The following is a 115,343-nucleotide window of genomic DNA, read 5'->3' on the forward strand; positions in this document are numbered from 1 at the left end:
CATGCATGTCGCGCATGATGCGGGCGCGTTCCCCCTGCACAGCCGCTTCGGCTTCGCGCTGGCGTAGCAGCGCTGCGGTGATTTCCAGTTCGGCCTGCTTCTCCGCGATGCGCGCATCCAGCACGGCGTTGGCATCCTCAAGCCGCCGAGAGAGCGCCTGGGCCCGCCGCACGATGCCGAAAAGCAGGAGGACCGCCAGCGCCAGAACACCCAGCGGGGCTATATTGCGGATCAGGGGCTCTGTCTGGAGAGCGTCGATCAGATCGGCGAGACTGATAGCCGGCACCAGGAGAAACACAGCAGCATCCAGCGCCGATGCCTCACCATCCCTTTTGAGGCCGCGCACAACGCAACCAATGATCGCGCTATTGGCAAGCAGGACCACAACGATATTGAACAAGTCTCGCAGCCCTCGTGGAAGCGGCTCGGCTAGCAACGCTGCCACAACGATCATGGCGCAGGACGGCACCGCAAATAGCAAAAGCGCGCGATCGAATTGCGGGCCACCCGAAAACCAACGGTCGGCAAGAGCGACCAGTCCGGTCATCGTGGCCAGCAGTGTCATGAACCCGGCAGATATATAGACCGGTTCGCTGGAGGGGGTCAGGATATCGATCTGCCACAGCCCGCCGATGGCCATGCCAGCAAAGGCGAGTGCGGCAGCATTGGCAAACGGCCGGTAAAGCGCGTTGCGCCCTGCCAGCAGGCAGGTACACGCTCCGAACAGACCGATCACCATAAGTCCGAGCGCAGGCAGCAGGGATTGCATCCGCCATTGCCGGATCGCGATATCGATCGCTCCAGGGGGGGCGGCGATAAGGTCTGCCAGATAGGCGCGGCAGCATTCCCGACGGACATCCGCTGCAAGACTGTTTGTGCCATTGCGCAAGTATCCACCAGGAATGACCCATTTGCTGCCAAGCTTGCCCCCGCGCCATGCCGGTGCATCTGAAGACGGGACAGACTTTCCGTTCACCGACAATGTGACCGAACGGATGTAGCGTGGAGCAAAGACGACAAGACCGCGTTCGGGTTGGTCGATGAAGACGGTGGTGATAAACCGTGCCTGTGGGCCATCGCCGAGATAGTAATCGGGGCGACCATTTGCCTGCTTGAGCTGGCCATCGGGGCCCTCAAGCAGGATATTGGCCAGCCTGTTCTGTTCAAAAACGGGGTCGATCACAGGTGGCCGCACCAGCAGCGCCAGCCCCCAAAAGGCAATCTGTGCCCCTACGATCCAGAATAATATCCGCCAATGTCGCGTCGGGGCGACCTTGGTCGATGGTATCTCGGCCTCGATCATCGACCATCCACTTTGATCAGGCCGCTGTGGATCGCCTCAAACACCGCTTCGGACCGCGAGTTTACTGCCATTTTCTGGTAGATGGCCTTCACATGCGACACGATCGTGTGCGGCGATACACCCAGTATCTCCGCCGCCTCGCGTTGACTGAAGCCTCTAGCAAGCGTTTCCAGTGTCTCGCGTTCGCGCGCGGTAAGCCCGTAATCTTGGGGCTTGGTTGCAGCGGCAGGTGCTGCAGTGTCAGGCACGACCGCCGGCATTTCGCGAAACGCTCGCAACAGCTGGGCTGCGGCTTTGGGACTGATCGGCACGCCGCCATCGCGGGCGGCACGAATGGCGGCGGCCAGCTCGGCAGGACCGCTATCCTTCAGGATGAAGCCATCCGCACCCACCGCCAGCGCATCGTTCACGGTCTTGCGATCGCCAAACACGGTGAAGACCAGCATCTTCGTGCTGGCATTGCTTTGATAGATCGAGGCAATGAGCTCCAGCCCCGAGCCATCTGGCAGGCCAAGGTCGATCAGTACAATATCGACTCCCGCCGCCGCACCGCGCAATGCGGCCTTGGCTGCAGACAGGCAGTCCGCCTCACCGACCACCAGCATGTCCGGTTCACGTCTCAGACGTTCGATCAGGCTTGCCCGCAGTATCGCATCATCCTCGACAATGAAAATGCGGCATGGCTGTGCAGCGTTGGTGCGCGTTTTCGGATCTGCCGGTTCGGTTTTTGCCCTGTCGTTCATATCGGCCATCCCCATAGCGAGCCTTCGCCGCCCTTCCAATGCGTGTCTGAACGGTTTCCAGGCCTAGGCCAGGAACGCCAGACTAGCCCAGCGGTGGCAGCACAACGATACCGCGATCACGGGATGCGTTTGTGAGCGGAACAGGGCATCTGCCGAAAAATTGCAGGGGTATGCCCGAAACCCTTGGCACCGCTTCATTCGGCGGTGGTGTGCGGGCAAAGCGAGATCGTGGAGAGAGATGAGGATGCAATATGCGCGGCGGAATTTCGGTCTCTGGGGCGTGCTGATAGGCGTGGCGATGATGGGGGCGCCTGTGATCTTGCACGCGCAGGTCAAGGCGATCCCGCCCAAGAAGGTCATGCCGAGCTTTGATTGCGCCAAGGCAAAGGCCGGTACAATCGACCAGGTGATCTGCCAGGACCGAGAGCTTTCCATTCTCGATCGGACCATGGGCCTCGATTATGACCGCGCCAAGTTGCAGACTCCGCCGGTCGAAGCGCCGACGCTGCTGCAGGAGCAGCGCGCGTTCATCGCCAACCGCAACCTGTGCATGAAGCGCAAGGCAGAGCGCCAGGCCTGCATCGCCTTTGCCTATGAATCGCGGATCGAGCGGCTGGGGGAGTGGATCGACCGGTCGGCCTGGATGAGCGAATGACGGGCACCGTAATGAATAGCCTATGGTTCTGGCCGCTGGCCGCAGTGGCCTTGGCGCCACTGCCCCTTTGCGCCAACGATACCGAAGCTAATGTGGCCCTGGGCGGCCTGATCTTCGAGCAGAACGATCATATCAGCATGGACAGCGAGGACCTGTACCTATCGCTTGACCGGGTCCGCGTGCGTTACACTTACACCAACCACAGCGATAAGCCGATCACGCTGCTGGTTGCCTTTCCGCTGCCCGATGTGCCGCTGGAGGATCGCGATCCAGAATGGATCGAGGCGGCTTATCCCGACTGGGATGCCATCGACATGAAAACTCTGGTCGATGGTAAGCCAGCGGGCCTGATGCGGATCGACATTGCAAAGGTCAATGGTGTCGATGTCGACAAGCGCCTGAAAGAGCTCGGCTGGCCGGCGCTGTTCTGGAAAGCCAGTGGCTTTGCCGACCGGCTGAAGGCACTGTCGGCCGATGACAAGTCTGCGCTGGTCGCCGAGGGGCTGCTGACCACGTACAACGTCACCGATGGTGACGTGCGCCCCGCCTGGACGATCTCCACCAGCTTCGTGCGCACCCAGACCTTTCCTCCCGGTATTCCGATCACAGTGGAGCATAGCTACACACCGCTCCAGGGTGGCTCAGTGGCCAGCGCGCTTGACCGGGAGATTCGCGGCGACACGCTTGACCCCTATGGCGAATATGTGTCGCGCTATTGTGTCGATCAGGCCTTTCTGCGCGGCTATGACCGCAAGCGTTATCTGCCATCAGGCAAAGTCGATGATCGCGTCTTCCCGCTCGAAAACTGGATCGGCTACAAGCTCTCCCCCGGGGCAAACTGGAAGGGCACTATCGGGCGGTTCCGACTGACCGTGGACAAGGGTTATCCCCACCGGCTGGTCAGCCTGTGCATGGACGGCATTACCAAGGTCAGCCCGACCCGTTTCGAGGTGATCAAGACCGATTACGAACCCGACCGCGATCTCGACATCCTGTTCGTCGCGCTATTGCCATCCGAAGGCGGGCAGTAATCCCGTGCATCTTCAATGGGGTGCATCCCATAATCACGGGATGCGGCGGGATGACCTGACCGGCTAATCCTGGTGTCAGCAGATTGCACGACACAAAAGGAGAAGAGGATGACCAACCCCCAGACCGCCCGGAAGCTGCTGATCGGCGCCAGTCTTTCGCTCGCCAATCTGGCATTGATCGGCGGCTTCGCGCTGTCCGGCATCACCGCGCCTGCAAATGCTCAGGAATGGATATGGAAAGATGGAGCGTGTCCCAACGGCTACTCGCAGGGTCAACCTGGCCGTGCTGGGCAATCTGATTCCGACAAGTGCTATAAAGGTAGCTTCGGCACTTACACGCCGCCGACCTACGATTCGATCACCAAAGCCAATCAGATGGACCGTTGTCCTGTTGGCTACTGGACGGACGAAAACAATATCAAGTCGTGTGTTAGTCCCTACCAGACCAAAGCGCCGTCATCTCGTCTAAAGAAGGGCGGCGCGTGTAAGGCGGATGAGGTTGACGAATGGGGCGTTTATTGCACCTCGCGGCTGCACAATCTCTCACGCTCGGAGGCTGAAAATACTGCTGTGGCTGACGTAAACAATCTGTTTGTTCTTTCGAATGGCGGCACCTCGCCGCAAGGCGCAGACTACAGGAATACCCCAGGCATTGTTGCGCTGTTTTCTGGCTCGGCTCAGGCGCAGGCAGGCACGGGCGGGGTATCAGGCAGCACCTCAGGCGAAAGTCAGACCGCGCAGAACAGCGGCTGCGCCACCGGATCGGCCACTGGCGCGGCCATCGGCGGAGCTATGGCGGGCGAAGGCGGCGCAGCGCTGGGCAGCATGCTCGGGGGCTTGGGCAGAAAGAAGAAAAAGCAGGGATGTTGATCCCACTGGTCTTTGCGACCCGTATCAGTGCGATCAGCCGGGAGCGCGGAACACCCCCCGCGCTCCCACATTTTCATAAGGAGAGAGGCCATGCGCAAGTGGCATATGCTGGCCGCCTGCGCGGCACTCACGATCGGTGGCGCGATTTGCGGCACGATAAACGCCACGCCACTGCAGGCGCTCGAACTGCCTGCGCCTGAACTGCTGTTCGTCTTTCCGGCAAAACAGGAAAACATTGTACCGCCCGTCAGCGAAATCACGTTGAAGTTCTTGGGGCCAGTCGACCTCATATCCTTGGCGGTCATCACGCCAGATCAGCAGCGTATAGTGCTGCACGATGTCTTCAACGGCAGCGAGGAGCAGAAGAGCGACAGCTTCACCCTCTCGCTGCCCCAGCCTTTGACGATGCCCGGCACCTATCTGATCGACTACAGCGCATCGGTCACCGATCCGTCCGACAGTTCTGCATCGTCGACCAGCAGCTACAGCAGCTTCATCATCACAGAAGGAGGCGCGGCCAGCGGCGAATAAGCCTCCGGCGTTCTGATTGGCACACAAGCACAGCCAAAACCGCGCCTGCAATGCCAAACGCCGCCCGGCGCAAGCCGCCAGCCAGCACCTGTACCTCGCCAAAGCCAGGCTTGTGCAATCGGCAAAACTGCTGACGCTATGCGCGACCGCCAATATGGACAGTGAACGTCGGCTGCGGGCCTAACCTGCCGTTCGCCACGGTTGCCGGGAACGTCGGGAATGTCCCAATTGTCGCACTAGGGCCAGCTAGAACGCAAAGTCCGCTCCATTAGATTTGCCCTTGTTCCCACAGCGGATCGCAGCAGCGATCCATTCAGACAACTGCGCCCTTGCGCGGCGCGAAGCCGCCGGACGCCCTGCGCGCGGGCCAAGTGGGCCAGCGGGCGTCTGGCAATGAGTGAGGCAAGAGCGCCTGCGGGTCAGCGCAAAAGCGCCGCGCCCTCAGGAGCAGGGCCGCAGGCCATGCGGGAAAGAGCGCGCCCTCCAGAAAATCCCGCTCCACTTCAAGCTGCTCCCGACGGTCAGCCAAATTTGGCAGGCCAAAGGGCCGGAGGGCCAGCATCGCGCGAGCCCCTGCCCTCCCCCTTCACGGATGATGAAGAGCATGCGCTGGCAGCGTTTCTTGCCATGCTGGATTTCGAGAAAAGCTCTGTACGCCCCCGATAGACGATCCGCTATGAAGACTGTCTCCGCCATACCGAGACCATGCCAATGCTATCCGAAATCGGTTTGGCGCCGCACGGCTCGTTTTCAGACCTTCTTCTGCTGGGCCGGTTGCTGAAAGGCAGATTCTGGCTAGCAAAGGGCCGAAGCCGCAAGTCGGCTCTGGGGAACACCTGGATAGGCCCAGCGTTACTGCAGTTGTGTGTAATGCAGCCATTGCGACCGCGTCGGATGGCCTTATGATGTGCCCATGATAACTACCTCGACTAAAAGCGTCGGCCTTGGCGGCGACGGTGACGAGATTGTCGCAATAGACGACCTTGAACGCGCCTTCGGGGTTAAGCTCGATGAAGCCCACGCGGTACATTGGCACACCGCTGGCGACCTGTTCGCATCGCTCTGCCAAACGCTAAATGCCCACATTCGGGACGAGCACCTATGGTCGCGCTTTGCCGAGGTTTTGACAGTCCAAACCGGCGTTGACCCGAAGGCTATCAAGAAGGACAGCCCCTTGCTGTCGCAGTCGCGACTTTGGATCCATGTTGCAAACGCGTCGGCAGCGATCTGGATTGCCGTAGCCTTAGGGATGCTCACATTAGTAAGTTGGGCGCTGCTTTAAAACGTCAATATATGGAAGGGGTCGCTTTCAGAACGGCAGGATCAGAGGAACAGCTAGTCAAAGCTGCCGCTGGACAGATTTATAGCGAAAACTAACTCCCGCCAGAAAGTCGGCGTATGGTTGCTAATAATGCGTTCCGCTCAATTTCATTGCATACCCCGACCTGAACGGCCTCTATGATTTGCTTTAACAAGAGAGGTAGAGCAATCGTATTCATAGACTGGTCATTTGATGCAACTATACTGCGGTTTTGATCACCGCTCACTTCGCCTTGATGAAGGTGGCCAGTGAAATTTTCAATGTGAATCGTTGAAGCAACTTTGACAGCAATATTTTTTTCTTCGACACTAAAATCAATTCCTTCTCCCAAAATTCCTGCTCGCTCCAATTCTATCGACCAATCCAGAACTAGAGTGCGAACTTGGTCTAGAACGTCTAAGAATATGGCTTGAGAACTGTGTATGTAATATTCTGTTCCCGGTGTGCCATGCGCTTTGTTCATCGCCGATTCGATTGAACCATGCACCTTTGCAACTAACTCCTCCGACCCATCACCGGCTAGAGCCTCAACTTTGGCTATGGATTCTAGGACAGGGTTTTTGCAGATATTTCGAACCCATTCGGCGTCGCCAGAAACGGGTATGATGCCGTGAAAGCGACTGTGCGCTTTCAATTGCCCGATAGTCTGTCGGTATGCTGGCACGATGTCATTTTGGGCGTAGCCCTTTAACTCGCGATCTACCCACTCGGAAGCATCGTCGAGCTTCAGTTTGACGGCTGCCACCTTAACGCGGCGAAGGAGGTCACTAACCTTCACGTTCGCGTCGAGCGCTTGTGCCTGTATATTTTCGACTAACCCAGCCATACTTGTTGCGAGGCCTTTTTTGGACTTAGCTAAGCCACTGACTGAGGGCGGGAAGGAATGGTCCCAAAATCGTAACGTGATTGGCGGCCAATTCTACAAACCGCTGATAGGCGCCAACATAACCCTGCGACCCCCGAGTCGCCTGGAGGTCCACGACGGCTTTGAGCAATGCTGTCCGGTCCGCCTCGCTCGCGACCTGCTGATTTATCGTGGAAGTCAGCGACTGGAAAAGCGTCTGGAAGTCCATGGTGTTCTGTGACGCATCGACAGAATTGATAACAACTCGGTTCTGATGGCCGGTAATGTCACCGCTGTGCAGATTCGCGACGTTGCCCTGGATCGTTATAGAGGCCCCCGAAGCTCGGTGTTTTTCGTTCATACTGAAACTTATCCCCTCACCTGAGACGCCCTGCCGCTCGAGACTGACTGCCCAGTCCAGTACCAAGTCACGTACTCGGTCAATTACTGAAACCAACATACTCTTGCTAAAAACGATGTTGAAGGCGCAATTCGTCAATCCCATTGCTTCTTTCACCATGGTTTCCAAATGCGCGTCGAGTCCGATCGAGCACGTTGTCCCTTCGCCGCTTGCGAGAGCCTCGACGCTCGACAATGGTTCCCGCAAAAACACTTGCGATAATGCCGCAACACTCATGGTATCGCCCGTCGCAGGCCTTTGGCCGAAGCGATCTCTCTTCATGAGAGTCCCATGCCCGCGACGGTAAGACGGAAGGTTTCCCTCATCGACGCCGACATATCCGGTCAATTCTCGATCTACCCAGTCGATGGCGTCGGTCAGTTCAAGCTTGACGGCAGCCAGCTTTACCTTCCGGAGTAAGTCGGTAACGCGCACCGATGGATCGAGGGCACTTTGCTGAATCTCTGCAATTAAACCGCTCAAGGCGCGCTCCCAGGACAAATTGATGTGTCGAACTCGGCGAATATTATGCCGATCTACCAGCTATACTAGCAGGTGATTTCTTGGAAGCACTCAAAATGGTTCTGCGAAAGGCTTCGGCCCACTAGACTGCAATCCAAGCGCGGTGTCCACAATAGTAGCCGCGTGCCAGCCTCTTGTTTCAAAAATAATGGCCGCTTTGGTCTCCTCAGTAGTTTAAAGGGGGCTGACCGATTCGGCCAGCATCCGGGCCACCTCATCTGCATCGAAATGATGTCTGCTATCAAGCGGTCGGAGGCGAAGCTACCACGACCGATATGAGGGCATTTTGCTGACCGGCATCGCCGGTTCCAGAAGTTCAGCTTTTGGGCCGCTTTTGGAGTTTCAGCTTCTGGCAGAAACGAGGCTGAAGCTGCCATTCTGCTTTCCGGAACGTAAATCTACCCTTCCCATGACCGGAAATAGATTGCGATAGGAACGCGGAAATGCATACCGGAACTGACATGAGGAGTTTTAGACTTGCGTCTCGCTTTGCGGACTTCGAGTGACCAGCAGGTGGATGGCGACGCCGTGCTGGCTTCAGATCCTAAAAAGCTGTCGATCATCAGAGCCTGATGAGGTCTTTAAAGAACCGATTGCCGCCCGGCTGGGTCGGATGAAAATCCGCAGATAGCCTGTCCGGAAACTCGCACTAAAGTGTTGTGAATGTCGCTTCGGGCATGATTTGAACCGGGATATTGCCGATAGATTCGGCAAGGGCCGTGTGAGACATGCCATCGCTCACCTTCGCCGACCATGCTCTCATGCCCGCTAAGTACGTTAGCTCGACATCATCCGTAAGTCGCTCACGAAGCTGGGCGTCGATTGCGGCGCAGCGCGCGGCGAGCTCGCCGGTCAGCTGCTCAGAACGCTCATGTGCCGCCTGCACATCCTGTTCGGGCGGTAGCGGCGCGAAAGGGTCAAGGCTTTCGCGCCAGCCCTCCGGCAGGACCGATTCCAGAGGCATGAGCAAAAAGGTCGTCACGCCCCTGCGTATAACTTAAACTATGCGCGAATGCGACCCGCGCCGCCATAATTGAGATTGTAGGGGTGAGGCTTTACCGGATCCAACGTTGAGAGCAGGCTCAGGAACAATGCGCGGGGATGCCCCAACAGCGCAGGATTGGCGCTCATCCGGCGCGCAGCAATCCCGGCAACGAGTGGCGTTGCCATTGAGGTGCCGCTCATGCGCGCATAGCCATTGCCGGGGATGGCCGCTATCACATCAACCCCTGGCGCCGAAAGGTTGGGCACCGGATATTGTATGCGCCCGTCCTGACCTGACAGCTCCCAATCGCTGAAGATCGCAGTGATGTCTTGGGAATCGCTCGCCCCTACGCTCAGCGTGGTGCGATAATTGCCCGGCGAGCCGTGGAATCCGGCGCCCTTGCGGCCGTCATTGCCGATCGCAGCAATCATCGAGATCCCGGCTGCCAGCCCATTCAGTACCGGCTGCTCAAGATAGTTGTGATATCCTGACCCGCCCAGCGAAGCGTTGACCACATCGACGCCGCGCCGACCCGGCCTGAACTGGTGCTGCACCAGCCAGTCCATTCCAGCAACGATCTGCTGTAGATAGCCGAACAGGCGGCCCTGAGCATTAGGTGTCGTGAGCACCGCGGCCACAGCGAGATCGGCATCAGGGGCCGCACCGCAATTCCGGCCTGCCGCGATCGAGCTGACATGCGTGCCATGATCCCCCGCATCCCGGGCTGTGCTGCCAACGACCTGCCCATGCTTGTCGAACTCGCGGAACTGGACAACCTTGCCCGCGAATTCCGGATGGGAATCGTCGATTCCGGTATCCAGTATCCCGATCATGATCCCCCGACCGCCGGACTGGCCAGAGGCGAGGCCGACCTTCGTGAGGTGCCAGAATTGGCCATTGGCCGCCGCTGCAGCGCCGGCAGCCGCGTCGATAACGGTTTCCGTGTCGGGATGGACCATATGCACTTCGACATTGGGATAGACCGAGACGCCCGGCTGGCTGTAGATCGCTTCGAGATCAAGCTCGTCGCGGTCGACCAGGATCGCGCCGACTCCAGCCAGCACGCGCATGTCGGCCGGTGGCTCTGACTGGGGTTCGATGCTCGCAATCTTGGGCAAACCAAAGGTCGCGGCTTCGGATGCCGCGCCGAAGTTTTCGAACCGCGTGCCAGGATTGTCGATCCCGCTCGCAATTTGGCTGAGCACCGCGTGGCGGCGGGCCAACAATTCTTCGGGCGGCAAGGCTTCAGCGGTGGTCGCCGCAGCCTCGGCCTCGCTGGGCAGAGCAGCGAACACGCCGCCGGTCATGCCGAACATTTCGACCGAACCATCGAGAACGCTTTCATCGACGAAAATGACATAGCCTGAAGTGGTGGACATGGTATTTCTCCTTCTAGATGGCCCTTATTGCGGCCAGACAGTGCGGGTATTGCTAGCGCGGGGTGGCGATCCTAGCTTCCGGCAGCAGCTGGGACCGCGGCGTCTTCCTTCTCTTTCTTGGCCTCGGCTTCCGCTTCGATCAGCGCTGCAAGCGCATTCGCTTGGGTTCGCCGCTCGACTTCGCGTTTGCTTGCGTTGGTCTCCTGGTCGCGCAGTTCGATACCGGCGGCGACCGCCGCGTCTACCACCCCTGCCAACGCGTCCGCGCCGCCGGTGCTGGTGTATCCGATCGACATCACCTCACCTGTTTGAGCGAAGGTCGCCGCGACTGCGCGCGATCCAAACATGCCGCTACCGTCGAAGGCGATTTTCTTCAGCGTTCCAATCTGCGGCACTTTTACCGTTGCCTTGGCCTTGGTGTCTTCATAGGCCGAGAGAGCAAGCGGTTGCTCGTCCTCGGAGAGGTTACCAGCCGAGAACGCTGATCGGGGTTCAAGCTTGACGGTGACCGCGCCCGGATCACGATAGATCAGCGCGCGCCGTTCGGTCGTCGGGGTAGGCCTTGCGTCGCGTCCGGTCGCCGAGGCCACCGAAGCCTTGAAGTCTAGCACCTGCCCGTAACCGACCAAATCGAGCGCCGCCTGCAACGCCGGCTCCTCCAAATCCTCGAACCAGACGGTGAGATCAGCTTTGGTGGGGCTGGGCAAATTGGTGTCGGATCGAGGATCGATCGCGGCAGTCGGTGTCCAGATCGCCGGGTCGGGGCTGACTGTCAAACGCGAGAGCGTATCGGCAAGAGCCGCTTCGGTGCGGGTGATCTGCATGAGCAGGTTCTTCGATGCCCCGTCATCAATCAAGCTCTGCTTGAGGCGCGTCAAAGCCGTCTCCAGCCCCGCCTTTTGGGAAAGCAGCCTGACAATCTCATTCTTGCACTGGATGGGTTTGAAGTCCGGTTTTCCGTCAGCCGCAGCCGCAGCTACTGGCAAAGCCAACGGCACGCCCATCGCGGTGGTAACGGCGAATGTCGCCGCCTTGATCACCGCGGCGGCAATCTTTCCACCCTGCCCGGTTGAAGAGGCATTGAAGCTCTTTATTGTGCCATTGTCATGGAATTCCAGCTTGATTTCCCGATCGACCAGCAAGTTGCCCTTCGGATTGACCTTGATCTGTGCGCCGCGGACATAGACCGGCTTGATCGCCGTTACGGTGTCCATCGCAAACCCTACACCCTGCGCATTTGGGCAAGCCGTAATCATGTGGCTGACCGCAAATCCGATCTTCACCTCGGGCAGGTGGTAATCGAGGGTCAGTTCTTCGGCTTCACTTTCCGCTTTCGGTTTCGTTCCGGCATGGGCCGGAGTGAACCACACCAGGCTCGCCGTGGAAAGTATCGCGGCGATGACATTCGATTTGCGCATTGGTGTTGCTCCTGAGTATGTTGCGGCATGCATCGGATCATCTGGAGGCGATCAGCCAGACCCGAAAACACGGGTGCCATTTCTGAGGGAGCTTCGCGCGTGATCTTCGTCACGCTTGCCGCTCCCTTGGGCATTTTCGCCATCAGCCGCAGAACCCATGCATTGCCTGCAGCCAGGACCCCCTATGGACCGGGTTGAGCGACTGGCCGCGCTCGCGTCCTTCTTTGCGTGCAGCGCAGCGGAGGCGGAGCGGCTCAACGATGCCATGGCCTTCGTGACCTACCCCCATGGCCAGAAGCTGATCCATCAGGGCGATCTTGGCGCAAAGGTTTGGATCGTGCTTGCGGGGCAGGCGCAATTGCAGGTGATTGGCGGCGACGGACAGGTACAACTGCTGATGGCGCATGGCCCGGGTGAGTTGTTCGGCGCGCTGCCGCATGAACGCGTGTTCGTGTCTGATGTCGTCGCGCGGGATCGGATCGCGGTGCTCGAGGTTGCGACATCGCGCCTAGCCCGGTTGGTGCAGGAGGAAGCGCGGATCGGCAGCGGGCTGGCAATGATCCTGGCACGCCAATATCACGCTGCGCTCGACCGGATGGCGGCGCGCATCACCCTGTCGGCCACGGGCCGGGTCTACTCGGAACTGCTCAACGCGGCAGGCGATGGCGACACCATCGCTCCGCCACCGGTGGTCGCAGCGCTCGGCCTGATGGCACAGACCACCCGCGAAACCGCATCCCGCGCGATCAACGGGTTGATGCGCCGCGGCATTGTGCGGCGTGATGCGGGCCGACTGACGATCGTCTCCCGCAAGTTGCTTGAGGACATGATCATCTAGAGCAGAACACGTTTTCGGCACGATGATACTTGGCTAGAGCACGCTCCAGATAGGCTCGCGGCCCGATGTCAGAGGCAGTTCGCCCAGTTCTTCCACTGCAGCGTCCCACCCGGCCCGGACCAATGCCATCGCGGTGGCTTCATCGCTGACCACCGCGCCGGGATTCGCAACCGCTGCAAGCGCGGCTGCGCGCTGCAAGAGAGGCGCAGGAGCCTGATCCGGATCACATGGCGCCAAGATTATGGCCACCCGGGCGCTATCGCCGGCACTGGCGAGACGCCTTGCTTCGGTCGCTGCCGATAAAAGATCAGCGTGAATCGACCATGTCGCTTCGTCCGCCCAGACCACGGTCTGTAAACGTTGACGCTTAACACCTTGGCCTTTCTTCGATCCAGCCAACCGCGTTCCCTCGATGATCGTGAGCGAACGCCCGCCATCGCGCCACGATGCCAGTTGCGGACGCAAGCTCTCCCCCTGGCCGACCACGGTGACCGCACAGGCCTGGCTGGCAAGCACCTGGGCGTTACGCACCGCGCGCCCCATCGCGACGTAATCTGCATATTCCACCGCCAGCGGGAGCGAAGGATCGGCCAGGCCATAGACAGTCGTGGTGGTGGCCTGCGCCAGTGCCCAATCGAACCGGCCTGTCCAGTGTTCGCCAAAAGCCGCGACTGACAGCTGGCGGAACTGGTCGATAGGATATGGCAGCACGACGTGCAGTTCTGCGGCAGGGCATTGTGCATCGCGCCAAGAGATAAAGGCCTCTGCGAACAGCAGGTCGGCCCCGGCAGCCAAAGCGCCAAATGCAAAGCCCGGACGCTCGCTGGCGATGAACTGCGCGATCCCCGCTGCGACGGCGGAGTCATCCGGGTCGAGACCGGCGATGCCGCTGAAATGGACGCTGGGCGGCGGACGGTGCGCATCGAGCCACGCTGCATCCCAGCCCTTTTCGGCGATGATCAGCGCGAATTGTACAATTGTTGCGGCGTGATCCTCCCAGGCATGCGGCTGGCGGGCGATGGCCTTGCGCAGCGCAGCGCGCGCCTCGACCTCCTGGTCAAGCAGCAGCAACGCCTCAGCCCGCGTCGCCTCGCGCCAATATGGGGTTTCGCCCTCCATGGGATTGGCAGCCATCAGATCGAGCACATCTTGTGCAAAGCGTCTGGCCTGCGCGGGTTTGCCAGCGAACAGCGAGAGCGATGCGGCGTTTATCAGCGGATAGCTCGAGCCGGCAATGGCTGCAGCCTTGGCGTAAAGCTGCGCCGACTGATCGAACAGGCGCGCCTGCTCTGGCCCTGCCCCTGCCCGTTTGGCCCGATCTTTGACAAGCCGCGCCTGCAGGCTGAGTGCTTTGGGATCGCTTGCGGAGTCGAGCAGGCCATACTGCGCCATCAGCGTCCACGCCCGCTCCGGCGAACCGGAACGGGCGAGGCGCAGAATCTGGGTGTAGGGGGTTAGCAAGGGGTTGAAAGTCCTGTTCTCAGAGGAATTCGATCATGCTGGCCCCGTTGGGCGGGTGAATGCCGCCGTGACCGAACATCACAAGGCTACTCTGATTTGAAGCAGGTTGGAGAGGACGGCGTGGCTTCTTGAAGACGGGTGATCTGCCATCGTCGGAGTCAACGAAATCGAACACGATTGGGAAGCGCGTCATGATCGCCGCTCCAGACGACGACCCAAGTTCGCGTAAGGCACTCTCACCGTCGACATCAAATGAACACACGGTGTGGTAATTGCTGCTTGGCAGCTTGTGACGTTTCAAGTTCTTTATGATCGGTGCGGATGGCTGGCCCCTGATTGCCATTGGAGCCACGATATTCTCGCCAAAATATGTTGTGGTTTCATGAAAAGAACCAACTGTGCCACCATTTTCCGCTTCCTCCGCATGGCTGTGATCACCGCTGATTGCTACGAACACCAAACAGGGTTGCTTGGCGGCAAATGCCATGTCGATCCCGCCGACACAGTGGATGGGTGGAGCGATTTCCCAGGAATCTTCTACCTTGCCCTGCTCGATCTCATCCCAAGCCTCCATCCGATTGCCCGGCGTCTTGCGCTTAAGGACCGTTCTGACCTTCGCGTAACCGTCGTCTCCGTTGCCAAGCATAAACAGAAAAATGTCGCTGTGGGCCTGTTCATTCTCACTCATCACTCACTCCTCCAACCGCTTGCGAAAATTCACGAGGTTTGATCGCCAATCCGCACGTTCCGGATCGAGCCGCGTCAGCTCCCGTGCGATTCCCAAAGCCCTGAAGAGCATCGCGCGCCTAATCGGCGGCGCTTCGAAAGACGCGAGGTAACCATAGATCTCCATCTGCTGCGACCGGATCTTGCGATTATTTGGGTTCTCGGAGGCAAGCTGGTCCGCCAGCCTCAATGCCTGACGCCGAACGCTGCTAGCATCTTCGCGCCGTCCGGCCTGCTCCAGCGCGACGCTCTGCCACATCAGGTTGAAGACCAGATCATAAGGCGCGCGCGAGGCAACCTCGTCATTGCCAGCCAACCGCTCGCCGAGTTCGACCGCAATCCGGCACTTTTCGAGCGTTGCGTCGTCGACCGCTTTGGCTAGAGCGTCGATAGCGCACAGGTTGCCAGCGACCAGGGCCGTGGTGCGCCGCCATTCGGGATTGCGACTTCTCCACGCCCGAACGCCGGATAGCAGCCCCCAACTCTGGCGAAGCTCTGCCTCGGCCTGTGCACCATTCCCCTCGGCTTGGGACAGAATTGCTAGACGATTGAGGCTTAGAGCATGATCGAACCGGCGCTCCGGATCGCCTGGCGCTGCGTCCAGCAGGCTCAGCGTTGCACGCGCCCGTTCGCTGAGATTGCGCCGCGCCAAGGCATAGTTTTTGCGGAATATGGCATCCTCGCCGAGCCTGCCCACCACCCGCGCACGCCGTTCAAGGCTGTCGGGCGAGAGCGCAGTCAGATTCTGCTGCCCTTCGTAATAGGCAAGCGCGCGCTGGTTCACGCGAGTCATCACGGCGACTCCCGCCGCGCCATCGAGATCTTCGCGCAGATCCGTCAGCATATATTCGATCAGCCCTTCGGCCGCAGCCTGCTGGCGTTGCGCTTCGCCGCGCGCTTGAAGGGCGATTACTGTCATCACCGCCATCATTAAGGCAATTGCGCAGGCCAGCCCCGTGACGGCCATCACGCGCCGTATCTGCCTTTGGCTGTCGCGCTGCACCAGCGCATCGAGCGGTACGTCCATGACGCCGGCCACCACCTTGAGGAAGCCGAGGCGATAGCCGTCGCCTTCCTTGCGCAGGTCAGCCGCCAGGGGTTCGCCGCCATGATGGAGGGCCGCGGGGAAGGCGTCCTCAGGCTCGCCGCAAAGCAGCGCCGCCAGGATCGGGCGATCGGGATGCAGTTCCCGGAACAGCGCGATTTCGCGCGCCACCCAGCGCGAGACCCCGGCATCGGGCGAGCACAGCACGATCAGCGCCTGCGAGGCTGCGAGCGCCTTGCGCACGCTGGCCGATAGGTCGGTTGCGGCGGGGAAGTCCTCACGATCGCGAAAGATCGCTCCGATCCGGCCATCGTCCCCCGCCGGGCGCATGTGACGCGGCAGGCGATAGCTTTCCAATTTGCGGTGCAGCCGTTGGGCCGCGGTGATATCCGCGTGGCTATAGCTCAGAAATGCCCGAAAGGACGGCGTAGCCGCGCTCCTCCCGTCGCTTGCCTCCACGCATCTGCCCCCCAAGCGCGACGACAAACCCAATGTCATCGAGTGACCATGAATGCTAACTCATCTGAGTCCTTAATGCTACATGCGTGGCGACACGTTAGGCTTCAAGATCGCTTCGATCGATGACCGTCTCGGCGACGGCCAACGTAGCCCGGACGACGCCATTTAAAGGGCAAATGATGAGGAGGGCTACGAGGATGGTATCCAAAGCGATGCCATCGCGCGAGCGGCAGCTTTCGGGATGTCCGCTTTTGGGATTGGCTGTTCACCCGGCCAATGGCCGAAATTAGGGCGCAAAGCGGACATCATCAATCCAAACTTGCACATGAGGTAGCTTGTCAAATCAGGCTGTACTGGTCGCCGCTGCCAGTTTTTCAATCCGCGCAGAACATATGGCATGCACAGCACGGCCCAGTTCCTCGACGCACCCGCCGAGCCAGAGCAGCTCTTCTTCGGTGATACGATAATGCTTCGAGTAGCGCGCCTTCACATAGGCCTCTTTGAGCTTCTCGAACCGGGCGCGGTCGATGCGCGTGTCGCGGGGCCAAGCATCGACCAAACGCATATCGATACGCTCGGCCTGGGCACGAAGGAAACCGAGATTATGCACGTGCGGCGTGTAGAAAGTGCAGACCAGCAGCACGCAATGGTAAAGGCCTTCAGAGGTCTGGTGCAGGTCAAACGCCGCCTGCTTGTGGTACCCCTTGCCGATCAGAAACTGCGCGCTCTCGAACCGCTTCATTGAGTTCGGAAACCACTCGTCAAAATACTCCTGCGCCATCGCCAGCGCCTGCTCGGGCGTCTTGGGCTTGGGTGTGTGAAGTTCCCGCTCATCCGCCTCGTGCAAGGCTATGCCGTCCCTTGCCACGTCCATGAAGAAATAGCGGCCATGCGCCAGCCCGTCGTTCACCTCCTGTAGCGTGTGAACGATGAAGTTGACCGGCGTGTGCAGCGTCCGGTCGATGGCCAGCTCGCGGATAAGCCGGTCCTCAAGCTTCAGCCAGTAATCGACCCGCTCGGTGAGCCGCTTGTCGTTGACGATGATCAGCAGATCGAAGTCGGAGCGATAGCCCTTGGCGGTGTGCGGCTCATCGACCCAGCCACCGCGCGCATAGCTGCCATAGAGGATCAGCTTCTCGATCCGGCCCTTCTTCTTCCATTTGTTCGTGGCGAGCGCGAGCGCGTCTTCGAACTCCTCGAAGATGATCTGCTTCACGCGCTCAAGCTCGCGCTGCTTGTTGGCAGGAAGATGATCGAGATCGGTTCGCATGGTCGTATCCCTTGTGAAAGGCCGAAGGGTTGAAGGCAAGAAAAGTCGCGCCCGGATCGGGGCCATCAGGATGGCGGCGACACCCTGAAATCCCAGACCGGGATGTTGAAGGCGCGGGCCTTGTCGACGAGATTGTCCTGGATGCCGGTGCCGGAGAAGACAACCAGCCCGACCGGCATGGCCTCGATCATCCGGTCGTTGCGCTTGAAGGGCGCTGCCTTTTTGTGGCGGTTCCAGTCGGGCCGGAAGGCGACCTGGGGCACGCCGCGGGTTTCGGCCCAGCAGGCAGCGGCGCGTTCGGCGCCGGTGGGTGTGGCGCCATGGAGCAGGACCATGTCGGGATGCCGGGCATGGATCCGATCGAGCGCCGTCCAGATGTGCAGGTGATCGTTGCATGACGGACCGCCGCTGAACGCAACCCGGGTGCCGGCAGGCAGCAGTGCATTTGCCTTGTCGCGCAGGCGCTTGTCGAGGAAATCGCGGCTGTCGATCATCGATGCGGTGAGCGTCCGATGGTTGATACGAGAGCCGGTGCGCGGGGTCCAGGCCTTGCGCATATGGGTGCGGAACTGGCCGGCGGCCGCATCGCGGAAAAATTCCATGGTATCGCGCCGCTCGATCAGGGTGATGCCTTCGGCGATCGTGCGTTCGAGTTCGACCGAGCGGACCTCGCTTCCGTCCTGTTCGCGCTGCCGGGTGCGCTGGTCCTGTTCGTTGCGATCGAGTTCGATCTCGACGCGTTCGGCGGCGCGGTGGAAGATATTGACGAGATTCCAGAGCAGGTTTTCGAGGTCCGGCTCGATCCTTGTGTCGGCAAGGCTTGCAATGAGCCCATCGAACATGTCGGCAACGGCACCTGTTGCCAGCCTTTCGTCGGGAAGCGGCCGTGGATCGGGTTCGTCCTCGAAGGGCCGATAGCCATAGAGCTGCATTTCCTGGAGCAGGAGTGCGCTCGGTCCGGTCTCGCCATCATCATGGCCGTTGATGTCGGTATCGTATGTCATGTGAATATTCCTCGGATGCAGGCAGGTCCGCGCCTCTCGCGGCCTTCGCAGCGACTGCCAGCGCCGCGCGGGGCGGGCCTGCACCTCGCGCGCAGCGCGCAGGCCGGAGCGAAGCGGAGGATGGCGGGACCCGGGGCTATTTTGCCTCGCGATGCAAAGGGGCGAACGCCCCGGCGGAAAATAGCGCCGGGACCGCCATTGCCTGCCCGCACCTCGCGGCGCAGTCGCCTCCGGGCGAAGGCCAGGGGCGCAACGCCCCTGCATGCGGGTTTGAGACCGGCACGATGATGGCACGGCCAGGAAGATGACGGCCTGCCGGCAAGCGTGGCTAGCCAGCCCCCAGGAACCGCACGGCATCGCAAGGTCTGAGCTGAGATCTCAACCGCGCCGACAAGCAACAGACGCCCTGAGCCACCAGGTCGCTGTTGAAATCGTCGCGCTCTGCCCGCAGCGCCACCGTCTCGACGCCACGGCCCATTGCACGCTCGGAAAGCCGGACGAACGCGCCCTCGCCTGCCGGGTCGTTGTCGCATGCGACATAGAGGCGCTTCAGCGCTTGCGGGAATTCGAGAGCGGCAAGATGCGCGGCCGAAAGCGCAGCGATCAGCGGCATGGCCGGCATCGCCTGACGCAGCGAGAGCATGGTCTCGATCCCCTCGCCGGCTGCCATGACCTCGCCTGCGCTGCCGAACCTGACGCCGGATCCGAGCAGACGTCCCATCGCCCGCCTCGGGGGCTTCACAGGCGCCTTGGCCAGGCCGCCCGGATCGAGCCAGGTGCGATGCACTCCGGTCAGACTTCCTTCCGCATCGGTAACGGCCGCAATCAGCGCGGGCCAGCCTGTCTGTATCCCCGGCAGATCGTCTGCGCCCGGCCTGTAGAAGCAGCGGGGATGAAAACGCAACGCAGCGCAGCCTGCGGTTGCGGTGATTCCGCGTGCCGCAAGATAGGTTGCGGCAAGCGTCGCATCGATTGGCCGGGACGCTGCCCAGAGCCGCTGTGCCGCGATCAGAGAGCTCTGGCCCAATCTGGATCGCGTCGGCCTTCCCAGCGATATCGCCGGTTCTGCAGGCAGGCTGAGGAACCGTCTTGCCTCGGCCAGCGTGTCGGCCAGGCACGAATGCCCGCACACTGCTGCGATGATGTCGAGCAGGTCGCCATGCTCGCCACTCGCGGCATCGGTCCACTTTCCCGGCAATGCCCTGCCTCCGCCCCGGTCAGACAAGCGCACATAGAGACTGCGCCCGGGTTCATTGTGCACATTGCCCACGAACCAGTAATGGCCCTCGCGCTTGCCATTGGAGAGATAGCGGCGGCACACCGCCTCGGCATTGTCGGCCAGGCGGCGCGCGATATCGGATGGGGATGCGGTCATGCGGGGCTCCTTCAAGCGGCCTTGCGCTCGTGCAGTCGAACCACCGGAAACCGGTCGATCAGCCGGGCGAACACGTCGGCGCCAGCAGCCCCTGCCGGCACGTAGAGCTTCAGTTTCCACGAGACGATCTCAGGGATCAAGCCCATCGCCTTGAGCCGCTCGACGCCGAGATCGTTGAACCCGAAAAGCTCGATCCGCCATTCGTTCATCGAGCGCACGCGGCGAAGGGTCTGGCCTTCGGCGATCTCGAGCGTGGCAGCGCCTTCGCCCAGCAGGCGCCAGGCCTCGTCGGCAAAGATGCGGACACTGTCCTCGCCGGTCTCGCTCGCTGCCCAGGCAGCGGATACCTTGCGTCCGATGATCCGCTCGCCCGTATCGGTCTGGAGCCGGTAGACCCGCGCCGATTCCTGGGGAAGCCGCTTCCAGATCGGCAGCAGCAGCCCTGCCACCATATGGAGTGTCGAGGTCTCGAACGGAGCGATTTCGCCGAGTTCCGAGCTCCAGGCCGTGCAGAAGCGGGCTTCATCGACCGGCTTCCAGTGCGACTGCGCGAATTCCTCCTCGAGCATCCTGGTCTTCTCCAGCGGCCGCTGAAGCGCGACGCGCCGCTGGACGCCGCCCTGGTCATCGATCAGGCTGCGCGCACGCAGCTGGACGGCAGCCCTGCCCGAGCGCGTGTTCAGCAGAAGCTCGCCGCCGCGTGCCCGGGCCAGCTCGAGCGCGTCGTCGAGCGCCAGCGGCACGATCCGGTCCTTCCGCTCGATGGTCAGCAGCCGGGTTTCCGCGCCGGTGCCGGGATGCGTGTAGATAGTCCGGCGGCCGGAGACGACGAAGCTTTCGGCGCGCAGCGTCTCGAGGCCAGTCTCGAACGTCCCCGAGGCGATGGCTCCTTCGATACGCGCTGCAAGCAGGCCTTCGAAGCTCTCGAACAGGATTTCCTGCAGATCGATCGTCAGGGCGAGCATGCGGTTGAGAAAGGTCGTGATCGGCGGCAGTTCGTCCTTGAGCCCGGTATCGTCGGTCAGCACCAGCCCGGTTGCGGCCTCGAACGTCCGGAGCGAACAGCCATCGATCCTGCCCTCGGCGATCAGCCGGTAGAGCTGACGAAGTGCGTCACGCGCATGGAAGGATTCGAGATTGTCCTCGGGCCGGAACATGTTCTGGCCGCCGGTCTGACGCTGGCCGCGCGTGATCGCGCCCAGCGTGTCGAGCCTGCGCGCAATGGTCGAGATGAAGCGCTTCTGCGCCTTCACGTCGGTCGAGACCGGACGGAATAGCGGCGGCTGCTTCTGGTTCGTGCGGTTGGTGCGGCCGAAGCCCTGGATGGCGCTGTCGGCCTTCCAGCCCGGCTCGAGCAGATAATGGATGCGGCGACGCTGGTTCCTGGCTCCGAGATCGGCATGATAGGACCTGCCCGTCCCGCCCGCTTCGGAAAAGACGAGAATGCGCTTGTCATCGTCCATGAAGGCGCGCGTTTCGGCAAGGCTGGCGCTGGCGGGCCGGTTCCGGACCGCAAAGCGCAGCGCGGCCCCTTCCTGCCTGACCGGCACGATGCGCCGCGAGCGCCCGGTCACCTCGGCGACCGCATCGGCCCCGAAATGCTGGACGATCTGGTCGAGTGCGCCCGGCACGGGCGGCAGCGCGGCAAGCTTCTCGATCATCGCATCGCGGCGGCGGCAGGCCTCGCGATTGAGCACCGGATTGCCATCGGTGTCGAAGACAGGGCGCGATGCCAGATGGCCCTCGCCATCGGTAAAGGGCTCGTGGAGCTGCACCGGAAAGCTGTGCGCAAGATAGTCGAGCACATATTCGCGCGGCGTGATGTCGACCGAGACATCGTCCCAGTCCTGCGCAGGGATTTCGGCAAGCCGCCGCTCCTGCAGCGCCTCGCCGGTCGAGACGATCTGCACCACGGCAGCATGGCCTGCCTCCAGGTCGCGCTCGATCGAGGCAATGGCCGCAGGCGTCTGCATGGCGGTGATGAGATGGTTGAAGAAGCGCTGCTTGGTGCTTTCGAAGGCCGAGCGCGCCGCCGATCGGGTCTGGGGATTGAGCGTGCCATGGCCCTGGCTGGTGACGCCGGCGGACTCGAGCGCGGCTGCCAGATTGTTGTGAATGACCTGGAAGGCAGAAGCATAGCTGTCATAGATGCGGCGCTGCTCGCCGGTCAGCCTGTGTTCGAGCAGTTCGTACTCGACACCATCGAACGAGAGCGAGCGCGCGGAATACAGGCCGAGCGCCTTGAGATCGCGGGCGAGCACCTCCATCGCCGCCACACCGCCCTCCTCGATCGCAGCCACGAACTCGCTGCGCGAGGCAAAGGGAAAATCGCTTCCGCCCCAGAGCCCTAGCCGCTGGGTATAGGCTAGGTTGCGGACCGTGGTCGCGCCGGTTGCCGAGACATAGACGATGCGCGCATCGGGAAGCGCGTGCTGAAGCCTCAGGCCTGCCCTGCCCTGTTGCGATGGCTTCTGCTCGCCGCGAGCGCCCTTGTCGCCTGCTGCATTGGCCATGGCATGCGCCTCGTCGAAGACGATGACGCCATCGAAATCGGAGCCCAGCCATTCAATGATCTGTTCCAGCCGGCTCGGCTTGCCCGCGCGCGCCTGGCTGCGCAGCGTGGCATAGGTCGTGAACAGGATGCCCTGGTCGAGCCGGATGGCACTTCCCTGGCGAAAGCGCGACAGCGGCGTGACGAGCAGCCGTTCCTGGCCGAGCGCTGCCCAGTCGCGCTGGGCATCCTCGAGCAGCCGGTCGGACACGGACAGCCACACCGCGCGGCGGCGCCCCTTGAGCCAGTTGTCGAGGATGATCCCGGCCACCTGCCGACCCTTGCCGGCTCCGGTGCCGTCGCCAAGGAACCAGCCGCGCCGGAACCTCACCGCGCCTTCGGCATCGTCGCTCGCCGCCGCCAATGTGTCCCAGGTCGTATCGGTCGTCCAGGCACCTGCGAGATGTCCTGAATGGGCTTCGCCGGCATAGACGATCGATTCAAGCTGCGCGTCCGATAGCAGGCCGTCCGTCACCAGCCGTGCGGGAAGATGCGGGCGATAGAAGGGCTTCGGCGGTGCGACCGAGGCCATGGCGGCGGACTGGACCAAGGGGGTCGGGTGCGGATGTGCGCCCTCGATCGACAGCGACTGCAGCGCATAGGGCTCGTAAATCGCATCCGAAAGCCTGCCGCAGGGCGCCTGCCATTCATGCACCGCATAGGCGAGTTCATGGCTGTCCTCGGCCAGCGCAGGAATTCGGGGAGGCTGCAAGTCCTGCGTCCTTGCGTTCTTGCGCGCTGCACCAGCCGCGATGACAGGAGCTTGCGAGGCCGCCTCAGCGGCCTGCAAGCCATATTGCGGTCGTGCAGGCAGGTCGGCCTCGATCCAGGCGAGCAGCGTCGCCAGATCGGGAGCCTCGCCGCGCTCCGGCGTCCGGATGGAAGAGGCTGCGGCAGGCAGATTGTCGAACACGAGCAGCCGGGTGCGCGTCGTGGTGCCGTGCCGCGCATAGACCCGGCCCGCAATGGCTGCAGAAAAGCGCAGCGTTGCCTGTTCCTGCAGGGCCTCGAAAGCCGGTCGCCAGCCGGGCGCTTCAGGCGCACAGCCAGCGCCGACAATGGCGACCAGCCTGCCTCCGTCAGCCAGCCGGGCGAGCGCAGATGCAATGTGCCGCAGAGCTGCGCCACGCATCCTGCCATCGACATTTGCGGCAACGGAAAATGGCGGGTTCATCAGCACGATATCGGGCCGCACACCGGCGTCGAGCCGGTCATCGATCGCGGCGGCATCATGGTGCGTCACAGGCACGCCGCCGAACAGCTCTGCCAGAAATGCGGCTCGGGCAGGATCGAGCTCGTTGAGCGCGAGGCTGGCACCTGCAAGTTCTGCATGGATCGCAAGTATGCCCGTTCCTGCGGAGGGCTCGAGAACGAGATCGCCTTCGCGGATGGCAGCGGCGCGTGCGGCTGCATAGCCGAGCGGAAGCGGGGTCGAGAATTGCTGAAGCGCCTGGCTGGTCGGGGAGCGCCGCGTATGGGTGGGGATCTGCCGAGCGATCCTGTCCCAGAGCGCCAGGCATTGCGGCGGAGAACCTGCCCGCGCCATAAGCGCGCGGCCATAGGCGCGCAGCAACAGGACCTGCGCGCCTTCGCAGGCATCATAGGCCGACTTCCAGTCCCATGCCCCCGCAGCGTCGTCCGCGCCGAAGGCAGGGATCATCGCTGCGCGCAATCTTGCGGTGTCGAAGGGCTCGCCCGCGGCGAGCAGCGCCGCGATGGCCTGTGCAGCGCGATGCAGCGGTGATGCAGCAGCGATTTGGCCGGACGCGGCACCTGGTGAGGAGGATCTGGAAGCAAAAGCCATGGCGGGTTCCCTTGAGCGAGAGCGGAACAGGTTCGGAGCGAGCCGCAGCGCGGCGCTCTCTCTCCCGGCCCCGCGGCCCGCCCGGCCGCAGACCAGCTCTTCCTCCCGGCCCGGTGGTCATGACCGGTCAGGGCTGGACAGCCCGCGATGGATTCCCGGGCGCTCGGGAACTGCGACCTGGCCGTCAAACCGGCCCCGCCGGTTATGGTGGCAAGGCTGGTCCCGAGGAGCGGAAGGGCGAATGCAGGCCAGGAGCGGGGTACGAAAGGCCCCGCTCCCGTGCAGCCTGGGCCTTGCAGAGTTCAGCCGGGTGGCCGGTTCGAGTCAGGCGGACTGCCATGGAACGCCGCCCAGGCACCCGGCTTCCACTGGCGCAGGCTGCGCTCGGCCATGCACCTTTCCTGGTCGGTAAAGAGCTGAGGATAGCCTGTGGCAACCAGGGCCCAGTCGATATCCTCCTCGTACCAGCCACTCGGCAACCGGAGCGCATCGGGCATGGCGGCGTTGCGTTCGGGGTCCAGATGGAAACCGCCATGGCTGGCTGTGCTGTAGAAGATGATACCCTCGGCATAGCGCGTCGCGCGCTGCGAAGAGCCCCAGGATGTGGTCGCGCAGAGCAAAACCTCCACGCGGACAAGCGCTTGGCACTGCCGGCGATGCTCGAGACAGGAATCGACATGCGCTCTAAAGCCATCCGCATCGGCAATCCGTTCGCCAAAGCCGAAACCATCGGCCCGGCACCACTGGCCGATCGGCTTGGTCCCGGGGGCAGCCGTCACGATCCACAAGCCTTGCCCATCGCTGCATGGAACGGCGATCAGCGCAAGCTGGCCAACCCGTGCGGCCATCAGCCCATCTGCGGTCGTGCCATATTCGGCGGACAAGCTGGTCATGCTGCCCTCCTGCGAACAAGCGGACGCGGCACGATGGCCGTGTCGCTCACGATGGCGATCGTCGCATCCCGATAGCCGCTCCGGGCGAGCCAGGCGCTGGCTTCGCACGCATCCGCGCCGGCATGCAGCAGTTCTTCGCCCTCGCCGCATCGTGACAGGACCAGCGCACAGCCTGGTGTCGGACGGCCCAGAATCTCGAAATCGAGACGGCTCGCGATGGAGTAGATCCGCCGGATGACGAGAACGGGCCTGCCGCAGCTCGCATAGGTCGCAATGTGCAGGCCGAACGTCGCAGGAAGCGGCGAGAGCCCACCGTCACGCCCGGGTCGCCACTCGACCAGCGTCCCGCTGCCATTTTCCTCCTCCCAGGCCCGCAATTTGCGCCTGAAGCGATCTGGCGGCCGCGGCCCGCCGTTGCTGAAGCGGATTGTCGCGCCCAGCGGCGCGAGGCGATAGATGTCGGATGCGAGCATGGAAATTCTCCCTCAAAAAAGCCGAAAGCCCGGCGCAGTGGCCGGGCCTTCGGTGGGATCGGGGATAGCTATGCTGCGCCGCGTCTATTCGGCGGCGATGGCACAGGCGCTGTCCTCCGCATGACCATCGACCAGAGCGGCCAGGCCCTCCGGCAGGTCGGCAGGGCGATCGGGGCCGACCGGGTCGCCGGGCACCGTCCCGTCGCTGCCCGGAGTGCGCAGGGGCTCAGGCAGCCAGCCGGTTTCCTCGAGCAGCCGTTCGGCCTCGCGCGCCATGTCGGCCTTTTTCAGATGGCCGATCATCTGCGCAAACTGCTCGCCCCGGGCTTCGGTGACATCGGCGAGGATGCGCGGCTTGGGAACGCAGCGCAAATAGCCTTGCGAGGTCGCGCGCCATCCGGCGGCGGTGATGTCGAGGCCGACAGCACGTGCGATGACGTGCGAATGCGCCAGCCTGCGCTCGATGCCGTGCCTGGAGATCCGGCCATTGTCATAGCGGGGGACGATCTCGGCCTGGGCATTGAGGCCGAGGGCAGCACAATGCGCGAACAGCCCCGACTGGTCGGCGGGCTTGAGCGCCAGCAAGGCGGTCCACAGGTCTCTTTCCGAGGACGGCAGGCGTAACTTCCAGTCGGCATGGCGTTCGGCAATCGCCCGCGCAGGCGCACTGTCGCCAAGGCCTTCCGGCGGATGGCTGAACTGGACCGGATGAAGGGCGAGCTGCAGGCAGCTTTCGCGGCTGAAGCTGTAAAAGGTCGCCAGCACCATCGCGTGTAGTACCGCCACAAAGGCTGTGGCGGGATCCCTGGCAAACGCATCCTGAAGCGCGAGCGTCCGCCAGGCGGTGAGATCCGAGACCAGCCGGTCGGACAGCGGCCTCAGCATGCTTTCGTCCTCGCCGCTTTCCTGATCAACCTGTCCGACAGCGGATGGGTCCCCGGCCGCTGCTCCATCGCCCCGTGGCAGTTCGGGATTGCCTGTCCGATCCGCGCCCGGACCGCCGGTTCCCTCCGGAACCTCGGGCATCTCGTCCTCTGTCCGCACGAAGCCGCGTTCGACCTGCACCGCTCCGTTCCGATCGATCGTGACGAAGGCACCGGCGCGGGCCATGTCCTCGGGATCGTAGATCAGGGGCCGATCGACCAGCGCGGCGATTTCTGTCTCGATCGCCTCGATGCGCGCTTCCACATCTTGCGGTATCTCGTCTGCATCCGACCATGATGCGGTCAGCTCTTCGGCCTGCGCCTCGAGTTCGGCCAGCCGCTGCGTCTGCTCGGGCGACAGCGATGTCTCGCTGCCGGAAATCCTGCGCATTGCCTGGGTCATGTTCCAGGGCATATCGATGGCGCTCGTCACCCATTTCCAGCCTTCAGCCGCGATGCGGTCGGCATCACTCCTGAGCTTTTCCTCGACCAGCCGGTCGAGCAGAGCAGCGTCGGTCAGCCAGCCGCCATCATCGGGTTCGAACAGGTCGCGCACGATGCTGCCGCCGGCAGCAAGATAGGCGGCCTGTGTCACATAGAGCACCCGCTTGTCTGCGGCGCGCACCGTGCTTTCCGTCAGCCTGTGGCGGATATAGGGGGCGGACCGGTTGAAGCCCTGGCTCAGCATGTCCAAGACCTGTTCCTGGCGCTGGTGATCGTCGCTCACCGTGAACGCCATCAGCTGATCGAGGGTCATGCCATCCTCGGCATAAATTTCGAGAAGCCTGGGCGAGACGGAAGCGAGCTTAAGCCGCTGGCGCACGACAGCGGGTGTCGTCATGAAATGCGCAGCGATCGCCTCGACCTGCTGCCCCTTGTCGACAAGCGCCTGCATCGCGCGGAACTGGTCGAGGGGATGCAGGGGTTCACGCGCCGCATTCTCGGCAAGGCTGTCTTCTTCCGCCAGGATATCGCCGGCAGCCTGCTGGACAATGCAGGGCACAGGCGCGTTGCGCGCCAGCCGCTTCTGTTTCACGAGCAGTTCGAGCGCGCGGTAGCGACGGCCGCCTGCAGGGATTTCGAACATGCCGGTCTCGGCGCCGGTTTCGTCGAGCACCGGGCGGACGTTGAGGCTCTGCAGCAGGCTGCGCCGCGCGATGTCCTCGGCTAGCTCTGCTATCGACAGGCCGCATTTGGTCTGGCGAACATTGGACTGCGACAAAACGAGCCGGTCGAAAGGAATGTCGCGCGAAGGGCTTAAGGTGATGCTGGCTTTTCCTGGTCTGGCCATGGTCATTCTCCATGACGGGCCGCCGGAAGGACTTTCTCCCGGCTCCGGACCCGTCACAGGGGCCCTGCCCTCCTCTTCCTTTCGTGCCTTGGCCGCGCGAACGATCGCCAGATAGCTCTGAAGGAAGCCCTGGCTAAGCCACCCGCCCCATCCATTGTCCGGTACGCCGGCCAGCGGGAAACGTCCGATCTGCGCCCTGGGTTGGAGCGGGCGCGCGAAAGCTTCAGTTTGGTTGCAGTGCTGTTTGACAGGGCCGCGCTCGAAGCGCAGGCTATGGCTTGCGGTTTGTTGCTAGCAGGGGGAATATCGATGAAATTCAACAGTCTTACGCTGGCGCTCGTGATGGGCGCCGGTCTCGCTTCGGGTGCGGCTCTGGCACAGGATGCATCGGCACCGCCGGTGTCGGTGCCCATGGCAGCGCCGGCCGCCAGCCCTGCTCAGCCTGCCGCGCGGGTCGTTCCGCCGAGCACCGTGCTCACCGTCACGCCGCTGGCCGAAATCACCTCGAAGCGGATCGAGGAAGGTGACAAGTTCCAGTTCAGCGTGGTCGCCGACGTTGTCGAAGGCGGCGTCATCGCCATTCCGCGGGGCAGCATGGTTCAGGGCACGATCACCTGGAAAACCGGTCGCGCGATTGGCGGCAAGTCGGGCAAGTTCGAGGTCACGTTCGATCATGTGACGGTCAATGGTCGCAACTACAAGCTGACCGGCCTCCACCGGCAGGAAGGCCGGGGTAACAGCGTCGGTGCGCTGCTGGGCTCGATGATCGTTTCGGGGCGTTCTGCCGTGATGCTGCCGGGCCAGATGGCCAATGCCATTACCGCCGAACCCATTCCGTTCTGAAAGATGCGCTGAGCGGCCAGCCTTGCCCTTCCCGGCCTGAGCGCTGAAGGGACAAGGCTGGCTATGAATATTGGGCCAATGCCGGCAGGTGCGCCCCGTCTGCGAGCGCAAGCAGATAGTCGAATGCCCTGGAGGCGGCACTGGCCGCACGAAGTATGGCGCGGTGATCCTCCTTCAGGATAGCGAGCCAGGAACCGATATAATCGGCATGTCGCACCGTAGGCCGGATGCTCAGTGCCGCGCACACAAATGCCCCGGCCATTTCGGCGACAAGCTCTTCCTTGCCATAGGGTACCGAACCGAAGGCTCCGCTCTGGTCGCGGTTCAGCCGCGAGCCATGGCCAGTCCAGTGCGCGAGCTCATGAAAGGCAGTGCGGGGCCAGTTGACCGGCTCGTGAAAGGCATCGGGCGGTGGCACCGCCACGAAGTCCCGGACCGGATCGTAACAGGCATGCGGCCCGCCAATTCTGAAGTCAGCGCCGGTTGCAGCGATGAGCGCAGCTGCTTCGGGCAGGATAGCATCGCCGGTCGCAGCCTCGGGTCTGATCGTGATTGGCTCGGGCAGGCCTTCGCACTGATCGGTCGAGAAAACCGTGAATGTCCTGAGGATCGAAAAGGCCCTGGCAGATTCTCCTTCTGCGTCTGCCGTTCCCCTCCCCTTGTCAGTGCCGCGAACCCGACGTGCGTAGACTGTCGCGGTACCGCGCTCGCCGCGCCGCACCGTACCGCCGAGTTCAGCGGCCTGACGAAAGGTCAGAAACCCCTGCCCGGAAAAGCCGCGGCTGGCAGCGGCGTTCCACAGCGTGAGGATGTTGATGCCGCTATAGCGCCGCCGGCTCGCCGCATTGTACGGCAGACCGATGGCCGGATGCCTGCAATCCCAGGGCTGGACCCAGGGCACACTTCCCTTTTCAAGCTGCGCGATGATCTCATCGGTCACCGTGCGACAGATATCCGGCCGAGGCGAAGTGCCGGCTGCAGATCGGTAGGTTCGGGGCATGGATGGTCTCCGCGACGGCCGGCGGGCGAACCTCTCGCCGCGCTTCATGCCGTCACCCCGCCCATTCCCCCTCTCGCTCCGATCCTTGCGCCGTAGACAGCCGCCGGCTCGCCGAGTGTGGCTATCGCCTGGCGCCGCCGCAGGCTGGGGACCTTCGGGTCAGGCAAGAGGATGAGACAAGACCGTCTGTCCGCGCGCTGCCCCTGAAATAGAACCGGAAGCGGTTGCAATTGCGCTGATGCGAGTCTTTCGCAACTGGGCAGACGATGCTATGGTGCCCGCCGGTCGCTACCGGGAAGAACCAGGCCAGAAGAGCTGCCGGCATCCCGATGGCAAGCGCGCAATCGCGAGCATTTCAGCCGTTCGGCGATCCCGGACAGGAACCGGACATCGTCGTTTCAAAGGGGTGGCATGCAGGGTCGACGGGTCGGAAACGCGCCTGCTGCCGATGTTTGTACGTGAACCAATGGAATGTGACACAGGATCTGTCGCAGGAAATCGCCTGCGCGAACGATGAAGCAGCGCTCTTTGCCGCTCTCGCCAAGGCCACCGCGACGATGCGCTTCGACCATTTTGCGCTTGCCTATGACCGAAGGGGTCTCGCCGATCCGGGGAGCCTCCTCGTCCACAATTATCCCGAAGGCTGGGCCACGGTCTATAACGGGTTCGATCTGGGCAAGGCAGACCCCGTTCGCCGGGCAGGCGAACGCGCACTGACAGGGTTCAGCTGGCACGAGCTCGAACTCTATGTCCCGCTCACCAAGGGCGACAGGCAGATGCTGGCTGTCGGCCGCGAGAACGGTCTGGTCGATGGCTATACCGTCCCGAGGCATCTGGTCGGCGAGGCCAGCGGCACCTGCACCTTCGTCATCCGGCATGAGCGCGACTTGCCGCCCGATATGCGCCACTGCGCCGAGATCGTCGGCGCAACAGCGCTTGCAGCTGCCCGCCGGATCAGCGGGGCAAGGCCGGTCGATCCAAGGCCGGTATTGAGCGAACGCCAGCGCGAATGCGTGCTCTGGTCGGCGCGGGGCAAGACCGCCGGCGAGATCGCTGCAATCCTCGGCATCAGCGAGGAAACGGTCACGCAACATCTCAAGAATGCCCGCGAGCGCTACGATGTCCATGGCCGCCAGATGCTGGTCCTGTGCGCGATGTTCGATGGCGTGATCGGCTTCTCGGATGTCTTCGACTGGTGGACGCCCGCCTGAGCATATCTGCTGGCAGGCAGAGCCATCGCCGAGCGCTTCCGTCCGGGCAAGGCGCTGCACGGCTGCCCCCTCCCCTGAACTGGGTATACCGAAAGCAGCAGCGCAATGGTCTTTTCCAGGGGCACAAGCCCTTGAAGGAACGATCATGATTCCAGCACCGATCAGCGTGAAACCCCGCATCCAGGAAGAGGCGATGCGCGCCATGTTCGCAGCGCGAAAGCAGGTGTTCGTCGACCTGCTCGGCTGGGACCTTCCCGTTCTGGAAGATCGGTTCGAGATCGACCAGTTCGATACGGCCGCGGCGCGCTACCTGATCCTGCTGGGACCCGAAGGCGAGCACCGGGCCTCGGCCAGGCTTCTGCCCACGACAGCACCCCATATCCTCGGCACGCTCTATCCGCATCTGTGCGATGGAGAGGTCCCGCGCGATTCATCCATTATGGAGATATCGCGCTTCTGCCTCGACAGGAACCAGGATGCCGCATCGCGCCTGTCATCGCGCAACCAGCTGGTGACCGCGCTGGTGGATCACGCGCTGTGCGAGGGCATCGGCCTCTATACCGGCGTGGCCGAGCTCGGCTGGCTGGCGCAAATTCTTCGCTTCGGCTGGGATTGCCAGCCGCTGGGAGAGCCTGCGGGCGACAGGGGCTCGAAGATCGGAGCCCTCGCCATCACGATCGATGCCAGCACGCGGCCGAGCCTCGAGCGCACTGGTATCTACACGCCGCTTGCGCTCCAGCTCGTCGAAGGCCGGGAGCAGGTCGCATGAGCGCGATATCCTCGGCTGAGCTGGCCGCAGCCCTGCTGGAAAGTGGCTATTGCATCGTGCCCGACCTGGTCGAGCGCGACTCGATAGAGGCGCTGGACCAGGACCTCCATCCGGTCTTTGCCGCGACACCTTTTGGTCAGGGAGATTTCTACGGATACCGGACCAAGCGTTTCGGCGCCCTGCTGAAGCGCTCGGCCCAGGCTCAAAGGCTGGCGCTCGAGACGACCATCCTGGGCGCCGTGAAAGCGATCCTGGGCGATGCAAGCGACACCATCCAGATCAATGTCGCCCAGGCCATCGAGATTCATCCAGGCGAAGTGCGCCAGTTCCCCCATCGCGATCACGACATGTGGAACGGCGCCAAGGGCGCGCACGAATATCTGGTGAATGTGATCTGGCCATTGACGCCCTTCCGCGCCGAGAATGGTGCAACGCAAATCTATCCTCACAGCCATGGTGCTGAGGGCATGGCGAGGCAGGATCCGGGCAAGCCGGTGATCGCACAATGCGATCCGGGATCGGCAATCTGCTTCCTCGGCTCCACCGCCCATGGCGCGGGTGCCAACCTCACAAATAGCGTCAGGCGCGCGGTGGTCATCGGCTACAGCCTTGGCTGGCTCAAACCCTATGAAAATCTCTGGCTGGCCTATCCTCCTGCAATTGCCCGAACGTTCCCACCCGAGCTTGCAGCGCTGGTGGGATATGTCCAGCACCGCCCCAATCTCGGGAATTTCGAGGGCCAGTGCCCGTCGGTGCTGTTACGGGATGATATTGACGAGCATCTTGCAGCCATGGATGCGCTGCGGCCCGACCAGGCCGCGATGGTAGCAGAGTTTGCAGCGCAGGAGCGCCTCGCGCGGTGAGCCCTGCCCATGTGATCGAGCCGACCTATGACGCGATACGGCGGCGACTGATGCATGGACACTGGCCGCCTGGGACCCGGCTTGAGGCCGCCCGTATCGCCGATCAGCTGCATGTGAGCGTCACCCCGGTACGCGACAGCCTGTACCGGCTGACGGGTGAGCGCATGGTCGATTTCGAACATGGCGAGGGCTTTCATGTCCCGCGCATCACCGAGAGCCGCCTTCGCGCGATGCTGGAGCTGCATCTGGTCCTGGTTCTGACGGGCCTTGCAACGCGCACCAGGGCCCCGGCGGACCCGCCGGCTGGCGATGCAGACGGCTCGGACGGGTTCGCCAGCCTGTTCCGGCATATCGCGACGCGTTCGGGAAATGCAGAGCTCGCCTCTGCCATTGCTGGGCTCGGTGACAGGCTTCATCCGTTTCGGGCATTCGACGCTTCGATATTCGATGACATCGACGAAGAATTGGAAAAGCTCCAAGCGGCTGTAGCAAAAGACGCTCCGCGCGAAGAGATCACGCCATTGCTGATGCATTATCATCATCGCCGCGTAGTGGAGGCCGATGCCTATGTGCGACTCAGGTCCGTCTGAAAAACGCGCCAGCAGATATTGCCCGTCCGCATGTCGTTCCTGAGAAGTTTTCTTGTCATTGCAAGCCGTTCCTGACACTATTGCCTGGCACCCCGCAAACATGGCAGCGCGGTGCGGGATATCCCGCCAGGCATTATGAACGCCCGTCCGGCAGCGGACAGGCGGCCGCAACGGATGACGCGCGAGAGATGTCACCCCATGTCGGCACAGCACTGGAGAACGGACGCACCGGCACTGCCGGCGCGCCTGCTCGTGCCTTTGCGGATGCTGCTGCGTGTCTTCGCCGAAATGGAAAAGCGCTTCTCCCGGCCGTCACCCTTTCTCGGTGTCATCGGCCTGCCATGTCCATCCCGATGACCGGCCGCATGCGCCCGAGCCTGCTGCGCGCGCTGCTTCCGATCTCGACACGGCCTTTCGCGAGCATGGCAGGGCGCTGCTTCAGTTCCTGCGCCGCAAGGCCGGAGCCGACGAAGCACCCGATCTGGTGCAGGAAGTTTTCGTGCGGGCAGCAGGCAGTGCGCAGCGCGACAGCCTGGTCAATCCCGGGGGATTTCTTCGGCGTATCGCAAGCAACCTCCTCATCGACAGGTCGCGCAAGGAAGAACGCCGGGGTGGAGGCGATCTCTCGTTCTGCGAGGAGCGCGATTGTGCCAGCCCTGCCCAGCAGACATGGGATATCGAGGCGGCCGATCTGATGGGGCTTTACGAGGCTGCGCTGGGCACCATGTCACCCAGGTCGCGGGAAGTGTTTCTGATGCACCGGGTGGACGAGCTCAGCTATCGCGAGATACACGAGAAGCTGGGGATCAGCGTGGCGACAGTGGAATATCACATGATGAAGGCGCTCGCGCATATCGCCCAGGCAGTGGGTTACGAGCGATGATGTCCGGCGATAGCGACGGTGTGGCAGACGAAGCCGCCATGGGCTGGCTGGTCAGAATGCGGGGCGAGGATCGGGACCGGCTTCGCGGCGACTTCGAGGCCTGGCTCGAAGCATCGGCTGGTAATCGCGCAGCCTATCAGCGGGCAGAACGACTGCTGGGACAGTCGGCGATACTGAAGGGCTCAGCGCGTTACGGCGAAAATCGTGCGCGAGCGCCTCTGCGCCCTGCAGCAGATGCCAGCCGCTCGCCAGGAGCAAGGCGATGGCTGATGGCCGGAGCGATGGCGGCAGCTGCAGCGATGCTGTTTGTAGCCTTCAACGCTGGCGGCGCGACGCTGTCGGGCCCCTATCGAAACAATCCGATGGCAGCCTGGGCCGCCGAGCCCCTTGTCACCCGGCATGGCGAGATCCGGCGCTTCCATCTGGATGACGGATCGGTGGCAACGCTCGATACCGATACCCGGCTCGAAGTGGCCATGACGCCCGAGGCGAGACTGGTCCGCCTGGTGAAAGGCAGGGCCCGGCTGCAGATTGCGAGGGATGCAAGACCATTCAGAATCGAGGCGGGCAAAGGTGTCGTGACAACACGCGAGGCATCGCTCGATATCGAAATGGCTTTGGACGGCAGGATCGCTGTCACGCTGGCGAGCGGTGCTGCCGGCATTGAACCCGCCGCCGGGCGCTGGAATGCTGCAGGACCGCTGCAGCTCGTTGCCAGCCAGTCCATCGCGTACCGCGCGGATGATCAGGCCCTGGCCATCGAACGGCAAGCGGCATCAAGAGCGATGACCGACTGGCCCTCCGGTTGGGCAGAATATCGTGTCGTCCGGGTCGACCAGCTGGTTGCACAGGCAAATCGCTATGCCGCCGTCCCGATCGTCATCGCCGACCCCCGGATTGGCGGGCTCGAGGTCTCGGGCCGGTTCAGGATCAGCGAGACCGAGAGCTTCATCGACAGGCTTTCGCGATTGCTCGGTCTTCAGGCCGAGCGCAGGCCGGACAGCATCCGTTTGCGCTCCCGATAATTTTTTGAGTGCCTGACTAAGGTCGAACCATCGCCAGCGTCATTCCCCCTCCAGAGGCCGCATGTCTTCCCGACAAGCTGCCCGAAACCCGTGGGGAGATGAATGATGTCAGGGAAATACCGGTTCGTGATGGCACTGATGGCGGGCGCCGCGCTGGGATGTCTGCCGGCCGCAGCGCAGGCCCAGCAGCAGGAGAAGATCGCCTTCGATCTTCCGGCGCAGGATCTGGGCGATGCGCTTCGCAGCGTTGCTGCACGCGGCGCGATCGAGCTCTATGCCTCGGCAGACGATCTCGAGGGGCTGAAGGCCCCCCGGCTCGAAGGCAGCCTGACGACGCGCGAGGCCATCGAAGCGCTGCTGCGCGGAACAGGACTTGTGGCGCGGTTCGAGCCGGGAGCCGTGACGATACGCCGCGCCGATGGCAGGCGCGCCAGCGAAGGCGATGCGCAGTCCGATCCGATCGTCGTTACCGGCTCGCGCATCCGGGGAGCGCCGTCGGCGGTTCCGCTGACGACCGTAACCAGCGAGGACATCCGCAATGGCGGCCTGAACGATCTCGGCGAGGTCGCGCGCAGCCTGCCGCAGAATTTCGGCGGCGGCCAGAACCCGGGTATCGGCAACACGCAGGGTGCCGCCAACGAGAACGTCAATGTCAACGGAGCATCGACATTCAACCTTCGCGGTATCGGCCCCAATGCCACGCTGACGCTGATCAACGGCAACCGCTTTGCGTTCAGCGGGGTCAATTCGGTGATCGACGTGAGCGCCATTCCCGTGGCTGCGGTCGACCGGGTCGAGGTGATCGCCGACGGGGCATCGGCGATCTATGGTGCGGATGCGGTGGCCGGCGTGGTCAACATCATCCTCAAGCGGAGTTACGAGGGCGTCTCGACAACGGCACGCGTCGGCGGATCGACCGAAGGCGGCAATTTCCAGCAGCAGTTCAGCGCTCTTGCCGGAACCAGCTGGTCAACGGGCGGGATTCTGGCGGCTTATGATGCGAGCACCAATACGTCGATCCAGGCCAATGCTCGCAGCTATACCGCCTCGACAAATCCTGCCTCCACGATCTTGCCGGATCTGCGTCGCCACGCCATCCTTCTCAGTGCGCATCAGGCACTGGGCGCAGGTATCGAGCTCAGTGCCGATATGATCTACAAGACCGGCAGGCAGCGGCTCGCATCAGCGTTCACCTTGAGCCAACCGGTCACACAATCCGGTATCCTCACGCGAACGGAGTTCGAGACCTTCGGCATTGCTCCGAAGGTTACCGTAGATCTGTCGAACGACTGGACCCTCGAAATCCTGGGTTTCTACGGCACCGACACAACTGACGGGTTGTCCCGGATCTTCGCTGGCGGGGCACAGACCGGCACAGGTGTCCGCATATACGACAACCGCAATTTTTCGATCGAAGCCGGTCTGCAGGGTGCTCTGTTCGAACTTCCAGCAGGATCGGTCCGGATCGCAGCCGGCGCAGGCTACCGGTCCAGTGTGTTCGACGCCCGGCTGGACGCCCGAACCATCGAGAGGGTTCGGAAAAACTATTTCGCCTATGGTGAGCTGTTCGTGCCTATCACCAGCCCGGAACAGGGGATTGCCCTTGCGCACCGCACATCGCTGACTGGGGCGCTGCGCTATGAGGACAATTCGGATTCGGGCGATGTCGTGACGCCAAAGCTGGGCTTCGTCTACGAACCCATTGCCGAGCTCACCTTCGGCGTCTCCTGGGGCAAGTCGTTCAAGCTGCCGACCCTTCTTCAGCAATATTCAGGCTATGCAGCCGTTCTCGCCCCTGTCGGTGGTTTCGGCCAGGGTTTTCCGCCGGGTTCGACAGTGGCAGTAGCACTGGGTGCCAGCGAAATACTTGAACCCGAGCGGTCCGAAAACTGGACGTTCAGCGCGACAGCCAGACCTGCTGCCAACCTGGAACTTTCGGCGAGCTATTTTCACATCGACTACACGGATCGGGTCGCTCCCCCCCTGGTGTCGTCTGCAGGCGTTCTGAACAATCCGGTCTTCGCTGACCTCGTCACTTTCAATCCCTCTGCTGCCCTTCTGGACGCTCTGTTCAGCCGGGCGAATGGCGGACTGCAGAATGCTACCGGGGCCCCCTATAACCCTTCGCGCGTCGTCGCCCTTCTCGATGCGCGTTCGCGCAACATCGCCCAGCAGACCTATAGCGGGATCGATGTTTCAGCGCGCTACGACCTTTCGTTCGGAGATGACCGGCAGCTATCGCTCAGCCTGGGCGGAACCTGTATGGATAGCACTCAGCGCCTGCTGCCGGGCCTTCCTGTTACCGAGCTTGCCGGGACCATTTTCTTTCCGCCGCATCTGCGCGCCCGGGCCGGCGCGACGTTCACGACGAAGCGGATCTCGTTGTCTTCATTTGTGAACTATACCGGCGGTGTCACCGACAACCGACGACCGACACAACCGCAACTGTCCTCGTTCACTGCGCTCGACCTGACCGCGCGACTGAGCCTGGGTCACGGCACTGAAATTGCTTTCAATGCCCTCAACATCTTCAATGAGAAGCCCGAGCCGATTTTCACCGCAGCCGCGTTCGACACTCCCTTCGATACAACCAATTACTCGGCTGTCGGGCGTTTCCTTGGCCTGACGATCCGTCATGACTGGTAAGGCGCTCGCGAAACGCACGCAGGCTGCCGGCTGGCCGATCCTGGCCAGCCTGCTCCTTGGCGGGCAGCTGACTGAAGCAAAGGCGGAGACGCCTGAGCGTCGGTGGACACTGGAAGATATCGTGACGGCTCCGAAGGTCACCTCTCTGGCACTGTCCTCCGATGGATCTGAACTGGCATATATCCAGAGGGCGGGAGATATCGAGAAGAACCAGACAATGCATTTCGTCTATCGAGTGGATCTGTCCACTGGCGAGCGAACGGAAATGGCGCGCGCCGGCGCGGCCACGCAGCTCGAAGCCATGAAGGGAGAGCGAGGCTGGCATGTGTTGCTCGATATAGGTGAGGGGCAACAGCTTTACCGGGTCGACTCAGGCTCAAAACCTCAGCTCGTCCTCGCGAGCGAGGCAAGCGTAATGATAGGAGAGACAGAGGGCGGCCTTTTTGCAGTCTCTTTCATCGCGCCGCATCGTGTCGGCGTGTTGGCCTATGACTGGTCTCCGGATCGCAAATGGTTGTGGTACGCGGCCCTAAAACCTGGGTTCGCCAAGCCCAAAGTACAGTTCGACAACGAAGTCGTCCTGCAGAAGCAAAGGCGTCGTGCGCCCGTCAGTGCCGTTGTCGAACTCCGACTGCGGTCTGCTTCCGGCGAAGATGTTCTCGTCGCTACCCGACCGGCGAGCGATCGTCTGGCATTCTATTATGCCGGAACCGTAAGCTGGGCCGACGATGGATTGCGATATTACGTTGAAACCACGTCGGGCACGCAAAGTGATAGATCCGAAGCGTTCGACCTGAAGTTCGGTTCGACGACAAGCATCCCGGCAGGCGAGCAACAGGGCCTTTCTTCTGTCGACTTCATGAAGGGGCCTCGGGGAGGTCTGCTATCCACCGACGGATATGGTTCAGAATTGGAACTGGTCGAAACGCGAGCCGACGGCACAAGACATAGCTATGGCAGGTATCCGTATTTTCTGGGGCACCCAATGGCTGCAGGAAGCTGGCGATCAGCGGATGGCAGGCGCACAGTCCTCGGCATGCGCACTACCACGCATCCACGATATGGACTGGCGCTTGTCTCGTCCCAAGGTGCGCGCTCAATCGTGACACAGGGAAGCCTCACACAATGCGATTTTCTAGAGAACCTTGATTGGGGCATCTGTGTCGAGGAATCGATGACCCAGCCTCCTCGGTTGGTCAAAGTCGAACCTGCAAAAGGCAAAGTCTCACAAATTATACCGCTCTCCGCGCGACACGAAGCAATAACTCCGTTGCGGGTTACATCCCACCATTGGAATAACCGTTCGGGTCACGCTGCTACAGGATTCATAGTCTGGCCGCGTGACTATGATCCAGGGCGCCGGTATCCTTCGATACTCGTCACGCACGGCCACGACGCCGACGAGCGGTTTGCCGATCAGGACCTGCAATGGGAGTATCCGATTCAACTCTGGGCAGAGCGGGGCTATGTCGTCATTCTCGCTAATGAGCCATCTCCGCGGCAAAGCCCGGAACTCATGGCCGCCTTTGCCCAGTGGGTGTCTGGCACAGGACCGCTTTCACCGATCGAAGTTCAAAGTCGCGCCTGGCTAAACGTGGTTGAGACTTTCGAGGATGTTGTAAGCCAGCTCGTGCTTAAAGGCATCGTCGACAGCACGCGCGTTGGCATTGCGGGCTATAGCCGTGGGTCGCAGATCACAAATGTCGCCATTACGCAATCAAGAGCGTTCAAGGTCGCATCCAGCGGCGATGGCCATTTTCTGGAACCCGCCATCTATCCCATATCCATCAGATCCTATGGTGCCATTTTTGGCGGCCCGCCTTCGGGGCGGTTTCTGGAAAACTATCTTCGGATATCGCCATCGCTGCGTGCCGGTGTTGTATGCGCACCGGTCCTTCAGCAGGTCGCAGGCCCACATGCCGGTGCAATCGACTTCCATGTGGCGTTGCGCTCGACGAGCGTCCCTGCCCAGATCAGCATGTACCCGGGCGAGACAACGGCAGCCGAAGAAACTCACCTGTTTCATATACCTTCAAATCGGCTGCTCGCGATGCGCGAGAACCTTGCATGGTTCGATTTCTGGTTGCTGGGCAAACGTGACCCCGACGCGGCCTTTTCCGACCGTGTTGATCGCTGGGCCGCGATGGCAGATGCGTTCAGCAAGAACTGTTCGGTCAACGCCGATGGAAACCAGGACTTTGCGCCGCCGGTCAGATAGCATCGCTCCACCAGCGAGCCCATGCCTCTGCCGCGCAAAGGTCCAGGATACGCCTCGCCTTATCCGAGCCGCTGGCGGTCACAGGATTGATCCCCTCGAAAATCGAGAGGTCAAGCAAGCCTGCCCGTGCGAGCAGTCCATCCCGCAGCATCTGTTCTGCTTTCTGGCGATTTGCCTGGAATATTTCGGCCATGAAGCCTGAAGGGCCGCCCTTTGAAGTTCGCCTCAGAAGCTGATGGGGAACGATGCTGCGAACGGCTTCGCGTGCAACTGCACGATTGATTCCATCATGGACCCAGTGCCAGGTCGGAATGCCCAGGCACAGCTCAATGATCGGCTGGGAAAGCAACGGAGCAATATGGACGGGAGACTCTGCCCTTGGATAAAGCTCGATGCCACGATGCGCGCGTATGATCTGCTTCACGTGCCCGATCTTGCCCGGGAGTGCGCCCTCGGTATCTTCGAGCCAGGGGTGAAGCGGCCGGAAGGGCCCGAGCGCTTCGATAAATGAGGCTGATAGGCCTGACTTGTTACGATAGATGCGGGGCGGACCACCAACGCGCCTGTATATACCCAAAGCGTGGCGCAGGATCGTCATGCCGTCGGCGCCCGTCAGAAGACTGAGATCGCGCAGCGTGTTCATAACTCCCGATCGGGCCCCTTGCGTCAGGAACCGGTCGACGAACGGGGCCGCCGTGGCGAGGCTGCAGAACACATTGTCGCCGCCGTTTCCGGAAAAATAGGCGTCGATATGATGCTCGCTGGAAAAGCCGGAATGGATCGCGGCGATACCCTGCATGAAATAAGGGGCGTTTGGCCATGCGTGGTGCGGGGCGACAGGTTTCTCGATATCGATGGACGACAGGCTGTAATGCCGTTCGTGCAGAGGACGTCCGAGCGCTGAAGCAAGAACAGAGGCGTAGCTTCGCTCATCACCGCCCGCACCACTGCTGACGATGTTGAGGCAATGAAGCTCAAGCGCCTGCGAATGTGTTGCGCAGGCGACGATGGATGAATCGAGTCCGCCTGAAACGCCCAGGACGGCCGACTTGAAGCACGATGCCCAGGAGCCCACACAATCCAGCAATACCCTGCGCAGCCTCGATGCATTGGTCTCGAACGAGAGCAGGCGCTCGGGAGTCGTCCACGGCCATGGAGACCACCACTGACTTATCGTATGACCCTCTGGAGTGGAGGTGATGCACTCACCTGGAAGCAGCTCCATGACCCCTGAGATGCAGGTTTCGCGGCCTATCGTATCGACGCCTATCAGCAGTCTTCCGATTTCGATGAAATTGACAGCTTGAGGACCACGCTGGGCAAGCTGCGTGACATCACTGGCCAATGCCAGAGAGCCGGCTTCCGATCGGTAATAGCAGGGCATTTGCGCTGATGGATCACGCAGTACCGAGACACTGCCATCCACTCCCGTCAAAACCGCAACATATGCTCCCCAGAAGTCACCCAGCAGCGAGCGTCCACCGCTTGCCCGGATCGCCAGAACTTCATCGGCAGCAAATTCGACGATGCGAACGCTCGGGTCTGTCCGTGAGAAAAGATGACCGATGACACAGCCATGACTGCCTATCGGGATCACCGGAGTGTCACTCCACACGCGTCCGGTGCCGGCCCCGAAGGAAGAAACGGCATTGCCGCCAGCGGCGCTTCGCCCGACGTCCTGCCGGTGCGAAATTTCTATGCGATAATGCCCTGCCATCAAGCCACCAGAATAGGTTTGTAAGCTTCGACGAGCTCGAGCGAATCTGTCAGAACAGTCGAGCCCAGCTGAACCCAGCAATGGGCGGAAAATGGCAGCGCAACGCCGATGACAAGGTCAGCATGGCAACCCTGGCGAGCAAGCATGCGTTTCATGGCGACACCTCGCGGCAGGCACTGATCAGTTCCGGAGATCAGATAGCGAGCCTGTTGGAATGCAGATGCGACGTGCAGCGCATGCTGATGCTCATTCGGGATGTGGCGCTCGCTGACTGGTTGTATTTCGCCGAGAATTCGTGCGATCGGACGGCGCCTGATAGCGCGCCTTGCTGCGATCTGCGCAAACGCGGCCCTGGCCGTGCACACAAATCGCGCCGATGGCAGGTCATTGTCCAGTGCACTGAATTCAGGGGCAGGAAGGTCTGGCAAATTGTTGGACGGCTGATGCACACCCGGGCAGATTATTCGCTTTGAAATGAGCCAGGCCAGATCGGCTTCATCTGCCCTGCCCTCACGAAACTTCCGAAATCGGACCTCGGCGTCCTGACTGAGCAGAAAATAGCGATCACGAGCGAGATCCAGAAATATTGAATGCATCCCGATGGTGCAGCAACGCATATCCGGAGAGAGCCTGTATTCCATAATGAACTGCCCGAGACCAGCAATGGCGTGCAGCCTTGAGGCTGCACGCCAAATGCAGATCAATCCTCGCGGTCAATTCCGCCGACGAAGATTTTCAGCCCGGGCTGGACGTCGTCGAGGCCGGCGATCGCCGAGCCGCGAGTTTCTTCCTGCACGGCGCCGAGGTCGATGACGTCGTCATTCTGGGTTTCAAATGCGTTCATGCTCAGTTCCTTTCCATCAGATGCGACCGGGATCGGTCGCAGGGAAAGGCTATGCTTGGGCTGCCATCGCCTCAATTTTATAATCCGAAAATAATCCGACCCTTTGTCGATCGTAAAAATGACCGGGCAAGTGGAAACGCCTGTCGGTGTGCGTACTGGCATCTTTAGCTATGCGCCTGGACATTCATGCCAGAACCCGGTCAGCCACCGATATTGTTTCGGAGGCAGCTCATGGTGATACAGACTGGTTGGAGAGCAAGAAGAATTGAAACCGGAAACGGTTCTATTCAAAGCCATCGAAGAAAAAAAAACCGAGCCCGCTTTGCACACGGTCGGCGCAAGCCGGGTCGCGGTCCACGGATAACGCCTGCCGCCAAGGCCATTCCAGCAGCGGGACTCTCCCATCCTTCCGGAACGACCGGACCCCAGTCCCTCCCGGCATCGCCTATTGCTGCGATTGTCTTTGCGTCTCGCAGAGCAGCGAAAGGTCATCGCATGAGACGCAATGAGCAGAAAAATTCGAGCTACGAGATTCGTTCGTGCAGGTACCCATAACGACTCCGTTACCGCCGCCCGTCCGAAAGCCCCGCCGAACGCTCGATTGACGTCCTGTCACACATGGTCATTCTCGTCGCAGGCAGGGGCAGATCAAACCAATGGATGGAGACAATTGCCATGACATCCCAAAACCCCGACCGGTTCCTGAGACTCGCAGCCGTGCTCGATCGCACCGGGCTTTCGCGGGCAACACTGTATCGCAAGATCCACGCGGGAACCTTCCCGCAGCAGGTCAAGCTGGCGGAGCGATGCTGCGGCTGGAGAGAGTCGGCCGTGGAGCAATGGCTGATCAACCCGATGCACTACAGCGCGAGCGACGCACCGATACATTGATGGCCATTCCCTCGCTTCGAAGGTTCGTTCGATTCTGATCGAGCGAGGCCGAGCAGAAGGTGCAGCAGCGTCAGGCAGCGTGTCGGTCAAGTTCAGGAAACAACGGCAGAGGCGACAGTACCGTGTCGCGCATGGCGGCGCTGCTCGCAAGGCTCATACAAATCCAGTCGACTGCCCCGTCAATGGCCACGTGTTCGCCCTGGATCGACACAAGGGCGGCACTGCCTCGCGGACCAGTCGGGCTCCCCTTCGTAAGGGAACCAAACAAAAAAGGATTCGAACCATTCAGTTGGTCCGCTCGAGCCAACTCCGCTGTTGCCGTCGGAAAGGCTCCAAATCTCCTCCATCATGCGGTTTCGCACCCGTTGATCCACGAGCCGTTCCGAAGGCCTTTCTTGATCCATCCCGGTGTTCTGCTGGCACAAAGGCATGTCTGCAATTGGGAGTTTGTCGAACGCCGCTTCGCCTCGACGGTGCCCGCGACTGTCCAGCGGCACCTCCTTCGATCAAACGACCGGTTTCAGGTTGCGCAGAAGGCAGATTCTATGACGATATCTGGGTGGGAAGGCGAATGGCGGCTTGTGGTATAGTGACGAAGAAGTTCCCCCATAGGCGATGCGCAGCTTCATGGGGCAGGCCTCCACTTTGACACGCCCGTTATGCCTTACGCCTGACCGCGACGCGATCAGGATTGCGCACATTATAAGGCTATCTTGGCGATGGAACCGCGGAGGCTGGCGATGCCTGCCGCCATTGTATCCTCATCCCCGCTCACTAAAACATCGGGCTCAAGCAGCCACCGAGGCCGACCCTCGACATCGTAGACAGGCTCTGCCGAATATTGATACCGAATCTGCGACTGCTTCAACAGTGTATCGAACACTGCCGCTCCCACGCGCATCATCGGAGTTCCGACAATTGTTGCCCTGCCAAGGCCGCGCATGCCCATCGGGAAACCTTCCGCCATGCTCGCGCTCCAGCGGGAGGTCAAAATGACAATAGGCGCTGTGTAGGTGAATGGCCCACGCGCATCAACCATTTCGGTCCAGGTTGTGCTCAAGCCATCACCCTCGCGGCGGCTCATACGGGCATAGGGCTTTCGTTCGGTGATAAACCGGCCCATGATCGGCCTCGCGACCGCGGTGTCCCCGCCGCCATTTTCCCGGACGTCGATGATGAGGCCTGGTGTGTCGCGGAAGGCCAGCAAGGCTGCGTCGAATTGCGCAACAATAGCCTCGTCGGCGAAACTCCTTATGACAATGCAGCCGAAGCCCTCGGCAAGCTGCCGAATTTCGAAGTCCGGGCGCTGCACGGGTTCCTTCAACGGCACGTCAACCTGTCGTTCATTCCCGATGCCGGGCCTTACGATGACAGTGCGCGGCTGCTGCCGGCGACCTGAAACTGCGAGGTTGAGCGTGAAAGCCAAGGCTTCCGGATCGGGTTTCGCCAAGCAGCGTGGCATCAAGTAGGCAGCCAATTCGCCAATTGGGCGGCCATCGACAGCGGTGATTACGTCACCTGGCAGAATGCCAGCATCTGCGGCAGCAGATCCCTCCCTGACGCTCGTCACAAGTGCGAGCGAACCCTCCTTCGGTTCGACCCAAAGGTCGAAGTAGGGGCTGCGCTGCGAGTCGAAGTACGAACTTCCCAACGGATGATCCGGATCCTGCCTCAGATAGGTGTGCGCATCGTACAATTCTGCAAGGACCCTACCGAGGATGTTCGCCAGCTCGTTTCTCGAGCGCGCCGCCATAGCTTGCGGCCTGTAGAGCGTGCGAACAGCATTCCAATCAGTCTTCTTCTCCCTGAAGAAGCAGTACCGCTTGGCTAAATTATGCCAGAGATCGTCGAAATCTTTGATGAAACTGACGTTCTGGCGAGGCTCTGCTGCTTGCAGCAGATTGGCTGGCATGGCGTGAGCAGCTGTGAGCGCTAAACTCCCGCGAAGCAGGCTCCGGCGGCTAGGGTGATGCATCGGGTAACTCCTGCACTTGCATGGCCGAGTGCAGTTTAGCTGCCCGAGCGCCCTACGCCTTGAACGTTATTGCTGTGCGTAACGTCCGGGCGAGAGCCCGACCAATTTCTGAAAGTGACGCGTGAAATGGCTTTGGTCCGAATATCCGACACTTAATGCCACCTCTGCGATTGGCACACCTTGAAGTAGCATTGCTTTCGCTGACGTGATCCTTCGCTGATTTCGGTAGGCTAAAGGACTCAGGCCAACCGATTTCTTGAAGCTCCGAACCAGATGATAGACGCTGAGGCCTGTCAGGCGAGAGAGGGTCTGAAGGCCGAAGGTGCTTGCAAAATGGGTATCAATGAATTCGCGTGCCAGACCAATCGGCACCGTTGGCTCGGGCAGTCGCCGCACGATAGGCGCACTGCTCCTTGTCAAGGCAAGCAGCAGTGCCAAAATCGCGCTTTCCTGCTCCAGTCGCCCCGCATCAGCCGCCAGGCATACGTGGGCGTTGCGTACGATTTCGAAAAGGGAGGGATCGTCGGACACCGGACGCATGAAGCTGAGTGCGCTGCCTTCACGGCCCGTAAGCAAATAGGGGCGCAGTGCTGGCTCGGGCAGGTACAGAACATCATACTTGAGTATCGAAGAGCCAATGGCCGCGTTTGCATGCACTTCGCCAGGGTGAATTTGCAGGACGCTCCCGGCTCCAGCGATGTAAGAAGTGCCGCCGACGTCAAGTCTCTCGGCCCCTTCAGTCACTACCCCGATGACATACCCGTCATGACTATGTTGCGGAAAGGCACGGTGACGATAAGCGACAGACATAACCTCCGCGCCTGCGATGAAGCTAGAACGCCAGATCCGAGCCATCTCCATCCCATTGGATGCTACCATTTTCATCCTTTCGCGCGACGAAAGCTTGGCCGGCAGGCGTTGCCGCCCCGTATAACGGGCAAATGGACGCCGCAATCCTGCACTACAAGCAATTGGACTACCTCTGGCAGCATAATTTCGCCAAACGGCAGCCTGCCTGGCTTGTGCCTCATCATCCCGCAGCAAACTTTCAGCCGGCTACAGAATTCCATTCATATGGCTCCAAATGGCGCCCTCCATGAGCTTCATTTAGGTCTGCTCAGGGGTCGAAAAAGCACTTCCGGTTCTAGCGCAATCGCTGCGATAGATGCCTGATCGGTCTTGGGTGCCCACCCAACAGCTGCCGGTGGCCGTTTATGGGTGGAAAGGCGAATGGCGGCTTTCGGGCCGACTTGAGCCTGGAGTGAACTCGCTGAAGCCGTTGGAAATTCGAAATTTGATTGAATTATAGACTGCAAAATATGTTAGGATCCAGTCAATCGATTGAAACGCAGAATATTCAGAACCCTGAATATGCTCGCGCTGCCGTCTAATTGCCAGACAATGGAGCCATCATGCGCTTGATTCTAAACGCACTGCTGATTGTTGCTGCCGCACTTCCGGCGCTTGCGAACGCGCAATCGGCTGTTGGTACGCCCGCCTTCGATCCCAAATCCCTGCGCGGCACGCAGGCAGGCCCGATTACGCAAGTGCTAACCATCGGCAGCGCGCATCTGTCGGAGTTGGAGAAGAAACCAACCCCTGCCGAACTGGACAGCCTGCTCGACAAGCTGGAGGCATTCCGGCCCGTGATCATCACCCACGAAGGGCTTTCCGGCGAGCAATGTGATCAGGTTGAACGCTATAAGGCTCGCTATGCTGGCATCTTCGATGATTATTGCCGGGGCACGGCAGAGGTCGAAAAATCCACCGGATTAACCGTTCCCCAAGCGATGGAAGCAATTGAGACGACTTTGAAAAGCTGGCCCGCTTCGCCCTCCGCGGCGCAGCGCCGCAAGTTGGCTTCGCTGTTTCTCGCCGCGAATGATCGGCCATCGGCACTGGTGCAGTGGCTTCGCCTCCCACCAAGGGAGCGCAAGCTAGGTGACGGAATTGATCAGCCGCTAATGGACATTTTGGGCACGGTCGAAGCCCAACCAAATGAGACCATCGCAATCGGAGTAGCGCTAGCAGTCCGGCTGGGGCTGGAAAGGCTCTACGCTGTCGATGATCATACTTCCGACAGCATTCAAACAGCCGCTGGCCCGGACTTTGCGGCGGCTATTCAGGCGCATTGGAGTTCGCCCGGCGCAGACGCTGTCCCCGAGATTGCGCGCTATTTCGCATCACAGGCCGATGCCGCAAAAACGGGAGATTATATTGAATTTTATCGCGTGACCAATGATCCCGCGACCCAGCGCGCGTTTATCACTTTCGACTATGGCCGCGCGATCAAGCTGTCGGGCGATGGCCTTCATGGCCGCCGCTATGTTGCTTGGTTTGAAGCGCGCAATCTGCGGATGGTTGCCAATATCCGCGAAGCGTTCGGCAATGCACCCGGTGCGCGCGTGCTGAACATCGTCGGCGCGTCGCACAAGGGATATTACGACGCCTACCTCGATCAAATGTCGGATGTACAGATTGTAGATGCCTTGGTGGTGTTGAAATAAATCCAGCTGGCTCCGGATGTCTTATGGCTCCACTGACAGACATCGATCCACACCAACTGGCTATTTATACAAGCGCATGATTGCGGCATTCCAGGCTTTAATCAGCATGGTTGATGGTAGCAATTATGTCATATTGATCAAAAGCATGATCCTCCTCTCATGATGACGCCACGGAAATTTGTGCCTTCAGATGCCGACCCGTTTCCAGAATGGCTAGACCGACCATTTCCCATCACGCCATCAGGTCGCCGCCGCGACTGCAATTGATATCGTGGACGGCCCTCCACCCCGCGGGATAACTTCTGCGGATCAGTCGGAGAGGAGAGTGGCGATGGAGCAAGTATCGGTTGTTGGGCTGGATCTGGCAAAGTCTGTTTTCCAGGTGCACGACGTCAACGCGCAGGGCGTGGCAGTGCTGCGGCGCAGGCTCACGCAGGGTCAGTTGCTGAAGCTGTTGGAGAACCTGCCCCCCTGCCTTGTCGGCATGGAAGCGTCCGCCTCGGCCCACCATTGGGCACGTGAGCTGACCTTGCTCGGCCACGAGGTGAAGCTGATGCCGCCGCAATACGTGAAGCCCTATGTGAAGCGCGGCAAGAACCATGCTGCCGATGCAGAGGCGATCTGCGAAGCTGTGACCCGGCCGACGATGCGGTTCGTTGGCGCGAAGTCGCCGGACCAGCAGGCGACCATGATGCTGCACCGGGTGCGCAAGATCCTGACACGGCAGCGCACGCAGATCAGCAATGCCCTGCGCGCGCACATGGCCGAGTTTAGCATCACCGCAGCCATCGGACGCGGAGGACTGGACCGGCTGATCGCGGTCATCGCCGATCAGGAGGATGCGCGCTTGCCGGATGAGGCACGAACATGCCTCACGGTGCTGAGCACCCAGCTGGAGATGATCAAGGAGCAGATCCTCGACAACGACCGGCGCATCCTCGCCGATGCCCGCCGCACCGAGGCGGGCCGCAGGCTGATAAAGATACCCGGCATTGGTCCGCTGCTGGCCAGCGCGATCGTGGCTTGCGTGCCTGATCCTTCTACCTTCGGCGGCGGACGCAGTCTGTCGGCATGGATCAGCCTCACACCGCGCCAGAACTCAAGCGGCGGCAAGGAGCGGCATGGCAGTATCACCAAGGCGGGCAACCCTTACCTGCGCGAGTTGCTCGTGGTCGGCGCTATGGCACTGGTGCGGCGAGCGAAGCAGGGCGGCACCAAACGGCCCTGGGTGACGCAACTGCTGGCGCGCAAGAAGCCCAAGGTTGCCGCTGTCGCGCTGGCGAACAAGAACGCCCGGATAATCTTGGCAATGTCGGCAACAGGCAAGCCTAACCGGGAACCGGAGCTGGCAGCCGCCTGAGAGATCGCGCCCCAGGGCGCTACACGAGTTGGAGAGGGCAGACTGAACTGATGCAACAAGCCGGTTGAAACCGCCGGAGCAGGAGAACCCAAGCGACCCCAGCACTTCGAGTGCGTGCAATTGGGAGGAACCTGAACCGCGGGAATGGCATCAGGGCCAGCGGCCATGCAAAGCCGCGCTGAAAGGCCGGACACATGGACGCCACGACCAGCCAGCGCAGGACAGAAATACCCTTGCCAACGGAGAGCCGTCCACACAGGGGTCGTTTCCAGACAGGCAGGAATTTTTCGCGAGCGAGGCCAAGCCGCCATACGGCTTTTGGGATCGCTCACCGGCCCGGCACATGGCCGCTATTGGGTGGTTAGCGGTCATTGAACCATTCCGCCCGTCCCAAGCAGCAAATGGTCGATGGTTTCCCAATCACCGATAAAGTCACCTTCTGCTGTCCAGAACTGCGCCATCTCCCGCGCGAAGCTCTCTAGGCAATCAAATATGTCTACGTAGCGGCGCAGAGGCCTTCCCGTCTGTTCGTGTAAGATGGCAATCTGATCGTTAGGCCCGCAGATCATTTGGTCCTGCCGAAGGAACGACACTCCACCTATTCGGAAGTATCCTTGGTTATGCCAGTCTGGGTGCATTGCCGAGAAGATCAGATTGTGCTGCTCGATGCAGATAGGTACCGCTTTCGCGGGATTTCGGCTGAAGTCGATGACTAGGCCACCGACACTAACTTGCCCCTCGAAAAGCCTCGCTCCATTAGTTGCGATGTAGAAATCGAATAGCTTAGGAGGGATCGGGTGACCCAATGACACTGCCATTTTGTCAATCTCTGCTTCGCCCAGCCCAGCGTATAGACAATGTAGATAGGCGTAAGTTCCGCGCCGTGCTTGGGGGCAAATCTGCCGCAGTTGCTTTTTGTCGTGCAGCGGAGAGGCAGCAGACCAGCGAGACAGCTGCTCTAAGAGATTGGCTGCTGCGTTCCTGTTAATCATGAGTGACCAGTATGCGCTCTCGTCAGATGTCGGCAAGGGGGTCGAAACCCGAACGGCATCTGTGGACGCCCCTTTGGATGCAAGCATTAAATTGGGGTATTTTGGCACGTAGTCGGATGCTGTCATCTGTCCGGCCTCGATGAGCAGCGCCATAGCTGCGGGCCAGTATGGGAGTTCGCGGACCGGATCCATTACAGGTTTACGCGCTTGGCTAGCGCCCTGCCATTCCCTGGTTCTTCCAGCCCCGTCTCGCCGACTGTTGTGCCATACCCTCCTTCGACCGCCTACGTCCCCGACGCCTCTGACTGCTGCCTTGGCTTACACCACGACCACTGCCGGAGCTTTGTAGTCTTCCTTCCTGGTGAGCAGCGCCCACACCATGCGCGCCATCTTATTGGCGAGCGCGACCGAGACGAGCATGCGCGGTTTGCGCGCCAGCATGCTTTCCAGCCATGAGCCACGCGGTGCACCGCGCCTGTTGGCCTGCAGCACCACCGAGCTTGCGCCGATGATGAGCAGCCGCCTGATCGTCCGCTCGCCCATCTTGGTTATACCGCCAAGCCGTTGCTTGCCTCCGGTTGAGTGCTGTCGGGGTGCAAGCCCGAGCCAGGCCGCAAAATCGCGGCCTTTGCGGAAGGTCTCGATCGGCGGGGCCAGCGCGATGATGGCGGTCGCCACGATAGGACCGATCCCTGGGATGGTCATCAGCCGCCGGGCTGCTTCGTCTTCCTTGGCGCGCCGCGCGATCTCGCGGTCGAGCACAGCAACCTGCTTGTCGAGCTCGGCTAGCATGTCGATCATGAGCTTGAACATCGACTGTGCCGCCGCTGGTAAAGTGGAGGTCATCTCACCTTCTTCCAGGAGTTCGGTCAGCAACGTCATGTGCGCGGTGCCGCGTGGCGCGACCCAGCCATATTCCGCCAAGTGGCCTCGGATCGCGTTGATCAACTGGGTGCGTTGACGTACCACAAGGTCGCGCGTTCGGAACACAAGACCTGCGGCCTGCTGTTCCTCGCTCTTCACCGTCACGTAGCGCATGCCCGGGCGCTGTGCCGCCTCGCAGATTGCCTCCGCATCGATCGCATCGTTCTTGTTTCGCTTCACGAACGGCTTCACGTAGGCGGGCGGAATGAGCCGCACATCGTGCCCCATCGCCTTCAGCTGCCGCGCCCAATGATGCGCGCCCCCGCACGCTTCAAGTGCAACAGTGCACCCCGGCTGACTTGCAAAGAAGTCGAGCAGTTTGTTCCTGGTAAGCTTGCGACTGAAAACCATCGCACCGCGTTCATCGGCACCGTGCGCATGAAAAACGTTCTTGGCGATATCCAGACCTATTGTGCTAACTTGCGACACGGACGCCTCCCTCAGTGGTGAATCAACACCTCCACTTTGGCACATAGATGCCGTCGGGGGGCGTCCACCCCATCAGGTTTTGGCGTCCTGCACCGTGCAAGCGGACGCCGTGCAGTCCTAAGCTACAACGTCCGCAGTCCGCAAATCTCATCCGAAAGCTACCAGGCAGCTTCCGCCCCATTGCGGACGTTCAAATTGGCGTTCCGACAATCTGAAGCGGCCGTTTGCTCAGCGAGACCTGTCCCGATTCTCAATTTCCGCGCGGCCATGCCGCGAAAGAACAATCGTGAACGGGTTTGGGAAAGCCGAACCTTCTAAAGGCCTCAGGCGGATCGCCGAGTTCCCCTCCCCGCTAGCGGTTTGTTTGTGGAAACGGCCCGGCGGATATGTGATGTTTAAAAGCCCGGCTCAGAGACGATTTGGTCCCTGCTACACGCGATCCATCCCAACCGGGTCGCCCAGAGGAACTGGCTGTGTCTTGTCAGGCGCATGTTGACCATGATGCACGCAGCCCTAGTCGTTCACTTCGCGGCAGGTATAGGCGCCCTCGCCACTGGAGCCATGAGCCTGATTGGCATCAAGGGGTCCGCTCGCCATCGACGATGGGGTAGGCGGTTCAGCGTATGCATGATGGGGGTGCTGGCGTCCGCGGCGCTTCTGACTGTTCTGGCTCTCAATCCGTATTTCGCCGCTCTGACGCTTTCCGCCACGCTCGGCGTATTCTCAGGTATCCGGGTGCTGCGTCGCAAGCGGCCGGACCGGGAGGCGACCGACAGGGCAACTGCGCTGGACTGGGCGGTAACGGTCACGCTGTTGGCGCTTTCGTTCGCGCTTCTGACCTATACGGCAGCTGGCGGTGTCCAACACCGACAGCCATTTATCTATGCGCTGACGGGTGCGACGATCCTTTATGCGGGGTATGATGTGCTGCGCTTCCTGCGTCCTGCAGAGTGGCCATTCTTCCCAAGACTTTGGCTTTATGAGCACATGGTTAAAATGCTAGGCGCCTTTGCCGCGGTCCTTTCGGCATTCAGCGGCAGCGTCCTCACCTTCATTCCCATACCCGATCCCTGGAAGCAATTGTGGCCGACCATCCTGTTCTACCTAATCACCATCATGATGATCGCGCGGAACGCGAGGCGACCGGTGATGCCGGTGCAGGGGAGCGAATAGCGGCCGGTGTGGCAATCGGGGCGTGCCTCTATATTTTGGCCGTGTCGGGTGCGTGCACTGTTCTACGTATGGCTCATCCTTCCCTGCATTTGACGACAGCGCTGATTTGGCAGGCATCGTCCTTTGGCACCTGGATACCGGTTGCCTGGCTGCTGTCCCGCCTGACTCAATCGAGACGCTGCGATGAGCGCATCGTCGCGGGCGCACTTACGCTGGGGCTGGTCGTGATCCCATTGCAGGCCACGGTGACGGCCCTGCTCGATGCCAGCTTCTCGCCGACGTCGGTTCTGCCATTAGTCAGTCGGTGGACCACCCAATTGCCGGTGAGTACCGCGCTTTATACCGGCGTGATGGCGATCGTCGCCGCACTCGCTTGGAGAAGAAGAGCAGCGGCCGAGCAGGCCCGCAATGCCAGAATGCAACAGGCCCTTGCACGCGCCAGGACGGCAGCATCGCGGGCTTCAGCAAAGCTGGGCGTACAAGCCGCCTCCTTGCTCGTCTCTGAGGGTAGCCGCCAGGTTCCTGTCGATCTCAATCGGGCCGAGTGGTTCGGCTCCGCAGCGAACTACGTTGTCGTGAACTGGGAGGGACGCGAAGGCCTCGTTCGCAGGACGCTGCGATCGATAGAAGAGGAACTGGATGCGGCGATATTCGCCAGATGTCATCGTACAGCCATCGTGAACCTGGCAATGGTGCTGCATGCAACTTTGCTTTCTGACGGAACGTGGCGCCTGACGATGCAAAGCGGATCGGAAGTCGCCGTTAGCAGAACATATCGGGACGTCATCCTCGATCGCCTCGGTGCCGCAAAGGCGTGATAACAGCCCCTTTTCTGTATGACGCTATTCTCGAACACCGTTCCTTTGAAGAAAGGCCGGACCGTTAAGCGGCGCTGCTAACGCCATCTGCGTTCCCTATCGCGGCCGTTCCGCTATTCACCCGACTGCGCAATCATATCGGCTCTGGGCACAACTCGAAAGCAGCCATTGGACGTGGGACGTGCCGCTGGACCGAGGTGCCCGGACGGATACCTCGTTGCCCCCAGATCTGTCCCCTATTTTTCGAGACTTTGCGACACCACTCGGAAAAAAAACAAGATTCCAGCTGGGGGCAGAATAGCTCGAAACCCGCATAAAATCGAGGATTTGCAACGATTTGGGAAAGTGCACTGATGCCGCTCATGTGCATTTCTCCCGACTCGCTGCATTGAAACTTCAGACTTGCCGGAAAGGCGACGCGATCATGCCCTTGAATGTATATCGGTAAATGCCCTGCCATGATAGCCCCTCGAAGTGATCGAAGCTGAGAACTTGCTTCAGTTTCTGGTGGGGCCAGGACGCGCAGTCAATCTTACTGGAAACCATAATACTCGCTCAGACAATGATTGTATAGCCCGCGAGCTTCCACTGACCGTCAACGTCAAGGTGAAATGAAATTATTTCCTCCATTGCTACTCCGCTGCTTCCATTTGTAACCAACTTTACCGAAATATACTGGCCTGGAGGGAGCGGGCTCTTATTATCTACAACCACAATGCGTCCGATCGAAATCCAATTTCGACTACTGACGGCACCGAGGGAGGCACGTTTCTGCGCGGTATTAGATACGAATCTATCTCTCGGTACGCTTGCTTTCATAATGGGAGAGGACCGATCCCAAACATCTCCCATCTCGTATCGATCGACCGAATCTACTACATTAAGCGCTGCAGACAAGAAATCTGTCGGGCCAAGGGCTGGGTTGCTTTTTCTGGCAGCAACTGATTGAGCCGCCAAATCGTTGATAGGGGACCCGATAAAAATTATAAATAACATCAAAATTAAAATAATATTGCATTTGAAGAGAGAGCGCAAAAACATAAAATCCTACCCCTCCAAGGTCACAATCCCGCAGAAAAGAACCAATTCCTCGACCTCCCGCATACCAATAGCACCCTTGACTAATTCATTAATATAGAATATTCAGTTTTTACTTCACATTATTCCAAATTCGATCGCACCGTAATTCTATATCTTAAATTTCTCGCACTACCCTAATGCCACATTATTTAGTTTGAAAATATCTATTACTCAAATGAGCCAAAGCCCTATTGGTTATAATTTTCTTTTGACGAAATAATTTCATAACACTGTTTACTATTGATATAAGTCGCCGTCACTCGACGCTTTTTGTCAAATACCACTTGGAACTGGCATTGAACATGAGCAACGCCTGGCCCTTGATATATGTTAACGAGATAATTCCAATGCGAAACGCTGAATCCCTCATAAAAATGAGGCACACCCAGCAATTTATAAACATCATCAGTTCGGGCACCAGGAGTTATCATAACAATGTTGCTTGGTGTAGTGATAACGCCCGATCTACGGGAAGCCCTCTTAGGGTCTGGAAAGTGAACAGATTGATCCAGATGGGGCCCATGAGATATCATACTATCTCCCGCCTCAGCAAATGATGGCTTAGGATAAACAATTAAAAGGATTGCAACAATCAGTTGATGATAACACTTCATTTTTTTCTCCAGCCGTATTCCTACCCACCTAAGGCGGGAGGGGGGCGAGCAGGGGAGCGCGCCCCCCTCCCACCCCTTCCTCGGGGGGGGAGGAAGATCGACCCTAAAACTGAATACCAAAGCCCACCGCGGCTCCGGCTTGACGCCTGGTATTGTAAGTCCCGGATGCACGTAGAATTACCCGGCCATCATCAGATGCCTTCGAAAAGCCGAGAGCAAACGCTTGCTCACCCTGCCAATGAGCCACACCGAAGCCCATAATTCCCATACCAGGCTCGAACGCCTGTGGTACTGTTCCCATAGCCATAGCCGATGCCGTACCGCCATTCGCATCGCGACCAAATCGCGACAAATCAAATCGCAAATCCGAAACAGCGGTATCGGTGTATATGTTGGCCTGACCTAGCGTACTAGCGAGCCCGTTGTTAAGTTGGTCAAGATTGACTGCATCCCCCGCCGCAGTACCAGCCCCGAGGTTCGATATCCTATCTCCAGCCATATCAATTCCGTTACCGCTCATTGTGGCACCACCGACAATCGCCAAGCTCTCTACGCCTGTAATATTCGGATTGACCGCAATCTGGACCTCGGTCCCGCTTTGCTTAATCATGACATTGTTGCCAGCAGTGAACGTTGCAGTTGATCCGGGCGCAACGCTTGCAACGCTGGAACCCGTAGCCACGCCGGAACCGATTGAAGCTGTCGCCACCTTCCACCCGGCCGTTGCCGAGCTATTCACCGCCTGGATTGCAGATTCAACATTTGTATAAACATTGCCGCCTACAACTATCGCGGCCTCGATCGCGTTATTGACAGGATTATATTTTGATCCTGGACTGATTGAAGATGCAATACTGTCACCAAGGGCAACAATTTGGCTACCATTCACGGCGTCTGAACTCTTAGATGATAACGAGCCTGCGGCGACGCCTGTAATTTTTCCTGTGCCCTCAGCATTGATTGTCACATTTCCGAACTTGGGGCTATCAGCCAGTTCAATGTTGATGCTGCCACTCTGACTATCTGTGACTGTCCTGATATTGCCGCCCGAATATGTACCGATTGTGCTTCCAGTACCCCGAATGGCTAGAACCTGGCCAGATGATCGTGTAATATTAGAGCCCGCATTACCGGAAAAAGCGATATTTACGTTACCAATTGCAGACTGAAGCTGGCTCACATTGACGGCGTCATTTGCAGCGACACCGGCGGCCACATTGGTAATTTTGTTTCCGCCATTATTTAAGCCCGAACCTGATAATACAACTGCTCCATTTTGCCCCCCAGAAATGGCGATGCCATTGGTATCCACAGAGGTGTTACCTGCTTTTAGGCTAACAACTTTTATATTTTCTGCTAAATTGAACGTAACGTTGTTGCTGCCCGTCGACTTCGATACCACGACATTGCCGTCGCTGTTGTTCAGATCAACCGCACTGCCGGTCGCGCTGGCAACTGCTACGTTTGTTCCGTTCGCACCCTGCGCTGTCACCGTCCAGCCAGCATTCGCTGCCTGGTTAACCTGGGCAAGCTGCTCCTCGGTCGCTGCACGGCCAACAGTTGCAAATGTCGGGTCGCTCAGCGTCCGGTTGCCAAGGCCCGTCACCTCATTCGACACGCCGCTCAGCACAACCTGGCCACTCGTCACACCGCCAGCGCCAACCGACGTCGTGCGAGCACCATCGCTCACCAAAAGACCCGCAGCATCGACAACCGATCCGCCCACCGTCAGGCTGCCGGCAGATGTCAGATCCACATCCGGGCTCAGCGCAACCTCAACAACACCAGAACCGTCAGACCCACTCTGCGATACCTTTATGTTGCTGTCGCCAGCAAACCTCACCGTCCCGTTCGGACCGATCTTCGCACCGGTCGTACCGTCCGTCACCGTCCAGCCAGCGGCTGCAACGCTGTTCAGTTGCGTCAACGCATCCTGGACACTTGTGTAATTGTTCGTCCCCACGGTCAGCGAAGCCGTCACAGCATTAGTCGCAGGATTGTACGCAGAACCGCCGCCAAGCGCAGAGGCTGCACTGTTACCCAGTGCAGACAGCTGACTGACGTTCACCGCATCACTGCCAGCAACACCGGCTGCAACATTCGAGATCACCAGATTTCCGGCGTTAATCCCTGTCGTCGCGATCACCACAGGCCCCGCCGTGAGGCTCTGCACGCTGATCGCATCCGCCAGATCAAACGTAACGTTGTTGCTGCCCGTCGACTTCGATACCACGACATTGCCGTCGCTGTTGTTCAGATCAACCGCACTGCCGGTCGCGCTGGCAACTGCTACGTTTGTTCCGTTCGCACCCTGCGCTGTCACCGTCCAGCCAGCATTCGCTGCCTGGTTAACCTGGGCAAGCTGCTCCTCGGTCGCTGCACGGCCAACAGTTGCAAATGTCGGGTCGCTCAGCGTCCGGTTGCCAAGGCCCGTCACCTCATTCGACACGCCGCTCAGCACAACCTGCCCACTCGTCACACCGCCAGCGCCAACCGACGTCGTGCGAGCACCATCGCTCACCAAAAGACCCGCAGCATCGACAACCGATCCGCCCACCGTCAGGCTGCCGGCAGATGTCAGATCCACATCCGGGCTCAGCGCAACCTCAACAACACCAGAACCGTCAGACCCACTCTGCGATACCTTTATGTTGCTGTCGCCAGCAAACCTCACCGTCCCGTTCGGACCGATCTTCGCACCGGTCGTACCGTCCGTCACCGTCCAGCCAGCGGCTGCAACGCTGTTCAGTTGCGTCAACGCATCCTGGACACTTGTGTAATTGTTCGTCCCCACGGTCAGCGAAGCCGTCACAGCATTAGTCGCAGGATTGTACGCAGAACCGCCGCCAAGCGCAGAGGCTGCACTGTTACCCAGTGCAGACAGCTGACTGACGTTCACCGCATCACTGCCAGCAACACCGGCTGCAACATTCGAGATCACCAGATTTCCGGCGTTAATCCCTGTCGTCGCGATCACCACAGGCCCCGCCGTGAGGCTCTGCACGCTGATCGCATCCGCCAGATCAAACGTAACGTTGTTGCTGCCCGTCGACTTCGATACCACGACATTGCCGTCGCTGTTGTTCAGATCAACCGCACTGCCGGTCGCGCTGGCAACTGCTACGTTTGTTCCGTTCGCACCCTGCGCTGTCACCGTCCAGCCAGCATTCGCTGCCTGGTTAACCTGGGCAAGCTGCTCCTCGGTCGCTGCACGGCCAACAGTTGCAAATGTCGGGTCGCTCAGCGTCCGGTTGCCAAGGCCCGTCACCTCATTCGACACGCCGCTCAGCACAACCTGCCCACTCGTCACACCGCCAGCGCCAACCGACGTCGTGCGAGCACCATCGCTCACCAAAAGACCCGCAGCATCGACAACCGATCCGCCCACCGTCAGGCTGCCGGCAGATGTCAGATCCACATCCGGGCTCAGCGCAACCTCAACAACACCAGAACCGTCAGACCCACTCTGCGATACCTTTATGTTGCTGTCGCCAGCAAACCTCACCGTCCCGTTCGGACCGATCTTCGCACCGGTCGTACCGTCCGTCACCGTCCAGCCAGCGGCTGCAACGCTGTTCAGTTGCGTCAACGCATCCTGGACACTTGTGTAATTGTTCGTCCCCACGGTCAGCGAAGCCGTCACAGCATTAGTCGCAGGATTGTACGCAGAACCGCCGCCAAGCGCAGAGGCTGCACTGTTACCCAGTGCAGACAGCTGACTGACGTTCACCGCATCACTGCCAGCAACACCGGCTGCAACATTCGAGATCACCAGATTTCCGGCGTTAATCCCTGTCGTCGCGATCACCACAGGCCCCGCCGTGAGGCTCTGCACGCTGATCGCATCCGCCAGATCAAACGTAACGTTGTTGCTGCCCGTCGACTTCGATACCACGACATTGCCGTCGCTGTTGTTCAGATCAACCGCACTGCCGGTCGCGCTGGCAACTGCTACGTTTGTTCCGTTCGCACCCTGCGCTGTCACCGTCCAGCCAGCATTCGCTGCCTGGTTAACCTGGGCAAGCTGCTCCTCGGTCGCTGCACGGCCAACAGTTGCAAATGTCGGGTCGCTCAGCGTCCGGTTGCCAAGGCCCGTCACCTCATTCGACACGCCGCTCAGCACAACCTGCCCACTCGTCACACCGCCAGCGCCAACCGACGTCGTGCGAGCACCATCGCTCACCAAAAGACCCGCAGCATCGACAACCGATCCGCCCACCGTCAGGCTGCCGGCAGATGTCAGATCCACATCCGGGCTCAGCGCAACCTCAACAACACCAGAACCGTCAGACCCACTCTGCGATACCTTTATGTTGCTGTCGCCAGCAAACCTCACCGTCCCGTTCGGACCGATCTTCGCACCGGTCGTACCGTCCGTCACCGTCCAGCCAGCGGCTGCAACGCTGTTCAGTTGCGTCAACGCATCCTGGACACTTGTGTAATTGTTCGTCCCCACGGTCAGCGAAGCCGTCACAGCATTAGTCGCAGGATTGTACGCAGAACCGCCGCCAAGCGCAGAGGCTGCACTGTTACCCAGTGCAGACAGCTGACTGACGTTCACCGCATCACTGCCAGCAACACCGGCTGCAACATTCGAGATCACCAGATTTCCGGCGTTAATCCCTGTCGTCGCGATCACCACAGGCCCCGCCGTGAGGCTCTGCACGCTGATCGCATCCGCCAGATCAAACGTAACGTTGTTGCTGCCCGTCGACTTCGATACCACGACATTGCCGTCGCTGTTGTTCAGATCAACCGCACTGCCGGTCGCGCTGGCAACTGCTACGTTTGTTCCGTTCGCACCCTGCGCTGTCACCGTCCAGCCAGCATTCGCTGCCTGGTTAACCTGGGCAAGCTGCTCCTCGGTCGCTGCACGGCCAACAGTTGCAAATGTCGGGTCGCTCAGCGTCCGGTTGCCAAGGCCCGTCACCTCATTCGACACGCCGCTCAGCACAACCTGCCCACTCGTCACACCGCCAGCGCCAACCGACGTCGTGCGAGCACCATCGCTCACCAAAAGACCCGCAGCATCGACAACCGATCCGCCCACCGTCAGGCTGCCGGCAGATGTCAGATCCACATCCGGGCTCAGCGCAACCTCAACAACACCAGAACCGTCAGACCCACTCTGCGATACCTTTATGTTGCTGTCGCCAGCAAACCTCACCGTCCCGTTCGGACCGATCTTCGCACCGGTCGTACCGTCCGTCACCGTCCAGCCAGCGTTCGCGAGCGATTCAACCGCCTTGAGTTGCGCAACATTTACCGCGTCGCTGTCTTGCGCGCCGGCAGCGACATTTGTGATCTGACGCGTATTACCCGATGCACCGACGCTGACTGCTCCAAGCCCAGTGCTATTTGTTGCCGCTATCCCTGCCAAGCTCGCTGAACTCGCGCCCAGCGGAACATATCCCGGCACTCCTGCCGCTGTGCCCGCAACTGAACTCGAACCCAATGCTACGCCATCCGCTACCGTAACAGTGCTGTTCGCACCCAAAGCAGTGGATCGATTGGCTGCAATCCCGACTCCCGATCCGATCGCAACGACGTTACTGACGTCACTGGAAACGGTAGCGCCACTCGCAATTATCTGACTCCCAGTCAGATTCTCTCCGACAGAATTTCGATTCCCGATTACACTAGTGTCTTTTGCACCAGTCAAATTATTTGAGACACCTAGAACCGTTATATCCCCAGAGGAGACAACCTGATTATTTGAGCCAAATACTCGGACATATCGACCTGAGGATACAGCGTTACTATCACCCATGATTTGGACATCCACGCTGTTGGAAACAGAGTTTCGTAGCCCCAATACACCAACAATAGATGAATTTGAACTTGTGTTCCCCCCACCAATTACAGCTACACCTAGTGCGCTTGAATCAGCATGTGTTATTTGATTGCCGGCGCCCAGTATAACACTACCAGTTGTGCCGCTAATGCCGCTTCCGCTGCCGATGACACTACTACCAGTCGAATTAGTGATATTCGCAGCCGCACCAATTGCAATGCTCGCAGCGCTAGCAAACGAACCGGGCGCCCCGGTTGAGTTGACGCTGGCCCCATCTCCTATCGCAGTTGAAAACAACGCCATAGCCTTGGCATCGTCACCGATGGCAGTTGCGCCGTCTGCATTCGCAATCGTCTCCGAACCGACAGCGGTGGCTCCATCTCCGCGGGCGGTCGAAACTCGACCTATTGCGACCGCGCCGTCATCAGCATTGCCACCTGTAGCCCGAGCTCCGCTCCCCACTGCCACGCTGTCGGCATCATCCGCGAGTGCATTCACGCCAACCGCAAGTGAATTTATTCCAGTTGCGCCATCGTTATTGTAGTTACCACGCTGAATGCCGCCGTCGTTTACGCTAAAATACCGCGTTGTCGCAGCGGCCTGGACCTGGGCAAGCTGCTCCTCGGTCGCTGCACGGCCAACAGTTGCAAATGTCGGGTCGCTCAGCGTCCGGTTGCCAAGGCCCGTCACCTCATTCGACACGCCGCTCAGCACAACCTGGCCACTCGTCACACCGCCAGCGCCAACCGACGTCGTGCGAGCACCATCGCTCACCAAAAGACCCGCAGCATCGACAACCGATCCGCCCACCGTCAGGCTGCCGGCAGATGTCAGATCCACATCCGGGCTCAGCGCAACCTCAACAACACCAGAACCGTCAGACCCACTCTGCGATACCTTTATGTTGCTGTCGCCAGCAAACCTCACCGTCCCGTTCGGACCGATCTTCGCACCGGTCGTACCGTCCGTCACCGTCCAGCCAGCGTTCGCGAGCGATTCAACCGCCTTGAGTTGCGCAACATTTACCGCGTCGCTGTCTTGCGCGCCGGCAGCGACATTTGTGATCTGACGCGTATTACCCGATGCACCGACGCTGACTGCTCCAAGCCCAGTGCTATTTGTTGCCGCTATCCCTGCCAAGCTCGCTGAACTCGCGCCCAGCGGAACATATCCCGGCACTCCTGCCGCTGTGCCCGCAACTGAACTCGAACCCAATGCTACGCCATCCGCTACCGTAACAGTGCTGTTCGCACCCAAAGCAGTGGATCCACTTACATTTGAATTGGCATTTAAGCCTAACGCGGTTCCAGCAACAATCGCCGGGTCGTTCACCCCACCGTTAAAGGTTGCAATTGCACCATCGCCAAATGCTGCCCCGCCGTTACCTGCTCGCGCCGACGCACCAACGGCAACTGATCCCGTTGCAATGGCATCATAGCCCAGCGCAATACTGCGTTCGCCTGTCGCAGTAGCTTGGGTGCCTATGGCCACGGCATCCCGAGCCGACGCATCGGAATCGGTTCCGCCAGCAAACGCATTCACACCCGATGCACGCGCACCGTCACCGATCGCAGTCCCAGAATTTGCCGTAGCCACTGCCCCTGAACCAATAGCGACAGTATCATCCACGTCCAAAACCGCTGATGTGATTACAATTGGCTGCGCATCAAGCGGGCTCTCCACAATGGTTGACGTTGTTCCCGCACGATTTCCAATCGCAACATTACTGTTACCTGAAACATCCGCGCCAGCTCCATTTCCAGAAGCAATATTGAAGCTACCTTGAACATTTGTACCAGCATAATAACCGCTAGCACTGTTAAATCCCCCAGTAACCCCATTGCCCGACTGCGGCCCCAAGGCAGAGTTGTTGTTACCCGATACTGCTCTACCACTTTCCCAGCCGAGGGTAATGTTCCTAGACCCAGAAATATCCCTACCGGAACGCGTACCAAGGGCCAAATTGTTATTGCCACCAGAGCCGGAAGCTCCATTGCCAGCTATGTTTTGGCCGGCCTCAAGACCCATCGCAACATTGTTGTTGCCATTCACATTTTGGCCTGAACTAGATCCGATCGCTATCTGTGAAGACGACCCCGTCACGGTGTTTAAGCCAGCAGACGCCCCAACAATTACAGCTCCGTTGCCGTTGGCGCGCGATCCACTACCAATAGCAATAGATGTTACTGCCCCAGCTCGAGCATCGTTACCTACAGCCACGGTATTGTTGAATGCAGAACGCGCGCCTACCCCAACTACAGTTGAACCCGAACCATTTGCAATACTGGAGGTGCCGATCGCCAGCGCATTAGTGTTACTTGCTGACGCACCATCACCCAGAGCCAGGCTGGTGACGCCGGTCGAGGCTGCAGCGCGCCCTATTGCAATGCCAGATGTCGCAGCGACCGCCACCGTTGCCTGCCCGCCGACTGCAATCGAGTCTGCGCCCCCAGCCTGCGCGCCGCGCGTCGCGTTTGCACCAATCGCAACAGCACCAGCTCCAGATGCGGTCGTAGAATTTGCGACTGTCAGCGGCGTCGTACCATTCCCGCCCGCGCCACCGATGGCAACCGCGTTTAGTCCGCTGGAAACAGCACTAAAACCAAGGGCAACTGCCCCTGTCCCCGAAGCATTGGAGTCTAGCCCGAATGCAGAAGCCCATTTCGCCGAGTCCGCATTGTACCCGACGGCGACTGCTCCCACTCCGAAACCATCTGCTCGAGCGCCGATTACGGTGACACCCAACTGATCGTGGCCATCGGCATTGCAGCCTGCAACTGTCGAATAAGTGCCGCTTCCATCGGCTGGCTGTGAGGTTGTATTGCCCTGCGCGGGCTCATTTCCAACGACCGCGTTCCCCCCTGCCGACACGCAAGACGTGGGCGAAGGGTGGGTATTCGCCAGTGCTGGGCCAGCAAACCCAAGAGCAGCGATTGCCCCCAAGGCACCAAAACTTGCGCTTCCGCGGCCTATAGCTGCACCAAACCCAAGAGCTCCGATCGAATGCCGGCGACCAAAAACAACAAACATTGATGCCGCCCGCAGCGCACCCATTATACGCCGCCGCACACCCTTGCCCAACCCATTCGAAGCTGAAAGCAGCTGCCCAGCATCCCAGCCCGAGCAATCACGCCGACGATCAATAAGATTATGCGCCATTTTCTAACCTTAAATTACATATACTGCATATAATACACTTCGAAACTCAAAGTGTTTTTGAATACAAACCATATACTCGAGCCATAATTTTATGACCTTAGAGAATGAGTTTTTACCCCAGCCAAACGCCAGCGATCGTCCTCATCCAATCGAAAACTGAGCTGTTCTACCCGCCCTTCGCCCGAAGAATTGTGCGAAATCAAAAAAACAGTCACATAGCCCCCTGGCGGGACCCCCCCTTGGGCGCCGGCCCCAACTTTAACTTGCTCGATCCGGGTCCATACGCGCGACACACTGCGACCGAAGCCTGAATTGGCCGCAGCGACTTCCCCACTAAATTTTGACCTGGAGATAGCGCCCTTCATGACGACCGAGGCGGAATCATAAACCTGCTCGGCCCCTCCCATCTCCAGCACCAATGCAGTTTTCAAGGCATTATGGATGATGAGGTCACTTGATATGCCCACCTTCGGATCGACCCGGTAAACCGGCCCATTCCGCTCATCCTTTTCAGTCATTGGCTGCGATTGCGACTCACCAGCATTCGCATAAATGACACCGCTCGAGCTAATGACAGCCAGCGATAGGGCCAGAGCCTTCAATTGCGAATTCACCACAAATGCTCCTTAATTACCGGATATGACATATGTAAATTCAGGTATTTTTGCCCAAACGCCAAATCTACATGACCAATTGCAATTCTTGGCACATCGAAGGCTCAATTCTCGCGAGATTTTCCGACCTTATTAATTTATCAATAACTGCCTTAAGCGAAATTGCATCAGCGAATCGAGCCCATTACGGTCACTTTATGTTTGCGACAACTTGCTCCAGAAAGCATAATTTGGAAATAGCTGGTGGAACGATTTTACAGTCGCATCTGCGACTCACTATCGAAACGACACCTTGCCGCCTTGGGATCGGCGCGGATGAGGCTTTACCACGCGCGGACAACATCCAAATCTGGGTCATCAGCTGCTCGTCACTGACGAGCAGCTGATGACCCAGTCGATAAACAAAACTACCGCACGCTCGCCATTTTTCGGATGTGCGCCACGATCAAGACTCGATCTCGGATCGTCCGCCTCAGGATCAAAATCCAAGGCTTCAAAAATCCAGGAGCAATGCAGCGAACCTAATTCATGCAAATCCCGTGATCTGCTTCATCAGGCCCCTTCTCTCTTCCCATAAAGTGCTATCTATCTGCTGGGCGATGGCCTCGTCCTCTGGTGTCACGAACCAGTGAACCTTGCGCTCTTTCAGGGCTTGCCAGACAGTTTCCGCTACCTGTTGCGGCATTACGTTCACGCCCAGGATATCGACCGATCTCGCTTTGATCTGCGGCGACAGGACCATCGGCGTAGCGACATAGGCGACCATGACGTCGCAAACCCAGATGCCTGCCGCTTCCAGCTCGATATTGAGCGCTTCAGTCAACGCACGAACGGCAAACTTGCTGGCCGAATAAGCAGCCTCTTCAGGGATGCCATGAACGGCGGCGACCGACGACATCGTAATGATGCGCGACCTGGGTCGTTGACGCAGATACGGCAGAGCCAGATGCATGCCGTTGATCACGCCATTCACATTGACGTCGATCAGCTTGTGCATTGCAGCCAGCGAGCATTCTGCAAATTCGCGCATCTCTAGAATGCCGGCGCAGTTGAACAGGACATCAAATCCATCAGCGCCAGCAAATGCCTCCAGCGCGGACGCCAGTGAATCGGGATCGCACACATTGGCCTGATAGGCCGTCACTGCATCGCCAAGCTCTGCAGCCAGGCTTTCGATCCGGCTGCAATCAATGTCGCAAAGCGCAATGCGCCAGCCCTGAGCCGCAAAGAGCTCTGCCGTGGCCTTGCCAATTCCCGAACCAGCCCCAGTGATGAAGATAGAAGGTTTCGTCATACGTTCCACTCCTGTCAGGCTGGCTCGTTCCAGTTAAAGCAGCGGAACTGATCCCGGAGGTCTTTCTTGCTGATCTTACCAGTGCCAGTGTGCGGGATAGCATCAACAAAGGCCACGACCTCGGGCACCCACCATTTGGCGATCTTGCCAGCGAGAAAGCTGCGAATGTCCGCTTGGCTGCACTCCATCCCGGGCTTCTTGACCACGATCAGTAAAGGCCGTTCATCCCATTTGGGGTGATCGATGCCAATCGCCGCTGCCTCAGCCACCGCCGGATGAGCGACCGCTGCGTTTTCCAGCTCGACCGAACTGATCCACTCGCCGCCCGACTTGATCACGTCTTTCGCGCGGTCGGTCAGCTGCAATGTGCCATCAGGATGGATTACGCCGACATCGCCCGTGTCGAACCACTGGCCTGCAACCCCCGCATCGTCATCGGCCTTGAAATAGCGCCTGACCACCCAGGGCCCGCGCACCTGCAACGCACCGGCGGCTAGGCCATCGCGCGGCAAGACCTTCTCGGGATCATCCAGATCGACGCATCGAATCTCAACCCCAAATGGTGGCCGTCCCTGCATCGCCTTGACGCTGACCTGCTCGTCAAATGGCAGATCGTCCCAGTCCCAGGTCTCTGCTCCGATCGTGCCGATGGGTGAGGTCTCTGTCATCCCCCACGCATGCGCGACACGGCATCCTGCCCTCATGAGGCGGTCGATCATCGCGCGCGGCATGGCCGATCCACCCGTGACAATGGTCTGCAAGCTGGGTGGTATCTGGCCGCTGTCGTGCGTATCGACATGCTGCAACAGGGCCAGCCAGACCGTTGGCACTCCTGCCGAACAGGTCACCTTCTCGCGGTTCATAAGATCGCACAGCACAGCGCCGTCGTTGACCGCAGAATAGACGAACTTGGCTCCGGCCGCAGCCCCGGCCCATGGCAGGCCCCAGCTTGCAGCATGGAACATCGGCACGATCGGCAGCATGACCGAGCGGCAGTCCATTCCGAACACCGATGGCGTAAGCGCGGCCATGGCATGCAGCATGCTCGAGCGGTGTTCATACAGCACGCCCTTGGGGTTGCCGGTAGTGCCGCTGGTGTAACAAAGCATGCACGGGTCGCGCTCGTCTCCATCGTACCAGGCAGTCTGGCCGTCTTCGCCGCCGATCCACGCTTCGAAGTGCAGCGCAGGTTCGCTGCTGTCGAAGCAGATATAATGTTCCACCGTCGGCCAGCGCGGCTTCATCCGCTCGACAATCGGTGCCCAGACCTTGTCGAACAGCATCACCCGGTCTTCGGCATGATTGACGATGTATTCGAGCTGATCATCGAAAAGTCGCGGATTGAGCGTGTGGAGAACAGCGCCGGCACCCACAGCGCCATACCAGGAAACGAGATGCCGGTGATGGTTCATCGCCAGCGTGGCGATGCGATCCCCAGGCTGCACGCCCAACTTGCGTAGCGCCTGCGTCATGCGCAGCGCGTCGTGCCGGATGCCTGCCCAATGGGTCCGCGTCTCGCTGCCATCAGCCCAGCGGGTGACAATCTCGCGCTTGCCATGCTCGCGAGCGGCATGATCAATCAGATGCGTGACGCGCAGTTTCCAGTCCTGCATCGAACCGTGCACGGTCGGGAGCGTCATGCCAGCAACCCGCCATCGACCACCAGCTCGCTGCCGGTCATGTAACTGGATTCGTCCGAAGCGAGAAAAACCACGGTTGATGCCACTTCCTCCACCGCGCCAAATCGCTGCATCGGAATTCGCTCGAGCGTTCTGCCGGCAAAATCTTCGGGCAGCAGCGCCAGTGCGTCCTGCACCATCTGGGTACCGATATAGCCGGGGTGAACGCTGTTGATCCTGATGCGGTACCCAGCCCTTGCACAGTGGATGGCCGCCGATTTTGTCAGCAGGCGCACGCCTCCCTTGGATGCGTTATAAGCGGGCAGGTAGGCACTGCCGATCATGCCTTCGATTGACGAAATGTTGATGATCGATCCGCCCTTTGAACGCATCGCCCTGACGCCAGCCTGGGTTCCCAGAAAAACGGCGTCAAGATTGATCGCCATGGTCCGCCGCCAGTCGGCCAGGCTCTGCGTCTCGATCGTGCCGGGAAGGGCGATGCCGGCATTGTTGACCAAAATGTCGAGGCCGCCAAATGCGTCAAGCGCGCGGCCGCAAACCTCGATCCATCCTTCCTCCAGCGTGACATCCTGCTGGACAAACAGGGATTGGGTCCCATTGACGCGCATCTGCTCGACCAGCGCAAAGCCTTCTGTCTCGCGAACATCGGTTACCACAACCTTGGCACCTTCGCGCGCCAGAGCAACGCAGATGGCCGCGCCGATCCCTCGCGCCCCACCAGTCACCACCGCAGTTTTTCCGTCCAAGCGCACCTGCAAATCCCTTTTCCTGAAAAAAGGCGGGGCCGGGCTGGGCATGGCCCGCCCCCAAGTTTTTGAGAGATTAGAAACGGGCGGTCAGTTCCACGCCATAGGTGCGCGGCGTACCCCTGTTGAGATAGTCGAGACCGAAAATGTCGATGTTCAGGCCATAGCTGTAGTAGAATTTGTTGGTGAGATTCTTGACCCAAAGGCTGGCCGAATAGTTGCCCTTCTCGATCGTCAGGCGGCTGTTCGCCAGCCAATAGCCGGGGTTGCCGCAGGTAATGGCTACGCCCGCAGGCCGCACCGCGCCGGGTGCCCCTGGCCGGTCGCAAGGATCTAGGCCATAATCGCCGAACGGATCGAAGAAATACCGGCCGGTATAGGCGGCATCGCTGCGCAGGTTCACGCGAAGGTCGCCTGCCTTGTAAGCATCCCAGTCAAGCCCGATCGAGAAGGTCTCGCGCGGAGCGTTGGGGAAGGGGTTGCCATTCACGTTCCGTGTCGGACTGGATGGATCTGCCGGATTGACCACATTGCCCTGGTATTTGCTGCGCAGCAGACTCGCCGAACCGTCCAGACGCAATGTCGGCGTAATCTGCCAGGTCAGCTCTGCTTCACCACCATATAGGCGGCCATCGGCACTTCGGGTGAAAGTGGTGGCACCGATAACCTGGGTGACCTGATGGCCCTTGTAGTTGTAATAGAAGCCCGCAAGATTCAACTGCACGCGGCGGTCGAACAGCCTCAGCTTCAGGCCGCCTTCATAGGCATCAATCGTCTCGGGCTTGATGAAATAGACCTGGTTGGTCCCCTGATAGGCCAGGCCATTGAAGCTGCCGGCGCGATAGCCGCGGCTATAGTTGAGATAGCCCATCACATCGTCGGTAAAGTCATATGAAACGTTGACCCGCCCAGTCAGGCGGTCAGCCGATTCCCGCTGTTCAAGCGCTGGCAGGTTTGCGTTATACGGGAAGGAATAGGGGATCGTGCTGGCGGCGATACGGCGACCGCCAAGATCGAAAAGCACCGTTCGCCCATCGAGATAGTTGATCTTGTCACGGGTATAGCGCAGCCCGACACTGACGGTGAGCGCATCGGTAAGGTCATAGCTCGCATCGGCATAGACGGCGAACGACGGCCGACTAATCGTGAAGCGCTGTTCGCCGTTGATCGGTCCGAATGGCGGTGCACCCGCCGCACGGCAAGCCGCCGAGACTGCTCCACCGAAACCGCCACCGCCAGAATTGTTCAGCTGAATGTCGGTCAGCAGGGCAATCAGCGAGCGGGCGTCGAGGAAACCGTTGGGATTGCCTGTCGGCACCGGCGCGCAACCTGCCGGCGTAGTCGGATTGAGAGCGGGATTGACGGCAAAGGCCGGCACGATGGCGGTGGCCTGAGGCGCGGAAACCGGCGCATTGAAGAAACTGTCGGTTGCGCCTGCGGAGCGGAGCAGCGGCTCAAGCACTCCGAAAAAGTCGATTTCGTTGCGGGTCTTGATCCTGTCCTTGCCGTAATAGCCCCCGGCGACGAGGTTGAGCCGGTCGGTCTGGAAGGTCAGGCGCAGGTCCTGGTTGAAGTTTTTGCTGGTCGAATTGTAGCGCAGCGCGCAAACGTCGTTAGGCGAACCATCGCAATCGAAGGGCGAATTGCTGTATTTGCCCCAGTCATATCCGGTGATCGAGGTCAGGGTCAGACTGTCGCTCAGCTCCGCCGCGATGCTCAGCGAAAAACCGCGGGATGCGGTGTAGTAATTGCCGCCCGTATCGGCAGCCACCTCGTTCCGGCGGAGCGGACGCCCGCCGTTCTGGGCTGGATCCGACCTGGAATATCCCAGCACGTCCCTGTCCCCGGCCAGCTGGCCGATCGCATAGGGATTGGGCGCAACCGGATTGTCACGCGCGAAATAGCCCTTGAGGTTGATATCGACCGTCTCGACGGGCTTCCAGCGGAGGCTGGCGCGGCCGGCATAGGTGTCGGTCGTGCCTGCATCGCGATTCTGCGCGGGGTTGAACTGCCAGCCATCGCCCTTGGCAAACGTCCCAGCAAGGCGGATGCCGAGCACATCGGGAACCAGCGTGGCCTCGACTGCGCCCTCGGCTGTCCATGTATCGAAATTGCCATAGCCGACCGTTGCATAGCCTTCGCTCTCACCGAGCTTGGGCTTGTTGGTGAAGAAACTGATGGCACCGCCAGTAGTGTTGCGACCATAGAGCGTGCCTTGGGGGCCACGCAGGACTTCGATCCGCTCAAGGTCATAAAGTTGCTGCCCGTGGCTGGCGCGAAAGCTCTGATAAACCTCATCAACATAGACTCCGACAGGCGAGGCAGTTGATGCGGAGAACTCGTTGGCCACGGAAACGCCGCGCAGCGCGAAATTTGGCTGTGTGCGCCCATAGGGCGTCGTGATCTGCAAGCTGGGAACGAAGCCCTGCAGGTCGGATGTTTCACTGACCCCGCGCGACTGCAGTTCGTCACCCGTCAGCGCAGAGACGGCCAGGGGCACATCCTGCAGAATCTGCGCGCGCTTCTGCGCCACAACAACAATGTCCGTGATTGCCCCCTCGTCTGAAGGCTCGGCCGCCTCCTGTGCAAAAGCAGGCGCTGTGTTCAGTACGATTCCTGCTGCGCCTGACAATAAAAATGCTCGCAGCTGTTTGTATGGAGTCATGTTCGTCTCTCCCTTGATGTTATCGCCGTCCCATGCTCTTCATGAGCAAGTGGCCGGTTGATTGTTCATTGAAGATTATGTTGCGCCAGGCTGGTCCAGCCTGCCATGTCACGTCTTGCCAAGTTCTTGGCCTGACGTGCCAGATCGGGTTGTCATTTGCAGCGATCAGGCCGCCTCGTATCCGAGCACCGCCTTGACCTCCATGAACTCGTGGAATGCCAGCTCACCCCATTCGCGGCCGTTGCCAGACTGTTTGAAGCCACCGAACGGCGCGTTCAGATCCAGCGCGGCATAATTGAGCAGGACCTGCCCTGCGCGTAGTCGCGACGCGACGGCGCGCGCCTGGTCGAGACTGGCCGATTGCACATAGGCGGCCAGGCCGTAGACGCTGTCGTTGGCAATCGCGACGGCTTCATCGACGTTGCAATAGCCGATCAGGACCACCACCGGGCCGAATATCTCCTCGCGCGCAATGGCCATGTCGTTGGTTACGTCCGCAAAGACTGTGGGCTTGACATAATAGCCCCTGTCCAGCCCATCGGGCCGACCGGTGCCGCCGGCGACGAGAGTTGCGCCCTCGGCCATGCCCTGCGCGATCAGCGCCTGGATGCGGTCCCATTGCGTCTGAGAGACGACCGGGCCCAGCGCAACCGCTTCCTGCGGCGAGCCGACGGTCTGTTGCGCGATGGTCTGCGCCGCAATCGCCTTTGCTTCCTCCATCCGGCTGATTGGGACCAGCATGCGCGAGGGGGCATTGCAGCTCTGACCGCTGTTCACCATCATCGCTTCAACACCGCGCGCTACCGCATCGGCAAGATCGGCATCCGGAAGGATGATATTGGCCGACTTGCCGCCCAGCTCCTGATGCACCCGCTTGACGGTGGGGGCGGCATCGCAAGCGACCTGTACGCCAGCCCGCGTCGATCCGGTGAAGGAGACCATGTCGACGCCAGGATGCGTTGAAATCGCAGCACCGACCGATGGCCCATCGCCGTTGATGAGGTTGAAGACGCCATGAGGCACGCCGGCCGTATGGATCGCCTCGGCAAAGATCTGCGCGCTGAAGGGGGCAACTTCCGAAGGCTTGAGCACCATCGTGCAGCCGACGGCGAGCGCCGGTGCAACCTTGCAGGCAATCTGGTTGAGCGGCCAGTTCCAGGGCGTGATCATCCCCACCACTCCGATAGGTTCGGCTGTGATCAGCGTCGTTCCCATGGTGCGATCGGTTTGGAGATCTGCCAGAATCTGCCGCGCCAGTTGGAAGTGACCTAGGCCGAAAGGCACATGGGCGGCAGCGGCCAGACCCGCTGGCGCGCCCATTTCCTCGGTGATTGCCGCTGCAAGATCATCCTTGCGCGCAACCAGTTGCGCCAGCACTGCGTCTAGCAGGTCCAGGCGCTCGGCCCGGCTTGTACGCCCAAAGCTGTCGAAAGCGCGCCGCGCCGCCTGCACGGCACGATCCACGTCCGCTGCACCGCCCATGCTGATCTGGCCGACAACCCCTTCGGTGGCGGGGTTGATTACCTCCAGGGTCCTGGGTTTTGCAGGCGGCACCCAGGCACCGTCGATGTAGAAGTCGAGATAGTTGCGCATCAGAATTCTCCCGCAAGGACTGGATTGTTTTCACGCAGCACTCCACAAAGCAGCCGCCCGGCACGCGCGATAAGGGCATCGCCGCTTGGCAAGGCACGGCGCATGGTCGCCATCCCGTGGATCAGGCCTGCCGCCTCCAGATAATGGCACTCGATCCCGCGCCGGATCAGTGCGGCAGCCAGCGCGCGGCCTTGATCTCGCAGGGGGTCAAGCCCTGCCGTCAGGATGATGGTCGGCGGAAGGTCTGCGTGCAGATCGTGCAGCACGGGCGAGACATCGACATTCCGGCGATCGTCCGCGACCGGCAGATAATCGGTAATGAAGCGATGCATGAGCTTGCGATCGAGCAAAAAGCCCTCAGCAAACTCGGCATAGGAGCCCGCTTCCGGCTCGGTGCAATCGCCCACCGGGTAGATCAGCAACTGGGCCAGCCGTTGCGCGGGTTCCAGCCGAGCACTGACCGCAAGCGCCAGGGCACCTCCGGCACTGTCGCCTGCAAGGGCAATGCCTGCCACCGGCGCTTCCAGAACCGCTGGCCCGGCTGCGACAAAGCGCGCCGCCGCAAGGCAATCGTCATGCGCGGCCGGATAGGGATGTTCTGGCGCAAGCCGATAATCCACCGCCACCACGCGCAGACCCGTCAGCGCGGCCAGCCGTGTGCAGAGCGCATGATGCGTATCCAGATCGCCGATGACCCAGCCGCCGCCGTGAAAGAAGACGATGACCGGTCCATCTGCGGGTTCCCCAGGGAAATAGGCCCGCATCGGCACGCCATCGCCCACGAAATCGGCGATGCGAACGGAAGCGTCGGCATCCGCCTCGAACGCGGCCCCCAGTTGGTGATAGACCGCACGGGCCGCTTCCGGTGGCAGGTCGCCCAAATGCGGCCCATCCATCGCGGCCAGGGCCTCCAGCACGACGGCGGTTTCGGGCAGGACAAGCGGCTCGCTCATTTGCCCGCTCCCCGTCCCTGTTCCTGAATCTTCAGCAGGAGCGCCCGTGAGGACACATAGGCGCGCAGGGCTTCGGCATCGGCGCTGGTCAGGGTCTTGGCGAAACTGATCATGCCGCGGTCCTTGAGCGCCCCGCCGATGACCACTTCCTTCCACCCTTCCGCGCTTGGCAGCACGCCAGAGCGGCGCAGATCCGGCACCACGCCGCTCGATACCGCGCCGGGTCCGTGGCAGGCCCAGCAGTCCTTCTGGAACAGCGCTTCGCCCCGCGCGACCAGCGATGCCGGGAACGGCTCGTTCGAAGGGTTGGCCGGTGCCTTGAAGAGCTTTTCAACCTTGGGCATGGGCGCCTTGCCGCCGATGCGGAAAACGTAGACGCGGCCATTCGGGCGGGGTCCGGGATTGTCGTTGAAATAGGACGTCAAGGCATAGGCACCACCATAGCCGGCCAGCACGGCGATATACTGGTTGCCGCCCGCCTCGAAGGTCATCGGCGCGGCCATGATGGCCATGCCCAGGTTCACATTCCACAGGACCTTGCCGTCGCGTGCTGCAAAGGCCCGGAAATTGCCGCGCGTGTCGCCCTGAAAGACCAGGCCGCCCGCAGTCGTCAGCACGCCGCTGTTCCAGGGTTCGGGATAGTCAAATCCCCAGGCCTCTTTCTGGCGCACGGGGTCCCAGGCGATCAACCGGCCGCCGAGAAGCGCGCGCGTCGCGGCAATCGTTGCTGGGTCGTCCGGCGGGGATGTGCGCTGTGTTTCAAGGCCCAGGTTCCACTGGCCCGGGCGGAAGGAATAATCGGACGGCTGTTCATAGGCGAACAGGGCCTTGTTGCCCGGAATATAGGTCAGTCCGGTCTCCGGGTTGAATGCCATCGGCTGCCAGTTATGCGCCCCCAGCGCGCCCGGCATCACCACGGCGGGTGCCTTTGCGAACCGGGCAGCGGGGATTTCTATCGGCCGGCCGGTGGTCATGTCATATCCGGTGGCCCAGTTCACATCGACAAAATTCTTGGCCGAGAGCAGCTTGCCGTTGGTGCGGTCGATGACGAAGAAAAAGCCGTTTTTCGGTGCCTGCATCAGCACCTTGCGCGGCTTGCCGTCGATGGTCAGATCGGCGAGCGTGATCTGCTGGGTGTTGGTATAGTCCCAGGTCTCACCGGGGTTTGCCTGATAATGCCAGCGATAGCTGCCGGTATCGGGATCGAGCGCGACGATCGACGAGAGGAAGAGATTGTCGCCCTTGCCCTGGCTGCGGATGCGATAGTTCCAGGGGCTGCCATTGCCCACGCCGATATACAGCTGGTCCAGTTCCTCGTCATAGACGATCGAATCCCAGACCGTGCCGCCGCCGCCCTGTTTCCAGTATTCGCCCGACCAGGTCGATTGCGCCTTTTCCGCAAGGATGCTGTCCGACGCGGCACCATCCGGACCATTGGCCGGATTTCCGGGCACGGTGTAGAAGCGCCAGGCCTGTTTGCCGGTCTGCGCATCATAGGCGGTAACATAGCCGCGCGCACCCAGTTCCGCCCCGCCATTGCCGATGACGACGCGTCCCTTCACGATGCGCGGCGCTCCGGTGATGGTATAGGTCTTGGACTGGTCTACGGTGACCACCGACCAGACGGGCTTTCCGGTCTTCGCATCCAGTGCGATCAGGCGTCCGTCGAATGTGCCGAAATACAGCTTGCCATCGTACAGCGCGGCCCCGCGATTGCCGACATCGCAGCATCCCTTGGCAGCATATTCGCCGGGCACCTGCGGGTCGAAACGCCAAAGCTCCTTTCCGGTGACGGCATCGAACGCATAGACCTTGGACCAAGCGGTCGTCACATAGAGCACGCCGTCCTTTTCGAGCGGCGTACCTTCCTGGGCGCGGTTGGTGTCCAGCTCGAACGACCAGGCGAGTCCCAGATCCGCGACGCTTTTTTCGTTGATCTGGGTCAGACCGCTGAAGCGCTGCTCATCGAACGTGCCGCCATAGGTCACCCAGTCCCCGGCCTCGTGCGAGCTTGCCAGCAACTTCTGCCAGGCGGCATCGTGCGAAGGCGACGAGCCTGAACCGAAATAGACTATCGCACCGACGGAAATGGCGATGGTGGTGACCGCCAGAGCGGTCATTCGTGCGAATTTCGACACGGTCTCTCCCCTTTATGATTGGGGCGAATGTGTCTTTATCTGCCAAAGCCTGCCATGGCGTGGCGCGCCAAGTTATTGACGCAATCCGCCACGCGGTCCTATCGTGCAAAGAAAATGACCGATTTGTGACCATCGGCCAGGCGGGAGACTGGATCTAATGAACCCTCAAGCTCTTTATGCGGCACTGCCTGATCTCAGCGCGCGCATCATGCAGTCGGTCGTGGTCAAGACGCTCAACGCAAACTGGGATTCCTTTTGTCAGTACAATCAGCTCAAGTCCTTGAAACTGGAAGATGATCCAAGAGAAGTTCTGGCCAAGGAAGAGCTGGTCATCCAGCAGGGATTTGTCCAGCTGACAGCGGGCCAGACCGATTTGTGGTTCGATATGGGCCAGCGCTATCGCTCGATCAAATATGGCGCGCTGGGACTCGCGATGATGACCGCAGGAACTTTGGGGCAGGCCTTGCAGATCGCCTGCAAATATCAGGCGCTCACCTTCTCGCTGATGCACTATCGCTTCGTCGCGCAGGAAAATGGCGCGGCCGCGCTGATCGCGGATCACGAGGGAATAGCCCCGGATTTGTACGATTTCACCCAGCAGCGCGATCTGGGGGCCGTGCATACCCTGATCCGCGACCTGATGGGCAACGAACAGGTGCTCGAGCGGGTGACGGTGGCCGCGCCGCCGCCGCGCAACTGGAGCGAGCTGCGGCGCAGCTTCCATTGCCCGGTCGAGTTCAATGCCGACCGGACGCGGTGGATCTTCCTGCCCAATGCGGTCAGCAAGTCCCTGCCTCTGGGCGATCTGGAATTGCAGACGCTGTACCTCACCCGCTGCGACCAGACGCTGGGCAAGGCGCGATCGGATGCGCCGATTTCGCACCGGCTGTCCATTCTGCTGAGCGCCTGTTCCGATGCGGCCATGTTGCAGGCCGGCGATGCGGCGCGCAGGCTGGCCCTGTCCGAACGCACCCTCCATCGCCGCCTGGCTGACGAAGGCACCCGGTTTTCCGCAATTGTCGATAAGGCCCGCTACGACCGCGCCTGCCAGTTGCTGGCGGACCCCAAGATGACGGTAGAAGGCATCGCCTTCGCGATCGGCTTTGCCGAACCTTCCAGCTTTTCGCGCGCGTTTAAGCGGTGGTCTGGCATGGGAGCACTAGAATATCGCAGGAACATTGTCGGCCAGATGCTCAAGGCCCATTAAGCATTCCAGCCCGGTGTCGCCCTCGCTGGAGGGGACACCGGACAATGTGATCATCACGTGTATACGAATTCCGGCCCATCCAGATTAATGGAGGGAATGTCCTCGGCTTCTGTCCAATAATCCTGCGAGTGCCGCCATTCCGACCGCGCGCCCAGGCGCTTGGGCAGCTTGTCGATGTCGCGCATCAGATAGCCGGGGTTGAAATTGTCGTCTTCAATCCACGGAGTGCGCGGATCGTTTGCAATATCCTGTGGAACGACGATCCGGACTTCCCTCGCGCGCCTAGCATCGACATGCCGCAAAAGCCGGCAGACGAAATCACCCAGCAGATCGACGCGCAAGGTCCATGCCGCGCGGAAATAGCCGAATACCCATGCAAGGTTGGGGACATTGTCAAACATCATGCCGCGGAACGTCGTGGTATTGCCCCATTCGACTGGCTGGCCATCAACCTCGAAGGCAATTCCCCCCATGACCAGAAGATTGAAGCCGGTAGCCGCAACCACGACATCGGCCTCTAGCTGCTCGCCCGATTCCAGCGCTATGCCCGAGCTGGTGAAATGTGCAATCCGGTCCGTAACCGCAGAGACCTTGCCCTCGCGCATCTTCACAAACAGGTCCCCATCGGGAATAAACGCCAAGCGCTGCTGCCATGGACGATAGCGCGGAACAAAATGCGGCGCGAATTCAAACTTTTCACCCGCATAGAGCCTGACCAGCTCCTTCAGTTCCTCTACGACGGCATCGGGCTCAGTCCGTGAGCGACGGTCAAGGGTCTTGAGCTGGTGCAGATAGTCGAGCCGTGCACATTGGTGGACCGTTTCCTCATTCACGCCGATTTCCCGAAGACGATCGGCAAGGTCCGATCGGTTGGGATAACAGAAGAAATAGGTGGGCGAACGCTGCAGCATCGTGACGTGTCCAGCCTTGTCGGCCATGGCTGGGATGACGGTAGCCGCTGTGGCACCGGAACCGATGACGACCACCTTTTTGCCGGCATAATCCACACTGCTATCCCATTTCTGTGCGTGGACCAGGGTGCCCTTGAAATCTTCCATGCCAGACCATTGCGGCAGAAACGGATTTTCATGGTCGTAATAGCCTTGGCACATCCACAGGAAGTTGCACTTGTAGGTCTTCCCGGCGGCACCATCGGGTGTGCGGGTTTCGACCGTCCACAGGCGCTCGCTGCTCGACCAGGCGCAGCGGGTTATGACCGTGCTGTATCGGATGTGCTGATCAAGATCGTTTTCGACAATCACGCTAAACAGATATTTAAGGATTTCCTCGCCCGAGGCGATGGGCGCCCCGACCCAGGGCTTGAACCGATAGCCGAAAGTATAAAGGTCCGAATCGGAGCGAACACCCGGATAGCGATGCGTGTGCCAGGTACCGCCAAAGCTCTCCTTGGCCTCCAGAATGGCAAAGCTCTTTCCAGGGCACTGGGTTTTGAGATGGTAAGCGCTGCCAATCCCGGAAATTCCGGCCCCCACAACAAGCACATCAAAGGCTTCAACATCTCCCGGTGCATGATCCAATGCAGCTTCGAGTACTTGAGACACAATCAATTTCCTCTCGTTCTGGCTGCCACGCTCCAATGGCGAGGGCTGGCGAGCACTTGTTTTGATGTCCGCAATTTCACTTGCGAATGGAACGAGAGGCCACGTCTGGATTTGCCAACTTTCTGACTGTTTCTGCCAATCCTGAAGTTGGAATGGGAGGGTGACAGCATCTCAAATCGCATTATGTTGAATATCACTACGCCGTGCATGCGGTGAAACTGCACGTCATCAAATTGGCCAGCCGGACGTCAGCGGCGTCCGCACCGAATATCGATGTCGATCGCCGCCAGTTAGAACAGTGGATCGCTCAGGACCTCAATCGCATAGTGACAGCAATGAACAGCACCCTCAAAATCGCAAGCATAAGCGCCAATCAGACCGACCGCGTATTTCTAACTAGAGGCCCTTTGCCGAGCCGCTGCACAGTTCATATCAAACCCGCAACATCAGACTTCGGAAGCAAAAATCTGGCAATCGACGCCCGATCAGACGACGGCACGTCAACCATCAACCTGTTCCGACTTCAGGTCGAAATCAGAACGCCCTGAACATGGCCGCGCGCTGCGTATACTCGTCAAGCGCGTGCGCATATCGCCACGCTTCACAACGGCATTGGCTTGCCTCGCAACACTACAGTGACAGTGTTGGCGAGCAGACTTTCTGGGTGCCTACAGATTGCACGAGAACCAGCTTTGAGAACCACCGTCATGAAGAGGCGGAGCTATGTCACTGGCGACATGCTGGCTAGTTCGGGCTTTAGCTCTAGCGCCGCCAAGATCTTACCCCAGTGTACCACCATAGCCTCTGCTTCGTTTTCAAGGCCAGCCATATTACGCAGCGCCAACCCGGACATGAATGCGGCTGTCATCCGACGCGCAAGTTTGCCATATTCAAGATCGCGGCCGTAGTTCGCAAGCAGGGACACCGTATCGGCTTCCAGTATCGCCTCTAGGGCGGTCAGATGCATTTCGGTTTCTTGGCGCAGTTCGTCATCGCTGCGCTGAGCCAAGGCAATCTCCATCGTAGCCAGAAACTCCGGCCGCTTCACATTCTCCCATATCTCAGCAATTAGCATAGGGTAAAGCGCAGCACCGAACCCAGGCTTCAGCGGTGAACCATATTGCGCATGGCGTGTCGCCGCGAGCGCTTCTGCGACTGCAGCCATAAGCTTAGCCTTGGATGAGAAGTGATGCTGCAGGGCACCGACGCTGACACCTGCTTCATCGGAAATCACCTTAATGGTCGCAGCAGAATAGCCCTTGTCGCACAAAACGGCGACGGCTGCGGCAACGATGCGCGCCCGGGTTGAAGAGCTGCGATCGGCCTGTGTCCTGGAGACAAACGACACGCTCTTGCTCTGGTCGAAAGTCTTCACAGACACACTCACCTCTGCCGCATGATGCTGGCTTCTGCTGATACAGCTTTGCTCGGGGCAAGCCAACATAGGAAGTTGCAGGAGCCCATTTACATACCATATATATTTATTGCAACATACGGACATCCAATGATTGGATGATTCGCAAGGAACCTTAACCGGACCGGCAGCCTCAGACCGCAAAACAGCGGCAGAGCACGCCAAAGACACTATGCGGCCCAAAACAGGGAGGGCCAGAAATGGGAAAAAATGCTGAGCACAAACGGAATGTTCACGCGCGCGTCCAGTACGGCACTGGCCGCTGTTCTAGCCTTTGCCACACCAGGCCTAGCGCTCGCTCAGGATGCAGACGCACTGGAGGCTAATTCGGTCGATGAAGAAGGTGGCGATGTCATAGTGGTGACCGCCTTGCGCCGCTCCACCAATGTGCAGGAAACTCCGCTAGCCATCACCGCCGTCTCAGCAGCACAATTGTCACAGATGGGCATCAACGATTCCAACGCCCTGGCCAAGGCTAGCCCCGGCCTGATCGTGCGCGAAGGAGGTTTTTCCGGCACCCGGTTGACCATTCGAAACATCCGTGCGGCAGGTGAGGCTACGGTTGGCCTGTATTTTGATGAAACACCCGTGCAGGGCTCTTCTGGCACTGCCAGCGATGCGGGTGGCACCACACCGGATATACGGCTATTCGATGTCGAGCGTGTCGAAGTGCTGCGCGGTCCGCAGGGCACTTTGTACGGATCGTCCTCCATGGCTGGTGCCGTCCGCCTGATCCTCAACAAGCCGCAGCTCAACGATACTGAGCTGGTGGTAACCGGTCAGGTGTCTGGCGTTGAGGATGGCGGTGTCGGCTTTGAAACCCAGGCAATGATCAACCTGCCGATCATCGCCGACATGCTCGCGGTCCGCATCGTAGGCTTCCAGCGTGAGCGCCCCGGCTATGTCGACAACATTCGGCTGGGCCGCAGCAACATAAACAGCCAGTCCAGCGAAGGCGGGCGCATCATCGTGCGCTTTCGTCCGGCTAGCAATCTGACGATTGACGGCTTTGCCAGCCTGCAGAACAGCGACGGCTTCCTCAACGACTATTTCCTTGCCGCTGGGCCTTATATCAACACGTTTGAATCGCAGCAGCCGGTATCGGACAAAAACACGATCTATTCGGGCACGCTGACTTGGGATGCCGACTTTGCCACACTGACGGTGGTAGGAGCCCATGCCAAGCGCAATTTCAACTACAGCTTTGACACATCGGCATTCTTCCGTGCCTTCGGCGCGAACTTTCCCGTAGGCTCGCCAACGTACAATGCATTTATGAGCCAGGCGCCATCCGTTGCCAATTCGCCCCAGCTTACAAAAACGGATACGCTGGAGGCGCGCATTTCCGGCGGGTCGGAACAGGGGCTGCAATGGACGGCGGGCTATTTCTATTCCGACCGCAAGGGCGACTTTGCCAGCAATATCGCACGCAGCAACCCAGGCGATGGATCGGTCCTGCCCGTTGCCGGTGCCAATCTGCTTGGCCAGCGGCTGATCGAGGATGACCTGAAACAACAGGCAGGATTTGCCGAGGGCACCTTTGCCATCACGCCTGAACTGTCCGTTACAGCTGGCGCGCGCTATTTCCACTATGAACGGCGCGTCAAAGGTGCAGTGTCCGTGCCCAATGCCTTTGTCGGCTTTATCGCTGGTGCCCCAACGGACCAGTCGAGCAGTGAGAACGGCTGGCTCTACAAGGCAAATATCTCATATCAGGCAACACCCGACCTGCTGCTTTACGCAACCGCATCCAGCGGCCAGCGTCCGGGGGGGGTCAATCAGAACGTCAGCCTTCCTGCCGTGTTGCAAACCTATTCATCGGACCAATTGTGGAACTATGAGTTTGGCGTCAAGACGAGCCTGTTTGATGACCTGCTGGTGCTCAACGCCGATGTGTTCCAGATCGACTGGAGCAATATGCAGACCTCAGGAACGCTGCCTAACACCAATTTCGGCTTTATCGCCAATGCCGGCAGAGCGCGGGCACGCGGGATGGAAGTGGAGACCACAATAACCCCGGTGGCGGGTCTGCAGTTCCAAATCTCGTCATCCTATATCGATGCCAAGCTGCGCGAAGATCAGAGCAACCAGTCGCTGCTGGCCCCTGGCCTCAAGGGCGATGACATTCCGTCAGTCCCCAAGTTCACAATCCAGGGTGCGGCGCAATATGGCTGGGAACTCAGCGGCGCGACCACGGCCAGCTTGCGTGCCGATGTCTATCACCAGAGCTCGACCTGGACAGAATTCCGCCACACAAACGTGTTTCAGCGCTTTCTGCCTTCCAACACCCTGGTGTCGCTGCGCGCCAGCGTTGCCGGATCTGATGGCGGCTGGAGCATTGGCGTATTTGTCAACAACCTGCTCAATTCCGATACTGTCGTCAGCAAAGCCAGTGCCAATATTTTTGGCGGCCTGAACAATGTGCGCGCGATCAGCAACGTTCCTCGCACAATTGGTCTTGATGTCACCAAGCGATTCTAATGGCTGGCGAGAGGAAAAAATTCATGAAGACATTGAAACTAGCTGGCTTGTTGCTCGCCGGAGCGGCGCTGTGCAGTCCGGCATTTGCCCGAGACGTTGTTATCCATGCAGGCACACTGATCGATGGCATCGCCGCACAGCCGCGAAAGCAGGTCTCGATTATCATTCAAGATGACCGGATCGTAGATGTCCAACCCGGCTTTGTCCGCCGTGAAGGGGCAGAGATCATTGATCTTTCGGGCAAGACGGTGCTGCCAGGGCTGATCGATACCCACGTCCACATCATGCTCATGCTGGGCAATGCATCGCCCACCGTCTCGCTGGTCCGCAACACCGCCTATGACAATGTTCTGCAAGGCGTGGTGTATTCGCGGACGACGCTGATGGCAGGGTTCACCACGGTGCGCGATGTGGGAGGCTTCACCACTGCGACCGTGGCGCTGAAGAACGCTATCGCGGGGGGGGCCATCATAGGTCCGCGAATGCTGGTGGCGGGCATGCCACTGGGCCCCACCGGCGGGCATTCCGACCACAGCACTGGACTGGACCCGGAGATCACCAATCCACACTGGACAGACTCGCTGGTCAACAGCCCCGATGATGCAAGGCGGATTGTGCGCGAACATCACCGGGCCGGAACTGATCTCATAAAGATTATGCCCAGCGGCGGGGTGCTCAGTGTTGGAGATGATCCTGAAGCGCAGTTGATGACTGACGCGGAAATCACCGCTGCGGTCGAGACCGCGCATACGCTGAAGATGAAGGTAGCCGCCCATGCCCATGGTGCCGGTGCGATCATCCGTGCATCGCAAACTGGCGTTGATTCCATCGAGCATGGTTCGTTCGGCAATGATGAAACAGACCGGGTGATGAAGGCTAATGGCACCTATCTGGTGCCAACCCTGATCGCCGGGGCCACGGTGTCGGCTGCGGTACGAGCCAATCCGGGGGTGCTTGGTCCGTCTTCTGCAGAAAAGGCGTTGGCAGTCGGTCCACAGATCGCCCGCAATCTGAGCCGCGCTTATCGCGCCGGGGTAAAGATAGCCTTTGGCACCGACGCTGGAGTTTTCCCGCACGGTAACAATGCACAGGAGTTCAAGCTGCTGACCGATGCTGGGATGTCGCCAATGGACGCGATCTTCAGCGCGACGCGCAATGCTGCCGACCTGATCGGCCAAAGCGACAATATCGGCAGCATTCAAAAGGGTCTTTTAGCTGACATTATTGCAGTTGATGGGGATCCACTCGCGGACATCATGCTGCTGCAGAACGTCAGCTTTGTCATGAAAGGCGGTAATGTGATCAAAGATATGCACACAGACACCAAGTGACCAGAACACGGCTTCAGGCTGACGTGGCCGCCAGCTGGGATTACAGCGAGGCGGTTGTTTTTCGCATATGCCCGGTTGACGTAATGGGCTGCGTAGCAGAGCCCGTAGGGCGTGGCGACGCAGCCCAATGCTCATTCAATTCGTCGGCGAACGCCGCCGGGGTTGCGTACCCAAGGGATCAGTACGGTCTCACCCGGTTGTAATCCTCGACCCAAGCAACAAGCTCGCTCTCGAGCTCTCGCATTCGCCGGGCCTCGGACACCTCGAGTCCGGCATGCCTGGTCTTCCAGTTGTAGATCGTCGCTTCAGACGCAGCGTGCTGTCGGGGCAAGATCAGCTCTTCCGAAGACCTTGGACGCTTCGTCGCCTGCCCTTGCTTCGGGCCAGACTCTAATCGCTCGTGGAGGAAAATCAGGGGGTCATGTCACTCTGCAGTTCCTGCATCGTCGCGGATCGATGACCGTAACTGAGGACGCTGGTAATCTGCCAGGCGCCGTCCCGTTTCGCCCAGACCATCACGAACTTCGCGACACCCTCGAACCGTCCGGTAGCGAGTTCGCAGAAACGATGCTCGCCCTCCTCGATCGCACCATAGTCCTTGATCGGATAGACGTGGAAGCTCGCCGGAATCAGTTCCCGCTTCACCTTGCCACAGATATACTTGCGAACGCCGTCGACCATCGCGTCACGCTCGAACGTTGCCCCACCGGTATCATGATAGAAAGCGACATGAGGGTCGAAATAGCCTGAAAACGTTGGCAAGTCGCAGCGATTGTAGGCGTCGAATGCTTTCGCATCGAGATCGCCGATCTGGGTCGCCAGAGAATCTCTCGGCGGAGGGGCAGGCACCGCCGCCAATGTGGCTGCGAGGGCGAGAGCGGGTGTCATATTCATGATTCACTCAGTTCATCTGGCCGCGCAGGAAGGCGATTAGCCTTGGATCGCTGCCGGTGCGTTCAAGGATGGGCAGTATCATCCGCCAGCCGTTATCGCTGTTGGTCAAAATGACGATCCCATCGCCCCGCGCACGATCGATAGCGGCGAAGGTAAAAGCTCCAGCATCCTTGCCAGTGTGAAGCATGGTTGTGCCACCAGGGAAGCCGAGCAACTGCCAACCCAGTCCGAAGCCGATCCACGGTGGACAGGAGGCCACCTTCACGCCCGCGCAGGTGTCGGCATACAGGTCGGCCTGTGATCGGTTGCGTTCTGAAGCGACCGACGAGGACAGGCCTTGGTTTTGCTGGACCGAGATGAGGAAGCGCGCGTAGTCCTTTGCTGTGGAATGTGCGAGGTCAGCCGCATTGTACCGCTTCACCGGTGCGACCGGCAGGCGCTGGCCAGCAGCGTCGTAAGGCGAAGCAAACGGGCCCGGCAGGCCTTGGGCCGACACATACCCCGAGACGCGCATGCCAGCGGGCGCGAACAGCCAGCGGCCCGCCAGCGCCTCGAAGGACTGTCCTGTGCGATGCTCGGCGTAGCGCGCGGCATATTGATAGCCCTCGCCCGAATAGCCCGTGGTCGTGCCTGGGTCGTGTTCAAAGGCTAGCCCTTTGGCATCGCGCCAATTTGGCAATCCGGTTCGGTGGCTCAGCGCCAGCCGGACCGTTAGCGTCTTCTTGCGTGGATCCCCGGCCAGGTCGGGATCACTCCAGAATTCATCCATTGGCGCATCGAGCGACAGCTTTCCCGCCGATACCAAGCGCAGAATGACCTCGGCAGTCAGCGGCTTGGTCAGGGAAGCCAGATTGTAGCGGGTGTCGACGGTCGCCTTGCGGTGGGGGCCCGCCGTGCCCCAAGCGCCAGTGGCAACAATGCGGCCGTTTCTGATGAGGGCAACCGACGCGCTCTCGACGCGCTGCTCGCGCAAGGTGTCCGTCATGTCGGGTAGACTAAGTCGCGGCTCGGCCTGCACAACTGAGGTACCGGCCAGTAGCGCGACAACGCTGCCCAAAGCGGCTCGTTTCGCCAATCTGCTAGCTGTATTATTCATACAACACGCATAATGGGGTGCACACGTCATGGCAACCCCATCGCCTCCCCCCGTTCCTGTAAAAGAAGGTAAACGGCAGGCAAAGGCCCGTCGCTTCTGCCAACAACAGCTCGAACCTGGTGAAGCCGAGCAGATGGAACGGCAGCTTACCATGCTCCGCGTTTTCGAACGCGCCTTTCCAGTCATGCCGTCATGATGGACATTCAGCGCCTGCGCAATCGACATCCGTTTTGGACTGGGATTGCCGATCGGCACCAGACCCGTGAATGGCAGAAATGCTGTCCAATTAATTTTGCATGTCGTGGCTTTTGCCCGTTCGCAAATGTTTGTCTTCAAGGTCATCGGACGGCTTAGATAGCGCTTCGTCCATGCCTTGATAATCGTGACCGCGCGGAAGTAGGTGGACACCTCTGAGTCGCAAATGAGATTTGAACCTCTACTTTTCTGAAGAAATCGTCCAAGGTGTGGCTGATCGGGGAGGATGAGCGCCGGGTTTAGGCCCAGCGGAACGCAGTCTCGTCCAGCCAAAGCGAATTGAGGAGTGCGGCGAGCTTTCGTGCGAAGGCGAGCCTGGCGGGTTTGACGCCTCTTGCTTCTGCAATATTCATTCCCCATTGCTGGAGCGCGGATCGCCGCTCCGCTTGGGAGAAGAGGACGTTGGCGGCCTCATGCAGCAACCCGCGCAACATGCGATCGCTGGCCTTGGATATCGGGCGGCTGGTGTCACGTTCATCCATCTGATTGCATCGAGGGCACAAGTCCGGCACGGGCTCCGACATCCTCACCTCTCGCGAAACGACATGGTTCTTCGGTAATGGCTGTGTAGGTGGCCCGCCCGCGCACGCAGATCAGCAATGCCCTGCGCGCCCACATGGCCGAGTTCGGCATCACCGGAGCCATTGGGCATAGAGGACCCGAGCGCCTGATCGCAATCATCGCCGATCAGGACGATACCAGATTGCCGCAAGTGGCACCGACCTGCTGTGCTGTGCACCCTGCTCGAGATGGTATAGGACCAGATCTTCGCCGATGACCGGCGTATCCTCGCTGATACCCGCAAGACAGAGGCCAGCCGCAGGCTGATGAAGATACCCGGCATCGGTCAGCGCAACGGGCCGATCGTGGTGCCTGCGATCAACCGGGGCAACAGGCGCTCCTGTTGTGCCGGATTTCCGTCCTTCAATATGCCAGATAAGATCAGGCTGTTCTGGATCCAGTTGATCGTAAGAAGGGCTCCATCGGCGGCGACAACTTCCATCAGCGCGAACGTATAGCTGACATACTCCGCGCCCGCGCCACCGAGGTGCGCAGGCGCGGTCATGCCCATGAAGCCCAAGTTGCGCGACCTCCTGAAAAAACCCTGACGGACAGCCACCGACCTCCTCATACCGATTATTTCAGGGGCGCGCACGTTTCTGTGCAAAAATCGCGCACCACGTCGCGGATCGATGCTTGGGTCTCGGTCAAGATGGTCATGGGTCAGGCCGCCTGGCTGATGATTTCGGTCTGTTCGGACGCAGTGTTGCTGCTGGTAATGAGCGCGGCGCGCTTGGCGACATACTCGGTCATCGCCAGCTGTTTCACCGGACCGAATCCCCGCACCATTTGCGGCAGGCTGGCAATCAAGACCACCCGCTGCAGTCCCTCACCGTCCAGGTCCTTGCAGAGCGTCTCGACGGTCGCGAGATACTCGTCGCGCAGCGCGCGTTCCGTCCGCCGTTCGTGCGTGCGTCCAAAGGGATCGACCCAGGTCCCGCGGAGCCGCTTCAGCCGGGCGAGGGCTGAAAATGCGGTGAACACCCACGGCCCGAACTTGCGCTTGGCGGGCCGACCGGTGCGCGGATCGATGCGCGACAAGATCGGAGGTGCGAGCCATACCGACACGCGCTGCGTGCCCGAAAACTGCGCCCCCAACGCCTCGCGGAAGGCAGGTTCGGCATAAAGCCGGGCAACTTCATACTCGTCCTTGTAGGCCATCAGCTTGTAGGCGTTGACCGCAACCTCCCTCACCAGCGTTTCGCCATCCGGGCCCAGCGGTGCGGCAGCGGACTTCACATGCGCCAGCAGCGCACGGTAGCGATCGGCATACCCTTGGTCTTGATAGGCAACCAGATCAGCCGCGCGGCGAGCGATCATCGCGTCGATCGTGTCTTCGTTCGGCGCTTCAACCTTGGCGATGCCTGCGATCTGCTCCACCGCAGGACCATCGATCGCAGCAAGCCGACCCCAAGCAAAGGCACGCTTGTTGAGCTTCACCGCCGCGCCATTCGCATCGATTGCAGCATCGAGGGCCTCAGCCGAGATCGGCAGCAACCCCTTCTGCCAGGCATAGCCGACCAGCAGCGTGTTTGCCGCTACACTGTTGCCGAACAGACCTTCTGCGATTCGCGTGGCGCTGAGTAAGAAACCCTTGTCGCCGCCGCGCATCAGCAGCGCGTCAATCATCTGGGCGGTGGGCAGGGAAGCGTCGCGATCGGTGACGATGTCGGACGTCGGGGTCTCGTCGGCGTTGAGCACGATCGCGCCCCGACCCCGCGCGAATTTACCCAATGTGTCGGGACTTGCGGCCACGACCGAGTCGGTACCCAGCAGCAGATCAGTTTCGCCAGCGCCAATGCGCACCGCGTGGATCGGCATATCCTGTGGCGCTATCCGCACCTGGCTGACGACCGCGCCGTTCTTCTGCGCCAGACCGGTAAAATCCAGCACCGTCGCGCTGAGCCCGTCCAGATGTGCTGCGGTGCCGAGCAGTGCTCCGACCGTCAGCACGCCCAGCCCACCAATGCCCGCGACGTAGATGTTGTAATCCGCAGCAATGTCGACCCGCACCGGGTCCGTGAGGCGAGCGAACAGCTCAGCCTCCATGGCCTCAATCGCTGCGCCGTCAGGCTTGCGTAGCACAGGTCCGTCGATTTCGACGAAGCTCGGGCAGAAACCCTTTACGCATGAAAAATCCTTGTTGCAGGCGGACTGGTTGACCCGGCGCTTAGTGCCAAAGGGCGTTTTTTTGGGCTCGACCGCGATGCAGTTCGACTGGACCGAACAGTCGCCGCACCCTTCGCAGACGCGTGGGTTGATAAACAATCGTCGGTCGGGATCGGGAAACTCGCCGCGCTTGCGGCGACGGCGCTTCTCAGCGGCGCAGGTCTGTTCGTACACGATCGCGCTGACGCCCGGAATGTCGCGCATTTCGCGCTGGATCGCGTCCATGTCGTCGCGGTGCCATGCCTTGGCGCCGCCGGGCAGATCGTGCCATTTGGCGGGATCATCGCTGACCAGCCGAACCTCGCCGACGCCTTCCGCCTGTAACTGGGCGACGATCCGGCGCGGTTCAATGACGCCTTCGGCGGGCTGGCCGCCGGTCATCGCAACCGCATCATTGTAAAGGATCTTGAAGGTGATGTTGGCCTTCGATGCAATCGCCGCGCGGATCGCGAGCAGCCCGCTATGCTGATAGGTCCCGTCGCCAATGTTCTGGAAAATGTGCTGCGTCTGCGAGAATGGCGCGGCGCCTACCCATTGCAGGCCTTCGCCGCCCATCTGGCTGAACGTTGGCGTCTTCAACGCGGGCTGTGACAGCGCCATCACATGACATCCGATACCACCACCCGACATCGATCCCTCGGGCGTCTTGGTAGAGCTGTTGTGTGGACAGCCCGAGCAGAAGAATGGCTTACGGATAGGAAACGGAATGACCTCACCGCGCTTCGCCGCCACGACGAGCGATGCCAACCTGGCATCGAGACCAATCGAGCTGGTATCGCCCAGACGCGCAACAATCGCTTTTGCGATCATCAACGGGGTAAATTCCATGATCACCGGCAGCAACGCAGCACCTGCCTCGTCGGTCTTCCCGGTGACGCGCATGCGCCTGCCGGTGTGGTGGAAAAGCGCCGACTTGACCTGATTTTCGACAGTCGGACCCTTTTCTTCGATCACAAAAATCTCGTCGGCCTGACCTGCAAACGCCAGCAGCGGGGCGGCCGCCAAAGGCCAGCTCATTGCCACCTTGTAGATCGACAGGCCGATCGCGCGAGCCTCGTCCTCGCCGATGCCTAGGTTTGCCAGCGCCTGCATCACATCCTGATGCGCCTTGCCGACCGTCACCAGCACCAGCTTTTTGTGCTCGCTCTCGAAAATGGGGCGATCGATGCGGTTGGCGGTGGCCCAGCCGATCGCTGCGGGAATGCGCTCCTCGATCATGCGCCTTTCATATTCGGCGCGCTGGCCGGGCCAGGCGATCGTTGGATCCCAGTTCAGGCCGTGCGCGGGCACCAATCCGACAGGCGCCATGAATTGGGGATAGGCATTTGGAAGCTCGAACGTGGCCGCGCTCTCCACCACCTCGGCGATCGTCTTCATCGCGACCCACAGGCCGGAAAACCGCGACAGGGCAATCCCGGAAAGGCCCAGCGAAAGAATTTCGGAGACATCTGCGGGCTGGAGCACCGGCATCATAACAGACTGGAAAATCCCGTCAGTCTGGTGCGGGAACATTGATGACTGCGCAGCATGGTCGTCACCACCGACCGCCAAAACCCCGCCCAGCGAGGACGTGCCTAGCATGTTTGCATTGCGGAAAACGTCGCCAGTGCGGTCGACGCCATTGCCCTTGCCGTACCAGATCCCGAAAACGCCGTCGCTGGTGGTCGGGCCATAGGCCTTGTGCATCTGCGCACCCCACAAGGCGGTTGCCGCGAGATCCTCGTTGAGACCCGGCTGAAACACAATTTCGTGCGCGGCGAGATGCTCGTGGGCCTTCCACAAGTGCTGGTCATAAGCGCCTAGCGGAGACCCGCGATACCCGGACACCAGCCCGGCGGTGTTGAGCCCATGGCTGCGATCCAGCCGCCGCTGCATCATCGGCAGACGAACCAGCGCCTGGATCCCGGTCATGAAGGTAGGCCCGGTTTCGGCGTTGTAGATTGCGTCCAGGCTTGTGATACGATCGAATGTCACGCCGGTCTCCCAAAAATTGGCATATCATAACCGGATGGCCAAGGTGTTTGGGACCAAAGTGAACGTTTATTTGTAGATATATTGGTATGAATGCGCTAAGCATAGCATGCCATGCCAAACAAAACATCTAATCTTCTGACCCTCGATCGTGCGGATACCGAAATCCTCAAGACCCTGAGCGCCGATGGACGAATCAGCTGGCGGGATCTTGCTGACCGGATCGGTCTTTCGCTCACGCCGACGTTGCGCCGGGTTCGTCAGCTCGAACAAAGCGGCGTCATTCAGGGCTATGCCGCTCAGATCGATCAGACCCGCCTGATCGGCTCGATGGCAGTGTTCATTTCGATCACGCTGGAACGGCAGATCGACGAGGTGCTGAACAGCTTCGAAGCGGCGGTGCTCGCATTGCCCGAGATCATGGGAGGCTATCTGATGAGCGGTGGATCGGACTACATGCTGCATGCCTTTGTCGAAGATCTGGAGCATTATCGCTCGCTACTCGGGCGGCTGACCCGTCTGGACGGGATAGCGCATATCCAGTCCAGTTTCGTGCTCAAGACGTTTGCCCAGCACAACAGCGCGGCCAGCGCAATCGCCTGACGGCATTCAGGCTGCGGCGGCCGAGCCCGCATCGATTGCACGGCGCGCGAAGATGAGCACGCCTTCGAGCCCTGCGTGATCGAGCTGCGTTGCTGGGACGAAGCCTGCGCCCTATCCGACACCGCCGACACCATAGCTGCCCAGTGCATGTACCATCCGGTCCGTTGCTGCATCGCGCAATCCCGGCACCCCCAGAACGCTGCCGTCTACCACGATCCGGCTCGGCGACCACGCCATGACGATGGTCGCGAACAACTGCCCGAGATAGTCAGCGATCGCACGGAGCCCTCCGATACATCCTTAAGCGCCCTTCCAGCCAGCCGGGCCCGCGGTCATGCCTTCGGACCAGTTGGGCTGGAACTGGCAGGTGATGGCGGTGATATCGCCAAGATTTCGCAGGACCGGCACGTGGCCGATCTCGGGGGGCATTGCTTAGATCAGCATCCGTCCAGAGATGGCCAGCCAGCACCGATCCCGGTGCCGATCGTGACATAAACGACGCTCGCACAGCCCTTGCCCGCCCCGCCCTGCTGTTCGGCCAGCACCGCTGCGTTGACATCGATCACGGCCGCAATCCCAAGACTCGATTCCAGATCCAGCCCCAAATTCGCCCCGTCCATCCGGGTTTGGAGGTTGCCAGCACCTCGCCATGATTTCGGGCTGCTCTATCCACAACGACCGGACCGAAGGCTACGATGCCAACGCACGCCAACCGCGCGGGCGCTTTTCGGCGAAAGCGCACAGCACATCCTTGGTCGCCTACCACGTAGTGGTCGGCCAGCGATCCTCCTGCGAAGCCGTGTCGTCGCGTACAATCCGCGCCAATTTTTTTGCCGCCCGTTTCCGCCGCCACCCACCACGGAACGTGCGTCGTGCGTCTTTCTGACATTGCCTCATGATCTACCGAGTGCCACTCATGCAGATAGGCTGTACCCTTAGGTTTTCATGCATGGTTAAGGCAAACGCAATGCCGAGCACGGAGCAATTGCGAAACGGCACAGCGCAGTGGCAGGAGTTGCCGTGCGTGGGCGCGTTAGGATGGGACAATGAACGATACACTTATCCATTTCCCTGCAGAGGAGATAAAAGGTAGTGCCGATGTCGCGTAGGGATGGACTCTGGCGACATGATCCTGATGTTAGCCGCTAACACGCAACCTCGGCCGTGCAGCCGTCTGGAGACCCAACGAAATTAGCGACTGCTCTTGGTCATAGCCGTCGTTCGCAGCTCCTGCGCAGAACTCGTGACTTGATCGAGGGCCGCCGTTGCGAAGTGATAGGTCGGACGGCAGCTTTCCGCCACTCGCCCCAAAACCCCGCCATTCAGCCATCTGCCCGGTTGCCGGATGTCTGCAATCGGGACTCTTGGATCGTTCAAAACGACGATAGCGAATAGACGGGTTCAGCCGAAGTGGTCGCTCGCGAAGTAATGAGCTTTATCCAGGAGACGCGCGAGTCTGGTCTTCTTCTGCTTTTCCCGCTCGGGACTGAAGCCACTGCAATCAGACACACCGATTTGGCTAGATCAATGCGGGCGTGGCTCATGCCCGCAAATCCTCCAATTTGGCATTGCGGCCAGTAAGGGACCAGCAAGACCAGCCCGCTGGTCAACAGCTTCGTCAACTCCACTCGAGAGGCATTGGGGCTGCAGCATTCGTCCGCACGGCCTAAAACTCGCCCGCGATACCAACGCGGGCTGCCGTACTCTTGCCGCCTGCGTAAGATACCCCTGCGGTGACCGCGAAAGCATTTTCCGTGTTGGCGCGATAGGCTAGGGAAAGCCCGATTGAAGGTTCCCCGCGGAAGGTGGCAGCATTGAGCGTATAGCTTACCCCGCCGATGTTGGACGGCATCGGGGCGGCGACCAAGGCGATCGCAGCAGATGTGCCGCGCCGCGCATCCCGGCGATCGCGATCGCTCAGCTCAAACAGTTCGCTGATCTGGGCACTGTGCAGGCTGGTCAGTGATTGCAGACCGGGGATCGCGCCGAAACTCAGCGTTTCAAGGGCGGACAATCTGGTATCCTGCGTGGTGTTGAGCACCTGAATCGCTGCAATCTGTCGGTCCTGCACGATGTTCTGTGCCGTCGCTGCATTCGCTGTCGTTTGCGCCGCCATCGCAGTCGCCGCACCGCCGCTGGCCGTCGCCAGCGCCGTATTCGCCGTAGTCTGAGCGGCTGCTGCAGTAGTAAGCGCACTGTTCGCCGTAGTTTGGGCTGCGGCAGCATGGGTGATCGCGGTGTTGGCGGTGGTCAACGCCGTGTTTGCAGTCGATTGTGCGGCGGCGGCATTGGCGATGGCGGTATTGGCGGTCGTTTGAGCGGTGCCTGCGGCTGCCACGCCAGAGTTGGCGGTGGCCTGTGCCGCGTTGGCTGCCGACATGGCACTATCCGCAGTTGTCTGCGCCGTCGCCGCATTTGCTAGCGCGGTGTTGGCGGTGGTCTGGACGCCGGACAATTGCCCGCCATTGACCGCATCGGTGCTGCCTGCTGCAACCGTTCCGTTCGCGACATTAACGATGCGCCGCTCGTTCCCCACCGCGCCGACCGATAAAGTGTTGGCGATATTGGCGATGGAGCCAGCACCGATGGCGACGCTGTTTAGCATCATCGCCTGGGCATTGGCACCGATCGCCAAGGCTTGGTCAGCACTCGCGCGCGATTGCGAGCCGATGGCAATGCTCTCCCGCCCGCTGGCGCGCGAATCGAAGCCATAAGCCGAACTGAAATCGCCCAACGTCGTGGCGAATGCGCCTGTCGCAACGCTGCGCTGGCCGGCAGCAGCGGTGCCGACGCCGAGAGCGGTGCTGGTGTTTCCGGTCGCTGCGGATTGCGTGCCGACAGCCGTGCTCTGAGAACCGCTGGCAATCGCGCGACTGCCAACAGCCGTGTCCACTACCCCCAGTGCCAGGGCATTGTTGCCGACCGCAGTGCTTGAGCTAGCGGCGGCTCGCGCATTCGCGCCCAGAGCCGTCGTTTCTATCTGGTCGGCGAGAGCATTGGCACCCAGCACGATGCTGTTTTCTCCAGTCGCCTGCGCGCCGTTGCCGATGGCAATGCTGCTGATTCCGGTAGCACTGGTCCGACCGGTCGGTAGAAAGCCGCCGCTGCTGGGGATGGTCGCGCTGCCGATTGCGATTGCGCCGAGGCTGGAGGCGCGGCTGTCCAAGCCAACCGCGATGCTGCCGTTTCCTGTGGCTTGGCCAAAGGCGCCCACCACGGTGCTGGATTGCCCCGAAGCTGTGGAAAATCCTCCGATCGCGGAGCTGCTATCACTGCTGGCCCTAGCACTTTTACCGACAGCGGTGGCGCTGCCCCCGTTTGCACTGGCACTATCTCCCACTGCCGTCGCATTGTTGACCGTTGCGCTGGCGTTTCGACCGATTGCGAGGGTTGCACCGCCGGTCGCTGATGCATTCGTTCCGATTGCGGTGCTCAAGCGACCACTGGCAATAGCGTTGACGCCGCATTCTAGTGGCGTTGCTTCAGGATCATCGGCGTTCCCCAGGATGCCATCCGGCCCCGCGTCGACGTTGCACTCGGCCGTCGCATCGGCCAGCGCCGGGGAAGCCGCCGCCAAAGCGCCCAGCAGGGCCACAGGCGCCACGCCGCTGAAAAGAATGGATGTGATACGCATCGAAAAATCCTTTGATCTGATTGGGAAAAAGCCGGGGTTGCGACCTGGAGGTCTGACTGCTCAGCAGGTATTGGCCCGGTTGCCCTGCTTTTCTGCGCTGTAATAATCGGCATAGGCATCGCGATGGGCGCTGCCTTCTGTGCGGACCAGTCCGACCAGTTTCTGTTCACCCGGTACCAGCTGGAACACGCCGTTCAGCCGCTCGCCATTCTCGCGCTGGTGCATTTGCAGTTTCAGCACCCGGCCATCGACCACGCCCTTGAACTCACCCTGCTGCCATTCATAACAGCCGGTGACACCAGCATCGCTGTCGGTGATATTGATCCGCCCTAGGCCGCTGGCCCCATCATATTTGCCGGTGAGGTCGGGCATAGTGGCCCCCTGTGACAGCTGACGGCCATAGCCGTGGAAGCCGGTGAAGCCCTGGTAATCGTCGCCATGGTTGTTCAGGATGGTGAGCCGCACCCAGCGCGCAGTGGGGCGATCTTCGGGCTTGAACGCGAATGACTGCCCGTTCTGCGCCATCTTCAAAGCGCCGCCCAGCACCTGTTCATAGCCTGAGTCCGGGCCGGACTCTGACACTTCGACGACGAACTGGTTCGGCGCCTTCTGGTTACGGTTGAGGCCTGCGGTATCAAAAGCGATGCGGCTAAGCTCGGTGCGTTCGGCAAGTTCCAGCACGAACACTGCTTCGCCCACTTCACCGGTCCAGTCGGTTGCGGCCGAACCATCGATAAGGTTTAATGGGCTGGAATCCATCTGTGGCATCGGGGTGTCTTCAGGAGCGGACAGTATCCACGCGCCCGCGCTGAACGAAAACAGGTCAGCCGCCTCATTACCCTGAGGCTGGGCACTGGCGGACATTGTCGTTGCAGCCAACACCGATGCCAGGAACATTCCCCTCGCCCTTTTCAGTGGAGCCCGTTTCAGTATCGTCATGTCATGTTCTCCCGTCCGGCCTGCGCAGCGCGCAAAGGCTCTCGATAGGTAAGACGCGATCGCGTGTCAGAACCGGACATCGGCGCCCGAATTAATTTGCGTTCCTGGCTCGGCCCGCTCCACTAGGTTGCTTCGAGCAGAGGGAGGGGCCGACAATGCGACAGGGCAATGAAGCGGAGTGGCGCGCGGTACAGGCCCTGTTCGAAGAGCTTGTCGACCTGACTCCCGATGAACAAGCGCGCCGCTTGGCCCGGTCTGGCCAGCCTGCGCACATTGTCGATCAGGCACGCGCGCTGCTGACTGCGTCTCGGGGGGCTGGCATTCTGGACATGGCTGCGCCTTCGCTGGAGGCTCCGGCAGGGCCACATACCGGCTATGCCTCGCTGGGAGCCGGCGAGCAGATCGGCGGCTTCACGGTCGAGCGGTTGATCGGGCGTGGCGGCATGGGCGAGGTCTATCTGGCGCGCCGCACATCGACTGATTTTGACCAGCGGGTTGCCTTGAAACTGCTGCGCGCCGAAGCTGCCGACCGCGGCGATGCTTTCTTGCGGGAACGGCGATTGCTGGCGCGGCTGGAGCATCCCGGCATTGCGAGGCTGATCGACGCCGGCATCGCGCCCGACGGTAGGCCGTATATGGCAATGGAATATATCAATGGCCTGCCCATCGACCAATGGTGCCGCGACACCAATGCCAGCCTGGATATACGGCTCGATCTGTTCCGCGCGGTGTGCGATGCTGTGTCCTATGCCCATTCGAACCTGATCATCCACCGTGACATCAAGCCATCGAACATCATGATCGACACCGGAGGAAAGGTCCGGCTGCTCGATTTCGGCATCGCCAAATTGCTGGATGATACGTCTTTAGTCCCCGCCACGACCCAGGCGATGCTCACCCCAGATTATGCCGCGCCCGAACAGCTCGACGGGCAGGAGCCGACCGTGACCGCCGATGTTTATGCGCTGGGCGTGGTGCTGTATGAACTGCTGTGCGGTGCCGGGCCATGGCGGCGAGTCGGGGCTTCTGTTCCCGCAATTATCCGCCGCGTGCTATATGAAGACCCTGCGTTGCCCAGTCGCGCGGTTTCTTCGACACAAGGTTCGGTTTCCACCGGCCAGATCGTGGGTGACCTTGATGCGATTATCCTCAAGGCGATGCGTCGTTCCCCCACAGAACGATATTGCAGTGCGGCCGATTTGGCGCGTGACGTCGAACGGCACCAGCAGCTGAAACCGGTGTCGGCGCGCGAAGGATCGACCCGCTATATGGCTGGCCGTTTCATTCGGCGCTATCGCTGGGCGGTTGGCGCTGCCGCCGCTGCACTGGTGGCGCTACTGATCGGTGCAGGCGGGATTGCATGGCAGGCACGGCAGACCGCGATTGAACGTGACGTCGCACTGGCCGAAGCGCGCCGGTCAGAAGCGATCAACCGAATGCTGACAGTGATGTTCCGAGATACGGCGGCCAGCGAGGCCGGCCAGAACGCAACCGTCAAGCAGATGCTCGACCAGACCGCGCGGCAACTGGTCGTCTCGCTCGATACCAGCGCGCAATCGGCCACGCTGATCACCACGCTGTCTGACCTTTATGTCAATCTTGAGGACAATGCAGGTGCTGATACGTTGCTGCGTCAGGCACTGGTCCAGGGCATCGGCAAGGGTGACCAGATTGCAACCGCGGAACTCAAATTGCGGCTGGCATCAACAGCGGCCAGCGTCGGCAAAACCGAGGAAATGGCGCCCTTGCTCGATGCAGCCGAGGCTGTGTTCGGCCAGGACCCGCAGCGGTTTCGCAGTGAGATGGTCGAACTGAACAGCGGGCGCGCACAATTGCTGCGGCGGCAGGGCGATCTGCCCGGTGCCATCGCACTGCTGACTAGCTCGTTACCTGATGCAGACCGTGTCTATGCAGAAAACCACCGTGACCTGCTTACGCTTTACAACAATCTGCTGGTGTACATGTCAGAGGCCAACGCGCTGGAAGAAATGCCCGCAGTGTTCGACCGCGCCGATGCCATCATCCGGCGCACCCGCCAGACAGCGAGTATGCAGGGCCTCACCATCCGCCAGTTGCGCGCTGTGCGCCACCTGAAGCTGGAGCAGCCTGCCCCTGCCGAACAGATCATGACCGATGTCGTGGCAAAGCGCCGCGCAACCTTTGGCAGTTCAGCAGGGCTGGCGGTCGATCTGCTGCAACTGGCCCGCGCCAGGTTCGCGCTTGGCAAATATGCCAAGGCGCAAACGAACTATGCCGAGGCCTATGCCATGGCCCAGCAGTATATCAGCCCGACAGCGCCGTCGGTGCTGGTGATCGGAGCGGGGCTGGCCGAGGCGCAGGCAGAGGCAGGCAATCTTGCCGGGGCAAGGGCGACCATCGCGCAGATAGAACCACTTATGCCATCGACACCCGATGCGGCCATGCCACGCGCCATCTTCCTGCGGGCAAAGGCGGTGCTGTTTCTCAATGAAGGCAGGGCCGCAGACGCAAAGGCACAGGCAGACCGGTCTGAGATCCTGTTCCGACAGCAGGGCGCTGCGGCAGAAACGTACCTCAAGAGCTTCCCTGCATTGCGCGCGCGGATCGCCAAAGCGCTTTAGACAGAGGCTTCCATCTCGTTGTGAATCCATGCGCGCGCCTGCACCCACCAACGGCGCACGGTGCGGTCGGTGACGCCCAGCACATTGGCGGTCTCGCGTTCGTCCATTCCCGCAAAGAAGCGGCAATCGACCACCTTGGCAAGATTGGGGTCGATCTGTGACAGCTGCCCCAGCGCTTCACCCAGCGCCACGACCTGCGCGTCTTCTGGAACCGCCGCCGCCAGTGAATCAAAGCTTTGGGTGTAGCTCAAGGTCGGCGCATCGCGCTTTGACGCCATCCGCGCGCGCGCCGTATCGATCAGGATATGGCGGATAGCGGTGGCAGCACAGCCTAGAAAATGCGCCTGACTCTCCCATCCCTCGCGTTTGCGCAGCTTGAGATAGGCCTCGTTGATCAGCGCGGTGGTCTGCAGCGTCTGCGGAGATCCGGCGCGGAAACGCTCGCGCCGGGCGATTGCACGCAGCTCGATATACAGGCCTTCAATCAAAACATCGGTCGGCCCCGAATAGCGTGTTTCAAGCGGCATGTCCGGTTCGATCGCTTTTCTCCGTCCTACCCTGTACCAGCAAGTCTCCGACCGCAGATGGATGACGCGCGCCAGAACCTTAGGCAAGGGGAAACGACGACTTATCGGCATTCCAAGCCACACGGATCTGCATCCCCGGGCATGGATGCGATTGCCCCAACGCCACTCTCCTTGGTTTTGATTTACCGGAAAAATAGGAAAGGGTTGGCCTGCCTCAACTTAAAGCGGCGACTGCTGCAGCGCGGCTTTTTGGGCTGCTTTCGGGAACCTCGACGAATGGCCTAACATGCAGGATTGGTCCGCATTTCTGATGATCCGGATTGACCCACCCAATCGGCAGCTTTCGTCAGGACGACCGGTCACCGCAGATGATCTGAACTTCCAGGTCTGGATCGGAAGCCGACTCCCAGAGATTGGCGCAGTTGACTGCTCTCCGAATCTTCGGCGACCATTTCTTCACCCCAATGTTTGGTCAGCGCGGTCCGTAATCATCACCCAGACGAGACAGAACGCATCGCTCTGCCGTCAGCAAGTATCGCTAGGCGTGTTCTGCCAGTATATAGGCATAGCTCCGCGACACGGAATCACCGCAGGGCAGCAGCGGAGATCGACACAACATCTCCGCCGATGGCTATTTGCTCAAGATAATCGCTCCACCATTGAGCCATGGCAACACGCTCATCCCAGTGCTGTCCACGGGCATAGGCACCTCGAACAGCATTGCTGTGTCCATGGGCAAGAGCCCGCTCGATTGCATCAGGATGCCATTTGCCGCTTTCGTTCAACAACGTGCTCGCCGTCGCCCTGAAGCCATGGGAGGTCACCACATCCTTCCCGAACCCCATTCGGCGGTAAGCGGCGTTCATGGCATTCTCACACATCGGTTTCTGGAGCGAGCTTTGCGCAGGGAACATATACTCACGCCAGCCAGTATGCTCGCGAAGCGCCTTGAGCAGTTTAAGAGATTGCCGAGACAGCGGTACGCTGTGGGGCCGACGCAGCTTGGTGCGTTCTGCAGGGATCCGCCAGATTGCCTCGTCAAAATCGACCTCGGTCCATTTGCCCTGGCGTAGCTCACCCGGACGAAGGAACACGTGCGGCAACAGCTGCATCGCAATCTTCACGACGATGCTTCCGGTATATTCATCGATGGAGCGGAGCACCTCTCCCAGCTGATGAGGTTCGAGCACAGCAGCATGATGCGTCACGATCGGGGTAGCCAGAGCCCCTCCAAGCATGGCTGCAGGATCATGTTTGCAAAGCGCCATAGCTACCCCATGCCGAAACACGCGGCTGGCAAAGGCCCTTGTTCGGACAGCGGTTTCGCGCTTGCCTGCCTTCTCGATTTTCTTGAGCACAACCAGGAGCTCAGCGGGCTCGATCGCGTCAATGGGTCGGGGGCCGATGGCCGGCGTCAGATGCGAGAGATACCAGCGAGCTTTTTCGATGGTTGCCTCTGCCTTCTGGCTGGCGACAAACCGGACAGCAATCAGGTCCTCGGCCACTGACTGGAAGCTGTTCCCAGCCGACAATCGGTTCCTGATCTTCTCCATTTTGCGGGAATGAAGCGGATCATCGCCCTCCCTGATCTTTTTGCGGGCATCGTCCCGGCGCTCGCGAGCGTCAGCCAGCGACACCTCTGGCCATGTTCCAAGCGACAACCTCTTTTCAGATCCGTGGATCCTGTACTTCAAGAACCAGTGCTTCGAACCGTTCGGCCGAATCTCAAGATAGAGGCCTTTATCGTCGGTTTTGCGGTAGAGGGTATCAATCGGCTGAAACCCTCTGATTTCTGCGGCTTTGAGGGGCATTTGGGGGCACCACGCTTTTTCCTGTCGCTGTGCCCCCAACTGTGCCCCCAAATTAACGAAATCTGGGGGCACAATCTGGAACAAAGCGAGATTCCCGTCGCGAGCAAAATAGCCCGAAACCCGCAGAAATTCAACGTTTTGAGACGATTTGGGAAGGGGTACTGGTGCCGCTTACGTGACTCGAACACGTGACCCCATCATTACGAATGATGTGCTCTACCAACTGAGCTAAAGCGGCGCGCGGGGCCATCGGTTGGCCGGTGCGAGGGGTGCCGTTATCAGCAGCGCGCGCAGGATGCAAGATGCGTTGCGCGTTGCACGGATGCCGATCCGCATGCCGGGCTCGGTCATCACCGGGCCTGTTTGCGGCTTGTCTGGCTAACGCATTCAGCGTGGTCAATTAACCCTAGTTTTACCTCCTTGCGAGACATTGGCGGTGAGACACTTTGACGGGACCAATCCATGGATACTCTGCGCGGATATCGCGATGGCGCGAACGGCCATGACGACGCAGACGATGCGCAGCTCGCATCGATGCAGGCGGACAGCGATGACGAGGCCCTGATGGACCCGCCCCAGGCCTTTGGCAGCGATGAGCGGCGCATGCATGTGCGCGCCTATAATTACTGGGCCAAGCTGCTGGGAAACCGCGTATTTCCGTCGATCGAGGACCTTGATCCGGAGAATATCGAAGACTTCGGGCCGCACAGCGTGCTGCTCGATTTCACCTCCGGAATCGAAAATCCGGCCATCCCGTTCATCGGCAAGGCGCTGCGCGAAGAGAGCAATCTGCCCGAGGCGATCGCCTATCTCGATGAGGTCCCGGGCCGGTCGCTGCTGTCGCGAATCACCGACCATTACATGCAGATCCTGGCCAACCAGGCGCCGATCGGATTCGAGGCCGAATATGTGAACGACCGCGGGTCGACGATCATGTATCGCGGCATCCTGCTGCCCTTTTCGACCGACGATGACTCCATCGACTTTGTCTATGGCGTGATCAACTGGAAGGAACTGGCCGACCGCAAGCTGACCGAAGAGCTGATTCTGCAGATCGACGAGGCGGTCAAACAGGCCCCGCGCAAGCCGGCTTTGCCGGTCTGGGAAGATGACCCCGCGCAGAACCTGGCCCCCGGCGAGATTGGCGAGGGGTCGGCTGACGAACCCTTGTCGCTTGATGGCTATGCCATGTTCGACGACCTGTCCGATGGCCTGATCGAGGTGGGTTTCGGTGGGATCGACGAGGAACCGGTGGCCAATGCCTTTCCGGTGGTCGAGCTACCGGGCGGCGAAGCGGCGCTGGCGGACCTGCTTGATTTCGCGCGGGCGCATGTCGAGGCGGCGCTGGCGACCGAGGACCGTTCGCGCGCCGCGCTCTATGCCGCCATCGGCCGTGCCTATGATTTTGCGCTGGCCGCGCGCGGACGCCCCGATGATTATGCCGCGCTGCTCGATGACAGCGGTATCGCAGCCCAGGCCCGCGCGCCGATGACGCCGCTGGTCAAGCTGGTCTTCGGCGCGAGCTACGACAAGACGCGCCTCGCCGAATATGCCTGCGTGCTCGCCCATGCGATGCGCCGCGATGTGCCGCGCGGAGGCCTGGCCGATCTGCTGATGCAGCAGCCCGGTGGTCTCAAGGCCATCGTCCAGATCGAGCGCAAGGCGCGTCGCGCCCGCGACGAGGATGCCGAAAAGCTGTGCCGCAAGCACGAGACGCGCCAGCGTCTGCGCGCGGTCCCTGCCCTGCCGGTCGGTGCGTTGGATATCGGCGATTCCGAATTTGCCGTCCTGGTCGCCCGCCGCGATGCCAACGGCGTGATCGGCGTGATCGGCGTGATCGGCGAAAACGATCCGCTGGCAGATCGCATCCTGCGCAAGCTGGCCGGATAAGCGCCGAAGAACTTGCTATTGGCCGTAACATTTAATCGGTCAGCTGAAAGAAAATTACGCGAATTTGACGTCATCCCCCGGCTGTGCGCTTGAGAAGCCGCGTGCGATGGCGCATAAGCCGGGGCAGCAGACCCCATAAAGAGGCGCGCAAACCAGCACGCACGCGGGGCACGAGGAACCCATGGCCGACACTCCGCATGCAGCGTCCGAGGCAGACGCGCCGTCCAGCACCCCGTTTTCCGATCCGCACCAGCATCAAAGACTTCGCAGCATTCTGACCGATGCGTTCCTGAAAGGAGCGCTGCCGGGTGAGAATGAAGGCTTTGACGGCTCGGCAAGCACCGAAGCTGCCGATTTCGCGCTCAAGGCGATGGCGCGGCGTCCCTCTGCCGACACGGTGCTGCTGATCGAATCCATCCCCGGTCAGGCCGGGAACCGCCATATGCGGGTGGCGATCATCAATGACGACATGCCGTTCCTGGTGGATTCGATCGCCGCGACCATCTCGCGCTTCGGGCTTGCGATCGACCGGGTGATCCATCCGGTGGTGGCGCTGCGCCGCGATGCCGATGGGCTGCTGAGCGAAATCTATACCGACGAAGCGCCGGGCGAACGCCGGGAATCGGTCGTGTATCTGGAGGTCGAGCGCGCCGATGCACGGCAGCGCAAGGCATTGGAAGCTGCCCTGCTCGCCGCCATGGCCGATGTCCGCGCCGCCGTCAGCGACTGGCCGATGCTGCAGGCGGCGATGGCCGCTGATGCCGCCGCGATGACAGATGGCGAAGGCGCGGCGCTGCTGCGCTGGTTCCTCGACCGCAACATGACGCAGCTGGCGCATCTGCGCTACCGCCGCGATGGCGCGACGGAAGCGCCGCTCGGCCTGGCGCGGATGGGTGGCGGCGATCGCCAGCTGCTCGCGGCGCATTCGTTCGAACAGGCCTTTGCCTGGTTTGAGAGCGGCAAGGCCGCGCCGCTGATCATCAAGTCGAACTTCATCTCGACCGTGCACCGCCGCGCGCCGCTCGACCTCATCATCCTGCCCATCTGGGAGGACGGCCGCGTTGCTGCGCTTTCGGTGCATGGCGGCATCTGGACCAGCGCGGCGCTCGCCGCAGCGCCAGAGCGCGTACCGGTGCTGCGCGCGCATTTGAAGCTGCTGATGGACAAGTTCGGCTTCTCCCCCAGCGGCCATGCCGGCAAGGCGCTGTCGCACGCGCTGACCGCGCTGCCGCACGATCTGCTGATCGCGTTCAGCCTGGAGAATCTGGAGCGCGTCGCGCTGACCGCGATGTCGCTGGCCGACCGGCCCCGGTCGAAGCTGGTCACCGTGCAGTCCTCGCTCAAGCGCCACCTGTTCGTCTTCGCCTGGTTGCCGCGCGACGAGGTCTCGACCGGACGCCGCGTCGCGATCGAGCGGATGCTGATCGAGGCCTCGGGCGGCAAGACGCTGAGCTGGTCGATCTCGCTCGAAGATGGCGAGATCGCGCTGCTGCGCTATGTGCTCGATCTGCGCGAAGGCGGGCAGAAGGTTGACGATGCCGCGCTCGACGCGGCGCTGCGCGCGATGGTGCGCGGATGGGAGCCTTCGGTCGAGGAGGCGCTCGTCGCGCTGGGCGAGGACAGCCGCGCGGCTGCGCTGGCCAGCCGTTATGCGCCGCAATTCCCGATGGCCTATCGCAGCGATTGCGGCCCGCGCGAGGCCGCGCTCGATATCCTGCGCCTGCGCGATCTGGACAGCCCCGACCGCCATGGCGCGCGCCTCTATCGCCGTGCCGATGACGATGCCATGCATCTGCGGCTCAAGCTGTACAGCCTCTCGGGGGCGATCCCGCTGTCCGAAACCGTGCCCGCGCTCGAGAATTTCGGCTTCGATGTGCTGGAAGAAGTTCCGACCCAGCTGGGCAAGGATGATGGCGGCCATATCCACGATTTCCTGCTGAAGCTGCGCGGCCAGGGCGATACCGAGGCGCTGCTGCAGCGCGCGGTTGCCATCGAGGCGGCGATATCCGGCACGCTGGAGGGCAAGGCGGAGAACGACCCGTTCAACCGCCTGATCGCCGCGACCGGTCTGGAGCAGCGGGCGGTCATCTGGCTGCGCGCCTGGTATCGCTATCTGCGCCAGGCGGGCCTGCCTTATGGCATCGGCACGATGGTCGATGCGCTTCACGATGCGCCGGGAATCGCCCATGCGCTGGTCGCGCTGTTCATCGCGCGGCACGACCCGGCCTTTACCGGCGACCGCGAGGCTGCGACCGAGGCGAACCTCGCCGCGATCAATAGCGGGCTGACCCAGGTGTCGGCGATCGACGACGACCGACTGCTGCGCATGCTGCGCGCGCTCGTCATGGCGATCCTGCGCACCAATGCCTTTGCCCCCGCCGCATCGCTGGCGATGGTGATGAAGATCGAGAGCGCCAAGGTGCCGGGCCTGCCCGCTCCCCTGCCCTGGCGCGAGATGTTCGTCTATTCGCCGCAGGTCGAAGGCATCCATCTGCGCGCCGGCCCCGTCGCGCGCGGCGGCCTGCGCTGGTCCGACCGGCGCGACGACTTCCGCACCGAGGTGCTCGGCCTGATGAAGGCGCAGCGCGTGAAGAACGCGGTGATCGTGCCAACCGGGGCCAAGGGCGGTTTCTTCCCCAAGCAGCTTCCCGATCCCGCGACCGATCGCGACGGCTGGCTGAACGGCGGCAAGGAAGCGTACAAGACCTTCATCCGCACGCTGCTTTCGGTCACCGACAATATCGTCGACGGCAAGGTGGTGCACCCCGACAGCGTGGTGGTGCATGATGGCGAGGACCCGTATTTCGTCGTCGCCGCAGACAAGGGCACCGCAACCTTCAGCGACACCGCCAACGCCATCGCAGCCGAATATGGCTTCTGGCTGGGCGATGCCTTCGCGTCGGGCGGCTCGCAGGGCTATGACCACAAGGCGATGGGCATCACCGCCAAGGGCGGCTGGGTGTCGGTCCAGCGGCATTTTGCCGAGATGGGCGTCGATGTGCAGAACGATCCGGTGCGCGTCGCAGGCTGCGGCGACATGTCGGGCGACGTGTTCGGCAACGGGATGCTGCTCTCCAAGGCGATCAAGCTGGTCGCGGCATTCGACCATCGGCATATCTTCCTCGATCCCGATCCCGATGCAGCCAGGAGCTGGGAAGAGCGCGCGCGGATGTTCGCCCTGCCGCGATCGAGCTGGGACGATTACGACAAGGCGCTGATCTCGAAGGGCGGCGGCGTGTTCGCCCGCTCGATGAAGGCGATTCCGCTCACTGCGGAGGTCAAGGCAATGCTCGGCATCGATCAGGAAGAGATCGAGCCGGCGGCGCTCATCTCCGCGATCCTGCGCGCGCAGGTCGACCTCATGTGGTTCGGCGGCATCGGCACCTATATCAAGGCGGCGTCGGAAAATAACATCGACGTGGGCGATCCCTCGAACGATCCCTTGCGCATCAATGCCGAACAGCTGCGCTGCAAGGTCGTCGGCGAAGGCGCGAACCTGGGCGTGACCCAGGCAGCGCGCATCGCCTTCTCGATGCTGGGCGGGCGGATCAACACCGATTTCATCGACAATTCCGCCGGTGTCGACTGTTCGGACAATGAGGTGAACATCAAGATCGGGCTCGATGCGGTGATGCGCAAAGGCCTGCTCGACGAACCGTCGCGCAATGCCCTGCTCGCCTCGATGACCGATGATGTCTCGAAGCTGGTGCTCGAGGACAACCGGCTGCAGGCGCTGGGCCTGTCGATCGCGGAGCGCGGCGGCACCCGCGCACTGCCGTCATACCTGCGCCTGATCGAGAATTTCGAGGAACAGGGCCGGCTTGACCGCAAGGTCGAGGGACTGGCCGACAATGCCACGTTCAAGCGCCGCGCGCAGGAGGGCCATGGCCTCACCCGGCCCGAGCTGGCCGTGCTGCTGTCGACCGCCAAGCTGGCGCTGCAGGACGCGATCGAGCGCATTCCGCTGGCCGATGACCCGACGATGCGGCCCGAACTGCTCGCCGCCTTCCCGCCGCAGATGCGCGAGGCCTATGGCGATATGCTGATGCAGCACCAGCTGCGCGGCGAGATCATCGCGACCAAGCTGGCCAACCGCATGATCAACCGGCTGGGCCTGATCCATCCGTTCGAGCTGGCGGAAGAGGAAGGCTGCACGCTGGGCGATGTTGCCTGCGCGTTCGTCGCGGCCGAGCGGCTGTTTGCGCTGCCCGCGATCTGGGCCGATTTCGACAGCACCCAGATGGACGAGCAGGTCCGCCTGATGCTGTTCGACGCCACCGCCAATATCGTGCGCGTGCACATCGCCGATGTGCTGCGCGCCAGCCCCGATGGCCTGATGCCCGGAGAGATCGTCGCCGCCTTGAAGCCCGGCGTCGATGCGCTGATCGCGGGCATGGACGATCTGCTCAACGCCGAAGCCCGCTTGCAGGCCGCACGGCAGGCGCAGGATCTGACCGCGCAAGGCGCAGCTCCCACCCATGCCACGCATATCGTGCGGCTGACCGGGCTCGACGGCGCGGCAGGCCTTGCGAACCTTGCCAGCCATAGCGGCACCGGCCCGCTGCCGCTGACCCATGCGTTCGCCGACCTAGGCGCGACGCTGGGCCTCGACTGGACACAGATGACCGCCGCGCGCATGTCGCCCAGCGACCCCTGGGAACGGCTGCTCGTCTCGGGTCTTGCCCGCGACTTCCAGCAGATGCGCCTCGACTTCCTCGCCCGCGCGCAGGGCGGCGACCCGCAGGATTATGTCGCGCACTGGACCGAGGCCAACCTGCCCCGGATCAAGCAGTTCCGCTCGCTGGTCGACCGGGCAAGGATGGACGCTGCCCCCAGCGTCGCCATGCTGGCCCAGATCGCGAGCCAGGCGCGGATTTTGCTGGCGCGGTAGTCAACCAAGCTGTGAACAAAAAAGGGGCCGGTGCATCGCTGCACCGGCCCTTTTTTTGTTATCGCAGAAGGCAGGCGCTTATGCCGCTTCCTTCTTCCGGCTCTGCTTCTTGCGCTCGTTCGGATCGAGGAAGCGCTTGCGCAGGCGGATGTTCTTGGGCGTCACTTCGACCATTTCGTCGTCGTCGATATAGGCGATCGCCTGTTCCAGGCTCATCAGGCGCGGCGGGGTCAGGCGGATCGCGTCGTCCTTGCCGGTCGAACGGAAGTTCGTCAGCTGCTTCGACTTCATCGGGTTGACTTCAAGGTCATCGGGCTTGGCATTCTCGCCGATGATCATGCCTTCATAGACGGGCACGCCCGATCCGAGGAACAGCACGCCGCGATCTTCCAGCGCGTTGAGCGCATAGCCCACGGTGTCGCCGGTGCCGTTGGAGATCAGCACGCCGAGCTGACGCCCGGTGATCTGGCCCTTGTAGGGACCGTATTTCTCGAACAGCCGGTTCATGATGCCGGTGCCGCGCGTGTCGGACAGGAACTCGCCGTGATAGCCGATCAGGCCGCGCGACGGGGCGCTGAAGGTGATGCGGGTCTTGCCGCCGCCCGAGGGACGCATGTCGGTCATCTCGGCCTTGCGCTGCGCCATCTTCTCGACGACCGTGCCCGAATGCTCGTCATCCACATCGATGACGACGGTTTCATAAGGCTCGGTGCGGTTGCCGCTTTCGTCTTCGCCGAACAGCACGCGCGGACGCGAGATGCCCAGCTCAAAGCCTTCACGGCGCATCGTCTCGATCAGCACGCCCAGCTGCAATTCGCCGCGCCCGGCAACTTCAAAGCTGTCCTTGTCGGCCGATTCGGTGATCTTGATCGCAACGTTCGATTCGGCTTCGCGCATCAGGCGATCGCGGATCATGCGGCTGGTCACCTTGGTGCCCTCGCGGCCGGCAAACGGGCTGTCGTTCACCGCAAAGCGCATCGACAGCGTCGGCGGATCGATCGGCTGCGCGTGCAGCGGCTCGGAAACGCTGGTGTCGCAGATGGTGTTGGCGACGGTCGCGGTGGTGAGGCCGGCGATCGAGATGATGTCGCCTGCATTGGCCTGGTCGACCGGAACGCGCTCCAGCCCGCGGAACGCCATGATCTTCGACGCGCGGCCCGCTTCGACGACATTGCCTTCGGGATCGAGCGCGTGGATCTGCTGGTTGGTCTTCACCGTGCCGCTGGCAACCAGGCCGGTAAGGATGCGGCCAAGGAAGTTGTCACGATCGAGCAGCGTCACCAGGAACTTGAACGGGCCATCGGCATCGGCGCTGGGCGCGGGCACATGGCTGACGATCTTTTCGAACAGCGGCTGCAGCGTGCCCTCGCGCACTTCCGGGCTGTCACCGCAATAGCCGTTGCGGCCAGAGGCAAAGAGCACGGGGAAATCGAGCTGCTCGTCATTGGCTTCTAGCGACACGAACAGGTCGAACACCTCGTCCAGCACTTCCTGCGGGCGGCCATCGGGACGGTCGATCTTGTTGACGACGACGATGGGCTTGAGGCCCAAAGCGAGCGCCTTGCCGGTGACGAACTTGGTCTGCGGCATCGCGCCTTCGGCGGCGTCGACCAGCAGGATCACGCCATCGACCATCGAGAGGATGCGTTCCACCTCGCCGCCAAAGTCGGCGTGGCCCGGGGTATCAACGATGTTGATCCGCGTCTTCTCGCCGGCATTGTCCCACTCGATCGAGGTGCACTTGGCCAGGATGGTGATGCCGCGCTCTTTTTCGAGATCGTTCGAGTCCATCGCCCGCTCTTCGACGCGCTGGTTGTCGCGGAAGGTACCGGACTGGCGGAACAGCTGGTCGACAAGGGTGGTCTTGCCATGATCGACGTGCGCGATGATGGCGATATTGCGAAGGGACATGAAATAGAGCCTGTATCAGGGGGATGGTCGCGGACACGCCGTCCACCGGCACGCCTGTTGCTGGCGCGCCCATAGCTCAAGCCTTGCTGCGGCGCAACAGATTGCGGCGGGGGGTGGTGCGTGGAACAATGCGTGTCCTTGCTCTCTTCCCTTCAGGGGAGAGATACGCAGGCTCGCCAGCTTGCTGGCTAGCCGAAGTTGAGAGGGGCCAGCGTTGGCGCATCCCCCCCTCCCAACCCTCCCCCCTGAAGGGGAGAGGGCAATATCATCGTCCATCACCTAACCCACCTCCGCTCATCCCTGAAACAAATTCAGGGCAGGCTCTGAGCCGCGGGCTTGAGCCCGCGAAGTCGAAGGACCCGCGCCCACGCTGGCCGAATAGCGGGGCCTTCGACAAGCTCAGGCTGAGCGGAGGCGGGGCGGATTTTCAGTCGTTCTGGAGAAAACCTATCGGTCTGAAATTACCCACTTGCGGACATGGACTCTTGCGCTATATTTTTATTCAAGGGTTATTTGGTATGTTCGACTTCATTTATGATTGGATCATCCACGTCGTGCCTAATTGGCTGTGGTGGGTCTTGATGGCTCCCTTGTTTGCCTTCCTCGTCATCATTCTGGTAGCGCACTTTTGGCCGCACATCTCAGTTGGCTAGGCTGCTTGGCACATATTTCCACCCGCTCGTAGCGCTATAAGAGTCATTCGATAGCTGCCCTTGCCCTACTCCGCACAGTCCCCCATCCACATATCGCGCGGCATGTCCACACGCATCGGCGGGCCGCCTTTGGGGGCGGGAATGCCGTCGTACCAGAGCGAGCGCGCCAGATCGGGCATGAACACGCCCAGCGGCGCCGGAGTATCGAGCATCGGCGGTTCGGCGACATATTTCAGGCCATTGGGCTCGCCGATGAAGGCGTGGAAATAGAGCGGCTCCTCGCCCTCTTGCTCGGGCAGCATCTGCGGCGGATTCTCCTTGTCGCCCATCCCATCGACCGGGATCAAGGTGGTCGAGCCCAAGCCGTTGGAGCCTGCAAAGCTGAAATACTTGCGGAAGATCAGCTTGTCGTCCTCATCGGTCTGTTCGAGCACCGCGACCATGTCCGACTGTGCGCTGGGCGGCAGTACGGGCTTTTCGAAGTGCAGCGTGAAGCGCGTCGGCCAGGGGGAGCGATAGGTGGCTTTCAGGATCGGGCAGGACAACGGCTTGACCTGCACGGCAGCTGCAGGATTGATCTCCAGCGTATCGATGGCGAGCCGGTCGTTCACGATCTTGAACGTTGCAAAGGCATCCCCCGCCGTTGGGCAGCAATTGGCGTCGCTGTCGCGCCAGAGCGAGAAGGAGCTGCTGATGCCGTACAGGCTGTATTCCACGCCCTTCCACAGCCCCAGGCCCTTGGGCAGCCGGGTGCGCAGTTCGTACTTCCAGCCGTTCATGCCGATATTGGCCCAGCCATCGGCGCGCAGCAGATAGAGCGTATCGGCATTGCCCTCGCCCGTTCCGGCGGTGCGCGCGGGCAGTTGGAGCACCAGCTTCTCGCCGTCATCGACCAGCACGGGCGTAGCGGCCTCGCCCTCCGTGCTGGTAAATCCGATCAGCTTTGGCGCATCGCCGGTCAGCTCCCAGGCGATGGCCATGCGCAGCGGGATGCCGCCCCCGGGCTCCAGTCCGCTCAGCTTCTGCCAGGCGACCGTGCGCACCCTGCCCTCTTCGCCTGCATTCAATACGCCAGCGGCTTCGACCACACACATTTCCACGGCAGTGGCAAGGCACGTCCTGGCAAAATCGGGCCCGAACCCGGCGGGGGTGCGGATCGATGCGGCAATTTTCGTCAGCCCATCGATCTCGCTCTTCACATAGCCAAGGCTCTCGACGATCTGGTCGGCATTGCCCTCTTGCGGGCTGTCTTCCTCGTTATACTCGAAGCCTCGGCGCAGATCGGCCAGCGCCTCGTCGTGCCGCTCGGCCATCACGGCCTTGCGCGGATCGACCTTGTCCCAGGCCTTGAACGCCGCCTCGACATCCGCCCAGCGCGCCGCGATCTCGCGATTGGCGCAGAGCGCCGCAGCGTTGGTGGTGCGGTCCGGGCATGGGGCAGCCGGGCTTAACGCCGCAATCAAAAGGGCGGGCAGCAGGATCACGGGGACGATTCTCCAGTCAGGTGCGACCCTGCCAGCCCATTGTCAGCTTTTCTCCGCCGAAATCAACGCGTTTCGGCGGCTGGCACTTACTTGCCGGTCCAGTTGGGGGCGCGCTTCTGCGCGAACGCCGCAGCGCCCTCGCGCGCGTCCTGCGAGGTCATCACCGGGCCGACGATTTCCTGCTGCTTCGCCCACATTTCCCCGTCGCTCCAGCCGCGCGATTCGACGATCACCTGCTTGGAGACGCGCACCGCAAGCGGGCCGTTGGCGCTGATCTTGGCGGCCAGTTCGAGCGCACCGTCGATCGCAGGCGTTTCGACCACGCGATTGACGAAGCCGATCTCATAGCCCCGCTGGGCAGAGATAAAATCGCCGGTCAGCGCCAGCTCCATCGCGATGCGCGGCGGCACCTGGCGCGGCAGGCGCATCAGGCCACCTGCGGCTGCAGCCAGGCCGCGCTTGGTTTCGGGGATGCCGAACTGCGCCTTGGCATTGGCGACAAGCAGGTCGCAGGTGATCGCAACCTCCATGCCGCCCGCGAGCGCATAGCCATCGACCGCGGCGATCAGCGGCTTCTTGGGCGGCGATTCGACGAAACCGGCGAAACCCTTGCCCTTCACCATCGGCAGCTCGCCGGTGAGAAAGGCCTTCAGGTCCATGCCCGAACAGAAGGTGCCGCCCGCGCCGGTGACGATGCCGACGCGCAGATCGTCATTGGCATCAAGCTCTTCCATCGCCGCCGCCATGGCTTCGGCGACCGCGCGATTGACCGCATTCTTGGCCTCGGGCCGGTTGATGGTCATGACGAGGACGCCGTCCTGCGTCTGGGTGGTAACTTCGGTCATGCAAATCTCCCAATTCTCACCGGCGAAGCCGGAATATCTCGTTCTTCTTCGCGGCTTCGCGCCTTCGCGAGACCCAACGCCATTGAACTTCACGCGAAGACGCGAAGGCGCGAAGTTTTTTGTCTCCCGACGCGCGGTCCTAGAACAGCAGGTCGGCCAGCTTCGCCCGGTGCCAGGCAGCATCGCCGAATTGGCTGGCGTGCCAGATCGCGCTGCGGCGGTAGAGCCCGGCGTCGCAATCGTGCGTGAAGCCGAAGCCGCCATGGAACTGCACCGCGCGGTCGGCGGCAAAGCTGTACGCCTTGTCGGCGCTCGCCTTGGCCATGCGCACCGCGATCTCGCCCACGCCCTGCTGGCCGAAATTGTGCGCGGCGCTGAGCATGTGCGAGCGCGCCTTTTCATAGGCGACATAAGCGTTGGTGATCGGGTGCTTGAGCGCCTGATATTCGCCGATCAGCTTGCCGAACTGCTTGCGGGTCTTCAGATACTCGATCGTGTAGTCGATCGCGCTTTGGGTACCGCCGCACATTTCGGCTGCCTGGAGCAGCGCGCTCGCCAGCTCGATCTGGCCGAGCGCGGTGGTCGAACGTCCAGCATCGAGCAGCGCCGAGGCCGGGATGGTGATCCCGTCGAGCGTCAGCTCATAGGTGCGCCGGGTTTCATCGATGATGATCTCGCGGCGCAGCGCGGCATCGGAGATCGCCGAACGCTCGATCAGCGCCAGCCGGACCTGGCCATCGACATTGACCGTCGCAATGACCAGCGCGGCGTCCCTGGCATAGGCAACGAACTGCTTGGTGCCGGACAGCGCATAGCCGTCGCCGCTCGCTTTGCCGGTCGCCTCGACATGGGCAAGCGTCCAGTCGCCATGCGGTTCGGACAAGGCCAAGGTCGCAATCTCGCCTGCGACGATGCGCGGCAGCCATTGCGCGCACTGCGCCTCGTCCGCCGCCGCCAGCAGCGCCTGCGCCGCGACCGTGCAGCTGGCAAAGGGCGTGGTCAGCAGCCGCCGCCCCATCTGCTCGGCGATGGGAGCAACCTCGGCCATCGACAGGCCGACGCCGCCATGCGCTTCGGGGATCGCGATACCCAGCCAGCCGAGTTCGGCGATTTCCTGCCAGACTTGCGCGTCATAGCCGCGCTCGTCTGCCATCAGCTTGCGCACCTTGTCGATCGGCGACTTGTCGCGGCAGAAGCTGGTGGCCACGTCCATCAGCTCGATCTGCTCTTCGCTATAGCCCAGGCCGCCCAGATGATCGGCGAGATTTCCTTCACTGAATGCCATGGGTTAACGTCCTTTAGGCAGGCCAAGCACATGCTCGGCGACGATGTTGCGCTGGATTTCGGACGTGCCGCCACCGATCGTGGCGGAGAAGCTGTTCAGATAGCTGCGGTGCCAATAGCCGTTGTCCACCGCGCACGGATCATCGACATAATAGCCGCCGCGCGTGCCCTGGAAGGCCAGCGAGAATTCGGTCAGCTCGCGGATCATCTCGGTTCGCGCCAGCTTGTTCATCAGCGCGAGGCCCATCGGGCGATCCTGCACCAGCGGCCCCATGCGGCGGCGCTGGTTGTTGAGGTTCAAGGCCTGGATATCCATCATGAAGTCGACCATCCGGTCCTTCATCACCGGATCGTCGAGCAGCGGCTTGCCGCCGCGCTGCGATTCGCGCGCCAGTTCGACCACGCCCATCGCGTCGAGTTCTTTCAGGAAATAGCCACCGGCGAGATTGACCTTGGCGCCGCGCTCATATTCCAGCGTCTTCATCGCGATCTGCCAGCCGTCGCCCTCGTTGCCCATCAGGCATTCGGCGGAGATGCGCGCATCGGTGAAGAAGCACTGGACGAAGCCATATTCGCCGGTGAGCTTCTTGATCCGCCGCGTCTCGATGCCCGGCGCGTGCATCGGCGCAAGGAAGAAGCTGAGGCCCGCATACTTGTTCGGCCCCTCGTTCGAGGTGCGCGCGAGCAGGATCATGTATTTCGCGCGGTCACCCAGCGAGGTCCAGATCTTGGAGCCGTTGAGCACATATTCGTCGCCGTCACGCACGGCCTTCAGCTGCGCATTGCCAAGGTCGGAGCCGTTTTCGGGCTCGGAAAAGCCCTGGCACCAGATATCCTCTGCGCTCAGCATCCCCTTGATATATTTCTTCTTCTCTTCCTCGCTGCCGATATCGAGGATCAGCGGCCCGGCCCAGCCGATGCCGATCGCGTTGAGCATGATCGGGCCGTCATATTTCTTCATCACCTTGGTGGCGACGCGCTGGAAATCGGGGTGCTGCCCGCCGCCGCCATATTGGGTCGGCCAGCTCGCGCCGAGATAGCCGGCCTCATAGACCTTGCGCTGCCAGTTGCAGAGGAATTCGAACTGCTGGTCGGTGCTCACCTCCATGAAGGTCAGCGGCAGCATGAAACCGGGATCCTTGGGGGTATTCTCGCGGAACCAGGCATCGGCCTGGGCCTCATAATCCGCCAGCTCGGCAGCGGTGGGACGGGTTGCCATGTCTCTCTCCTCTCGCGCCCGATCCGGC

At 60.8% G+C, this 115,343-nt stretch carries 80 protein-coding genes, 1 tRNA gene and 1 pseudogene (1 of these 82 cut by a window edge); 27 read left to right on the top strand and 55 right to left on the bottom strand.

Annotation, left to right across the window (positions count from 1 at the left end; genetic code table 11):
• Together OU999_08410 and OU999_08415 are read right to left on the bottom strand one after the other, a co-directional pair.
• Positions 1-1,303: the 5' portion of a hypothetical protein gene (locus tag OU999_08410; protein WAC25191.1), read on the bottom strand. It extends 533 nt beyond the left edge of the window; only the first 1,303 of its 1,836 coding nucleotides appear in the window; its start codon is at positions 1,301-1,303; its stop codon lies beyond the left edge, outside the window.
• Positions 1,300-2,046, bottom strand: a complete 747-nt coding sequence (locus OU999_08415) for a response regulator transcription factor (GenBank protein ID WAC25192.1) — start codon at positions 2,044-2,046, stop codon at positions 1,300-1,302. Before OU999_08415 ends, OU999_08410 begins: the two co-directional genes overlap by 4 nt.
• A gap of 238 nt (positions 2,047-2,284) precedes the next feature.
• Here OU999_08415 and OU999_08420 point away from each other — a divergent pair, with 238 nt between their 5' ends.
• From OU999_08420 to OU999_08440, 5 genes are all read left to right on the top strand, one after another.
• Positions 2,285-2,701, top strand: coding sequence for a hypothetical protein (locus OU999_08420; protein WAC25193.1), 417 nt, complete (start codon positions 2,285-2,287; stop codon positions 2,699-2,701).
• Between the two features lie 11 nt (positions 2,702-2,712).
• The gene (locus tag OU999_08425; GenBank protein WAC25194.1) at positions 2,713-3,732 is read left to right on the top strand and encodes a DUF4424 family protein; all 1,020 of its coding nucleotides are present in this window, start codon (positions 2,713-2,715) and stop codon (positions 3,730-3,732) included.
• A gap of 108 nt (positions 3,733-3,840) precedes the next feature.
• On the top strand, positions 3,841-4,602 hold the full coding sequence (locus OU999_08430) for a hypothetical protein (protein WAC25195.1): 762 nt from the start codon (positions 3,841-3,843) through the stop codon (positions 4,600-4,602).
• 90 nt (positions 4,603-4,692) lie between these two features.
• A complete protein-coding gene (locus OU999_08435) occupies positions 4,693-5,133 on the top strand; it encodes a copper resistance protein CopC (GenBank protein ID WAC25196.1) in 441 nt (146 codons plus the stop codon).
• Positions 5,134-6,046: 913 nt separating this feature from the next.
• Positions 6,047-6,415: a hypothetical protein gene (locus OU999_08440; GenBank protein ID WAC25197.1), complete on the top strand. Its 369-nt coding sequence runs from the start codon at positions 6,047-6,049 to the stop codon at positions 6,413-6,415.
• 91 nt (positions 6,416-6,506) lie between these two features.
• Here the strand turns inward: OU999_08440 and OU999_08445 are convergent, their stop codons facing one another.
• From OU999_08445 to OU999_08465, 5 genes are all read right to left on the bottom strand, one after another.
• Entirely contained in the window at positions 6,507-7,280 is a 774-nt protein-coding gene (locus OU999_08445) for a hypothetical protein (protein WAC25198.1), read from the bottom strand.
• A 25-nt stretch (positions 7,281-7,305) separates the two neighbouring features.
• Complete coding sequence (locus OU999_08450; protein ID WAC25199.1) at positions 7,306-8,181, bottom strand: hypothetical protein; 876 nt, start codon at positions 8,179-8,181, stop codon at positions 7,306-7,308.
• Between the two features lie 688 nt (positions 8,182-8,869).
• Positions 8,870-9,202, bottom strand: coding sequence for a hypothetical protein (locus tag OU999_08455; GenBank protein ID WAC25200.1), 333 nt, complete (start codon positions 9,200-9,202; stop codon positions 8,870-8,872).
• A 20-nt stretch (positions 9,203-9,222) separates the two neighbouring features.
• Complete coding sequence (locus OU999_08460; GenBank protein ID WAC25201.1) at positions 9,223-10,584, bottom strand: S8 family serine peptidase; 1,362 nt, start codon at positions 10,582-10,584, stop codon at positions 9,223-9,225.
• A 71-nt stretch (positions 10,585-10,655) separates the two neighbouring features.
• On the bottom strand, positions 10,656-12,002 hold the full coding sequence (locus OU999_08465) for a hypothetical protein (protein ID WAC25202.1): 1,347 nt from the start codon (positions 12,000-12,002) through the stop codon (positions 10,656-10,658).
• Between the two features lie 184 nt (positions 12,003-12,186).
• On the opposite strand from OU999_08465, the gene OU999_08470 reads away from it, so the two are divergent.
• Entirely contained in the window at positions 12,187-12,840 is a 654-nt protein-coding gene (locus tag OU999_08470; protein ID WAC25203.1) for a Crp/Fnr family transcriptional regulator, read from the top strand.
• A gap of 33 nt (positions 12,841-12,873) precedes the next feature.
• Here OU999_08470 and OU999_08475 read toward each other — a convergent pair whose 3' ends face one another.
• The 10 genes from OU999_08475 to OU999_08520 form a co-directional block, all read right to left on the bottom strand.
• The gene (locus OU999_08475; protein WAC25204.1) at positions 12,874-14,232 is read right to left on the bottom strand and encodes a hypothetical protein; all 1,359 of its coding nucleotides are present in this window, start codon (positions 14,230-14,232) and stop codon (positions 12,874-12,876) included.
• Between the two features lie 88 nt (positions 14,233-14,320).
• Positions 14,321-14,989: a hypothetical protein gene (locus OU999_08480; protein ID WAC25205.1), complete on the bottom strand. Its 669-nt coding sequence runs from the start codon at positions 14,987-14,989 to the stop codon at positions 14,321-14,323.
• A gap of 3 nt (positions 14,990-14,992) precedes the next feature.
• Complete coding sequence (locus OU999_08485; GenBank protein ID WAC25206.1) at positions 14,993-16,531, bottom strand: toll/interleukin-1 receptor domain-containing protein; 1,539 nt, start codon at positions 16,529-16,531, stop codon at positions 14,993-14,995.
• A 343-nt stretch (positions 16,532-16,874) separates the two neighbouring features.
• Positions 16,875-17,801 carry a HEPN domain-containing protein gene (locus OU999_08490; GenBank protein ID WAC25207.1) on the bottom strand — a complete coding sequence of 309 codons (927 nt, stop codon included), beginning with the start codon at positions 17,799-17,801 and terminating at the stop codon, positions 16,875-16,877.
• Positions 17,802-17,866: 65 nt separating this feature from the next.
• On the bottom strand, positions 17,867-18,805 hold the full coding sequence (locus tag OU999_08495; protein ID WAC25208.1) for a DUF2493 domain-containing protein: 939 nt from the start codon (positions 18,803-18,805) through the stop codon (positions 17,867-17,869).
• Between the two features lie 328 nt (positions 18,806-19,133).
• Complete coding sequence (locus OU999_08500) at positions 19,134-20,180, bottom strand: toprim domain-containing protein (GenBank protein ID WAC25209.1); 1,047 nt, start codon at positions 20,178-20,180, stop codon at positions 19,134-19,136.
• An 11-nt stretch (positions 20,181-20,191) separates the two neighbouring features.
• Positions 20,192-24,391 carry a strawberry notch family protein gene (locus tag OU999_08505; GenBank protein WAC25386.1) on the bottom strand — a complete coding sequence of 1,400 codons (4,200 nt, stop codon included), beginning with the start codon at positions 24,389-24,391 and terminating at the stop codon, positions 20,192-20,194.
• A 446-nt stretch (positions 24,392-24,837) separates the two neighbouring features.
• Positions 24,838-25,428: a hypothetical protein gene (locus tag OU999_08510; protein ID WAC25210.1), complete on the bottom strand. Its 591-nt coding sequence runs from the start codon at positions 25,426-25,428 to the stop codon at positions 24,838-24,840.
• Positions 25,425-25,901, bottom strand: a complete 477-nt coding sequence (locus OU999_08515; GenBank protein ID WAC25211.1) for a hypothetical protein — start codon at positions 25,899-25,901, stop codon at positions 25,425-25,427. The genes OU999_08510 and OU999_08515 overlap by 4 nt, the downstream gene beginning before the upstream one ends.
• Before the next feature lie 84 nt (positions 25,902-25,985).
• Positions 25,986-28,115, bottom strand: coding sequence for a ParB/RepB/Spo0J family partition protein (locus tag OU999_08520; GenBank protein WAC25212.1), 2,130 nt, complete (start codon positions 28,113-28,115; stop codon positions 25,986-25,988).
• A gap of 309 nt (positions 28,116-28,424) precedes the next feature.
• Here OU999_08520 and OU999_08525 point away from each other — a divergent pair, with 309 nt between their 5' ends.
• Entirely contained in the window at positions 28,425-28,958 is a 534-nt protein-coding gene (locus OU999_08525; protein WAC25213.1) for a hypothetical protein, read from the top strand.
• Positions 28,959-29,019: 61 nt separating this feature from the next.
• On the opposite strand, the gene OU999_08530 is transcribed toward OU999_08525, so the two are convergent.
• Complete coding sequence (locus OU999_08530) at positions 29,020-29,958, bottom strand: zincin-like metallopeptidase domain-containing protein (GenBank protein ID WAC25387.1); 939 nt, start codon at positions 29,956-29,958, stop codon at positions 29,020-29,022.
• A gap of 473 nt (positions 29,959-30,431) precedes the next feature.
• On the opposite strand from OU999_08530, the gene OU999_08535 reads away from it, so the two are divergent.
• The 8 genes from OU999_08535 to OU999_08570 all read left to right on the top strand — a co-directional run bounded on the left by OU999_08535 (position 30,432) and on the right by OU999_08570 (position 40,163).
• On the top strand, positions 30,432-31,169 hold the full coding sequence (locus OU999_08535; GenBank protein ID WAC25214.1) for a LuxR family transcriptional regulator: 738 nt from the start codon (positions 30,432-30,434) through the stop codon (positions 31,167-31,169).
• Between the two features lie 145 nt (positions 31,170-31,314).
• Positions 31,315-31,938: an autoinducer synthase gene (locus OU999_08540; GenBank protein ID WAC25215.1), complete on the top strand. Its 624-nt coding sequence runs from the start codon at positions 31,315-31,317 to the stop codon at positions 31,936-31,938.
• Positions 31,935-32,801, top strand: coding sequence for a phytanoyl-CoA dioxygenase family protein (locus OU999_08545; protein ID WAC25216.1), 867 nt, complete (start codon positions 31,935-31,937; stop codon positions 32,799-32,801). The genes OU999_08540 and OU999_08545 overlap by 4 nt, the downstream gene beginning before the upstream one ends.
• Entirely contained in the window at positions 32,798-33,391 is a 594-nt protein-coding gene (locus OU999_08550; protein ID WAC25217.1) for a GntR family transcriptional regulator, read from the top strand. The genes OU999_08545 and OU999_08550 overlap by 4 nt, the downstream gene beginning before the upstream one ends.
• A 325-nt stretch (positions 33,392-33,716) precedes the next feature.
• Positions 33,717-34,274 (top strand): RNA polymerase sigma factor, encoded by a 558-nt coding sequence (locus tag OU999_08555; GenBank protein ID WAC25218.1) that lies wholly within the window; start codon positions 33,717-33,719, stop codon positions 34,272-34,274.
• Complete coding sequence (locus tag OU999_08560; GenBank protein WAC25219.1) at positions 34,271-35,299, top strand: FecR domain-containing protein; 1,029 nt, start codon at positions 34,271-34,273, stop codon at positions 35,297-35,299. Before OU999_08555 ends, OU999_08560 begins: the two co-directional genes overlap by 4 nt.
• Positions 35,300-35,428: 129 nt before the next feature.
• Positions 35,429-37,945 carry a TonB-dependent receptor gene (locus OU999_08565; GenBank protein ID WAC25388.1) on the top strand — a complete coding sequence of 839 codons (2,517 nt, stop codon included), beginning with the start codon at positions 35,429-35,431 and terminating at the stop codon, positions 37,943-37,945.
• Entirely contained in the window at positions 37,935-40,163 is a 2,229-nt protein-coding gene (locus tag OU999_08570; protein ID WAC25220.1) for a prolyl oligopeptidase family serine peptidase, read from the top strand. Before OU999_08565 ends, OU999_08570 begins: the two co-directional genes overlap by 11 nt.
• Here the strand turns inward: OU999_08570 and OU999_08575 are convergent.
• From OU999_08575 to OU999_08585, 3 genes are read right to left on the bottom strand one after another with little or no spacing between them, the layout of a single operon-like run.
• Positions 40,156-41,880: an asparagine synthase-related protein gene (locus OU999_08575; protein ID WAC25221.1), complete on the bottom strand. Its 1,725-nt coding sequence runs from the start codon at positions 41,878-41,880 to the stop codon at positions 40,156-40,158. The two genes, OU999_08570 and OU999_08575, sit on opposite strands and share 8 nt — an antisense overlap.
• The gene (locus OU999_08580; GenBank protein WAC25222.1) at positions 41,880-42,521 is read right to left on the bottom strand and encodes a lasso peptide biosynthesis B2 protein; all 642 of its coding nucleotides are present in this window, start codon (positions 42,519-42,521) and stop codon (positions 41,880-41,882) included. Before OU999_08580 ends, OU999_08575 begins: the two co-directional genes overlap by 1 nt.
• Positions 42,522-42,580: 59 nt before the next feature.
• On the bottom strand, positions 42,581-42,724 hold the full coding sequence (locus tag OU999_08585; protein WAC25223.1) for a benenodin family lasso peptide: 144 nt from the start codon (positions 42,722-42,724) through the stop codon (positions 42,581-42,583).
• A 675-nt stretch (positions 42,725-43,399) separates the two neighbouring features.
• Here OU999_08585 and OU999_08590 point away from each other — a divergent pair.
• Positions 43,400-43,615: an AlpA family transcriptional regulator gene (locus OU999_08590; GenBank protein WAC25224.1), complete on the top strand. Its 216-nt coding sequence runs from the start codon at positions 43,400-43,402 to the stop codon at positions 43,613-43,615.
• A 700-nt stretch (positions 43,616-44,315) separates the two neighbouring features.
• Here the strand turns inward: OU999_08590 and OU999_08595 are convergent.
• Together OU999_08595 and OU999_08600 are read right to left on the bottom strand one after the other, a co-directional pair.
• Complete coding sequence (locus tag OU999_08595; GenBank protein ID WAC25225.1) at positions 44,316-45,527, bottom strand: S41 family peptidase; 1,212 nt, start codon at positions 45,525-45,527, stop codon at positions 44,316-44,318.
• 129 nt (positions 45,528-45,656) lie between these two features.
• The gene (locus tag OU999_08600) at positions 45,657-46,469 is read right to left on the bottom strand and encodes an AraC family transcriptional regulator (GenBank protein WAC25226.1); all 813 of its coding nucleotides are present in this window, start codon (positions 46,467-46,469) and stop codon (positions 45,657-45,659) included.
• A gap of 533 nt (positions 46,470-47,002) precedes the next feature.
• Here OU999_08600 and OU999_08605 point away from each other — a divergent pair.
• Together OU999_08605 and OU999_08610 are read left to right on the top strand one after the other, a co-directional pair.
• The gene (locus OU999_08605) at positions 47,003-48,097 is read left to right on the top strand and encodes a DUF5694 domain-containing protein (GenBank protein ID WAC25227.1); all 1,095 of its coding nucleotides are present in this window, start codon (positions 47,003-47,005) and stop codon (positions 48,095-48,097) included.
• 331 nt (positions 48,098-48,428) lie between these two features.
• Complete coding sequence (locus tag OU999_08610; protein WAC25228.1) at positions 48,429-49,457, top strand: IS110 family transposase; 1,029 nt, start codon at positions 48,429-48,431, stop codon at positions 49,455-49,457.
• 368 nt (positions 49,458-49,825) lie between these two features.
• On the opposite strand, the gene OU999_08615 is transcribed toward OU999_08610, so the two are convergent.
• Entirely contained in the window at positions 49,826-50,602 is a 777-nt protein-coding gene (locus OU999_08615; protein ID WAC25229.1) for a hypothetical protein, read from the bottom strand.
• 165 nt (positions 50,603-50,767) lie between these two features.
• A complete protein-coding gene (locus tag OU999_08620; protein ID WAC25230.1) occupies positions 50,768-51,802 on the bottom strand; it encodes an IS110 family transposase in 1,035 nt (344 codons plus the stop codon).
• A 627-nt stretch (positions 51,803-52,429) separates the two neighbouring features.
• Between OU999_08620 and OU999_08625 the strand changes: the two genes are divergently transcribed.
• Both OU999_08625 and OU999_08630 read left to right on the top strand, forming a co-directional pair.
• A complete protein-coding gene (locus OU999_08625) occupies positions 52,430-52,975 on the top strand; it encodes a hypothetical protein (protein WAC25231.1) in 546 nt (181 codons plus the stop codon).
• 89 nt (positions 52,976-53,064) lie between these two features.
• Complete coding sequence (locus OU999_08630; GenBank protein ID WAC25232.1) at positions 53,065-53,793, top strand: LytTR family DNA-binding domain-containing protein; 729 nt, start codon at positions 53,065-53,067, stop codon at positions 53,791-53,793.
• Between the two features lie 555 nt (positions 53,794-54,348).
• Here OU999_08630 and OU999_08635 read toward each other — a convergent pair.
• The 11 genes from OU999_08635 to OU999_08685 all read right to left on the bottom strand — a co-directional run bounded on the left by OU999_08635 (position 54,349) and on the right by OU999_08685 (position 76,083).
• On the bottom strand, positions 54,349-54,834 hold the full coding sequence (locus tag OU999_08635; GenBank protein WAC25233.1) for a DUF4019 domain-containing protein: 486 nt from the start codon (positions 54,832-54,834) through the stop codon (positions 54,349-54,351).
• 227 nt (positions 54,835-55,061) lie between these two features.
• Positions 55,062-55,487: an outer membrane protein assembly factor BamE gene (bamE, locus tag OU999_08640; GenBank protein ID WAC25234.1), complete on the bottom strand. Its 426-nt coding sequence runs from the start codon at positions 55,485-55,487 to the stop codon at positions 55,062-55,064.
• Positions 55,488-55,590: 103 nt separating this feature from the next.
• Complete coding sequence (locus OU999_08645; protein WAC25235.1) at positions 55,591-63,693, bottom strand: hypothetical protein; 8,103 nt, start codon at positions 63,691-63,693, stop codon at positions 55,591-55,593.
• Positions 63,694-64,529: 836 nt separating this feature from the next.
• Entirely contained in the window at positions 64,530-65,054 is a 525-nt protein-coding gene (locus OU999_08650) for a DUF4019 domain-containing protein (protein ID WAC25236.1), read from the bottom strand.
• 526 nt (positions 65,055-65,580) lie between these two features.
• Positions 65,581-66,348: an SDR family oxidoreductase gene (locus OU999_08655; protein WAC25237.1), complete on the bottom strand. Its 768-nt coding sequence runs from the start codon at positions 66,346-66,348 to the stop codon at positions 65,581-65,583.
• Positions 66,349-66,362: 14 nt separating this feature from the next.
• Positions 66,363-67,988: a long-chain fatty acid--CoA ligase gene (locus OU999_08660; protein ID WAC25238.1), complete on the bottom strand. Its 1,626-nt coding sequence runs from the start codon at positions 67,986-67,988 to the stop codon at positions 66,363-66,365.
• Positions 67,985-68,785: a glucose 1-dehydrogenase gene (locus OU999_08665; GenBank protein ID WAC25239.1), complete on the bottom strand. Its 801-nt coding sequence runs from the start codon at positions 68,783-68,785 to the stop codon at positions 67,985-67,987. Before OU999_08665 ends, OU999_08660 begins: the two co-directional genes overlap by 4 nt.
• A 25-nt stretch (positions 68,786-68,810) precedes the next feature.
• The gene (locus tag OU999_08670; GenBank protein WAC25240.1) at positions 68,811-71,267 is read right to left on the bottom strand and encodes a TonB-dependent receptor; all 2,457 of its coding nucleotides are present in this window, start codon (positions 71,265-71,267) and stop codon (positions 68,811-68,813) included.
• A 297-nt stretch (positions 71,268-71,564) separates the two neighbouring features.
• Positions 71,565-72,992, bottom strand: coding sequence for an aldehyde dehydrogenase family protein (locus tag OU999_08675; GenBank protein WAC25241.1), 1,428 nt, complete (start codon positions 72,990-72,992; stop codon positions 71,565-71,567).
• A complete protein-coding gene (locus tag OU999_08680) occupies positions 72,992-73,945 on the bottom strand; it encodes an alpha/beta hydrolase (protein ID WAC25242.1) in 954 nt (317 codons plus the stop codon). The genes OU999_08675 and OU999_08680 overlap by 1 nt, the downstream gene beginning before the upstream one ends.
• Positions 73,942-76,083, bottom strand: a complete 2,142-nt coding sequence (locus OU999_08685) for a PQQ-dependent dehydrogenase, methanol/ethanol family (GenBank protein ID WAC25243.1) — start codon at positions 76,081-76,083, stop codon at positions 73,942-73,944. Before OU999_08685 ends, OU999_08680 begins: the two co-directional genes overlap by 4 nt.
• Before the next feature lie 157 nt (positions 76,084-76,240).
• Between OU999_08685 and OU999_08690 the strand changes: the two genes are divergently transcribed.
• The gene (locus OU999_08690; GenBank protein ID WAC25244.1) at positions 76,241-77,290 is read left to right on the top strand and encodes an AraC family transcriptional regulator; all 1,050 of its coding nucleotides are present in this window, start codon (positions 76,241-76,243) and stop codon (positions 77,288-77,290) included.
• A gap of 53 nt (positions 77,291-77,343) precedes the next feature.
• Here the strand turns inward: OU999_08690 and OU999_08695 are convergent, their stop codons facing one another.
• Together OU999_08695 and OU999_08700 are read right to left on the bottom strand one after the other, a co-directional pair.
• Positions 77,344-78,852 carry an NAD(P)/FAD-dependent oxidoreductase gene (locus OU999_08695; protein ID WAC25245.1) on the bottom strand — a complete coding sequence of 503 codons (1,509 nt, stop codon included), beginning with the start codon at positions 78,850-78,852 and terminating at the stop codon, positions 77,344-77,346.
• A 721-nt stretch (positions 78,853-79,573) separates the two neighbouring features.
• Complete coding sequence (locus OU999_08700; GenBank protein ID WAC25246.1) at positions 79,574-80,227, bottom strand: TetR/AcrR family transcriptional regulator; 654 nt, start codon at positions 80,225-80,227, stop codon at positions 79,574-79,576.
• Between the two features lie 249 nt (positions 80,228-80,476).
• On the opposite strand from OU999_08700, the gene OU999_08705 reads away from it, so the two are divergent.
• Together OU999_08705 and OU999_08710 are read left to right on the top strand one after the other, a co-directional pair.
• Positions 80,477-82,747: a TonB-dependent receptor gene (locus OU999_08705; protein WAC25247.1), complete on the top strand. Its 2,271-nt coding sequence runs from the start codon at positions 80,477-80,479 to the stop codon at positions 82,745-82,747.
• 23 nt (positions 82,748-82,770) lie between these two features.
• Positions 82,771-84,078: an amidohydrolase family protein gene (locus OU999_08710; GenBank protein ID WAC25248.1), complete on the top strand. Its 1,308-nt coding sequence runs from the start codon at positions 82,771-82,773 to the stop codon at positions 84,076-84,078.
• Positions 84,079-84,118: 40 nt separating this feature from the next.
• Here OU999_08710 and OU999_08715 read toward each other — a convergent pair.
• The 6 genes and pseudogenes from OU999_08715 to OU999_08740 form a co-directional block, all read right to left on the bottom strand.
• A pseudogene (locus tag OU999_08715) lies at positions 84,119-84,304 on the bottom strand (IS3 family transposase).
• Between the two features lie 185 nt (positions 84,305-84,489).
• Complete coding sequence (locus OU999_08720) at positions 84,490-84,972, bottom strand: nuclear transport factor 2 family protein (protein WAC25249.1); 483 nt, start codon at positions 84,970-84,972, stop codon at positions 84,490-84,492.
• 7 nt (positions 84,973-84,979) lie between these two features.
• The gene (locus OU999_08725) at positions 84,980-85,957 is read right to left on the bottom strand and encodes a serine hydrolase (protein WAC25250.1); all 978 of its coding nucleotides are present in this window, start codon (positions 85,955-85,957) and stop codon (positions 84,980-84,982) included.
• A gap of 605 nt (positions 85,958-86,562) precedes the next feature.
• Entirely contained in the window at positions 86,563-86,805 is a 243-nt protein-coding gene (locus tag OU999_08730; GenBank protein ID WAC25251.1) for a hypothetical protein, read from the bottom strand.
• 365 nt (positions 86,806-87,170) lie between these two features.
• Positions 87,171-87,455, bottom strand: a complete 285-nt coding sequence (locus OU999_08735; GenBank protein ID WAC25389.1) for an acyl-CoA dehydrogenase family protein — start codon at positions 87,453-87,455, stop codon at positions 87,171-87,173.
• A 92-nt stretch (positions 87,456-87,547) separates the two neighbouring features.
• Positions 87,548-91,027, bottom strand: a complete 3,480-nt coding sequence (locus OU999_08740; GenBank protein WAC25252.1) for an indolepyruvate ferredoxin oxidoreductase family protein — start codon at positions 91,025-91,027, stop codon at positions 87,548-87,550.
• Between the two features lie 111 nt (positions 91,028-91,138).
• Between OU999_08740 and OU999_08745 the strand changes: the two genes are divergently transcribed.
• Positions 91,139-91,627, top strand: coding sequence for an Lrp/AsnC family transcriptional regulator (locus OU999_08745; protein ID WAC25253.1), 489 nt, complete (start codon positions 91,139-91,141; stop codon positions 91,625-91,627).
• Positions 91,628-92,064: 437 nt separating this feature from the next.
• On the opposite strand, the gene OU999_08750 is transcribed toward OU999_08745, so the two are convergent.
• From OU999_08750 to OU999_08760, 3 genes are all read right to left on the bottom strand, one after another.
• Positions 92,065-92,247 (bottom strand): ROK family protein, encoded by a 183-nt coding sequence (locus OU999_08750; GenBank protein ID WAC25254.1) that lies wholly within the window; start codon positions 92,245-92,247, stop codon positions 92,065-92,067.
• A 1,046-nt stretch (positions 92,248-93,293) separates the two neighbouring features.
• Complete coding sequence (locus tag OU999_08755; GenBank protein WAC25255.1) at positions 93,294-95,261, bottom strand: hypothetical protein; 1,968 nt, start codon at positions 95,259-95,261, stop codon at positions 93,294-93,296.
• Between the two features lie 60 nt (positions 95,262-95,321).
• Entirely contained in the window at positions 95,322-96,029 is a 708-nt protein-coding gene (locus OU999_08760; GenBank protein ID WAC25256.1) for a hypothetical protein, read from the bottom strand.
• A 326-nt stretch (positions 96,030-96,355) separates the two neighbouring features.
• On the opposite strand from OU999_08760, the gene OU999_08765 reads away from it, so the two are divergent.
• Positions 96,356-98,800, top strand: a complete 2,445-nt coding sequence (locus OU999_08765; GenBank protein ID WAC25257.1) for a protein kinase — start codon at positions 96,356-96,358, stop codon at positions 98,798-98,800.
• On the opposite strand, the gene OU999_08770 is transcribed toward OU999_08765, so the two are convergent.
• From OU999_08770 to OU999_08780, 3 genes are all read right to left on the bottom strand, one after another.
• Entirely contained in the window at positions 98,797-99,327 is a 531-nt protein-coding gene (locus OU999_08770) for an ECF-type sigma factor (protein WAC25258.1), read from the bottom strand. The two genes, OU999_08765 and OU999_08770, sit on opposite strands and share 4 nt — an antisense overlap.
• A gap of 584 nt (positions 99,328-99,911) precedes the next feature.
• Positions 99,912-101,138, bottom strand: coding sequence for a tyrosine-type recombinase/integrase (locus OU999_08775; protein WAC25259.1), 1,227 nt, complete (start codon positions 101,136-101,138; stop codon positions 99,912-99,914).
• A 162-nt stretch (positions 101,139-101,300) separates the two neighbouring features.
• Positions 101,301-101,376: transfer RNA gene (locus OU999_08780), tRNA-Thr, on the bottom strand.
• A 224-nt stretch (positions 101,377-101,600) separates the two neighbouring features.
• Between OU999_08780 and OU999_08785 the strand changes: the two genes are divergently transcribed.
• Together OU999_08785 and OU999_08790 are read left to right on the top strand one after the other, a co-directional pair.
• A complete protein-coding gene (locus OU999_08785; protein WAC25260.1) occupies positions 101,601-103,028 on the top strand; it encodes a hypothetical protein in 1,428 nt (475 codons plus the stop codon).
• Between the two features lie 181 nt (positions 103,029-103,209).
• Positions 103,210-107,919 (top strand): NAD-glutamate dehydrogenase, encoded by a 4,710-nt coding sequence (locus tag OU999_08790; GenBank protein ID WAC25261.1) that lies wholly within the window; start codon positions 103,210-103,212, stop codon positions 107,917-107,919.
• 78 nt (positions 107,920-107,997) lie between these two features.
• Here OU999_08790 and typA read toward each other — a convergent pair whose 3' ends face one another.
• The 5 genes from typA to OU999_08815 all read right to left on the bottom strand — a co-directional run bounded on the left by typA (position 107,998) and on the right by OU999_08815 (position 115,315).
• On the bottom strand, positions 107,998-109,830 hold the full coding sequence (gene typA, locus OU999_08795) for a translational GTPase TypA (protein ID WAC25262.1): 1,833 nt from the start codon (positions 109,828-109,830) through the stop codon (positions 107,998-108,000).
• A 718-nt stretch (positions 109,831-110,548) separates the two neighbouring features.
• Positions 110,549-111,967 carry a hypothetical protein gene (locus tag OU999_08800; GenBank protein WAC25263.1) on the bottom strand — a complete coding sequence of 473 codons (1,419 nt, stop codon included), beginning with the start codon at positions 111,965-111,967 and terminating at the stop codon, positions 110,549-110,551.
• Between the two features lie 86 nt (positions 111,968-112,053).
• On the bottom strand, positions 112,054-112,812 hold the full coding sequence (locus tag OU999_08805) for a crotonase/enoyl-CoA hydratase family protein (protein ID WAC25264.1): 759 nt from the start codon (positions 112,810-112,812) through the stop codon (positions 112,054-112,056).
• A 139-nt stretch (positions 112,813-112,951) separates the two neighbouring features.
• Positions 112,952-114,097, bottom strand: coding sequence for an acyl-CoA/acyl-ACP dehydrogenase (locus OU999_08810; protein WAC25265.1), 1,146 nt, complete (start codon positions 114,095-114,097; stop codon positions 112,952-112,954).
• Positions 114,098-114,100: 3 nt separating this feature from the next.
• Entirely contained in the window at positions 114,101-115,315 is a 1,215-nt protein-coding gene (locus OU999_08815) for an acyl-CoA dehydrogenase family protein (GenBank protein WAC25266.1), read from the bottom strand.
• Positions 115,316-115,343: the final 28 nt, after the last annotated feature.

Source organism: Blastomonas sp. SL216, assembly GCA_026625625.1.
In the GTDB taxonomy this organism is placed as follows: Bacteria; Pseudomonadota; Alphaproteobacteria; order Sphingomonadales; family Sphingomonadaceae; genus Blastomonas.

Excerpts from the sequence above, each read along its gene's own strand:
- OU999_08565 (WAC25388.1), top strand. The coding sequence starts at position 35,429 with ATGGCACTGATGGCGGGCGCCGCGCTGGGATGTCTGCCGGCCGCAGCG.
- OU999_08675 (WAC25241.1), bottom strand. The coding sequence starts at position 72,992 with ATGCGCAACTATCTCGACTTCTACATCGACGGTGCCTGGGTGCCGCCT.
- OU999_08575 (WAC25221.1), bottom strand. The coding sequence starts at position 41,880 with ATGGCAGGGCATTATCGCATAGAAATTTCGCACCGGCAGGACGTCGGG.
- OU999_08560 (WAC25219.1), top strand. The coding sequence starts at position 34,271 with ATGATGTCCGGCGATAGCGACGGTGTGGCAGACGAAGCCGCCATGGGC.
- OU999_08520 (WAC25212.1), bottom strand. The coding sequence starts at position 28,115 with ATGGCCAGACCAGGAAAAGCCAGCATCACCTTAAGCCCTTCGCGCGAC.
- OU999_08430 (WAC25195.1), top strand. The coding sequence starts at position 3,841 with ATGACCAACCCCCAGACCGCCCGGAAGCTGCTGATCGGCGCCAGTCTT.
- OU999_08610 (WAC25228.1), top strand. The coding sequence starts at position 48,429 with ATGGAGCAAGTATCGGTTGTTGGGCTGGATCTGGCAAAGTCTGTTTTC.
- bamE (WAC25234.1), bottom strand. The coding sequence starts at position 55,487 with ATGAAGTGTTATCATCAACTGATTGTTGCAATCCTTTTAATTGTTTAT.
- OU999_08470 (WAC25203.1), top strand. The coding sequence starts at position 12,187 with ATGGACCGGGTTGAGCGACTGGCCGCGCTCGCGTCCTTCTTTGCGTGC.
- OU999_08505 (WAC25386.1), bottom strand. The coding sequence starts at position 24,391 with ATGATCCCTGCCTTCGGCGCGGACGACGCTGCGGGGGCATGGGACTGG.
- OU999_08790 (WAC25261.1), top strand. The coding sequence starts at position 103,210 with ATGGCCGACACTCCGCATGCAGCGTCCGAGGCAGACGCGCCGTCCAGC.
- OU999_08590 (WAC25224.1), top strand. The coding sequence starts at position 43,400 with ATGACATCCCAAAACCCCGACCGGTTCCTGAGACTCGCAGCCGTGCTC.
- OU999_08475 (WAC25204.1), bottom strand. The coding sequence starts at position 14,232 with ATGGCGCAGTATGGCCTGCTCGACTCCGCAAGCGATCCCAAAGCACTC.
- OU999_08440 (WAC25197.1), top strand. The coding sequence starts at position 6,047 with ATGATAACTACCTCGACTAAAAGCGTCGGCCTTGGCGGCGACGGTGAC.
- OU999_08540 (WAC25215.1), top strand. The coding sequence starts at position 31,315 with ATGATTCCAGCACCGATCAGCGTGAAACCCCGCATCCAGGAAGAGGCG.
- OU999_08655 (WAC25237.1), bottom strand. The coding sequence starts at position 66,348 with ATGACGAAACCTTCTATCTTCATCACTGGGGCTGGTTCGGGAATTGGC.
- OU999_08680 (WAC25242.1), bottom strand. The coding sequence starts at position 73,945 with ATGAGCGAGCCGCTTGTCCTGCCCGAAACCGCCGTCGTGCTGGAGGCC.
- OU999_08490 (WAC25207.1), bottom strand. The coding sequence starts at position 17,801 with ATGCGAACCGATCTCGATCATCTTCCTGCCAACAAGCAGCGCGAGCTT.
- OU999_08605 (WAC25227.1), top strand. The coding sequence starts at position 47,003 with ATGCGCTTGATTCTAAACGCACTGCTGATTGTTGCTGCCGCACTTCCG.
- OU999_08735 (WAC25389.1), bottom strand. The coding sequence starts at position 87,455 with ATGAGGAGGTCGGTGGCTGTCCGTCAGGGTTTTTTCAGGAGGTCGCGC.
- OU999_08660 (WAC25238.1), bottom strand. The coding sequence starts at position 67,988 with ATGACGCTCCCGACCGTGCACGGTTCGATGCAGGACTGGAAACTGCGC.
- OU999_08460 (WAC25201.1), bottom strand. The coding sequence starts at position 10,584 with ATGTCCACCACTTCAGGCTATGTCATTTTCGTCGATGAAAGCGTTCTC.
- OU999_08625 (WAC25231.1), top strand. The coding sequence starts at position 52,430 with ATGATGGGGGTGCTGGCGTCCGCGGCGCTTCTGACTGTTCTGGCTCTC.
- OU999_08765 (WAC25257.1), top strand. The coding sequence starts at position 96,356 with ATGCGACAGGGCAATGAAGCGGAGTGGCGCGCGGTACAGGCCCTGTTC.
- OU999_08510 (WAC25210.1), bottom strand. The coding sequence starts at position 25,428 with ATGACCAGCTTGTCCGCCGAATATGGCACGACCGCAGATGGGCTGATG.
- OU999_08480 (WAC25205.1), bottom strand. The coding sequence starts at position 14,989 with ATGAGTGAGAATGAACAGGCCCACAGCGACATTTTTCTGTTTATGCTT.
- OU999_08745 (WAC25253.1), top strand. The coding sequence starts at position 91,139 with ATGCCAAACAAAACATCTAATCTTCTGACCCTCGATCGTGCGGATACC.
- OU999_08810 (WAC25265.1), bottom strand. The coding sequence starts at position 114,097 with ATGGCATTCAGTGAAGGAAATCTCGCCGATCATCTGGGCGGCCTGGGC.
- OU999_08435 (WAC25196.1), top strand. The coding sequence starts at position 4,693 with ATGCGCAAGTGGCATATGCTGGCCGCCTGCGCGGCACTCACGATCGGT.
- OU999_08595 (WAC25225.1), bottom strand. The coding sequence starts at position 45,527 with ATGCCAGCCAATCTGCTGCAAGCAGCAGAGCCTCGCCAGAACGTCAGT.
- OU999_08635 (WAC25233.1), bottom strand. The coding sequence starts at position 54,834 with ATGTTTTTGCGCTCTCTCTTCAAATGCAATATTATTTTAATTTTGATG.
- OU999_08495 (WAC25208.1), bottom strand. The coding sequence starts at position 18,805 with ATGACATACGATACCGACATCAACGGCCATGATGATGGCGAGACCGGA.
- OU999_08570 (WAC25220.1), top strand. The coding sequence starts at position 37,935 with ATGACTGGTAAGGCGCTCGCGAAACGCACGCAGGCTGCCGGCTGGCCG.
- OU999_08805 (WAC25264.1), bottom strand. The coding sequence starts at position 112,812 with ATGACCGAAGTTACCACCCAGACGCAGGACGGCGTCCTCGTCATGACC.
- OU999_08705 (WAC25247.1), top strand. The coding sequence starts at position 80,477 with ATGCTGAGCACAAACGGAATGTTCACGCGCGCGTCCAGTACGGCACTG.
- OU999_08815 (WAC25266.1), bottom strand. The coding sequence starts at position 115,315 with ATGGCAACCCGTCCCACCGCTGCCGAGCTGGCGGATTATGAGGCCCAG.
- OU999_08445 (WAC25198.1), bottom strand. The coding sequence starts at position 7,280 with ATGGCTGGGTTAGTCGAAAATATACAGGCACAAGCGCTCGACGCGAAC.
- typA (WAC25262.1), bottom strand. The coding sequence starts at position 109,830 with ATGTCCCTTCGCAATATCGCCATCATCGCGCACGTCGATCATGGCAAG.
- OU999_08545 (WAC25216.1), top strand. The coding sequence starts at position 31,935 with ATGAGCGCGATATCCTCGGCTGAGCTGGCCGCAGCCCTGCTGGAAAGT.
- OU999_08750 (WAC25254.1), bottom strand. The coding sequence starts at position 92,247 with ATGGACGGGGCGAATTTGGGGCTGGATCTGGAATCGAGTCTTGGGATT.
- OU999_08615 (WAC25229.1), bottom strand. The coding sequence starts at position 50,602 with ATGGCGCTGCTCATCGAGGCCGGACAGATGACAGCATCCGACTACGTG.
- OU999_08775 (WAC25259.1), bottom strand. The coding sequence starts at position 101,138 with ATGCCCCTCAAAGCCGCAGAAATCAGAGGGTTTCAGCCGATTGATACC.
- OU999_08530 (WAC25387.1), bottom strand. The coding sequence starts at position 29,958 with ATGCCCCGAACCTACCGATCTGCAGCCGGCACTTCGCCTCGGCCGGAT.
- OU999_08730 (WAC25251.1), bottom strand. The coding sequence starts at position 86,805 with ATGGATGAACGTGACACCAGCCGCCCGATATCCAAGGCCAGCGATCGC.
- OU999_08785 (WAC25260.1), top strand. The coding sequence starts at position 101,601 with ATGGATACTCTGCGCGGATATCGCGATGGCGCGAACGGCCATGACGAC.
- OU999_08585 (WAC25223.1), bottom strand. The coding sequence starts at position 42,724 with ATGAACGCATTTGAAACCCAGAATGACGACGTCATCGACCTCGGCGCC.
- OU999_08525 (WAC25213.1), top strand. The coding sequence starts at position 28,425 with ATGAAATTCAACAGTCTTACGCTGGCGCTCGTGATGGGCGCCGGTCTC.
- OU999_08515 (WAC25211.1), bottom strand. The coding sequence starts at position 25,901 with ATGCTCGCATCCGACATCTATCGCCTCGCGCCGCTGGGCGCGACAATC.
- OU999_08580 (WAC25222.1), bottom strand. The coding sequence starts at position 42,521 with ATGGAATACAGGCTCTCTCCGGATATGCGTTGCTGCACCATCGGGATG.
- OU999_08770 (WAC25258.1), bottom strand. The coding sequence starts at position 99,327 with ATGCCGCTTGAAACACGCTATTCGGGGCCGACCGATGTTTTGATTGAA.
- OU999_08665 (WAC25239.1), bottom strand. The coding sequence starts at position 68,785 with ATGCCCAGCCCGGCCCCGCCTTTTTTCAGGAAAAGGGATTTGCAGGTG.
- OU999_08760 (WAC25256.1), bottom strand. The coding sequence starts at position 96,029 with ATGCCACAGATGGATTCCAGCCCATTAAACCTTATCGATGGTTCGGCC.
- OU999_08415 (WAC25192.1), bottom strand. The coding sequence starts at position 2,046 with ATGAACGACAGGGCAAAAACCGAACCGGCAGATCCGAAAACGCGCACC.
- OU999_08425 (WAC25194.1), top strand. The coding sequence starts at position 2,713 with ATGAATAGCCTATGGTTCTGGCCGCTGGCCGCAGTGGCCTTGGCGCCA.
- OU999_08690 (WAC25244.1), top strand. The coding sequence starts at position 76,241 with ATGAACCCTCAAGCTCTTTATGCGGCACTGCCTGATCTCAGCGCGCGC.
- OU999_08710 (WAC25248.1), top strand. The coding sequence starts at position 82,771 with ATGAAGACATTGAAACTAGCTGGCTTGTTGCTCGCCGGAGCGGCGCTG.
- OU999_08600 (WAC25226.1), bottom strand. The coding sequence starts at position 46,469 with ATGGTAGCATCCAATGGGATGGAGATGGCTCGGATCTGGCGTTCTAGC.
- OU999_08420 (WAC25193.1), top strand. The coding sequence starts at position 2,285 with ATGAGGATGCAATATGCGCGGCGGAATTTCGGTCTCTGGGGCGTGCTG.
- OU999_08755 (WAC25255.1), bottom strand. The coding sequence starts at position 95,261 with ATGCGTATCACATCCATTCTTTTCAGCGGCGTGGCGCCTGTGGCCCTG.
- OU999_08725 (WAC25250.1), bottom strand. The coding sequence starts at position 85,957 with ATGACGGACACCTTGCGCGAGCAGCGCGTCGAGAGCGCGTCGGTTGCC.
- OU999_08500 (WAC25209.1), bottom strand. The coding sequence starts at position 20,180 with ATGACCGCATCCCCATCCGATATCGCGCGCCGCCTGGCCGACAATGCC.
- OU999_08720 (WAC25249.1), bottom strand. The coding sequence starts at position 84,972 with ATGAATATGACACCCGCTCTCGCCCTCGCAGCCACATTGGCGGCGGTG.
- OU999_08465 (WAC25202.1), bottom strand. The coding sequence starts at position 12,002 with ATGCGCAAATCGAATGTCATCGCCGCGATACTTTCCACGGCGAGCCTG.